95 protein-coding genes and 1 pseudogene (1 of these 96 running past the window's edge) are annotated in these 115,343 nt (G+C 34.8%); 78 read left to right on the plus strand and 18 right to left on the minus strand.

Translation table 11 applies throughout. The features are described 5' to 3' along the window. The 7 genes and pseudogenes from C683_RS06565 to C683_RS04920 all read left to right on the plus strand — a co-directional run. Positions 1-2,263: pseudogene (locus C683_RS06565) on the plus strand (hypothetical protein); the annotation flags it as partial. A 124-nt stretch (positions 2,264-2,387) separates the two neighbouring features. After that, complete coding sequence (locus tag C683_RS04900) at positions 2,388-3,920, plus strand: Ig-like domain-containing protein (RefSeq protein ID WP_040388725.1); 1,533 nt, start codon at positions 2,388-2,390, stop codon at positions 3,918-3,920. 286 nt (positions 3,921-4,206) lie between these two features. After that, a complete protein-coding gene (locus C683_RS04905) occupies positions 4,207-10,065 on the plus strand; it encodes a M60 family metallopeptidase (protein ID WP_009491517.1) in 5,859 nt (1,952 codons plus the stop codon). A 93-nt stretch (positions 10,066-10,158) separates the two neighbouring features. After that, the gene (locus C683_RS04910) at positions 10,159-10,926 is read left to right on the plus strand and encodes a hypothetical protein (RefSeq protein WP_009491519.1); all 768 of its coding nucleotides are present in this window, start codon (positions 10,159-10,161) and stop codon (positions 10,924-10,926) included. Positions 10,927-11,253: 327 nt separating this feature from the next. Beyond that, entirely contained in the window at positions 11,254-14,193 is a 2,940-nt protein-coding gene (locus tag C683_RS04915; protein WP_009491521.1) for a BspA family leucine-rich repeat surface protein, read from the plus strand. 207 nt (positions 14,194-14,400) lie between these two features. After that, on the plus strand, positions 14,401-14,562 hold the full coding sequence (locus C683_RS06660; RefSeq protein WP_009491523.1) for a hypothetical protein: 162 nt from the start codon (positions 14,401-14,403) through the stop codon (positions 14,560-14,562). After that, positions 14,525-17,593, plus strand: coding sequence for a BspA family leucine-rich repeat surface protein (locus C683_RS04920; protein ID WP_009491532.1), 3,069 nt, complete (start codon positions 14,525-14,527; stop codon positions 17,591-17,593). The genes C683_RS06660 and C683_RS04920 overlap by 38 nt, the downstream gene beginning before the upstream one ends. Positions 17,594-18,098: 505 nt before the next feature. Here C683_RS04920 and C683_RS04925 read toward each other — a convergent pair. From C683_RS04925 to C683_RS04940, 4 genes are all read right to left on the minus strand, one after another. Next, the gene (locus C683_RS04925) at positions 18,099-18,482 is read right to left on the minus strand and encodes a DUF302 domain-containing protein (RefSeq protein ID WP_009491534.1); all 384 of its coding nucleotides are present in this window, start codon (positions 18,480-18,482) and stop codon (positions 18,099-18,101) included. A gap of 12 nt (positions 18,483-18,494) precedes the next feature. Then, complete coding sequence (locus C683_RS04930) at positions 18,495-18,818, minus strand: cupin domain-containing protein (RefSeq protein WP_009491536.1); 324 nt, start codon at positions 18,816-18,818, stop codon at positions 18,495-18,497. Between the two features lie 97 nt (positions 18,819-18,915). Further along, positions 18,916-21,540, minus strand: a complete 2,625-nt coding sequence (locus C683_RS04935; protein ID WP_009491538.1) for a YfhO family protein — start codon at positions 21,538-21,540, stop codon at positions 18,916-18,918. 301 nt (positions 21,541-21,841) lie between these two features. Beyond that, complete coding sequence (locus tag C683_RS04940; RefSeq protein WP_009491539.1) at positions 21,842-22,459, minus strand: HD domain-containing protein; 618 nt, start codon at positions 22,457-22,459, stop codon at positions 21,842-21,844. A 418-nt stretch (positions 22,460-22,877) separates the two neighbouring features. Here C683_RS04940 and radA point away from each other — a divergent pair, with 418 nt between their 5' ends. Both radA and C683_RS04950 read left to right on the plus strand, forming a co-directional pair. Then, positions 22,878-24,257: a DNA repair protein RadA gene (radA, locus tag C683_RS04945; RefSeq protein ID WP_009491540.1), complete on the plus strand. Its 1,380-nt coding sequence runs from the start codon at positions 22,878-22,880 to the stop codon at positions 24,255-24,257. Continuing rightward, a complete protein-coding gene (locus tag C683_RS04950; protein WP_009491541.1) occupies positions 24,244-25,416 on the plus strand; it encodes a PIN/TRAM domain-containing protein in 1,173 nt (390 codons plus the stop codon). Before radA ends, C683_RS04950 begins: the two co-directional genes overlap by 14 nt. Before the next feature lie 10 nt (positions 25,417-25,426). Here the strand turns inward: C683_RS04950 and C683_RS04955 are convergent, their stop codons facing one another. Further along, entirely contained in the window at positions 25,427-25,912 is a 486-nt protein-coding gene (locus C683_RS04955; protein ID WP_009491542.1) for an RNA polymerase sigma factor, read from the minus strand. Positions 25,913-26,061: 149 nt separating this feature from the next. On the opposite strand from C683_RS04955, the gene C683_RS04960 reads away from it, so the two are divergent. Continuing rightward, positions 26,062-26,604 carry a hypothetical protein gene (locus C683_RS04960; protein ID WP_009491543.1) on the plus strand — a complete coding sequence of 181 codons (543 nt, stop codon included), beginning with the start codon at positions 26,062-26,064 and terminating at the stop codon, positions 26,602-26,604. Between the two features lie 52 nt (positions 26,605-26,656). Here the strand turns inward: C683_RS04960 and C683_RS04965 are convergent, their stop codons facing one another. Then, positions 26,657-28,060 (minus strand): DeoR family transcriptional regulator, encoded by a 1,404-nt coding sequence (locus tag C683_RS04965; protein ID WP_009491544.1) that lies wholly within the window; start codon positions 28,058-28,060, stop codon positions 26,657-26,659. Between the two features lie 397 nt (positions 28,061-28,457). On the opposite strand from C683_RS04965, the gene C683_RS04970 reads away from it, so the two are divergent. From C683_RS04970 to C683_RS04990, 5 genes are all read left to right on the plus strand, one after another. Further along, complete coding sequence (locus C683_RS04970) at positions 28,458-29,453, plus strand: LPXTG cell wall anchor domain-containing protein (RefSeq protein WP_009491546.1); 996 nt, start codon at positions 28,458-28,460, stop codon at positions 29,451-29,453. A 22-nt stretch (positions 29,454-29,475) separates the two neighbouring features. Continuing rightward, positions 29,476-29,796, plus strand: a complete 321-nt coding sequence (locus C683_RS04975) for a DUF4176 domain-containing protein (RefSeq protein WP_009491548.1) — start codon at positions 29,476-29,478, stop codon at positions 29,794-29,796. A gap of 332 nt (positions 29,797-30,128) precedes the next feature. Further along, complete coding sequence (locus tag C683_RS06665) at positions 30,129-31,343, plus strand: LPXTG cell wall anchor domain-containing protein (protein ID WP_009491550.1); 1,215 nt, start codon at positions 30,129-30,131, stop codon at positions 31,341-31,343. A gap of 107 nt (positions 31,344-31,450) precedes the next feature. Continuing rightward, positions 31,451-32,215: an LPXTG cell wall anchor domain-containing protein gene (locus tag C683_RS04985; RefSeq protein WP_009491552.1), complete on the plus strand. Its 765-nt coding sequence runs from the start codon at positions 31,451-31,453 to the stop codon at positions 32,213-32,215. A gap of 88 nt (positions 32,216-32,303) precedes the next feature. Continuing rightward, a complete protein-coding gene (locus tag C683_RS04990) occupies positions 32,304-32,816 on the plus strand; it encodes a hypothetical protein (protein WP_009491554.1) in 513 nt (170 codons plus the stop codon). Positions 32,817-32,866: 50 nt separating this feature from the next. Here C683_RS04990 and C683_RS04995 read toward each other — a convergent pair whose 3' ends face one another. Next, the gene (locus C683_RS04995; RefSeq protein WP_009491556.1) at positions 32,867-34,273 is read right to left on the minus strand and encodes a DeoR family transcriptional regulator; all 1,407 of its coding nucleotides are present in this window, start codon (positions 34,271-34,273) and stop codon (positions 32,867-32,869) included. 309 nt (positions 34,274-34,582) lie between these two features. Here C683_RS04995 and C683_RS05000 point away from each other — a divergent pair, with 309 nt between their 5' ends. From C683_RS05000 to C683_RS05020, 4 genes are all read left to right on the plus strand, one after another. After that, positions 34,583-36,919, plus strand: coding sequence for an LPXTG cell wall anchor domain-containing protein (locus C683_RS05000; protein WP_009491558.1), 2,337 nt, complete (start codon positions 34,583-34,585; stop codon positions 36,917-36,919). A gap of 257 nt (positions 36,920-37,176) precedes the next feature. Continuing rightward, complete coding sequence (locus C683_RS05005) at positions 37,177-38,445, plus strand: zinc ribbon domain-containing protein (protein WP_009491560.1); 1,269 nt, start codon at positions 37,177-37,179, stop codon at positions 38,443-38,445. Positions 38,446-38,875: 430 nt separating this feature from the next. Further along, positions 38,876-39,628, plus strand: a complete 753-nt coding sequence (locus C683_RS05015) for a zinc ribbon domain-containing protein (protein WP_009491562.1) — start codon at positions 38,876-38,878, stop codon at positions 39,626-39,628. Positions 39,629-39,646: 18 nt separating this feature from the next. After that, entirely contained in the window at positions 39,647-41,146 is a 1,500-nt protein-coding gene (locus C683_RS05020; RefSeq protein WP_009491564.1) for a zinc ribbon domain-containing protein, read from the plus strand. Between the two features lie 51 nt (positions 41,147-41,197). Here C683_RS05020 and C683_RS05025 read toward each other — a convergent pair whose 3' ends face one another. Continuing rightward, positions 41,198-41,428, minus strand: a complete 231-nt coding sequence (locus C683_RS05025; protein ID WP_009491566.1) for a DUF2922 domain-containing protein — start codon at positions 41,426-41,428, stop codon at positions 41,198-41,200. 24 nt (positions 41,429-41,452) lie between these two features. After that, a complete protein-coding gene (locus tag C683_RS05030) occupies positions 41,453-41,671 on the minus strand; it encodes a hypothetical protein (protein WP_009491568.1) in 219 nt (72 codons plus the stop codon). Positions 41,672-41,861: 190 nt separating this feature from the next. Between C683_RS05030 and C683_RS06405 the strand changes: the two genes are divergently transcribed. The 44 genes from C683_RS06405 to rsmI all read left to right on the plus strand — a co-directional run bounded on the left by C683_RS06405 (position 41,862) and on the right by rsmI (position 90,918). Next, positions 41,862-45,923, plus strand: coding sequence for a Cna B-type domain-containing protein (locus tag C683_RS06405; RefSeq protein WP_051011336.1), 4,062 nt, complete (start codon positions 41,862-41,864; stop codon positions 45,921-45,923). Positions 45,924-46,068: 145 nt separating this feature from the next. Beyond that, positions 46,069-47,541: a glutamate--tRNA ligase gene (gene gltX, locus C683_RS05040; RefSeq protein ID WP_009491572.1), complete on the plus strand. Its 1,473-nt coding sequence runs from the start codon at positions 46,069-46,071 to the stop codon at positions 47,539-47,541. Between the two features lie 62 nt (positions 47,542-47,603). Further along, on the plus strand, positions 47,604-49,007 hold the full coding sequence (cysS, locus tag C683_RS05045) for a cysteine--tRNA ligase (protein WP_009491573.1): 1,404 nt from the start codon (positions 47,604-47,606) through the stop codon (positions 49,005-49,007). Next, complete coding sequence (locus C683_RS05050; protein WP_009491574.1) at positions 49,007-49,405, plus strand: Mini-ribonuclease 3; 399 nt, start codon at positions 49,007-49,009, stop codon at positions 49,403-49,405. The genes cysS and C683_RS05050 overlap by 1 nt, the downstream gene beginning before the upstream one ends. Continuing rightward, positions 49,377-50,144, plus strand: a complete 768-nt coding sequence (rlmB, locus tag C683_RS05055; protein WP_415710388.1) for a 23S rRNA (guanosine(2251)-2'-O)-methyltransferase RlmB — start codon at positions 49,377-49,379, stop codon at positions 50,142-50,144. Before C683_RS05050 ends, rlmB begins: the two co-directional genes overlap by 29 nt. Next, positions 50,141-50,668, plus strand: a complete 528-nt coding sequence (locus C683_RS05060; protein ID WP_040388727.1) for an NYN domain-containing protein — start codon at positions 50,141-50,143, stop codon at positions 50,666-50,668. Before rlmB ends, C683_RS05060 begins: the two co-directional genes overlap by 4 nt. A 62-nt stretch (positions 50,669-50,730) precedes the next feature. Then, positions 50,731-51,285: a hypothetical protein gene (locus C683_RS05065; RefSeq protein WP_009491577.1), complete on the plus strand. Its 555-nt coding sequence runs from the start codon at positions 50,731-50,733 to the stop codon at positions 51,283-51,285. Positions 51,286-51,438: 153 nt separating this feature from the next. Continuing rightward, a complete protein-coding gene (gene ispE, locus C683_RS05070; protein WP_009491579.1) occupies positions 51,439-52,314 on the plus strand; it encodes a 4-(cytidine 5'-diphospho)-2-C-methyl-D-erythritol kinase in 876 nt (291 codons plus the stop codon). After that, positions 52,307-52,993 (plus strand): metal ABC transporter ATP-binding protein, encoded by a 687-nt coding sequence (locus tag C683_RS05075; RefSeq protein WP_009491581.1) that lies wholly within the window; start codon positions 52,307-52,309, stop codon positions 52,991-52,993. The genes ispE and C683_RS05075 overlap by 8 nt, the downstream gene beginning before the upstream one ends. After that, positions 52,966-53,778: a metal ABC transporter permease gene (locus C683_RS05080; RefSeq protein ID WP_009491583.1), complete on the plus strand. Its 813-nt coding sequence runs from the start codon at positions 52,966-52,968 to the stop codon at positions 53,776-53,778. The genes C683_RS05075 and C683_RS05080 overlap by 28 nt, the downstream gene beginning before the upstream one ends. 26 nt (positions 53,779-53,804) lie before the next feature. Then, on the plus strand, positions 53,805-54,626 hold the full coding sequence (gene purR / locus C683_RS05085; RefSeq protein ID WP_040388743.1) for a pur operon repressor: 822 nt from the start codon (positions 53,805-53,807) through the stop codon (positions 54,624-54,626). A gap of 41 nt (positions 54,627-54,667) precedes the next feature. After that, a complete protein-coding gene (gene glmU, locus C683_RS05090; RefSeq protein WP_009491587.1) occupies positions 54,668-56,041 on the plus strand; it encodes a bifunctional UDP-N-acetylglucosamine diphosphorylase/glucosamine-1-phosphate N-acetyltransferase GlmU in 1,374 nt (457 codons plus the stop codon). A 127-nt stretch (positions 56,042-56,168) separates the two neighbouring features. Continuing rightward, a complete protein-coding gene (locus C683_RS05095; protein WP_009491589.1) occupies positions 56,169-57,140 on the plus strand; it encodes a ribose-phosphate diphosphokinase in 972 nt (323 codons plus the stop codon). Between the two features lie 124 nt (positions 57,141-57,264). After that, the gene (locus tag C683_RS05100) at positions 57,265-59,148 is read left to right on the plus strand and encodes an acyltransferase family protein (protein WP_009491600.1); all 1,884 of its coding nucleotides are present in this window, start codon (positions 57,265-57,267) and stop codon (positions 59,146-59,148) included. A gap of 34 nt (positions 59,149-59,182) precedes the next feature. Beyond that, positions 59,183-60,442 (plus strand): EF-P 5-aminopentanol modification-associated protein YfmF, encoded by a 1,260-nt coding sequence (gene yfmF, locus C683_RS05105; RefSeq protein ID WP_009491602.1) that lies wholly within the window; start codon positions 59,183-59,185, stop codon positions 60,440-60,442. Then, positions 60,435-61,730: an EF-P 5-aminopentanol modification-associated protein YfmH gene (gene yfmH / locus C683_RS05110; RefSeq protein WP_009491604.1), complete on the plus strand. Its 1,296-nt coding sequence runs from the start codon at positions 60,435-60,437 to the stop codon at positions 61,728-61,730. The genes yfmF and yfmH overlap by 8 nt, the downstream gene beginning before the upstream one ends. A 4-nt stretch (positions 61,731-61,734) precedes the next feature. Continuing rightward, positions 61,735-62,640, plus strand: coding sequence for a helix-turn-helix domain-containing protein (locus tag C683_RS05115; RefSeq protein WP_009491606.1), 906 nt, complete (start codon positions 61,735-61,737; stop codon positions 62,638-62,640). Positions 62,641-62,652: 12 nt separating this feature from the next. Then, positions 62,653-63,234 (plus strand): CDP-diacylglycerol--glycerol-3-phosphate 3-phosphatidyltransferase, encoded by a 582-nt coding sequence (gene pgsA / locus C683_RS05120; protein WP_009491613.1) that lies wholly within the window; start codon positions 62,653-62,655, stop codon positions 63,232-63,234. Between the two features lies 1 nt (position 63,235). After that, entirely contained in the window at positions 63,236-63,697 is a 462-nt protein-coding gene (locus C683_RS05125; protein ID WP_009491615.1) for a CinA family protein, read from the plus strand. 21 nt (positions 63,698-63,718) lie between these two features. Then, positions 63,719-64,786, plus strand: coding sequence for a recombinase RecA (recA, locus tag C683_RS05130; protein WP_009491616.1), 1,068 nt, complete (start codon positions 63,719-63,721; stop codon positions 64,784-64,786). 121 nt (positions 64,787-64,907) lie between these two features. Then, positions 64,908-66,467, plus strand: a complete 1,560-nt coding sequence (gene rny, locus C683_RS05135; protein WP_009491617.1) for a ribonuclease Y — start codon at positions 64,908-64,910, stop codon at positions 66,465-66,467. A gap of 58 nt (positions 66,468-66,525) precedes the next feature. Further along, positions 66,526-67,311, plus strand: a complete 786-nt coding sequence (locus C683_RS05140; protein WP_009491618.1) for a TIGR00282 family metallophosphoesterase — start codon at positions 66,526-66,528, stop codon at positions 67,309-67,311. Next, positions 67,302-67,643, plus strand: a complete 342-nt coding sequence (locus tag C683_RS05145) for a YlbF family regulator (protein WP_009491619.1) — start codon at positions 67,302-67,304, stop codon at positions 67,641-67,643. Before C683_RS05140 ends, C683_RS05145 begins: the two co-directional genes overlap by 10 nt. Further along, positions 67,640-70,246 (plus strand): DNA mismatch repair protein MutS, encoded by a 2,607-nt coding sequence (gene mutS / locus C683_RS05150; RefSeq protein WP_009491634.1) that lies wholly within the window; start codon positions 67,640-67,642, stop codon positions 70,244-70,246. The genes C683_RS05145 and mutS overlap by 4 nt, the downstream gene beginning before the upstream one ends. Continuing rightward, positions 70,246-72,105, plus strand: a complete 1,860-nt coding sequence (gene mutL / locus C683_RS05155; protein WP_009491635.1) for a DNA mismatch repair endonuclease MutL — start codon at positions 70,246-70,248, stop codon at positions 72,103-72,105. Before mutS ends, mutL begins: the two co-directional genes overlap by 1 nt. 10 nt (positions 72,106-72,115) lie before the next feature. Then, on the plus strand, positions 72,116-72,691 hold the full coding sequence (ruvA, locus tag C683_RS05160; RefSeq protein WP_009491636.1) for a Holliday junction branch migration protein RuvA: 576 nt from the start codon (positions 72,116-72,118) through the stop codon (positions 72,689-72,691). Continuing rightward, on the plus strand, positions 72,691-73,692 hold the full coding sequence (gene ruvB, locus C683_RS05165) for a Holliday junction branch migration DNA helicase RuvB (RefSeq protein WP_009491637.1): 1,002 nt from the start codon (positions 72,691-72,693) through the stop codon (positions 73,690-73,692). Before ruvA ends, ruvB begins: the two co-directional genes overlap by 1 nt. 65 nt (positions 73,693-73,757) lie before the next feature. Further along, positions 73,758-73,940, plus strand: coding sequence for a hypothetical protein (locus C683_RS05170; protein ID WP_009491638.1), 183 nt, complete (start codon positions 73,758-73,760; stop codon positions 73,938-73,940). A 113-nt stretch (positions 73,941-74,053) separates the two neighbouring features. Next, the gene (locus C683_RS05175) at positions 74,054-74,332 is read left to right on the plus strand and encodes a hypothetical protein (protein WP_009491639.1); all 279 of its coding nucleotides are present in this window, start codon (positions 74,054-74,056) and stop codon (positions 74,330-74,332) included. Between the two features lie 14 nt (positions 74,333-74,346). Further along, positions 74,347-75,393, plus strand: a complete 1,047-nt coding sequence (queA, locus tag C683_RS05180; RefSeq protein ID WP_009491640.1) for a tRNA preQ1(34) S-adenosylmethionine ribosyltransferase-isomerase QueA — start codon at positions 74,347-74,349, stop codon at positions 75,391-75,393. Between the two features lie 86 nt (positions 75,394-75,479). Next, a complete protein-coding gene (locus tag C683_RS05185) occupies positions 75,480-76,415 on the plus strand; it encodes a glycosyltransferase family 2 protein (RefSeq protein WP_009491641.1) in 936 nt (311 codons plus the stop codon). A 1-nt stretch (position 76,416) separates the two neighbouring features. Continuing rightward, positions 76,417-78,060, plus strand: coding sequence for a glycosyltransferase family protein (locus C683_RS05190; protein ID WP_009491648.1), 1,644 nt, complete (start codon positions 76,417-76,419; stop codon positions 78,058-78,060). Positions 78,061-78,137: 77 nt separating this feature from the next. After that, positions 78,138-78,833 carry a ribonuclease III gene (rnc, locus tag C683_RS05195; protein WP_009491657.1) on the plus strand — a complete coding sequence of 232 codons (696 nt, stop codon included), beginning with the start codon at positions 78,138-78,140 and terminating at the stop codon, positions 78,831-78,833. Positions 78,834-78,835: 2 nt separating this feature from the next. Next, a complete protein-coding gene (smc, locus tag C683_RS05200) occupies positions 78,836-82,357 on the plus strand; it encodes a chromosome segregation protein SMC (protein WP_009491658.1) in 3,522 nt (1,173 codons plus the stop codon). Further along, positions 82,335-83,120 (plus strand): Cof-type HAD-IIB family hydrolase, encoded by a 786-nt coding sequence (locus tag C683_RS05205; RefSeq protein WP_009491660.1) that lies wholly within the window; start codon positions 82,335-82,337, stop codon positions 83,118-83,120. Before smc ends, C683_RS05205 begins: the two co-directional genes overlap by 23 nt. 17 nt (positions 83,121-83,137) lie before the next feature. Beyond that, a complete protein-coding gene (ftsY, locus tag C683_RS05210) occupies positions 83,138-84,625 on the plus strand; it encodes a signal recognition particle-docking protein FtsY (protein WP_009491663.1) in 1,488 nt (495 codons plus the stop codon). Between the two features lie 28 nt (positions 84,626-84,653). After that, positions 84,654-86,369 carry a DNA polymerase III subunit gamma/tau gene (gene dnaX, locus C683_RS05215; RefSeq protein WP_009491665.1) on the plus strand — a complete coding sequence of 572 codons (1,716 nt, stop codon included), beginning with the start codon at positions 84,654-84,656 and terminating at the stop codon, positions 86,367-86,369. 11 nt (positions 86,370-86,380) lie between these two features. Next, complete coding sequence (locus C683_RS05220) at positions 86,381-86,683, plus strand: YbaB/EbfC family nucleoid-associated protein (protein ID WP_009491667.1); 303 nt, start codon at positions 86,381-86,383, stop codon at positions 86,681-86,683. A gap of 23 nt (positions 86,684-86,706) precedes the next feature. Beyond that, a complete protein-coding gene (gene recR / locus C683_RS05225; protein WP_009491677.1) occupies positions 86,707-87,306 on the plus strand; it encodes a recombination mediator RecR in 600 nt (199 codons plus the stop codon). 140 nt (positions 87,307-87,446) lie between these two features. Continuing rightward, entirely contained in the window at positions 87,447-88,091 is a 645-nt protein-coding gene (gene tmk / locus C683_RS05230) for a dTMP kinase (RefSeq protein WP_009491679.1), read from the plus strand. A 15-nt stretch (positions 88,092-88,106) separates the two neighbouring features. Further along, complete coding sequence (locus tag C683_RS05235) at positions 88,107-88,901, plus strand: DNA polymerase III delta prime subunit (protein WP_009491681.1); 795 nt, start codon at positions 88,107-88,109, stop codon at positions 88,899-88,901. Between the two features lie 11 nt (positions 88,902-88,912). Beyond that, entirely contained in the window at positions 88,913-89,719 is an 807-nt protein-coding gene (locus tag C683_RS05240) for a PSP1 domain-containing protein (RefSeq protein WP_009491683.1), read from the plus strand. Continuing rightward, the gene (locus C683_RS05245; protein WP_009491685.1) at positions 89,712-90,044 is read left to right on the plus strand and encodes an initiation control protein YabA; all 333 of its coding nucleotides are present in this window, start codon (positions 89,712-89,714) and stop codon (positions 90,042-90,044) included. The genes C683_RS05240 and C683_RS05245 overlap by 8 nt, the downstream gene beginning before the upstream one ends. Positions 90,045-90,054: 10 nt before the next feature. Next, on the plus strand, positions 90,055-90,918 hold the full coding sequence (gene rsmI, locus C683_RS05250; protein WP_009491687.1) for a 16S rRNA (cytidine(1402)-2'-O)-methyltransferase: 864 nt from the start codon (positions 90,055-90,057) through the stop codon (positions 90,916-90,918). A 28-nt stretch (positions 90,919-90,946) separates the two neighbouring features. Here the strand turns inward: rsmI and C683_RS05255 are convergent, their stop codons facing one another. From C683_RS05255 to tgt, 3 genes are all read right to left on the minus strand, one after another. Next, the gene (locus C683_RS05255; protein ID WP_009491689.1) at positions 90,947-91,180 is read right to left on the minus strand and encodes a post-transcriptional regulator; all 234 of its coding nucleotides are present in this window, start codon (positions 91,178-91,180) and stop codon (positions 90,947-90,949) included. Positions 91,181-91,233: 53 nt separating this feature from the next. Beyond that, complete coding sequence (yajC, locus tag C683_RS05260) at positions 91,234-91,533, minus strand: preprotein translocase subunit YajC (RefSeq protein ID WP_009491691.1); 300 nt, start codon at positions 91,531-91,533, stop codon at positions 91,234-91,236. Positions 91,534-91,610: 77 nt separating this feature from the next. Beyond that, on the minus strand, positions 91,611-92,756 hold the full coding sequence (tgt, locus tag C683_RS05265; protein WP_009491693.1) for a tRNA guanosine(34) transglycosylase Tgt: 1,146 nt from the start codon (positions 92,754-92,756) through the stop codon (positions 91,611-91,613). 180 nt (positions 92,757-92,936) lie between these two features. Here tgt and C683_RS06500 point away from each other — a divergent pair, with 180 nt between their 5' ends. From C683_RS06500 to dltD, 5 genes are all read left to right on the plus strand, one after another. Then, complete coding sequence (locus C683_RS06500) at positions 92,937-93,101, plus strand: teichoic acid D-Ala incorporation-associated protein DltX (RefSeq protein ID WP_083848970.1); 165 nt, start codon at positions 92,937-92,939, stop codon at positions 93,099-93,101. Positions 93,102-93,113: 12 nt separating this feature from the next. Further along, complete coding sequence (gene dltA, locus C683_RS05270) at positions 93,114-94,634, plus strand: D-alanine--poly(phosphoribitol) ligase subunit DltA (RefSeq protein WP_009491695.1); 1,521 nt, start codon at positions 93,114-93,116, stop codon at positions 94,632-94,634. Beyond that, a complete protein-coding gene (dltB, locus tag C683_RS05275; protein WP_009491697.1) occupies positions 94,631-95,836 on the plus strand; it encodes a D-alanyl-lipoteichoic acid biosynthesis protein DltB in 1,206 nt (401 codons plus the stop codon). The genes dltA and dltB overlap by 4 nt, the downstream gene beginning before the upstream one ends. 84 nt (positions 95,837-95,920) lie before the next feature. Beyond that, positions 95,921-96,154 (plus strand): D-alanine--poly(phosphoribitol) ligase subunit DltC, encoded by a 234-nt coding sequence (gene dltC / locus C683_RS05280; RefSeq protein ID WP_009491698.1) that lies wholly within the window; start codon positions 95,921-95,923, stop codon positions 96,152-96,154. 5 nt (positions 96,155-96,159) lie between these two features. Next, positions 96,160-97,413, plus strand: coding sequence for a D-alanyl-lipoteichoic acid biosynthesis protein DltD (gene dltD / locus C683_RS05285; RefSeq protein ID WP_009491699.1), 1,254 nt, complete (start codon positions 96,160-96,162; stop codon positions 97,411-97,413). Between the two features lie 23 nt (positions 97,414-97,436). Here dltD and def read toward each other — a convergent pair whose 3' ends face one another. Further along, a complete protein-coding gene (gene def, locus C683_RS05290; protein ID WP_009491700.1) occupies positions 97,437-97,997 on the minus strand; it encodes a peptide deformylase in 561 nt (186 codons plus the stop codon). Between the two features lie 177 nt (positions 97,998-98,174). Here def and rpsO point away from each other — a divergent pair, with 177 nt between their 5' ends. From rpsO to mreD, 6 genes are all read left to right on the plus strand, one after another. Beyond that, a complete protein-coding gene (gene rpsO, locus C683_RS05295) occupies positions 98,175-98,444 on the plus strand; it encodes a 30S ribosomal protein S15 (protein ID WP_009491701.1) in 270 nt (89 codons plus the stop codon). Positions 98,445-98,591: 147 nt separating this feature from the next. Further along, positions 98,592-100,700 carry a polyribonucleotide nucleotidyltransferase gene (gene pnp / locus C683_RS05300; RefSeq protein ID WP_009491708.1) on the plus strand — a complete coding sequence of 703 codons (2,109 nt, stop codon included), beginning with the start codon at positions 98,592-98,594 and terminating at the stop codon, positions 100,698-100,700. 243 nt (positions 100,701-100,943) lie between these two features. After that, on the plus strand, positions 100,944-102,362 hold the full coding sequence (locus tag C683_RS05305) for an ABC transporter substrate-binding protein/permease (RefSeq protein ID WP_009491710.1): 1,419 nt from the start codon (positions 100,944-100,946) through the stop codon (positions 102,360-102,362). 1 nt (position 102,363) lies between these two features. Further along, entirely contained in the window at positions 102,364-103,098 is a 735-nt protein-coding gene (locus C683_RS05310; protein WP_009491712.1) for an amino acid ABC transporter ATP-binding protein, read from the plus strand. A gap of 145 nt (positions 103,099-103,243) precedes the next feature. Then, positions 103,244-104,116 (plus strand): rod shape-determining protein MreC, encoded by an 873-nt coding sequence (mreC, locus tag C683_RS05315; protein ID WP_009491714.1) that lies wholly within the window; start codon positions 103,244-103,246, stop codon positions 104,114-104,116. Further along, complete coding sequence (gene mreD, locus C683_RS05320) at positions 104,106-104,639, plus strand: rod shape-determining protein MreD (protein ID WP_040388730.1); 534 nt, start codon at positions 104,106-104,108, stop codon at positions 104,637-104,639. The genes mreC and mreD overlap by 11 nt, the downstream gene beginning before the upstream one ends. An 18-nt stretch (positions 104,640-104,657) precedes the next feature. Here the strand turns inward: mreD and C683_RS05325 are convergent, their stop codons facing one another. Together C683_RS05325 and cbpA are read right to left on the minus strand one after the other, a co-directional pair. Further along, on the minus strand, positions 104,658-105,623 hold the full coding sequence (locus C683_RS05325) for a diacylglycerol/lipid kinase family protein (protein WP_009491718.1): 966 nt from the start codon (positions 105,621-105,623) through the stop codon (positions 104,658-104,660). An 18-nt stretch (positions 105,624-105,641) separates the two neighbouring features. Continuing rightward, positions 105,642-106,268, minus strand: a complete 627-nt coding sequence (cbpA, locus tag C683_RS05330; RefSeq protein WP_009491720.1) for a cyclic di-AMP binding protein CbpA — start codon at positions 106,266-106,268, stop codon at positions 105,642-105,644. 177 nt (positions 106,269-106,445) lie between these two features. Between cbpA and C683_RS05335 the strand changes: the two genes are divergently transcribed. The 4 genes from C683_RS05335 (at position 106,446) to C683_RS06410 (ending at position 113,108) form a co-directional block, all read left to right on the plus strand. Further along, entirely contained in the window at positions 106,446-108,902 is a 2,457-nt protein-coding gene (locus tag C683_RS05335) for an ATP-dependent Clp protease ATP-binding subunit (protein WP_009491727.1), read from the plus strand. A 45-nt stretch (positions 108,903-108,947) separates the two neighbouring features. Further along, complete coding sequence (locus C683_RS05340; protein WP_009491728.1) at positions 108,948-109,868, plus strand: peptidase U32 family protein; 921 nt, start codon at positions 108,948-108,950, stop codon at positions 109,866-109,868. A 6-nt stretch (positions 109,869-109,874) separates the two neighbouring features. After that, positions 109,875-111,122, plus strand: a complete 1,248-nt coding sequence (locus C683_RS05345; protein WP_009491729.1) for a peptidase U32 family protein — start codon at positions 109,875-109,877, stop codon at positions 111,120-111,122. A 132-nt stretch (positions 111,123-111,254) separates the two neighbouring features. Next, positions 111,255-113,108: a C40 family peptidase gene (locus tag C683_RS06410; RefSeq protein WP_009491730.1), complete on the plus strand. Its 1,854-nt coding sequence runs from the start codon at positions 111,255-111,257 to the stop codon at positions 113,106-113,108. Between the two features lie 49 nt (positions 113,109-113,157). On the opposite strand, the gene yidA is transcribed toward C683_RS06410, so the two are convergent. The 3 genes in view from yidA to C683_RS06415 are tightly spaced (at most 19 nt apart) and all read right to left on the minus strand, a layout consistent with a single transcriptional unit that may run on beyond the window. Continuing rightward, positions 113,158-113,961: a sugar-phosphatase gene (gene yidA / locus C683_RS05355; protein ID WP_009491731.1), complete on the minus strand. Its 804-nt coding sequence runs from the start codon at positions 113,959-113,961 to the stop codon at positions 113,158-113,160. A gap of 19 nt (positions 113,962-113,980) precedes the next feature. Further along, positions 113,981-115,312, minus strand: a complete 1,332-nt coding sequence (locus C683_RS05360) for an HD domain-containing protein (RefSeq protein WP_009491732.1) — start codon at positions 115,310-115,312, stop codon at positions 113,981-113,983. Further along, positions 115,293-115,343: the 3' end of a lipoyl protein ligase domain-containing protein gene (locus C683_RS06415; RefSeq protein WP_009491733.1), read on the minus strand. Its footprint extends 675 nt past the window's final position; 51 of the gene's 726 nt are visible here — the last part of the coding sequence; its start codon lies off the right edge, out of view — the gene reads right to left on this strand; it ends in the stop codon at positions 115,293-115,295. The genes C683_RS05360 and C683_RS06415 overlap by 20 nt, the downstream gene beginning before the upstream one ends.

Here is a 115,343-nt window from a genome sequence, read left to right on the forward strand (position 1 = left end):
TGCTGATTCTTACGTTAAAGTAGCTAAAGATTGGAACACATATAGTGACCACTTCTATACTAAAAAAGCAAAATTAGCAGATTATAAAGGTAAAAACTTAACTGCAAAATATGTATATACTTACGGAAATGGTAAGAAATATGCTTCATTATACGATGGAGACACATGGGTAGGTTATGCTAACGTTCAAGCTTTAGCATCAAATACTGATGAAGAAACACGTAAAGCTATTGATGCTGCAAATGATGCAATCAAAAAAGCTGAAGATATCTTAAGCAAAGCACAAGCTTCAAAAGAATCTAAAGAAGCTGCACAAAAAGTAATCGATGCTGCTAAAGAAACTGTTAAAAAAGGTAACTTAGAAGACATCAAGAAAGTTCCTGCACAAATCGCAGAAGCTATTAAAGGATTAAAACCAGGTGCTACAACAATCGATATCCAACGTGTTGAAGAAGCAATTAAATCTGGTGAAGAAGCAATTAAATCTGTAGAAAGCCAAGGAATTGGTTCACAAGATAAAGAACGCGTTCAAGCTGTAAAAGATGCAATTGAAAATGCTAAAAAAGTAATTGCTGACATGAAGAAAGGCGACGCTTCAACTGAAGATGCAGATAAAGCAATCCAAGCTATTGAAGACGCAATTAATGAATTAGGTGCTCCAGCAACAACTATTTCATTAGAACAATTACGTGAAGCTATTCATGAAGCTGAACGTTTATATAGAGCTACTGAAAATGCAGCAGTTACAGGACGTGATGAATTAGGTAAAGAAATTAAAGCAGCTAAAGATTTATTAGCATCAGCTAAAGACGGTAAAGTAACAAATAAACAAGTTACAGACGAAATCAAAAAATTAGAAGATGCAATGAATAACGTTAAATTTGATAAAAAAGATTTATTGGATGAAGTTGCAGCTGTTCAAAAATTAGCTTCAAACGTTTACATGACTAAAGATGGCGAAGAAAAATTTGTTAAAGCTATGACGGCAATCATGAACTTAGATGCTAATAGTGATAACTATGGAAAATTCTTAGAAGCTAAATCAGTGTTAGCTGACGCTAAAGCAGGTTTAGAAAAACAACCTAACAAAGCGGATGGAGAAGCTTTAAACAAAGCAATGAACCGTGTTAAAGAATTAGCTAAATTACCTAACCAAGGTAAAGATTTATACGGAACTCCTGCATTAAAAGAAGCTTACAACAAAGCAAATCAATTAATGACAGAAATGAAAAAAGTAACTGATAAAGAAAATAAAGCTACAGTGAAAATTTCTAAAGCTGAAGTAGAAAAAGCTACTCAAGATTTAAACTTAGCATTCGATAACTTAGGTTTAAATGAAGATGCTTTAAATACATTCATCAAAGCAGCTAAAGATTTAGAATCTAAAGATGACAAATTTACAAATAATGTAGAATTCAAAAAAGCTGTAGTAGACTTAGAAGTAGCAGCTAAAGATACTCATTTTGAAAATTACGGTAAAATCGTTGATGCAGCTAGAAAAGTTTATGACATGATGATCCAAGATTTACAAACTGTATATAACGGAGTATTACCTTGGAATAATAATCAAGCAGAAGTAAATCCAGAAGTTAATGTGATTTCTCCTAAATTAGGTGTGAAAGCTATTAAAGAAGATACAGCAGCTACACCTGGTACTACTTTATCTCAAAAAGAATTTGTATCAGATATTGTTTCTAAAGCTGGACATGTAGCAGATTACTATACTAAGGATTCATATGATAAATTTGCTACAGCATTGACAGTAGCACAAACAATTCTTGCAGATGCAAAAACTAAAGATAAAGTAAGTTCTTCTGCTTCAGTTTCAGCGCAAGCAGGTGTTCAAGTAAACAATGCAATGAAAGAATTAGTTGATGCACAAGAAGGATTACGTTTTAATAAAGATAAATTAATTGAATTTTCAAATAATGGTCATGCCGCAGTACAAAAATGGCAAATTGAAGCTAAAAAAGCAGTTTCACAAAAACAAAAATCAGGAGCAACAGCAACTGTATCTACAGTAGAACAAGTTGAAGCTAATGGTAAAGCAGCTAACCAAGGATTCTGGGCTTTAGGTTACCAACAAAATGGTAAATGGATGGGTCACAAAGATGAATCAGGAAAAACTTTCTTAGAAGGTTTAACAGATGAACAATTAAAACCTAACAAAGAAAATGCAGAAAAATTAGCTCAAATGATGTATAATGCAGAAAATGACTACTATACATATGCATATACTGTAGCACCTCAATTAAAAAAATAATTAATTGAATACATAAAAACCCTAGAAATGTCTCTAGGGTTTTTTCTTTTCCCAGATGTTTTTTTATATACTATGACTTTGTGATAATATAATCATAGGGTATAAAGAAAGGGGAAACTATAAAATGAAAAAAAGGAAGTTATTCTATTTAGGGACGGTCCTGATTTTACTTTTAGGACTCTTTGTCCCTTCTTTGTCTTCCACGATTTTTGCTAAGGAAGTGTCATTAATAGGGACAGATCACCCAATTGTAACAACTGACAGTGGACAATCTGTAGGACCGAATCAGAGTACAAATCGATATAAATATTATAAGGTATCTTATGATTGGTCAGTGCCAAAAGGAGAAACTATAGAAGCAGGAGATACAGCTACTTTTCCATTACCTAAAAATATTCAAATTTTAAATGATACTACATTTGATGTGACAACAAAAGATGGGAAAGTAATTGGTAAGTTTACAATTAAAAAAGGAGCTTCTAGCGGTGTATTGACTTTTAATGATTATATTTCTAAACATCATTTACAAAATGTTAAAGGAACACTAGAATTTTGGGGAAATGGCATTCAAGGAAGTTCCTATGAATATCAGGAAATTAATAAAGTTTCTTGGGTAGATGATAATGGGAAGCCAACGTGGTATATTTTGTATAATCCAAATTCTGAAAAAAGAACGAATGTCACCATTACAGATCAATTATCGGGACCACAAAAGTTAGATAAAGACTCTATTGAAATTCAATTTGGTACTGTGGCTAATGGAAAATTTGTTGCTGACTCTCCACAACCAAAAGTAGAGTATACTATTGTGAAAAGAGAAGATGGATTTACATTAAAAATTCCGAAGTTAAATCGAGCTGTACAAGTTATTTATCATTCTACACCTACAAAAGCAGGAGATTTAAATTTATCAAACAAAGTTCAAGGAAAATCTGATCAATTAGGAGTAAAGCAAAATTCTTCTTCGATTCAGGTAGGAGGTTCAGGAAATGCTAGTGGGGATAAACCAATAGAACCTAGCACCTCAGAGATTTCAAGCAGTGAAAAAGAAAGTTCAAATAGTGATTCTATGACAAGCTCAGAGAATACAATGACTTCTAATAGTGATGAAAGTCAATCAAGTATAGAAACTACAGATTCATCAATTCAAGATACAATATCAAGAAGTGAAGAGGATACGATAGAATCAACAAAAGAAACTTCTGTCCAACCTATTCCTTCTACAACATCTACAGAATACAGTGAAGATTCAATAATAAAACCTACAACTTCATCAGATTTTAGTACAGATATAGTAGAAGATACTAGTTCAACAAATGAAGGAACAAAAGTAACAACTTCTATTAGCACAGATTCTAAAAGAAAATCAGATTCTAACGATGAAGACTTCGTAGGAAAAGGATCTGAAACGGATTCTTTTGCTAATGAAGAGTCTTCTACTACTACAGAAGAAGGAACTTTGATAAATACATATTCTAGTCAAAAGGCAAAGATAATTCCAAAATCAAATCATTCATCAGAAGATACCTCAAATTCTAATGATGATTTGCCTCAAACAGGAGCAAAGAGTAAAAAATATTTGATGCTTATAGGAACAATGCTAGTTTCATTAGTAACTATCTTTGGAATTTTCTGTGCTCAAAAAGAAAAAGAATAAAAGATTGAAGAACAGAGAAATAAAATACTCTGTTCTTTTTTGTTTTTGATTCAAAAATAAAATACATTTGTTTTTAAGGTTTAGATGAGTAGAAAATGGAAAAAAAGAAGAAAAAGATATTTCTTTATAATTCAAAAGAGGAATGGTAATAAAATTATATTGTCTTTAAAAGGTAAAAGCGTAAAGAAAAAAATGATACATAAAATTGTATATTTATTGATAAAATAAAAGTATCAAATACAAAATCGAACGATAAAAATAAAAAGGAAAAAAGAGGAAAATAGAAATGAAAAAGAAGATACCTATTACCGCAGCAAGCTTGATGGGATTGCTTTTTGCTCCAGCTGTGATGGAAGCGGAAGCAAAAGATAAAAGTAAAAGTTTATACTCAGAACATCAAGCACCAGAAATTTATGGTACGAAAAAAGCAATTGTTCACCAATCAGATAAAATTTCTATTATTGATCCTCGTTATCGTGTATTAGCGATGGATTTTGAAGATGGAGATTTAACAAATAAGATTCAATTGGTGTCTATTGATAATAATCAAGATTATCATTCTCTCATCGATGCTAAAACAGGAGAATTAAAAAACTTATCTTTAGGAAAACATACTTTATTATATCGAGTAACAGATAAACATGGGAATACGACTGAATTTACAACAGAAATTGATGTGAAAGAAGATTCGAAAGAACATTCAAAAGATACAATTGAAAAAACAATTCGCTCTGCTCCGTATTCAGGAAATACAATGAATACACTAATGAAACGTGGAGATGAGCATGATCGTCAAATGCTAGGAATTCAATTAGATCCTGGTCAAGGTATTGATATTAAAATTAAAGATAGACCATCAGGTGGTGGAAATCTATACGTTGATATTATGACTGATGGAAATAAAAAAGATGTTTACCACCAACAAATTAATGGAAATTCCAGACATTTAAGAGCAAAAACAATTGATGAAGCTTCAAATATAAAAGGAACAAAAGATCCTGCAGGAGTACCTTTTATTTCTACACCAAGAAATAATTATGAACAAGGAAGTGATGCTCGTCCTTATACGGTAGAATACACGGTAGGACATGAAGCACGTCGCTTGCCTTATTATCATACAGGAGACAATCAAGAGTTATTTTTTAACTTTTGGGAAAAAGAAACAAAAGCACATCGTAGAGAAGTAAAATTAAATAATAATAAATCAGAAGTAAGAGATACTGGTTATGCGGTGTTAGAAGGACAACATCATTTAATGTTGATTCCTGCAAATACAAGAGAAGAAATTAAGAAAAGATTTGCAGGAGAACGTACTTTAGATGATTTAAATACTGAATTTGTCCGTTTATTTAAGCAATATGATACTTTTGTAGGATTAGAACTAGATCCAGAAGATCGTATTAATCAACGTACTTATACAAAATATTATATGCGTCCAGACCAAAATGGATTGCCAGGTTCAGCTGCTTATTATGTTTCTCCGTGGATTGCCCAAACTGGAGATAAAATGACTTGGTTTAGTACGATGGGATGGGGAACGTTCCATGAAATCGGTCACGGATATCAAGGAAGAAATCATGTAGATACGATTGATTATATGGAAGTAACAAATAACATTCTTGCGTATTATGCTCAACATAATGAAAAAATTGCTGGAAAGCTAAATAGCTATTGGATGGATATGGATAAAGATGCAGAAGGTTGGCAAAAGCATCGTATGAATGCTTTGAAGAGTCGTTTACCTGGATCTGAGGGAGAAGTAGAAATTAATGAAATGCGTTGGCGTTTGTATGCTAAGGGAATGGATGTAAAAGCACGTCTTTTCTTCTTCTTAAACATGTTAGAATCTTTGAATCCAAAAAATCCAAGTGAACCTTGGGGAAAAGTGAATGAACAAATTCGTATCCAAAAACGAGATACAGGAAATACAGATACAATTCCGAATCAACTATTGCGTGCTTTTTATGAAAAATATGGTGTAGATATTACTCCTTATTTGATTGAATGGGGAACGAATCGTCCTCTAAGTAATAAGAAAAATTATGATATGCAACGAAATGGAGACCAAATGGTACAATTGCGTGACGTTGTATACAATAAAGAAAAATTGAAAGAAATCACAAGTGAATTAGGAGTAAAAGAATATGGATTAGTTCGTACGAGTGATTTAATAAAACGAAATGTAGAAGGAAAAGCAAAAATCCGACTAAAAGTATCAGATGAAGATATGGAAAAACTAAAAGGTAAGAAAATCCTTCTATATAATAAAGGGAAAATTGTTAAAGAGGTGACAATTGGTGATTCCAAAGACATTGATGTGAAGATTCCCGTAGGAGCTTATGCTGTAGAATTTCCTAAAATTTATGATGGGGATGATTATAAATATACTTATGAAATGCCATATGTCTTCTCAACTGACCAAGAAGTAGATCAAAAAGCGAAAACTACATTTCCACAGTACTATACAAGTTGCTACTATAAAAAAGAGAAAAAGAAAACGTTATCCAAAGATTCTATGGTTGTACTAGGGAAAGATAGTAAATCAAAAGAAGTATCTGCTATTAGCGCAACTATTTATCCAGATGAAAAACATGGACGAAGTGAATTGAAATTTAAAATTAATAATGACGCCAAAGTTGTAGGGAAGACAACAGTAAGTCTTTATACTCAGCTTGTTCCTAATACTGATTATTTTCTTAGTGCACCAGATGTAGTATACACTGCAGAAAAAGATGGAAAATTTACTAGAACGGATGGAAGAAAAGATAATTTCCAAATTGCCGATAATGATATTCTTGCCATTACCACGACAGATGATAATTATCAAAATGTACGTAATTATAGTGAAACTGGTAAAGAATATGAATTTAATCGCCCAAAAACAGAAACTACCTACTATCGTATGAGCAATAAAGGGTTCCGCGAAGCACATTTAAAACCTATAGAAGTAGAAGATTTACTATATCAACAAGAGAAGTTAAAAACGCTAAAAGAATTAGAAAGTAAGGTCAATAATTTACCTGAAGATTTCTATTCTAGTCGTAATGATTATGCTCCTTTAAAATCAGAAATTATTGCTTTATATAATAAATTAAAAGGAGAAGACCAAAAGAAATATCAATCTATAGTTGAACAAATTCAGCAAGGTGGGAAACCACAAATTAATTGGAAATCTGCAAAATCAGCAGATGAAAAATTAGTAGTTTCTGATAATAGAGTCAATGATATTGATTGGTATAACGAAATTTCTGTCATTGATCCTGAAGATGGTCGTGTGCCAAAAGATAAAATCAAAATTTCTGAGGATACAAAACGTTGGACAACTCCAGATGAATATAAGATTCATGTAAAAGCAACAGACATGGATGGAAATACGTCAGAACAAGACTTAACCGTTCAAGTAGTACCGGAAAAAGACTTTGAGGAATCTCATACTAAAGAATGTGAAAAACAAATTGATGCTTTAGACTTCTTAGATTCGGAAGAAAAATCACAAGCTAAAGAACAATTGAAAAAAGCTTATACTGCTACTGATTTAAAAGAAGTAGTGACTAAAGCAAAATCAGCGAATGATATCCGTGTTGTAGATGCTCAAAATAAGGTCATGGAACATCTTTCTAAATATAAAGATTTAAGTGGAGAAGAACAAGAAAAAATTCAATCTGCTTTAAAACAATGTCAGACCAAAGAAGAAATGAAAAACTTGCATACAAAAGTTAAAAAAGATGTAGAGACAAGAATTCAAAAAGAATATGATAATTCTCTACAAAAATTAGATGAATGCTCTGAAATTACAGATTCTGAAAAAGAAAAAGTCAAAGAGAAATTAAAAGAGACAACAACACGAGATGACATGAAAAAAATTATGGTTGAAGTGGAAAAAGAAAATCACGAACGTCAATTAAAAGATAAAGAGTCGATTTTCCAATCATTATGCAAAAACTATAAAGATTTATCAGATTCTGAAAAAGACGCAATCAAATTAGCGCTTGATCAGGCAACAACTAAAGAACAATGGCAAGAAATTCGTAAAGAAGTGATAGAAAAAGTAGAAACTCGTCTACAAAAAGAATATGAAAATTCTATAAAAGCCATTGAATCTCTAGATAAACTTTCTTCAGATGAGCGAGCAGAAACGATTGCAGCATTAGAAAAATCACAAACAAGAAAAGAAATGCAAACAATTGTTAAAAAAGCTACAGATGAAAATAATCAACGAAAAGAAGAAGTTGAGTCAGGAATTAAAGAACAAATCCAACAAATGAAAGATTTAAGTCCTCAAGAAAAAGAAGAAGTATTTTTAGCATTAGATAAACTTTCTAGTAAAGAAGAAATGGAAGCTATCCTATCTGTAGTAAAAGAAAAAGTAAAACAACGTGTTGAACATGCTTATCTTCTTGCTCAACAACAAATTTCAGCTTTTGGCTTCTTGCCAAAAGAAAAACAAGAAGAATTAGAAGCGAAATTAAAACAAGTAGAGTCACGAGAAGAAATTGCTAAAATTGTAAAAGAAGCAACACAGGAAAATGAAACGCAGAAAGAAGCAGAACAAAATAAAGTTATTGATATGATTCAAAATTCTAGCTTGAGTGAAGAAGAAAAAGCAGATTGGGTTCAAAAAGTCGAAGCTGCAACTTCAAAAGAAGAGTTAGAAGAAATTAAAGAAACAGTAGATAAAGTTGAAGAAGAAAATAAAGATCAATGGCAAGAACAAAAAGAACAATTAATAAAAGAACTTTCTTACTATTCTTTCTTAACTACAAAAGAGAAAAATATAGCGAAAGAAGCAATCTTGCAAAGTAAATCTTTAGAGTCATTAAATCATATTCGCAAAACGCTACAAAAAGTAGAACAAGAACGTTTGAATCAAGGAAAAGAAGAACTAACTGAAGCGATTCTGAAAGAAAATGCTTTGTCTACCGAAGCAAAAGAATATTTCTTAGCGCAATTAAAAGATGCCCGTACAAAAGAAGCACTAGAACAAATTCAAAAAGAAGCATGGAAATTAATTGCAGATAAAGAAAATCAACTTCATCCATTAAAAGCGCAAGTAAAAGAGTGGATTGAAAAGAATAGTTTCCTAACAGATACTGAAAAATTAAATGCTCAACGTAAATTAAATGCACTTCAAAGTGAAAAAGCAATTTATCATTTTGCTGAAGAGTTACAAGACAAAACAAAAGAAATTCGTAAAGTTTTGGAAGAAAAGATGCGCGATGGAATTCAAGCGTTAACTTTCTTATCAAAAGAAGATAAAGCGTATTATATTCAATTCATTTATCAAGCACAAGATAAAAGAACGATGGAGTCTATCTTTTCTTATGCAAAAGAAATGAATCGTTACTATGAAGGAAATGAATTAAATAAAAAGCAACGTGAATTAAAAGCACGCATTCAACGCTTAACTCTTCCTACTGAAGAAAAAGAAAAATTACTTCAAAAAGTGATTGATGCAAAATATTTAGCAGAATTGGAAATGATAGAAGGAAGTATTCAGTCTGCTGAGAAAGAATATTTAGAAAAACAAAAACAAGAAGTAGAAAAAGAATTAGCTTCTTATCAATTAACCACAGAGCAACGCCAATCTCTGTTACATCAATTAGAAAAAGCTCAATCTGAAGTGGAATGCAAAGAGATTATTCAAAAAGCCAAAGAATATCATAAAGAAAACACGAAACCAAAATTCCATAAAGATCATGGATATGTAACCTTTAAGAATAACCATACTACTATTTGGAATGATGTTTTCTTAGAAAAAGAGCGTAGTCATTCTAGTAAATATTTAGGCCAAATTTTGAAAGTAAAAGGATTTTACATTATTCAAGGACAAAAATATTACACATTATATACTTCAGATAATCAATGGATTGGATATGTTAAAGCAAGTGAATTAAATGAAATGGAAGATCCATGGACACTACGTTCTACTTCTTCTTTTAAAGTAAAAGTAAATCGTAAAAACTATACTATCTGGCGTAATTTGTCTTTTAAAGTGAAAAAATCAGATACTAATACACATTATAAAAAAGTATACAAAGTGAAACGTACCTACTATCACTTCAACGGTTATACTTATTACAGTTTGTATGATCATAAGGATCAATGGGTTGGATATGTAAATAAAGACGCAGTTGTCAAAAAATAAAAAATAAGCTCTAGAATTTTCTAGAGCTTATTTATTTATTGTGAAAGAAATGAAATAATAAAGAAGAAAAAATAAAAAAGGGAAAAGGGAATTATGGAGTACTATTCATTTTTAGATGAAATTGAAAAAGAAGAAATGAAAAAAATGGCGGATGAAATTGATTCAGAAGAAGCTTATTATACAATCCAAGATGCATTGAAAAACTTAGATTATACACGACTTGTAGAAAAAAGAGAACTTATCGAAAAACAAATTGAAAAAAGAGAAGATTTGTCACCATTAGCACAAAAATATTGGTCTTATAAAATTGAAAATTCAAGAACACAAGATACTCTGCGTAAACTTCAATATCGTATTTCTTATTTATCAGCAGAAGATAAAGAACAGCTTGAACAAATCAAGATATGGGAAAAAGAAGATATCTTACAAGATGATTTTTTTACAAAAGAAGAAAGAGAAATGCAAATAAAGACATTACAAGCACTGATTTATCAAGAAGGAGTTTATTCTTTCTTGTTTCAGAGGAATGAAGAAAGAAAAGAGCGATATTTTCAAACTATACAAGAATCATCAAAGCTTATAGATATAACTACTTTTTTATCTGAAAAAGAAAAGCAATACTTTATTTCCTTATTAGCTAAAGTAGAAACAAAGGCAAAAATGAAGGAAATTGTGCAAAAGGCAAAAAGAAAAAATTATTCTTATGAAGAACAAAGAATATCTCAGAAAAAAGAAGCAATACTTACAGCAGTGCGTGATTCCTCTTTAGAAGAAAAATGGATTTATCAAATACAAGAAGCAAAATATATTGCTGAATTAGAAGCAATTATTGAGCAATTAAAATGGCAGTTTGATCAATAATAAGAGAACCAAAAAAATGATAATATTAAAGCCTTTCTTATTATTTTTTAAATTTTATATAATTAAAAAAATTTTTCCTATAGTATGTTAAAAATTGGAAATGACTTCCCACAATAATTCATTATAATGAAATTAACATCAAGAGATTTGAAAAGTACTAGAAAGAACAGTGTTTTCTATTTTCATATCTTTGAATTTTGCTTAAAAGTTAGATATATAGTTGAAGTTAAATAATTCAAATTATTATCACTTTTGAGATTTAAGAGTTAGAATGTGGATGTAAATAATTTATTTATAGGGAAAAATTTAAAATTAAGAGGTAAGAATATGAGTAAAAAAGCAATTTTAAGCGCATTACTAGTTTCTTCTGCATTATTAGGGGCTACAGCTGCTAACGCTGCTACTTCTGATATTAAAGCAGAAAGCAAAAAAGTAACAGTATGTACAGACAAAGCTAAATTATACAAAGATTCAAAATTAAAAGAATCAACAACACCTAAAAATGGTACTGTCTATCAAGTAGATGGCTATCGTAATATTGATGGTAAACATGTATATCGTGTATACCAAACAGATAAAGATGGTAAAAAAGCTTATCGTGGATACATCGATAGTAAAGATACAAAAGATTTCAACGCTGAAAAAGCAAAAGGTCAATTTGTATTAAATGGAAAAGCTAACGTATGGAAAAACTTTTACTGGACAGAAAAAGATACTAATACTGCAGAACGTGTAGTATTTGCGAAATATGAATATACATTAGGTAACGGTGCAAAATATTACTCAGTATATTCTAAAGACGCTGAAGGAAAAGAAGTATGGCAAGGGTATACTTCAAAATCTAACTTAAAAGAAGTTACTTCAACAAAAGAAAGTAAATATGTTGCATTGAAAAAAGATACTAAATCTTATGCAAACTTATACTTCCAACAAACAAAAGGAAACTTCGATGTGAAGAGTGGTGTAAACTTTAAAGTTACTCGCTACTACACAATTGATGGTAAAAAATATTACTCAACAGAACAAGCTAAAGGGGCATGGACAGGTTATGTAGATTCTTCAGTAGTAGAAGATCTAACAGCTGAAAAAGTAGCCGCAGCAGATTCTAAAGTACAAGTAGAAAAAGACTGGAACACATATAGTGACCACTTCTACACTAAAAAAGCAAAATTAGCAGACTACAAAGGTAAAGACTTAACTGCAAAATATGTATACACTTACGGAAATGGTAAGAAATATGCTTCATTATACGATGGAGACACATGGGTAGGTTATGCCAATGTAGAAGCTTTGAAATTCATTAGCGATGATGTAACTTCAGCAAATATTGAAGACTTACAAAATGCAATTAAAGATGCACAAGAAGTAGTGAAAAATGATGCAGATTTAACAGGAGTAGATAAAGTTAAAGACGCATTAGCAGCAGCTGAAAAAGTATTAGCAGATGCGAAAAAAGGTAATGCAACACAAGCTCAAATTAATGATGCTGTGAAAAATATTCAAGATGCAATCAAAGCTGTAAAAGTGGATAAAGCAGATTTAGAAAAAGAAATCAAAGAAATCGAAGCTTTAGCGAAAAATGTTTACTTAACAAAAGATCAAGAAGATCAATTAAATAAAACATTAGCTGATGTACAAAAAGTAGCTGATGATTTATCACAAGAAAACATTGATGCAGTGAAAAAAGCACAACAAACATTAGTAAAAGCAAAAGAAGAATTACAAAAACAACCTACAGCAACTGAAGGTAAAGCTTTAAATGATGCATTACAAAAAGCACAAAAATTAGATAAATATGGAGATGTCCTATTCCAAAACTTTGGTCTTGTAAAAGCAACATATAATGATGCAGAACAAATCATGAATGAATTGAAAAAAGATTCAGATAAAGGAAACACAGCGACAACACCATTAACAGCAGCTGATGTGAAGAAAGTTACAGATGCATTAAATGATGCATTAAACAACTTACAAATCAATGCTGAAAACACAAAATGGTTCTACAACCAAGCAAAAGGTGCAATTGCTAAATTAGACTCAGCAGATCAAGATGCTGCAAATAAAGCATTACAAGCATTTGTAGATGTTGCTAAAAAAGGAACAGCTAAAAACTTCAAACAAATCGTAGAAGCAGCAAATAATTTAGTAAATGCAATCAATGATGCTCAAAACAAAGAATTAAAAGCAGCTATTGATAAAGCAAATGAAATCATCAAAGAAAATGATGCAGCAAAACCAGGAAACCAAGGTACTAACGAAGACTTCTATACAGAAAAAACATTTAATGCATTAAAAGAAGCTGTAGCGGAAGCTCAAAAAGCATTAGACTTAAAAGTTTCAGACATTCATAAAGATAATATGTATGACAAACAAACTACAAAAGTTGCTTTAAACAATGCTATTAAAGGATTACAAATCGCTCATTGGAAATACACTGAACAAGATGGAAAAATTATCTTAACAGAATATATTCCTTTAGCAATTAATGGAAATCAAAAGGCTGCAAACAATATCATTTATCGTCAAGATAAAATTGTTATTCCTGGTAAATTAAAAGGTAAATCAGTAGAATTAGATATTCAAACAGTGGATAATTATTTATATCCAATTGTTAAAAGTGGAGAAAAAACTTCTGACGGTAAAACTATTAATGGTCAGAAAGTTCCAGTAACCTTTAAAGAAGTCGATGGTCAAAAAGTAACTACAGGAAAACAATTAGATGGAACATTTGCTTACATGGGAACTATTGATGTGTCTGGATTAGATACTTCAAATGCGGAATCCTTTGCTAGCACATTTAAAGGTAATACAAGTGCAACGATTAAAGGAATTGAAAACTTAAATACTGCAAAAGGTAAAAACTTTGGTGAAATGTTCTCATCTGCTCTTTCTATCTCATCATTAGATTTATCTAAATGGAATATGGAATCAGCAACAACTATTAAATCTATGTTCTTCAATACACCAAAATTAACTAACCTAAACTTAAGTGGGTGGAAATTAACAAATATTTCAGATTCATTCCCACAATCAAAAGTATTTGGTTCTAAGGATACATTGGAAGGTAAAGATACAGGATCAGCTCCAAAATATAATTCCTTCTGTGGAGTAATTCATATTAACTCTAAAGTACAAGAAGGGAAAGACCGTGTTTGGATTGATGGATTAACATTCCCAACAGATTCACATGCGAAAAAGGTAATTGATATGGCATTGGATCAATCTATTACTGGAGATTTTAAACATACAAAACCAACTAAAAAATAAAAAATAAGAATCAACTTCTAATAAAGAAGTTCAAAAATAAAAATATTTAAAAGACAATTTTACTTTTACCGAAAAAGTCAGTGTAATACGCACTGACTTTTTTTCATATCTTTTCTTAAATTATGAACTTTCTAAAATTTATAAATGTGAGTAAAATTTTATTAAATAAGAAATTAATAAAAAATTCACATATTAAGGAGATAAGTGATGAGTAAAAAAGCTATTTTAAGCACCCTATTAATCTCAAGTGCTTTATTAGGAGCTACAGTTGCTAATGCTGCAACTTCTGAAATTAAAGCAGAAAACAAAAAAGTTACTGTATCTACAAGCCATGCAAAATTCAAAATTAAAAGAATCAACTACCCCTAAAAATGGTACTGTATATCAAGTAGACGGATACCGTAATATTGATGGTAAACATGTATATCGTGTATACCAAACAGATAAAGATGGTAAAAAAGCATATCGTGGATATATTGATCGTAAAGATACAAAAGATTTTAATGCTGAAAAAGCTGAAGGTCAATTTGTATTAAATGGAAAAGCTAACGTGTGGAAAAACTTCTATTGGACAGCTAAAAATACTGACAATGCAGAACGCGTAGTATTTGCAAAATACGAATATACATTAGGAAATGGACAAAAATATTACTCAGTATATTCTAAAGATGCTGAAGGAAAAGAAGTATGGCAAGGATATACTTCAAAATCTAACTTAAAAGAAGTTACTTCAACAAAAGAAAGTAAATATGTTACTTTGAAAAAAAATACAAAATCATTTGCCAACTTATACTTCCAACAAACAAAAGATAGTTTTGATGCAAGTAAAGGAGTAAACTTCAAAGTTACTCGTTACTATACGATCGATGGTAAAAAATATTACTCAACAGAACAATCTAAAGAAGCATGGACAGGTTATGTAGATTCTTCAGTAGTAGAAGATCTAACAGCCAAAAAAGTAGCAGCTGCTGATTCTAAAGTTAAAGTAGCTAAAGAATGGAACACATATAGTGACCACTTCTACACTAAAAAAGCAAAATTAGCAGACTATAAAGGTAAAGATTTAACTGCAAAATATGTATACACTTACGGAAATGGTAAGAAATATGCTTCATTATACGATGGAGACACATGGGTAGGTTATGCCAATGTAGAAGCTTTAGATGTAGTTACTGAAGATAAACCAACAAATCCAGAAAAACCAGAGGTAAAACCAGAACAATCTGAATTAGAAAAAGCGAAAAAAGCTGCAGAAGAAGCAATTAAAAAAGCAGAAGCTGAATTAGCTAAATCAAACGCTTCAAAAGAATCTAAAGAAGCTGCACAAAAAGTTATCGATGCTGCTAAAGAAACAGTTAAAGGTGATAACTTAGATGCAATTAAGAAAATTCCAGCTCAATTAGATGAAGCAATCAAAGCATTACAACCTGCAGATGTAAAAGCATTAGAAGATGCTATTAAACGTGCAGAAAGTTTAGTTGGAACTCCTGGTTTAACTGGAACAGATGAAGTAAAAGCTAAATTAGACGTTGCGAAAAAAGTGTTAGAAGAAGCGAAAAAAGGTGCAGCTTCTAAAGAAGACATCAAGAAAGCAACAGATGAATTAGAAAAAGCAATTGCTGGTGTGAAATTAGACACTACAAACTTAAAAGATGCATTAGAAGCGACAAAACAATTAGCAAAAGACTACTATTTAACAAAAGATCAAGAAGCTAAATTAAATAAAGTCTTTGATGAAATCCAAAAAGTTGTAGACGACGCTAAAACAGATAAAAAAGCTGTTGATGCAGCAAAAGCAAAATTAGATAAAATTGCGGATGCTTTAAAAGTTCAACCAACTTATACTCAAGGTCAAGCATTAAGTGAAGCAATTGCCAAAGCAAACAAATTAAAAGCACACGAAGAAGCTGCTAAAGTTTTATTTGAAGACTTCAACGGATTAAAAGTTGCTTACAAAGAAGCTACAGATACAATGACTGAATTGAAGAAAGATCCTCAAGCTTTTGGAGCAACTAATACAGCAACAAAAGAAATGACAGCACAACAAGTTGAAGAAGTTGCGAAAAAATTAAATGATGCATTAGACAACTTGAAGATCAATGCCGAAAATACAAAAGCGTTCTATGATGAAGCGAAAAAAGCAATTGATAAATTAGCTACAGAAAATCAAACAGACCCTAAAGCTAAATTAGATGCTTTTGCAGAAGCTGCGAAGAAAGGAACAGCAAAAGATATCAATGAAATCTTAGATACTGCTAAAGCTTTAGTAAATGCAATCGATGCGGCGCAAAACAAAGAATTGGAAGAAGCTATCGATAAAGCAGAACGTATCATTAAAGAAAATGATGCAGCTAAAGAAGGAAATCAAGGTACTGATGAAGACTTCTATACAGCAGATACATTTAATAAATTAAAAGAAGAATTGAAAAAAGCTCAAGAAGCAATTCAATTAACTCCAGCAACAATTACAAAAGAAACAGCTCATAATAAAGCTAATTCTAAAGATGCTTTAGATAAAGCTATTAATGATTTACAAATTAATCATTGGGATTCTGAAGTAAAAGATGGGAAAGTTGTATTAACAAAATATAAACCATTAGCTATTGATGAAAGTCAAAAAGAGAAAAATGGTATTATTTATCGTAAAGATAAAATTGTAATTCCTGGTAAATTAAAAGATATGCCAGTAGAATTAAATATCAAGTATCAAGATCCATCTACATATTTAAATCCTATTATTGACGATACTGATTTAAAAGAAAAAGTAGTTGTTAATGCTCAACAAGTTCCAGTAACATTCAAAGAAGTAGACGGACAAAAGGTTACTACTGGAGATAAACTATGGGGAACATTCTCTTACATGGGAACAATTGATGTATCTGGACTAGATACTTCAAATACAACTTCTTTCTTTAAAACATTTTGTGCTAATACAAGTGAATCAATTAAAGGGATTGAAAACTTAAATACTTCAAAGGCTACAGACTTCAGTTCTATGTTCTCGGATGCCAAAAGCTTAACAACATTGGATTTGTCTAAATGGAATACGGATAATGTAGGAAAAATTACTTCAATGTTCTTTGATACACCAAAATTAACTCATTTAGATTTAAGTGGTTGGACATTGCCAAAAGTTCCTAATAATTGCCCACAATCTAAAGTATTTGGCGATAAAAATACTTTATCAGGTGTAGGGACAGCACCGAAATATAATTCATTCTGTGGTGTTATTCGCTACCCAGATATGGATAAAGATGCCAAAGATAATAACTTAAACAAAGCACCTGTATGGATTGATGGATTAATTTTCCCAACAAATGAACGTGCTAAACATATTATTGAAATGGACTTAGATGATTCTATTACTGGAACAATGGATCATACGAAACCTAAAAAATAATCCAACAATATAAATAAAACACCTAGACATCGCGTCTAGGTGTTTTTTCATCTTTTAATATATCGATATATCAGAATATCGATATTCTGATATCTTAATATACCCATAATATATCGGTATACCGATATATTAACGTTTTCATGTATAGAATCATGAAAACGTTAAAGTGTTAAAGTGTTAAAGTGTTAAAGTGTTAAAGTGTTAAAGTATGAAATTATATAAAAGATAAAAAGGTACATGGCTACATGTATCTTTTTATCCATGTAGCCATGTATCTTTGTAGCTAAAATAAACTTTCTTTGAAAAGTATACTTGTACACATGTATACATTCATACATCAGCACATCGATACATCAATACATTCACACATTGATATATTCATCTATCGCTAACTAAAAAACTTTCCCTAAGGCATACATGCATGTTATGCATACAACTATACTACTGTACTACTAAATGTCTTCCAAAATCCCACTAAAAAAGCTCTCTATCAAGAGAGCTTTTTTTATTTACAACGTTCTAAGTAGCCCGCATAAAATTGGCACATATGATCCAAAATTTGTTGTCCTTGTTCATTCAAACGGTCATGATGGACAAATTCTTTTGGATTTTTGTAAATCACTTTGGTTCCCTTGTTGTCCCCAATGAGTAATAACTTCAATGGTAATTCAAAAGTGATTTGGTCATCTTGTTGCATTAACAATGTCCCAACTTTTGGATTGCCAAAAATATAATAAAGCGTAGGTTCAATCGTTAAATCCACTTGGCGTGCTTCTTTGCATTGGTCGATTTTATCAAAAATCTTCATTCCACGTTCAGTGACCCAAGCTTCAAAACGACGAGCTGCTTCTTCAATCGATAAATCAATATGTTCTTCAATGTATTCCATGAGATTTCCCTCCTAGCGTTTGACTAACATCATTTGGAATGGACGAACCGCATATAACGCATGTACGGCATGAGGAGGAATAATAATCGCTTCTCCTTCATGTAGTGTATAAATATCATCATCAATGGTTACTTCTGCTTCTCCAGATAAGAAGGTTAAAATCGCTGTTTTTTCTGTTTCATGCGCAGGGATTTTTTGTCCTCCATCTAAAGAAATCAATAAAGCATCCACTTCTGTTTGTAATAACACCGGTTGACTGGTGAATTCTCCTTCTTTCACTGGTAATACCTCAGACCAACGGAATACTTCTTTTGGTGCTTGTTCTTCTAAAAACATAAATATTCCTCCTTTTCATTCGAAGTCTTCTCGACCTCTAAAGCGACTATAACACAAAAAAAGAGGAATCAACATCAATTTGATTCCTCTTTAAAAATTATGAAAGATATCGCTCTTTACGATACTTCCGTTGATAGAAGAAAAAGGCCGTTGTACAAAGAACAAATAAGACAATACCAACTTTTAATCCTTGTGGGAAGAAAGAAAGTTCAATCTTATGTTTTCCTTCTGGAACAGAGAAAGTTAAGAAGCCATCACGGAAGGATTGAGCTTCGACTTTCTTATCATCGACATAGACGGACCATCCTTTATCAAATGGAATGGTTGTAAAGACATTCGTTTGTCCTTTTTCCATCGTAATCGTTGCTTCTGCTTTTCTTCCTTTTACTTTAAACGGTACTTCGTTTTCTTTTAGGGTCTTAAAGGCTTTTTCATAAGCTTTAAGATTTAAGTTAATAACGGGTGGAGAGACTAATTTCACTTCTCCTTTGCCTTCTAAGGTTAGGCGGAAGCGAAGTTTTGTATTCTTATCAAAATAACCAAGGTTGTAATATTGTCCAGTCATCTTAATATCGCTCTTATGTCCGCCACCGACTTTACTTACGGTCGCACTTGTGCCAGAAACCGCACCGAAGTTTTCTGGGAAGATACTAAAGTAAGCTTGACTCCAAGCAGGAATAAAGACTTCATAGATTAAGTTTTGTGGTTTTGAAGAATCAATCGCTTTAAAAGTCGCAATGCCTTTTTCTGTACGCACGATACTATTTTCTTCTTCCACTAGTTTTGGTCGAGAACTTGTGTAGTAAATATTGTTTTGACCACTTAGAGCATTCACTAAGTTCTTTTGATCGCCTAAGTTATCATTATCTACCCATTTAATGTCTTGATATGCATTTGAAGTTTTTACTCCTAAAGGTAAGGCATATTGATTTTCAAATAGACGATAGTCACCTTTCTTGTCTACTTCTTTAAAGCCAAACTTCGTCACTGGCGATTTACTGATGTTATAACGAACGCCAAGTAAACTATCCATTAATAGTGTATTGTTCTCATAACGAGCGTTTAGAGCCGTTCCACGAGCACGGAAACCAAGTTGGTTCATTAATGAAGAAGAGTTACGATTTCGAATCGAAGAGAACATCCCTACACCACTGTAATTGAAGTTAAAAGAATCATTCACAGAAATTGGATCTAGGTCTTCTAGACGATATTTCACACCGTGAGAGAGTTCTTTACTTTTTTCAACGAGAGGTAAAATATCTTTTCTTGGTTCAGTGTATAATGAGCGACTTGCATAGTTCCAATCGTCTAAAATTCCATTTAACATGAAATAACCATTGGTAGTCGCTTCGACGGTCATGGTAAAGAGTGTTAAAAAGCCAATCCAATGGAACGGTAAAATTTTTCTTTGGTAACAAATGAAAAATAGGGTATAGAAACAAAGAAAAATCATTGTTAAGTAATATTGAATCGGTTGGATATAAACATAAGTTCCGTTTTTATGGATAAACCAAAACAGACTAAAAATAAAAATCCAAGCGATACTAATACCTGCAACTTGGAAGCTATTTTCCTTCGTCCAAGCTTCTAGTCCATAAGCGGCAAGCACAAGAATTAAGAACGAGAACAAGAAACTATAACGGAATAAGAACATGTATGGAGAATGGAATCCGTGCCAAACAAGATTCAAAGGTTCGATATAGAAACTTGCGACTAATAATGCTCCTAATAAGAAAAAGCCGACTTTTTGGACGATGGTCAGAGTCTTTTTAAAGAAGGCAAAGACCGCAAAAATCAATGGTAAAAGTCCAATATAGATAAATGGGATAGAATTGTATTTCGTTGTATCATACACACCCACCATATTTTTAGCAATTAAATCCCAAATTCCTGTCGCATCGGTTTTCCATTTGGCAATTTGGGTTAACGTTTCACCGTTGTTTCGTAGATCTAAAAACATTGGTAAAATCATAATCATCGCCGCAAACCCAGCTAAAAGGGCTGTAATCAAATATGGGATAATGATTTTTTTGTGTTCTTTCCAGTGATTTGCGTAACAAATCAAGAAATAGAAGAACGAGAATAATCCAATCATAAAGCCAAAGTAGTAGTTAGAAATAAATAAGAGTAAGTAACTTACAAAAAGTACGGTTGGCTTTTTCCCTGCAAAGAGACGATGAATTCCTAAAATTACCAATGGTAAATAAACAAAGGCATCTAACCACATAATTAATTCTGATTGGGCTAGAGTAAAGGACATCAAACTATATGTCGTTGAAAGTCCTAATTGTAAGGTCGTACGAAGCTTTGGAAAGACTTCGCGGACAAAAACAAAACAAGCCAGTCCAGCACAAGCAATTTTTAACAGAGTTAAAAAGTAAAGGGCATCTGGCATGTGGCTGTTGTTAAAAAAGACTACAAGGGGAGTAAATAATCCTCCTAAATAATAAGAAATTAGGGCGTAATAGTTTAGTCCTAATCCGGCATTAAAAGTATAAAACGGACTTTGATCTCCTTTTAATACGTTGTTAAAGCTGGCATGGAAGTTTGAAAATTGCGAAAACGCATCGCTTGCTAAAATCGAGCGACTACTTCCAGGGTAAATTCCTAAACTTGCGTAGAGTCCTACCATCACAATTAAGGGGATGAAAAACGCAAAGAGTAGAGGAATTTTATTTTGTTGTAAATAGTGTTTTACATTGTGAAATAACTTTTGCATCATTCTTTTGAAAAGCGCTAGGCTCCTCCTTTCTATTTTTTTCATTCCACTTCATTATAACAAAAAAAGAAGATAGCCGAACTATCTTCTTTGAACGTTTGTGAGAAAGCTCTCACGAATCGGAATGAATATGAATAGAAAGTTACTATTCTTTTGAATAAAAAAAGAATATTTTGTTATGTATAAGTATTTCACAAGCACTGATACATGCAATAGAGAAAAGGAAAAAACATCCTCTTCTTTACACTTTTATTTTAACGAAAACATAAATAAAAGTAAAGATTAAATGTGTAAATTCCTAATTTTATTTTAATGAATCGGGTAAGTCTACTTCCCAATCTGCCCAAAATTGTACTAAATAGGTACGCATAAACTCAATGCGTTGGCGGGCAACCTTTGTGCCAGTTAGGGTGCTCATATACTGGTCTAATTGTAATAATTTATTGTAAAAATATTGGACGCTGTTATTGCGATTTTCTGGATCATATAGAGGCTGGTCATGTTTAGCACCATAAGAAAAGATACGGGCAATACCAATCGCACCTAGATCATCCAATAAATCAGCATCATTAATACAACGGCCAAGGAAAGAAAGAGGAGCTTCTTTATGTAATGAGTTGCGGAATTTCGCAAAATGTTTCATTACGCGAATAATTTCAGAACTTTCTCCTGGGGTAAAGCTTTCTTCTGCTAATAAAGACTGTACGGTTTCAATATAAGCTTCGTCTTCTTGGTGATGGGCAAGTGTATCATGTAGATAGCCCATCGCTAATAACATATCTTCATCATGTTGGTGCACGACTTTGACTTCACGACGATAAATTTCAATCGCCATTTGCGCGACACGTTGTGCATGAAAGAAATCGTGTTGATCGGTGACATTCACTAACTGTTCTTTAGCAAATTCAATGATTTTGTTCATAATTTTCTCCTTTATATAAAATTGTATCCATAACTCTAACGAAATGTGCTCTAGGTTTACAACCGACATTGTATATAATAATAAGTGTAGATGAAAGGGTGAGGTCGACATGGAAGAAATTCAACTTTTATTGCAGTTTGGTTTATTCTTAGTCAGTTTCATTGGTCTAATGCATGAATTGTTTCATTAACGACTCATCTACAAGAGGGAGACAAACTCCCTCTTTTTTTATTTACATATTATATACTATTTTGGGGTTGAAAAGCGAAAAATAAAAATAAATCTAATAATCACTTAAGAAAAAGCAAAGGACTATTCAAATCCAAAAGAAAAAATAAAGAATGTGGTAGAATAAATTTAAGAACAACATTACTATTGAACAAAGGAGGGACCATCAACTTTTCAAGTTGACAACGATATGGCAAAAAAAGCAAAAACTCGGTTTGTTTGTCAAGAATGTGGGTATACAACCTTTAAATATATCGGCTGTTGCCCAAACTGTGGTCAATGGAATACCATCGTAGAAGAACGAGAAGAGACGGTCCCTGTCAAAGAGGATCGGCATAATCGTGTTTCTCTACAAGGAGAAAGAAGCAAGCCGCAAAAATTAACATCGATTCAACATAGCAAAGTGGATCGTATCCAGACAGAATTAAGTGAACTCAATCGCGTATTGGGAGGAGGCGTCGTTCCAGGCTCTTTAGTTTTAATTGGTGGGGATCCAGGAATCGGAAAATCAACCCTTCTGTTACAAATTTCACAACAACTCACCTTGGCAGAACAAAAAGTGTTATATGTAACAGGGGAAGAAAGTGGCGAGCAAGTAAAATTACGTGCTGAACGTCTATCTCAAAAGGGAAATGACTTTTATATCTATCCTGAAACCAACATGACAGAAATTCGTCATGCGATTGAAGATTTACAACCAGACATCGTAATTGTGGATTCTATTCAAACGATGGTGGAAGAAGACATCACAAGTGCTGCAGGAAGTGTCAGTCAAGTACGTGAAACCACCGCAGACTTGATGAAGATTGCTAAAACAAATGGCATTGCGATTTTTATTGTTGGACACGTCACAAAAGAAGGAGCTCTTGCTGGGCCAAGAATGTTAGAACACATGGTCGACACGGTACTTTATTTTGAAGGGGACCGTTATCAATCGTTCCGTATTTTACGAGCGGTGAAAAATCGTTTTGGTTCAACCAATGAGATTGGTATTTTTGAAATGCGCCAACAAGGATTGGTCGAAGTCAAAAATCCATCTGAAGTCTTTTTAGAAGAACGATTAGAAGGAGCGAGTGGTTCAGCGATTGTCGTAGCGATGGAAGGAACACGTCCAATTTTAGTAGAGATTCAAGCCTTATTAAGTCCGACACTCTATGGAAATGCGCGTCGTACTTCTTCTGGTTTGGATTATAATCGCATTAGTTTGATTTTAGCTGTTTTAGAAAAACGAAGTGGACTTTCCTTACAAAACCAAGATGCCTATTTAAAAGCAACGGGAGGCGTGAAGCTGGATGAGCCAGCGATTGACTTAGCAATCGCGATGGCGATTGTTTCTAGCTATAAAGAACAGGAAACGCAATCCAAAGACTGCTTTGTCGGTGAAATTGGCTTAACAGGAGAAATCCGTAGTGTAACTCGTGTGGAACAACGAATTCAGGAAGCGAAAAAATTAGGCTTCCAACGTATTTTTATTCCCAAAAACAACTTACAAGATTGGAAACCAATTGCTGGAATTGAAGTAATTGGAGTAGCGACAATAAAGGAGGCGATACGCTATGTCTTCCAATAAGAAAAAAGAAGAAGAAGCTTTGAAAAAAGAGCGCCATAAACGCTGGTTTTTACGCTTCTTTATCGTAATGATTGGAATTTCTTGTGGAATCGCGTTTCTACCGTGGCTGTGGAAACTATTACATCTTGATTTCCCATTATTACAATCAACGTTAAGTAATGCCTTAATTGGTGGAGCAATTTTCTTACTCCTTGCCTTTTTCTTTGAAAAGAAATTGATTGCTTGGATTAGAAACTTAGAACTGGATATGAAAAAACGCAGCCTGACAAGCTTGTTAGGAAGTGCGATTGGTGGAATTTTAGGATTGTTAGTCGGTTCACTGTTGAGTTTACCGTTCTATCGTTTACAGATTCCTTTTGTCAATAACGTCATTCCAGCGTGTATTATGTTACTTTGCGGATACCTTGGGTATTACACAATTAAAACCAAAGGAGATGAACTGAATCATCTCTTCCGTCGTCAAGAAAAAGAGAAATCTACTTCTACAAAAGGAGAGGTGCTAGAACGCAAAGAAGGCGATAACTTTAGAAAATATAAGATTTTGGATACAAGTGTAATTATTGATGGTCGTATTTACGACATTGCAAAAACTGGATTTATTGAAGGAACAATTTTAATTCCCAAATTTGTCTTATATGAACTACAGTACATCGCTGACTCTGCTGATAGCCTAAAACGTGTCCGTGGACGTCGTGGTTTGGATATTTTAAACCAACTACAAAAAGAAGAAGGCATCCAAGTGGAGATGTATGAAGGAGATTTTGAAGATATTGATGAAGTGGATACAAAATTAATCAAGTTGGCAAAACTATTAGATGGAATAGTGGTCACAAACGACTTTAACTTAAATAAAGTTTGTGAATTCCAAAACGTAAAAGTGTTAAATATCAATGCGTTAGCCAATGCCGTTAAACCGGTAGTAATTCCAGGAGAACAAATGACGGTAACGATTGTCAAAGAAGGTACAGAACGTGCTCAAGGGGTAGCGTACTTAGATGATGGTACGATGATTGTCGTAGAAGAAGGAAAGAACCACATGAATGAAACGATTCCTGTGGTTGTGACTACCGCTTTACAAACCGCAGCGGGTCGTATGATCTTTGCTAAACCTTTACATACAAGAAAAAATCTCAAAGAAAATGTGAAAGAAAAAGAATAAAGGTTGGAGTTTAGTCTCCAACCTTTTCTTTTTGATAAAATTCTTGTAGATGAAAAAGGCATTTTTTCTTCCAATAATGGAGTTGACAGAGGGTATAAGGAGAGTGTCCTGCAATTTCTTGTAAGGTTTCTCCATAATGAAAGTAATGATGGAGAATAATCCATTCGATTTGCGTCAGTTTCGCTTGTACTTCATAGTACAAAAGGTTCCAAAAGAGTTCCTCTTCTTCAGAAAAGGTTGTGGTCGGTTGATTTTGTTCTTCAACCGCCGTCGCAATTTCTCGACTGCGTCGTTGGGTACGATATTTTTCATCTTGAATCCGCCAAACCATCGCTTGTAATAGATAGCTCTTTTTTGCGTCAGGCTTCTTTTGTATAACTTTCCATCCTTCTTCTAGTGCAATCTGTTGGTAGTCTTCGTAATTACAATTATGGCGGTAGATATGTGCTTGATATAACGCTTGTCGAGATAAACGAATCCATTCTTCATTATCCATTAAAATCCCTCCTTTTTTCACCCCTAGTATGACAAAAAAATAAAATAAAAACAAAAATGAAATGTGCTTTGAAAATTATAAAAAAAGGTTATTTTATAAGGAAAATTAAAATACAATAAAGGATGAAAAGAAGGAGGAGGAGGTCTCACATGAAACAAATGAGCAATCAAGTATTCTGTCAAGAATATGAAGCAGCCTATCAAGAATGGAGAATGTTTTTACAATATGCCAATCAAAGTAAGCATTTGCCGGTATATAACGTTCCTTTCTTTACAGGTGATGGAATTTGGGTTTATTTTATGCAAGGAACCGAACGCATTTGGTTGAATTTAGCAGGAATCACGATGTGGCATAAAGAATTTGATCAACTTGCCGTGCGCATTTATTTTTGTGACCACACCTCATATGCCCTAAATTGTGATATCCGTGTCTTATATAATCATCTAAAAACTGCGGCGTATTTTTTGGATTATGGTCGGGAATTATTTCCCTGTATTCCTGTAGAGACAAAGGAGTGGCAGGAACAGAATCCAAAACTTTGGGCTTATTTAAAAAATAAAAATTATCATCTTCGTGGCAATCCAAAGCGTCTCTCTGAGCTTGGAGAACGTTTGAATTGTCGCACGTGTTGTAAATATTTGGTGGAAAAACAAAAAAAGATGGAAGAAAACATGGAAGAAGAGGATTATTAGAAGAAAAAAAGGATGGTAAGCACTGTGCTTACTATCCTTTTGTGTTTTAGTATTATAAATCATAAATTCTTTTTGTTAAGTCTAATAAGTCTTCTTTTACATGGTTTAAAGAAAACGGTACAATATTCTCTCTTGATTTTTCTTGAATATTTCGATCACAAACAATGATAGATTGGCTATTCAAGTTATCTTGTGGAATTTCTTTGATTGAATGATAAAATTTTGGATCCACAATAATAGTTTTGTCTTGTAGCATCGTTGACAAAATATTGTACAAGATATGGAATTGTTCGCTATTGGATGCAATGATAAAGATATTTTTATGAATGCTGGAGTATTGCTTCAATAAATATAAATGATAGAAAAATTCAAAAGAAATATCATCGTTTAATAGTAAAGGTTTATTTTTACTTTCATTCCAATTGCGGACAATGGATTGATACTTATCATCATAATAAAAATAATCAATATAATGATAAGAAAAGCATAGCTTCAAAGGAAATCCAATATATTGGAAAGTAATGAATTTTTGAAGCGTATAGTAGAACAAATTCGTACGCAAAACTAGATGACTCATATCTAAAGAAGAAAAGATAAATTTTCTTAAAATATGAATATCATTATCTTGGTCTAGTTCAAATTGAAGATTTAAATGGTTATTTAACATAGAACCATTTACTTTGGGCTCATATAAATAGTAGCAGACAAGAGATAAAAAGAAAGCTTCCTGTTCCAATTCTTCATTGCTCATCGTATCATCACATGGTAAAAAATCTTTCGTATCTTCTGCTTTAATTTCTACATTCAAAGGTAATAATTTTTCTAAATCGATGTTTAAAGGATAGAGCGTTGCTCGATCTAGAAATAGATAAACAGCAAAGACTAATTGGGTAAAATTACTTTGCGTAATAGATTTCATTACGACTAATTTACTAGCGATTTGAATCGCTTCATCTAACCAATCTTGCTCAAAAATAGAATCTACTTCTGATAGGTTAAGATAGCGAGATAAACAAATGAGAATCATTCTTTTCTTTAATTCATTATCTTTTAGTTGCTCTTCATCTATAAAGTTTCGAATTTTTGTACAAACCTTATGAGCTAAAGAAGGAGATACATTTTCTATTCTGGCGATTTCTGAAGGAATAACCTCTTCATCCATTAACGTTAAAAATAAATATTTTAAAAATAAGGATTGATTTAAAATATTGCGCAGAATAGTGGTTAAATCTATTTCTTCTTTAAAATGAATTGTAATATCTCCTGTTTTTGTATAAATTTGGTCAATACAATCTTTAAATTGTTCTGAAAAATAGAACAAATCATTACGAATCGTCATTTGTGAGACGTTTAAATCTTTAGCTAGGGTTTCTAAAGAAATATCATTTGTAATGAATAAATTTGATATAATCACTGCCCGACGTAAAATTGTTTTTTCAATGTAATTGTAAATCAAGTTATCCCTCCGTTGAATCAAAATTCAGAAAGGAATAATAGTGTACATGAATTTTTTTCATACTATATAAAGAATTTTATCAGGGTACGAAGGATTTCTTCTTCCTTCATAAAGTACTATAACGCATTTAAAAGTTTGTGACTTTTTATTTTTATTTATTTCTATAAAAATTCTCAAAAAATTAAAAAGTTAAACTGTATGTAAAAATACAGAAATGATAAGAAAAACAAAAATAAATAAGTGTTTTCCACTTGTGATTTTTTCTGTTGAAAAAAATAAAATTGAGAAAATGATGAGAAAATTAAAATACAAAAAAAACTAGACTTTTAATTTCGATAGAATAGGATTGTGATATGAACCATATCGACAAAAAGGGTATTAAAAAGGAGAAAATATAATGGAATTTAAAAAATTATTAGTATCATCTGCAGTATTAGCAGGTGTTATTGGGGTATCTGCTGCAACAAATACTGATACTGTAAGTGCAGACACTATCATTAATGGAACAGGATCAGAGGTAGTTTTACCAGATAATGGTGTGGATAACAACTTTGGCGTAGATCAAAAACCTGAATATGATAATGGAATCGTTGAAGGACCATCAACACCAGGTGCTAATGACGGAATTGATGAAAACTTTGGCGTAGACCAAAAACCTGAATATGATAACGGAATTGTCGTTGGACCAACAACACCAGGTGCTAGTGACGGAATTGATGAAAACTTTGGCGTAGACCAGAAACCTGAATATGATAACGGAATTGTTGTTGGACCATCAACACCAGGTGCTGGTGATGGAATCGATGAAAACTTTGGCGTAGATCATAAACCAAGCGTTGATCCAGAATTTGGCCAAGGCGAACCAAATCGTGAACCATTAGATCCAAACTTCGGTCAAGGCGAACCAGAAAACAAACCAGAAAAACCAAATAAACCTGTAATCGTTGGACCAACAACACCAGGAGCAGATAATGGTATTGATGATAATTACTTAATTGATCAAAATAAAGATCAAAATAAAGACCAAAACAAAGATCAAAATAAAGATCAAAATAAAGATCAAAATAAAGACAACACAACAGAGAACACAACAAAACCAGGAACTTCTGATATCAAAGATACAGTAGTTGCGCCAGTGATTGATGGATCATTTGATCAAGTCAAAGCAGATACAACAACAGGAACAGAAGCACCAGTTTACACTGATTTAGCAAACACAGATGCAAAAGAAACAGTGAAAAAAGTAGCTGCTGCTACAACAACAGATGAAGCTAAATTACCACAAACAGGTGTAGAAGACGCTGCTGCCGTTTCAGCTGCAGGTGTAGCTTTAGTAGCTGCTGCATCATTAATGGGTTACTCTGTATTTTCTAAAAAACGCAAAAATAGCTAATTGCTAGTATAGGAACTTATTTGTGGTAAATACAATTTTAACCATTGGTACTGTCGTTCGTCTATTTCATTTAGATTGTGATGTAATGATTATTGGACGTTATCCTATTGTGCAAAAAAATGGACAAGAAGGATATTTTGAGTACAGTGGTTGTGTATATCCAGATGGCTTTTACGGTAAAGATTTGTTCTTATTCAATCAAGAAGATATTGCCTATATTTTAGCCTATGGATATTGTTCAGATAAAGAAATTGAATTATTAGGAGAAATGAAAGTAAATCAACATGCCTTACTTGATTTGCATCGTTTCTCTATTGCCGAATGGAAAAATATGGGAGCATAATCCTTTCTGCAGTCATGAAAGAAAAGAAGAAGAGGCTTTTGGGTCTCTTCTTTTTTTATTGACAAAATACAATAAATATTTTTCTTTTTTTCTTTCTTTAAGAAATTAAAATAAAGCGAAGGACAAAAGACAGTGTGTGCGTAACAAATTGAACAATGGTATTCATTGTGGAAAAATTACATTAAAAAAATCTCATTTTGTAATTGAGAGAATAGAGAAAAGAATCAAAAAATGAAAATTCTGCTTTTCTTCTTTTGCTAGAATATCCATGTGTTATATGAGATGTCTGTATAGCATTTCTTAAAAAGGGTATTTTAAAAGGAGAAAGTACAATGGAATTTAAAAAATTATTATTATCATCTGCAGTATTAGCAGGTGTTATTGGTGTATCTTCTGTCGCAGATACAACAGTAAATGCAGATACTGTTGAAGCAAATACAAATGCAGTGCAAACAAACGCACCTCAAGCAAATCAAGCAAATATTATTACAGTTAAAAATACAAAAGCGGCTCCTGTAGATCCAAACTTTGGTCAAGGCCAACCTGAAGATGTAGTGGATCCAGGATTCAATCATCCAAATAAACCTACAGTGGATCCAGATTTTGGTCAAGGTCAACCTGAAGATGTAGTAGATCCAGGATTCAGTCATCCAGAACATCCAACAGTAGATAACTCATCTGAAAAAGATGAAAACATAGATCCAGATTTTAATGTAAATCCTAATGATGACACTGTAGTTGGCGATCCAAACTTTGGTCAAACACCAGAAAATAATGGACATGCGATGGATCCAGGGTTTGACGTAAATTACAAACCAGATGGAGATGTTATCGGTGATCCAAACTTTGGTCAATCTGAATCAAACGGCGGAACATCAGACAAAGATGAAAATATCGACCCAGACTTTGGTGTAGATGCTGGAGACGATACAGTAGTTGGTGATCCAAACTTTGGTGTGGATCAAAATCGTGAACCATTAGATCCAAACTTTGGTCAAGGCGAACCAAATCGTGAACCATTAGATCCAAACTTTGGCCAAGGCGAACCAGGAAACAAACCAGAAAAACCAAGCAAACCTGTAATTATTGGACCAACAACACCAGGAGCAGATGGTGGTATTGATGATAATTACTTAATTGATCAAAACAAAGATCAAAACAAAGATCAAAATAAAGACCAAAATAAAGATCAAAACGAAGACCAAAACAAAGATCAAAATAAAGATCAAAATAAAGGCAACACAACAAAACCAGGAACTTCTGATATTAAAGATACAGTAGTTGCGCCAGTAATTGATGGATCATTTGATCAAGTGAAAGCAGATACAACAAAAGGAACAGAAGAACCTGTTTATATTGATTTAGATCATAAAGATACAAAAGAAGCTGTGAAAGAAGTAGCTGCCAAAGCAACAACAAACGAAGCTACTTTACCACAAACAGGTGCGGAAGATGCTGCGAAAATTTCAGCTGCCGGTGCTGCTTTAATCGCTGCTGCATCATTAATGGGTTACTCTGTATTTTCTAAAAAACGCAAAAATAGCTAATTAGCAAAATAAGAGAATTATAATCCCTTTTGTAAGTTTGAAAAGAGAGGTCATTTTTGTAATGATCTCTCTTTTTTTAATTCAATGAGTAAAGGAAAAAAGAGAGTATGGAATTTAAAAAATTATTAGTATCGTCTGCCTTATTAGCAGGAATGATGGGTATATCTGCAAATACAGTAAGCGCAACAGAAAAAAGCATAGCAGATGAATGTCTAAATGTAGATGAAGTAGAAATTGACCCAGGTCATGATGTAAATTACAAACCAAATCAAAGTTCTGAACAGACGACAGAAGATAGTATTTGGTTAGATTATCCTGGAGATGGTATTTATGCCCCAGATCCAAATACTGGGAAATATCCATCGCTAGATTTTCCATCAAATAACAAAAAAGAACCAAATAAAGAATCAGGAACGATTATTGTTGGACCAACTACAAAACCAGGAGATGGAGAGAATGATCTAGATTGTCCCGGAGATGGAGCTTATTCTCCAGATCCTGAAAAACCAATTTATTCAAGTGAAATTTCTGAAGAATCTACTTCTCATAAAGATCAAGAAATCAAAAAAGAAAATCAAGCGACTTCTTCTACGCAAGAAACTACAAAAGAAGTTCAGGAAAATACTCCAATAACTTCTAAGGAAACTACAAAAGTATTATCTACTGCTAAAAAAGATAAAAATCCTTCTGTTTCAACTGTAGCTATTAAAGAAACAACAAAAGAAGGTAATACTACGGAAATAAATGAGGGTACTTTACCACAAACGGGTACAGAAGATGCTGCGAAAATTTCAGCTGCTGGTGCTGCTTTAATCGTTGCTGCATCATTAATGGGTTATTCTGTATTTTCTAAAAAGTCAAAAAATAGTTAGTGATAAGAATAAAAGAACTATAAATTGTGTTTTATAACAAATAATTGTCATGTTCTAGCTTTTTTAATAATGGAAAGTAGGTCATATTATGAAAGGTATTAACCTATTGAAATTATTGATGATGTTTCCCCTTCTAATAGAAATGATTTTTATGCCTGGGGTAGCTCAAGCTGTAGAAGAGAAAAATAGAACGAACGATGAGGTCCAAGAAATCATTCTAGATCAAAAAACAAATACACTCTATACCCCTGATCAATATAAAGCAGAAAAGACTCGTTATACACAAGAAAAGAAAAAGAAAGAGATTGTATCTGAACAATCAAATGTGGTTCTAAACCAAAAAGAAGTAAATTCCACTTCGATAGAGAATGCTTGTGTAAAACAAACTCCAGTCTTTATTAAATTTAAACGAGATCCAAAACAAAGTGTAAAAGAAAGACAAAATAAAATAGAGAAAATAGAAGAAAAGATAGAAACCAATGAATTGTTACCACAAACAGGGATGAAATCTCAGCCTATGCTTGTTATTTTAGGATGGATGTTTTGGTTGGTAATGATTTATCTAGGATGGATAAGAAAAAAATTTATTTCTGCAAAATAATAAAAGAGGTCGATGGACCTCTTTTTTGTTTATAAAAAAGAAAGTAAATACTAGGATTTACTCTCTTCATCAATGTTGTAAATTTTACGATGGATTTCTAATAAATCTTCATTAAGATGATTGAATGAGAAAGGAATGATTTGTGTAGATTCCTGTTCTCGAATATGACGGTCACATACGATAATCGTATTTTGATCTTGATTTTCTTTTGGAATTTCTTCAATCGAATGGTAATGATGATGGTCAATGATAATCATCTGATTTTGAATCAGCGTAGTCAATATATTATAAATCATATGGAAATGTTCTCTTGTAGGAGAAACGATATAAATGTATTTATGAATATTATTGTATTCTTCTAGCAATTCTAAATAATAGAAAAACTCGAAAAGAATATCTTCGTTATTTGAATACTGTGGATTTTCCATTTCCCAGGACATTAAAAATTGTTGGTAGTTTTCTTGTTGTAAGTAATCTAAAAGATAAGTCTTGGAAAAAGCAAGTTGTAATGGAAAACCTAATTTTTGAAATGTTAAAAATTTTTGCAATACGTAGTAAAACAAATGAGTTTGAAACACAGAATGATTTAATGGTAGATAAGCAAAAATCAATTCTCTTAATTTTTGAAATTCAGGATGCGATTCTAATTTAAATTGAATATTTGGATGAATAGAAGTTAATGGATTATGGGTATCAGATTCCGATAGATAGTAAATTATTAAAGATAAGAAAAAAAATTCTGTTTCTTGTTCTTCTTCTGATAGTCCTAACCTAGGTATTAAAGATTTTATTTCTTCTATTGAAAGAAATTGTGCAAAATCCTGTTTTTGAATTTCTAATTGATATAGGGTTGCTCGATCAAAATATAAGTAAATAGCTACCATTAGTTGTGTTTGATTCAATTTATGAACTATCTTATCTCCAAGAATTTGATTTGAAAGTCTCATTGCTTGATCTAACCAGTTCGGATCGAAGATATCGGATAATGTATCCAAAGGAATATAATGAGATAAGCAAATTAAAACCATTCTTTTTTTGCATTCATTTTCTTTTAGCGACTCTTCTTCTATAAATTGCTGTATATGATTAAATAATTTGTGAGCAGAAGAAAAAGAAATATTTTCTCTATTGGAAATTAAGCGAGTAGAAATTGTTTCTTCCATTAAGGCTAAAAATAGATAGCGCAAAAATAATGATTGACTTAGTAAATCGCATAAAATATCACATAAATCGATTTCTTTTTTAAAATGAATTTGTATTTTTCCTGATCGAGTATATAAATAATCAATATAGGACGAGTAGTGTTCTGAAAAATATAGTAAATCATTACGAATGGTCATATGAGAAACTTCTAATTCTTGAATGAGATCATCTAAACATATTTTATTTTTTAAAAAAAGTTGAATGATGATAATGGAACGACGAAGAATTCCCTTCTCAATATAAGAATAGATCAATACTTTCCCTCCCTTAATAAAAAATATTCCGCTTTTATAAGTCTTTTAAAAATGAATCAAAGATAAGTATACCAATGATTTTATGAGAATATTTTTATTTTTTTTAATTTTTTTAATGATATCAAAAAAAATGGAATCGTTATGTATGATTTCTCAACAAATTTCATAAAATCATGCCATATGGAGTCAAAATACAAAAAAGAAAGATGAATTTCAATGAAAAATAAAAAGAAAAACAAAATTAGTGAAAATTGTCTTTTTACAATAGGTTTGTAATAAGAAATTACAAAAAAGGGAGAGAGACAAATTATGGATTACAAAAAATTACTATTTGCATCTACCGTCTTAACAGGAATGTTAAGTCTAGGGACAGCGAATAACGCAAAAACAGCCCATGCGGATACGATTGATACCAACCATACGGTAGAAGCGAATACAGAAGTGGCACCACAAAGTAATGTTATTACGGTGAAAAATACAAAAGCCACTTCTGCACCAGTCGCAGAAGTACCTATTGTAGAAAACGTGACACCTGCGACAGAAACAAAACAAGAAGTAGCTCCTATGGTAGAAGAAACAAAAGCTCAACCAGCAGCAGAAGAAAAAGTCACTCAAAGTCAAATTCAAAATCAAATTGATAAAGAAACTAATCACATGAACCAAGACCAAAATAAAGTTGGTCAATTGGAAAATGAAAATCAAAACTTAAAAGATGAAATCCATAAAGTGGATCAAGAACATCAAAATAAAGTGGATGAAATTAATCAAGAAGCCGATAAACAATCAAAACCAATACATGATCAAATCGATAAGATTGAACAAAGTCAAATTAATACGGAAAAAGATAAGGTTCAAAATGATATCAACCATAAAAAAGATGAATTGAGTCAAACACAAAATAATAGTGCAAAAACAGAACAAACCATCAAAGATAAGAAAGATGAGCTAGACAAACTAAACAAAAATGAACAAACTTCTGTTATGGGAAGTATTGTAAACAGTGATTTTGGTGGACTTCATAAACCTGTTTATGTGGGGCAAATTAAACCTGGAACAGATATTACAATTGAAAATCCCAATGAGGAAAAAGAAAATAAAGAGAATGTAGAATGGGCAGAAAAATATAACGGGAAAGAGCCTATTAAAAATTATAAATTAACTGAACAACAAGCTTGGGAAGCTAATGTTTATTTGATGAATCGTATCAATGCTGCACGTAAAAAAGCAGGACAAGATGAATTTAAAATTACTCGTGAAGCATTTAATAAGGTAATGCGTCGTGCAGAAGATGTAACAACTAACTTTAATCATGATATGAATTCTATTAATAGAATATTTGGTAGTGATTGGACAGGAGAAAATTTAGGCTTTGCAGGTCAGTGGCAAGATTATTCAACAGTAATTAATCATGCGTTAGGGACTATTGAGTATATGCTGAATTCTGATGGACCTAGCTGGGGGCATAGAGAAAACTTTATGGATGATTATAATAAGCGTGGATTTGGTACTGTCCAAGGAGCTTTTGGAATCATGTGGTCTAGTAAATCTGAACGTTGGGTATTAGTTTTTGATACGATGAAATATCATGGAGAAAAAGATTGTAGTCATGATTTAGACAAATATTTAGATCGTAGTGGAAATCAAAGTAAAATTGATAAATTAAAAGCTGAAATTGCTCAAGAAGAAAAGAAATTAGAAACAAGCCACCGAAAAGAAAACGACTTAAAAAAAGCAATTGAAGATTTAGAAGCGAAGAAAAAAGATATCCAATTTGATAAAAATAAATTAAATGATAAAGATAAAGCAGTATATGAAGACTATGAAGCTAAATTAGACAAAATTTATAAACAACATGAATTAGATTATGTTAAAGAAGTAAATGAATATGGTCAAAAAGTTGCGCCATTACGTGGCCAATATATGGACAACGACAAAGAAATTCAACGTTTAAACAAAGAAATCAAACAACATAGAGAAAAAATTGCGGACTTAAAAGCACAATTAAAAGAAGAAGGCAATAAACCAGCGCCTAAGCCAGAAACACAACCAGAAACTAAGCCAGAAAAACCTGGAGATACTATTATTGGTGATGATGTAGTCAATAAACCAGACAATAAACCAAATAAACCAGACAATAAACCAAAACCAGAAAACCCAGGAGATAACATTATTGGAAATGATGGCATTAGTAAACCTGTGAAACCACAAAAACCAAAACCAGAAAATCCAGGAAATGGTATTATTGGAAACGATGGTATTAGTAAGCCAGTAATTCCAGGGGAAGAAAAAGATCCAAATAAAGGTGTAGGAGATAAAGAAACTAATCATCCAGAAACTCCAGTAGTGGATGGAAATGTAGTGCATGGAAATAATTCTACGAGTTCAACGACAGGTACAACTACAGATGCGGTTTCATCTACTCAAGGTACTACAGGTCATTTAGTTTCTTCTGCGAAAAAATATGTAGTTACTCCAGAAGTAGAGGCAGCAGAAATCATCCCTACAGCGACAAAAGCGACAAATAGCGATAATTTACCACAAACAGGAAGTTCAAAAGGGGAAACTTTAGCAGCTTTAGGTGTCATGACGGTAACTATGAGTTCTTTATTAGCAGTTGCGACATTCCGTCGTCGTAAAGAACATTAAGAGAGTTTATTATTATCAGTAACAAAAGAGATAGGAAATTCCTATCTCTTTTTCTTTTAGAAGAATATAGATTGAAGCCAAAAAATATTTTGTTCTTTTTTGCGAAAAAGAAAGAAATCTTTCAAGAATACATACTATCTTTCTTAGATATTGTGTATAATTATACTTGTTATAGAAAGTAAAAAAAGGAGAAACAGAAGAACGATTATGATTCCTTTTACGTATAGAAAAGATGAAGCGTTCTTTAGGAAGATAAAATGAAGAAATGTAAGAATTGTCATACTGAATTACGTGATGAAACCGAATTTTGTCCGGAATGTGGCGAAAAAGTAAAAAGTTCCAAAGATCCAAAACAAGAATGGATTATTGTTATTGCGATTACGGTCGTCGTTCTTTTATTAGGTGGCGGACTATGGTGGTTTATGAAAAATGAAGAAAAACCAAAAACACCTGCGAAAAATGAACCAAAACAAGAACAAAAGAAAGACGTTATTAAAAAAGATAAAAATGTAGTTCCACCAAAAACTATTGAAGCTCAATTTGCAGAAAATCCAGCCTTTTTAGCTGCTTCTGTTTCATGGTATGGAACAACCGTTGAAGGAGAGGCAAAATGGTCTAACTGGCACCAAAAAGACTTAAAAGTGCGTGAAATTCCTTTAGATGAAAAAGCGAAAAAAGCCGCAAAAGCAGACTTCTATTGCACTTATGAATTACCGAAAAAACAAGGACAAGGGTATGTATTAACCGATGGTGGAAAAGAAGTAAATCTATATTCTGAATATCCAAAAGATGCAAAAGTAACGCCAATGGCAACGATTTCCTTGGATAAATTAGCTGAAAAAATGTCAGAAGACAAAGTAGTGACTGCAGTAACAGAATATAGTAATCAATTAGAATTTATTGAAGCTAAGAAGAAAGAAAAACCAAAGAAAAAAGCGAAGAAAAAAGAAAAAGCAGAGCCAAGAGAAACAGAACAACAAAAATTATTGAATGAAGTTATGGAAAAATGGCAAAAAACGGTTGATCAAATGTATGAACCTGCGACATTAGATCCAAAAGCGGAAAGTATTCAATTTAAAGATCAAAAAATTGTGAATAAGATTGAAGATAAGAACGATTGCTTATTATCTATGGAAGGAAAATTTGCGGATGTTTCTATGCAAGAAACTTCTTCTGGCTACCAAGTGATTGGTGCTTATTATGGCACAAGTGAAAATGCGAAAGGATATCGCTACCTATTTGTTCTTCATGATGGCAAACCAGAAGTCTATGTCGCTCATTTACCAGAGGCTGTAGGAGATACTGCTCGTGGAGATGCGATGAACTTTGTTCCAACGCAAGATAAAGCCTTGATCGATGCTTTTACAGACTTGATGGATGAAGAGAAAACAAAGACAAAAGAAAAATCTGTAGATACAAAAGACACAACAGAAGTAGAAGAAGAAGTAGAAGTGAAAGAAACGATAGATGAAGATGGTTCTTCTATCGATGAATCTGTCATTATTGAAACTACTTATGCAAACTAGAAAAGACGAGGAGTATTCCTCGTCTTTTTTATTATTGGTTTTCTTTCCAAGGGAATTGATCTGCTTTACGAAAAATGCATAGGGTCTGCCAAAAAGTACAAAAGACCATGTTTTTGAAACGGGTCCATGTTTTGTTTTTGGAAACTAAAAATTCAAAAAAGTGGATGCAAAATAACATACAAAAACGCCCTAGCAAAAAAATGATAAAAGAGAAAAGAATAAAAATAAAAATTGCGCCCATCGTTAATCCGTCCTTTGTCTGTATTTTTCTTTAGTTTAACTCTTTTTTCTTTTTGTGTCTGAGTTTTTATGCTTGAAGGAGTTCTTTTATTTCTTAATAAAGAAGAGAATTTTTCAAATAAAAATTATAGTGGAATCTTCGATTTTTTATTATAGTTCTATGAATATCTATGATTAAAGGAGAAAAAAGATGAGTTTTTGTCCAAATTGTGGTCATGAAACGAAAGAAAATGCTAAGTTTTGTGACCGATGTGGTAAAAATTTAAACGAAAATGAACCATCAAAAAAACCAAAAAAGAAAAGAGGAATGATTATCATTGTGATTCTTTTCCTTCTTTTATTACTTCTCTTTGGTTTTTATTTTTTAATGAAACCTAAAGAAGATCATTCAAAAGAGCATCAAGAAAGTATTTCTTCAGTCTCAAGTGTTCAATCTTCTTCTAGTACAAAAGAAAAAGAAAGTACAACACCATCGACTACAGAAGTGACAGAATCTACAACCGAGGAAAAAGAAACGCAAGTGACAGGAGAAGAAATTGGAAGCAACGTACGTAATTTACTTGCGGCAAGTATTTTATATGTCAAAGAGAATCCACCAGGAAGTCTTTGGAATGGTAATGATTATGCATACAAAGCAAAAGGAACAAAAGAGGCGAAACCAGAATATTTCAATGAAGGTGGAAGTTATGGATATGTCTTTGAAAATAAACAAGTGGTAGGTGCAGGAGGCAGTCCAATGTTTGTTCCTAGTGAAGATGGCCAAAAAATGTATTTTTACACTACAGGTGGAGTTCCTACAGTGGATGATGATGGAAACTCTTATATGGAGCCAAGAAACCCAGAAGATAAAGTATCTGTAGATGAACTCGCTACGTTTATCAATACACAAGGGAAAACAGAAGAATATCAAAATTTAGTACAACGAATGACGATTAATGGATAGTGAAAAGAAGGGAAGAAAATGAAGAAATGTAAAAAATGTGGGACAGAATTGCGCGATGGCGCAGAATTTTGTTCTGAATGTGGCGCAAAAGTAAAGGCCAAAAAATGGGTTCCTTGGACGATTGGTGGTGTCGTTGTTGTTTTATTAGGAGGAGGAATTTGGTTTTTTGCTCAAAATGATGACGCAAAAGACATAACCGAGGGAGAACCAAAACAAGAAACAGTAGCGTCAAAAGAAGAGGAATCTTTAGAGAAAAAATTGGTAGAAAATCCAACGTTTCTAGCTGCGGCTGTTTCTTGGTATGGAAGTACTACTCAAAACAATGAAGGATGGGATAATTGGAAATTAAAAACAACCGCTGTAGAACAGTGGAAAATGGATCCTAGATGTCAAAATACAGAAAAAGGCGATGGATATTATTATGCTTTTAAAGCAAAAGAGGAAAGAAATAATTTTTCTGGTTATGTGATTTCTAAAGATAAACATACGATTTATCTTTATAGTCGCTATTCTGTCGCTGAAGGAGTACCAGAAAAACCATTCGCAACGATTACCATTGCAGATTTAGCTAAAAAAATCGAAGAAGAGGGAAAAACTTCAGAAATTGAAAAGCAAGCCAAGGAAATCAAAGTGTCAGGTGAAGACAAAGAAGAGAAAAAAGAAGAAAAAGACCCTGTTTTAGAACTTGGGAATAAACAAGTGGAATTGCATGATTATATGGAAAAATGGCAAAAAGCAATGGGGCAAGAATATACTGAAGCTCCCGTAGACCCAGATGAAGATGGCATCATCGAAATGAAAGATGTAACGATTACAAATCATTTAGATGGAAAAGAGGATGCATTACTTTCTATTGAAGGAAAATTTGTAGATGTATCTATTGTTAAGCCAAGTAAGCAAGGCTATCAAGTGGTTGCGGCTTACTCTGGGGTAAGTGAAAATGCGAAAAAATATCGTTATCTTTTTGTTTTACATGATAATAAACCAGAAGTATTAGTAGCGACTCTACCTGCAGCGATTGGGGAAACCAAAAAAGGGCCAGCGATTAATTTTGTGCCCACTAAAAATGAAGCTTTGCCTTCTGCTTTTGCGGAAATTGTAAAAACAGGAAAAGCACCTGAGGCACCAAAGAAAGCGAAAAATGTCGTTAATTCTTTAGAAGATGCCAAGGAAATTTATAAAAAAGCTTTAAATAGGGATTGTGAGGAAGGAACAGAGCCATATCCAGATGCACCAGGAATGGGAAAAAATGGAGAGCCTATACCTGGAGAAATGAGCTCTAAATGGAAAGAAAATTCTGATGGAACATATACTTATTTTTATTCTGTAAATAATGGTGGAGCGATTCGTGGTCATACTACCATCTATCCAGATGGTTCCGTAGAAAGATTTACTGCACATAACGGACAATTTATTGGTGGAAAATGTACTTACCAAGATGTAGAAGACGGAACGGCTGAAAAGAAATTGATGGGTTTAGGTGATGAAGAATTAGCAAATGCAGGAATTAATGGCTAGTAAGTAAATAAACACATAAAAAGAGAGCTGAAATTCAGCTCTCTTTTACTATTATTCTGTAATTTCTTCTTCTGTTACCATTTGATATTTGGCATCTTTTGGTTGTAAGAAGAGTACTTCTTTTCCTTTTTGGAAAGTTCCTTTCACTGCCGCCATTTCTTGCATCGCGCGGTCGACTTCTGCTTTTTTCAATCCTTCTTTAAAGTAACGAGGACGGAAATGTTGCATTTTATTTTCACTAGTAACAAAAGTTAATACTAAATCACGATCTTTGACTTCCATGAGAAAAACCTCCTTCAAATGGTACTATGCTTCTTTTTCTGGAACGAGTTCATAAATTTCACGGCTAGCTCCATCATATTGTAAATCTTCCTTCATCAATTGATGGATTGCTTTACCAAAACGATGAATATTTTCATCACTGGCTTTTTCTGTTAAATAAGGCACAGAGACGTGCACTTTTTTCTCAGGATCTGCTACATAACTGAAATGATAAATGACATTTGCTTTTTCAAAATTTGACATTTTTAATCGCTCCTTTATGTTGATTGAAGCTCCCGGGCGCTTTCACTTATATATAAACGAATCAAAGATAAGATTTTTTGGGTAGAAACTGAAAAAAAATAAATTTTTTTTAATAGAGAATACAATGTTAAGTTATTTGCTATACAATGAAGGGGAAAATATAGATTAAGTGGAATAGAGGAAAAGGAATATGAAAAAGAAAATTTTGTGTTGTTTTTTGTCTATATTGTTAGTAGTTATTAATGTTTTACCTCTTAGTACCCCCTTTGTCTTTGCACAAACAAGGACTAATCTAAATGCTTCAGGGATTATTGATTCCATCACCATCGAACCCCATGATGTACAAGATGGAAGTAATGTCAAAGTTGAGGTTTCTTTCTCTGAGAAATCTTCGCAACAAATCAAACCTGGGGACACCCTTACTTTACAATTACCCAATGATAGTAGTGGTGCACTAGAGGCGTATAACCATAGTTATGATTTAAGAACGTCTGATGGTAAAACCATTGGCCGAGTAGTAATTTCTAATGGTCAGGTGCAAGTGACTTTCACTGATGAAGTTGAAAAACTAGACCATGTACATGGAAATTTTGAATTTACTTGTACTGCAAATAATAAAACAGGAAAAGATGGAACCGAAGGACGTCCAGTAACGATTACTAGTGATTTTGGTATTTCTGGAATTACTCCACCATCAGTTACGATCCAACCTTCAGAGACGGTTGGACCTGGAGGAGGTAAATATCCGTTTTATTATAAGACAGGGACCATTGAAAAAGATGCTAATCATGAGGTAACTTATTGGCTAAATGCGAATTTAAATAAAGACTATCTTTCTTCTGATATTGTGATTGAAGACCAAATTGGTTCAGGTCAAGAGATGCTATGGGATAAATGTGAAATTTATCTAGATAGTACGATGAATTCAGATAGTGCTCATAACTGCACACTAACCCCTCAAGAATTCGTCGAAAAAGGATATGGGAAAATCGAGTTAATCGATGGAGATAAAAATCATTTCAAAATCACTATTAATCAAGATAAAATTCGCTATACGACCGTAACAGTACGTTATCGTACAAAGATTACTGATTTATCACAAAAAGAATTTGAGAACCAATCAAAAGCTACTTACAAGAAGTTTTATGATAATCAACCAACTACAGACAATAGTAATATTTCCATCGACAATGTTTATCTTGGCGGTAGTGGTGGTGGAGATACTCCGACCAGTAAAACTGAACTGAATGTTAAAAAACAATGGATCGATGCCAATGACCAAGATGGAATTCGTCCAGAGTTCATCGAGGTACAATTATATGCCAATGGAAAACCAAAAGGAGAAAAAGTAGTTTTAAATGACAGTAATCATTGGTTTTACACTTGGAAAGATTTACCAACAAAAGAAAATGGACAAAAAATTGAATATACCGTTAAAGAAGTAAGTAATGTTCCAGGATACACCACAAAAGTGGAACGTGTAAATCGTTCTTTTTTAATTACCAATACGCATGAACCAGAAAAAACAGAAGTTCGGGGCTTAAAAGTATGGCAAGATAATCATAATCAAGATAATGTCCGCCCCTCTTCTATTATCGTTCGTCTATATGCGGATGGTGTCGAAGTAGATCAAAAAGTCGTGACGGGTGTGAGCGATGAATGGAAGTATGAATTTACAAATTTACCAAAATATAAAGACGGTAAAAAAATTCAATACATTGTCCGAGAAGATAAAATTCCTAATTATGTAAGTACAAATAAAGAAAGTATCATTGTGAATACACACAAACTGAATAAAACGAGCATTGATGTGTTAAAAGCTTGGGATGATAAAGACGATCAAGATGGCAAACGTCCAACTTCGATTCAAGTTCAATTGTACGCGAATGATACGATTAAGGTTGGTCATCCTGTAACTCTAAATGAAAATAATCATTGGAGTTACAGTTGGGACGGATTAGATGAAAATAAAGATGGCAAAAAAATTCGTTACAGTGTCAAAGAAATTTCTAAGATTCCAGGATATGAGACTTCTATTACAGATGAAGGGAATGGTACCTTTGTCATTACTAACCGTCATGAAGTAGAATATACCTCCATCAAAGGTAAGAAAATTTGGCGCGATGGACAAGACCAAGATAAACAACGTCCAGCGAAATTAATGATTCACTTGTATGCCAACGGAAAAGAAGTTTCTACTCAAGTGATTACAGGAACAGGAGATACATGGAACTATGAATTTACCCATCTGCCAAAATATGAAAATGGGAAAGAAATTCAATATACCGTTACAGAAGACCGAATTCCTAATTACACAGGTCAAATTGAAGGAACTACGATTACCAATACACATAGTCCTAATGAAACACATATCAGTGTATTAAAACGTTGGGAAGATGAAGGAAATCAAGATGGAAAACGTCCTTCCTCGATTCAGGTTCAACTTTATGCGAATGGAAAAGAGAAAGGTACTCCTATCACTTTAGATGAAAAAAATAAATGGAGCTACACGTGGGATCATTTACCTCAAAATGAAGCAGGAAAAGAAATTCATTACGAAGTCAAAGAAATTTCTAACGTTCCAGGCTATACTTCTAGCCAAACCATTCGTCCGGATGGCACGATTGTTTTGACTAATACTTATGCGCCAGAACAAACTGAGATTAAAGGAAAGAAAATTTGGCAAGACCATAATAATGAAGACCAAAAACGTCCCAAGGCGATTTTAGTTTTCTTATATGCCGACGGTGTTCAAGTAGATAAACAATTAGTACATGGAGAAGGAAATGAATGGCAATTTTCTTTCAAAAATCTGCCAAAATATAAAGAGGGCAAAGAAATTCATTATTCCATCAAAGAAGAGAAAGTTCCAGAATATACAACAAAAATTGAAGGAACCACCATTACAAATACGTATCAACCAGAGACAACTCAGATCTCGGTGAAAAAAGAATGGAAAGATGATAATAATGCGGAAAATAAACGTCCTTCCTCAATTCAAGTACAATTGTATGCTAATGGAAAACCACAAGGAGAAGCGATTGAACTCAATGAAAAAAATCACTGGTCTTATCAATGGACAGGATTGAAAGAAAATGAGACAGGCAAAAAAATCATTTATACGGTCAAGGAAAAATCGATACCAAAAGATTATACAAGTACAGTGACCAAAGAAGGACTGACTTCATTTATTATTGTGAATACTTTTGTCCCGCCAGTGACTCCACCAGTCACACCACCAGAAAAACCAGAAACAACAGAAATTCGAGGGGAAAAAGTGTGGGAAGACCATCATAATCAAGATGGAGTAAGACCAGAATCGATTGAGATTCATCTTTATGCCAACGGAAAAGAAGTGGCGAAAAAAGAAGTGACAGGTACAGGTGATCGTTGGTCTTATGAATTTACGAATTTACCAAAATTTGAAGAGGGAAAAGAAATTCAATATACAGTGACCGAAGATAAAATTCCAAATTATACAGGAAAAATTGAAGGCACGACCATCACCAATACCCATGCGCCAAATGAGACGCATCTAACCGTGATGAAGCGTTGGGAAGATAACAACAATGAAGATAAAAAGCGTCCAGAAGCCATTAAAGTTCAATTGTATGCGGATGGAAAAGAAAAAGGAGAACCTGTTTTCTTAAATGAAGAGAACCAATGGAGTTATACTTGGAGTCATTTGCCAGAAAAGGTAGATGGGAAAAAAGTAAACTATGAAGTAAAAGAAGTAACAAAAGTACTAGGTTATGAAACGAGTCAAAAAGTAGGAGAAGATGGCACAGTGGTCATTATAAATACATATACAAAACCACCAAAACCACCCGTTCCACCGGTGACTCCGCCAGTAGAAAGTTCTGATACGGAGTCGACAAAAGAAGATGCGACAGAATCTTCTGTTCCTGTAGAGAGCACAGAAACAACGACTCCAATCGAATCAACAGAAACAACAAAACCAGTGGAATCTACAGAAAGTACAGAAACAACTTCTTCCACTCATAGTACCGAATCAAGTACAACAGAAGAAAGTGAATCTTCTACTTCTTCATCATCAGAAAGTACAAGAGAAGGAGAAATCTTTCCACCAAAAACAAGTTCTTCAGCCAAACCAACAAAAGAAGAACGCAAAGAAAAGGGAAAATTACCTCAAACAGGAACTCGTTCTTCTTTAGAATTTATTCTAGTGGGATGGGCTTTGGTTTCAAGTGCGGTCATTTTATTCTTTTTATATAAAAAATATCGTTCTTAGATAAAAAGCGAACATTTCTTCGATGAAGAAGAGATGTTCGTTTCTTTTTTATAATAAATAAGAAAAAACCGGTCGGATAAACTTGCAAGCGATAAGAAAAATCGCTAGTATTAATAATGAATATAAGAAGAAAGAGGAATAACTAATGAGTGATAAAGTTCGTGTGCGTTATGCACCAAGTCCAACAGGGCATTTACATATTGGGAATGCTCGTACAGCCTTATTTAACTATTTATTTGCGCGTCACAATGATGGCGAAATGGTAATCCGTATTGAAGATACAGATACAAAACGCAATATTGAAAATGGGGAACAAAGCCAATTAGAAAACTTAGAATGGTTAGGGGTAGATTGGGATGAAAGCCCAGCAAACCCTGGAAAATTTGGTCCTTATCGTCAATCAGAACGTAAAGATATTTACATGCGTTACATCAATGAATTATTAGAAAAAGGATTGGCGTATAAATGCTACTGCACTGAGGAAGAATTAGAACAAGAACGTGAAGCACAACGTGAACGTGGAGAAATGCCTCATTATGCAGGAACTTGTGCTCATTTAACAAAAGAACAAGAAGCTGCTTATGAAGCAGAAGGAAAAGAATATGTTATTCGTTTCCGTGTACCAGAAGGAAGAACGTACGCTTGGGACGATATGGTAAAAGGAAATATTTCTATCGATAGTAAGAGTGTAGGAGGAGATTTTGTCATCTTAAAACGTGACGGCATGCCTACTTACAACTTTGCGGTAGTTATCGATGATCACTTAATGGAAATTACTCATGTTTTACGTGGGGATGACCATATCGCCAACACACCAAAACAAATGATGATTTATGAAGCATTAGGATGGGACGTTCCTCAATTTGGTCATATGACATTAATCATCAACAGCGAAACAGGGAAAAAATTATCTAAACGTGATGAAACCATTTTACAATTCATCGAACAATATCGTGATTTAGGATACTTACCAGAAGCAATGTTCAACTTTATTGCTTTATTAGGTTGGTCTCCAGAAGGGGAAGACGAAATCTTCTCTAAAGAACAATTAATTTCTTTATTCGATGAACATCGTTTAAGTAAATCTCCAGCTGCGTTTGATGCTAAAAAATTAGAGTGGATTAACAACCACTACATGAAAGAATTAACCTTAGATGAAGCAACTGCTCTTTGCCTACCATTCTTACAAAAAGAAGGATTAGTGGAAGAACATCCATCAGAAGAAAAAATGGCTTGGGTTAAAGAATTAGTAGCGTTATATCAACCACAAATGTCTTATGGCGCAGAAATCGTTCCTTTATCTGAATTATTCTTTGCGGACTATCCAACATTAGGCGATGTAGAAAAAGAAGTCTTAAAAGAAGAAACAGCTCCAGTAGTCATTGAAGCTTTCATGAATAAAGTAGAAGCAATGCCAGCAGAAGACTTAGATGCTCCTGCAGTCAAAGCAATGCTAAAAGAAGTACAAAAAGAAACGAAAGTAAAAGGACGCGGTTTATTTATGCCAATCCGTGTCGCAACCACAGGTGTGATGCATGGACCAGATTTACCTGGAACCATCTCTTTATTAGGAAAAGAAAAAACATTAAGTCACTTGAAAGAAGTATTAGGTAAGTAAGGAGAGGCAGGATTTCCTGCCTCCCTTTCTTATAAAGAGCGACTTTTAGAAACGAGGTTAGTATGAAACTTTATAATACAGAATCCCGACAAAAAGAAGAATTTATTCCTTTAGAAGAAGGAAAAGTAAAAATGTATGTCTGCGGTCCAACCGTTTATAACTACATTCATATTGGAAATGCTCGTAGTGCAGTAGCTTTTGATGTGATTCGTCGTTACTTGATGTATCGTGGCTATGAAGTAGAATATATTTCTAACTTCACAGATGTTGATGATAAAATCATCCGTCGTGCCAATGAGTTAAATATTTCTCCTGTAGAAGTAGCGAACCGTTATATTGAAGCTTACAAAGAAGATACGGCAGCGTTAAATGTTTTACCTGCAACTCAAAATCCACGTGTAATGGATTATATGGATCAAATCATTGCTTATATTTCTGATTTAATCGAAAAAGGCTATGCCTATGAAAGTGATGGCGATGTGTACTTTTCTACTCGTTCTTTTGCGGACTATGGAAAATTAAGTCATCAATCAATTGACGAATTAGAAGTAGGTGCTAGCCAACGCACAGGAGAAGAACAAAGTAAGAAAAAAGATCCTTTAGATTTTGCGTTATGGAAACAAGCCAAACCAGGCGAAATCAAATGGGAATCTCCATTTGGGGAAGGTCGTCCAGGATGGCATATTGAATGTTCCGTAATGGCAAACTCTATTTTAGGAGAAACGATTGATATTCACGGTGGTGGACAAGACTTAGAGTTCCCACACCATGAAAATGAAATTGCGCAAAGTGAATGTCATAATCACGCTACTTTTGCTCATTATTGGTTACATAATGGATATGTTACCGTTGGCGATGGGGAAAAGATGAGTAAGTCTTTAGGAAACTTCACTACCGTGCGTGATTTGTTAGAAAAAATGCCAGGGAATGACTTACGTTTCTTTATGGCAACGACGCATTACCGTCGCCCATTACAATTTAGTGCTGAAACATTAGAAGAAGCCAAAAATAATATGGAGCGCTTACAAAATGCGGTGGAAACTTGCCGTTTTTATGAAAAAAATGCGGCAGAACAACAAGAAAAAGATCCGATTCATTTAACGATGATGGAAGGATTACGTGCTGCTTTCATCAATGCGATGGATGATGACTTTAACGTAGCCAACGGAATGACAGCCATTTACGAATTAGTGAAATGGGTCAACCAATATGTCAAAGAAGAACCAACAAGTAAAGTCGTGTTAGGAGACGCCTTAGCTTTATTTGCGGAATGGTATGACGTATTAGGTTTGACTTGGAAAGAAGAAGATTTATTAGATGAAGAAATCGAAGCGTTAATTGAAAAACGCAACGAAGCACGTAAAAATAAAGATTTTGCGACGAGTGATGCCATTCGTGATGAATTAAAAGAAAAAGGAATTCTATTAGACGATACTCGTCAAGGAACGAAATGGAGACGTGTGTAATGGCAGTAGATTATAAACAATTAAATGGCCTTGCCTTAGCATATGTGGGAGATGCGGTATATGAGCAATATATTCGTGATTATTTAGTCTCTCAAGGAAAAACAAGACCGAATCAATTGCATCATGCAGCAACTCGTTTTGTTTCTGCCAAAGGACAAGCGCGTTTAATGAAACAATTATTAGAAGAAAACTGGTTAACGGAAGAAGAAGAATTAATTTATCGTCGTGGACGCAATGCTAAAAGTCATACGGCAGCGAAAAATGCCGATATTACAACCTATCGTATTGCGACAGGATTTGAAGCGTTAGTAGGCTATCTTCACTTAACCGGTCAAAAAGAACGAGAACAAGAATTATGTCAATGGTGTATTGATAAAGGGGAAAAACATGGAAAATAAAGAAGAAAATATCGTTTTTGGTCGCCATGCGGTATTCGAAGCGCTTCAACAAGGAAAAGGAGATAAACTCTTTGTCCAACAAGAATTAAAAGGAGAAAAAATCCAACAAATTTTAGCAAAAGCCAAAGAAAAGAAAGTTCCAGTGGTCAAACAACCAAAAGCGAACTTAGAAAAAATGGCGGAAAAAGGCAATCACCAAGGAGTTGTCTTACGAACGACTCCTTTTGCCTACGCTGATTTTGTAAGCACAGTAAAAGCGATTTGTGAACAAAAAGAAGATCCCTTCTTTTTAATTTTAGATCGTATTGAAGATCCTCATAATCTCGGTTCGATTTTACGAACTTGTGATGCGACAGGAGTCGATGGAGTGATTATTCCTAAACATCGTGCTTGTGGAATTACACCAATTGTCGCTAAAACTTCTACAGGGGCAATTGAACATGTTCCTGTCATGCGAGTAACCAACTTAACGCAAGCGGTGAAAAAATTAAAAGACGAAGGATTTTGGATCTTTGGAACAGACATGCAAGGGTCTGATTACCGTAGCTGGAATGTTTCTGGCAAAGTGGCGTTAATTATTGGGAATGAAGGAAAAGGGATGCAAGCGACATTGAAAAAAGAAGTCGATGAACTATTAACCATTCCAATGGTTGGACATGTGCAAAGTTTAAATGCAAGTGTGGCTTCTGGTTTATTGCTTTATGAAATGTATCGTTTCCGTCATCCTTTAGGCAAATGAAGCACCAAGTATTGATTGTCGATGGCTATAACATGATTGGAGCTTGGCCCAATTTGATTCCTTTCAAGAAAAAAGATGAATTAGAAGAGGCAAGAGAAGCGCTCCTCAAAGATTTATCAGAATATGCGAAGTTTAAAGGAATAGAAGTCATCGTTGTTTTTGATGCTCAGTTTGTCCCAGGAATTACACAAACTTATGAGCAGTATAAGCTACAAGTTGTTTTTACGGCCAAAGATGAAACGGCAGATACGTATATTGAAGCACTGGCAAAAGAACGAATGAATGTCTTAACTCAAGTCACTGTAGCAACGAGTGATTTGGCAGAACAGTGGCAAATTTTTTCCGTCGGAGCCTTACGAAAATCTGCTCGAGAACTTTATAAAGACGTTCATCGAGAAAAAAAGGCGATTGAAAAAGAAGCGTATCAAACACAGTTTCAAAATTATAAACGCAATGTCCCTTGGGATGAAACACAACTGGATTCTTTACAACAATTAATGGAGAATTTACAAGGGAAAGACTGAGGGTTGTTTTGTTTTTTTATTGCGTTATAATGGTGGTGTTCGCTAGAAGATAGGAGCGAGCAATGATTGCCTACACACTACGTCATGTCTATTGTTGTTCCCAACAAATAGAGTACTATTTTTGTTACCTTTGTCATCTTACCTATCATGCGATGTATCGAGCAAAACAAAAATATCATCTTTATTATTGGGACGAACAAGACCGGGAGCAGGAGGCAATGATTGTTCTGTTTCAATTAATTCACCAATTTCAAGATAAAAGAAGTTGGAAAAACCAAGATTTTGAACGTGTCTTTTTTAGCTACTTTCATCACAGTTTGTCCAATCATTTTTTAAATGAGTGGCGTTATGAAAGAGCAGCCAAACGCAATGTGAATCAAACGACGACTTGGGTAGAACAAGAGAGTCTGACGTATTGTGAAGTAGACACGTATGAAGCTATCGTAACGCAATTATGGTGGCAACAATCCATTTGTACGATAGCAACGTATGAAGTTTGTCAATTACTCCTTTCTCGTTTGGAAGGAAAATCTTTACGCACTTGTTCAAAAGAACTTCATCGTGGAACAAAATATACGACAATGTTGCTAAAACAAATTAAAGAACAACTACAATGAGAGTGGATTTCCACTCTCTTTTTTGTAAAATCCGACAGTTTTATTCGGAAAAATTCGTTTTGTTTTGAACCGAATGAATTAAAACGAAGGTATTTTTCCGTTTGTTCGCTCATTTATGATATAATAAAACGAACAATAAAAGGATGGAGAGAAATGGTGGAAGTAAAAGAAACGGCTTGGGGAAAAATCAATATTGCCTTGAATATTCAAGGGAGTCGCATGGATGGATATCATGATGTACAAACCGTAATGACGAGTGTCGATCTAGCAGATCATCTCTCTTTTTCACTGCGAGAAGATGGGAAAATCCAGCTAGAAATGGATAATAGTTTTTTACCGCGCGATGGTAGGAACTATATTCTACAGGCAGCCACGCTCTTACAAGAAACCTATGGTATTGTTCAAGGAGCGAATATTTCGTTATATAAAAAAATTCCTGTTTCTGCAGGAATGGGTGGTGGTAGCAGTGATGCTGCAGCGACATTGCGAGGATTAAATCGTTTATGGCAAATTAACGCTCCATTAGAAGAGCTCGCACGAATTGGGGCAGATATTGGGAGCGATGTCGTTTATTGTTTATATTCTTCCACTGCTTATGCGGAAGGAATTGGCAATGAATTAACGTTTTTACCTAAGATGCCACATTGTTATTTATTACTAGCAAAACCGGCAGTAAGTATTTCAACGCCAAAAGTTTTCCAGGCGTTATCTTTAGAATCACTTCCGATTTGCGAAGTGCAAAAGGTACGAGAAGGAATAGAAATGGGCGACTACGCAGAGATTTGCCATTATGCTGGGAATGATTTAGAACCTGTGACGACTCAACTATGTCCTGAACTATTGCGGATTCGTAAAACGTTAGAAAAAGTAGGGGCGGATGCCGTATTTATGTCGGGTACTGGACCTACGATGGTAGGTTTATTTAAAAAGGAACAAAAAGCACAGCGAGCAATGAATGCTTTACGTGGTTTTTGTAAAGAAATTTATTTAACACGACCCGTTCATCAAAGGAGGAATGAGGATGAGTGATCCATATTTAGTCGTTGATAACTTACAATTTTCTTATGATAAAACACCAGTCTTAAGCCATATCTCTTTTGATGTGAAACCAGGAGAATTTGTGGTGTTAACCGGAGAAAATGGAGCCGCAAAATCAACGTTACTAAAAAATATTTTAGGCTTATTAAAACCCAAAAAAGGGTCGGTTCATTTGGCCGCTAAAAATATTGATGGGAAAAAGATGGTAACGGGATACATTCCCCAACAAATTGCGTCCTTTAATGCAGGATTTCCAAGTACAGTATTAGAACTTGTGCAATCCGGACGTTATCCTCGTGGGAAATGGTTCCGTCGTTTAACCAAAGAAGACCATCAGCGAGTAGAAAAAGCATTACAATCAGTTGGTATGTGGGATTATCGTCATCGTCGAATTGGCGAACTTTCTGGTGGACAAAAACAGCGAATTTGTTTAGCTCGTTTATTCGCATTAGATCCAGATTTATTAATTTTAGATGAACCAACGACAGGAATGGACGATGAGACTCGCCATAAATTTTATGAATTATTGCGCCATAATGCGCATGAGCACCATAAAGCAATTTTGATGGTTACCCATGATTATGAAGAAATTGAGCCTTATATTGACCGTCAAATTCATCTTGTGCGGAAGGAGGATTGTCCATGGAGATGTTTTCATATGCATTCATGATTCGGGCTTTATTTGCCTCTTTATGTATGGCTGTATTAGCTCCATTATTGGGCGTTTTTTTAGTTACAAGACGACAATCATTAATGGCAGATACATTAAGCCATGTTTCTTTAGCAGGAATTGCCCTTGGCTTCTTTTTAGGAGTGAATCCAACGATTACTACGTTAGCGATTGTTATTTTAGCCGCTGTGCTTTTAGAGATTTTGCGTTTTATGTATAAATCTTATTCAGAAATTTCTACCGTCATGATAATGTCTGGTGGATTAGCACTCGCTTTATTATTAATGGGCTTATCCGATGATGCGCCGATGAAAATTAATCAATTTTTATTTGGTTCCATCATTACGATTTCAAACGCACAAGTCGTTTTATTGTTAGTATTAACGTTAACGATGTTAGTACTATTTCTTTTATTTAAGCGTCCCATGTATGTGTTAACCTTTGATGAAGACATTGCCCATGTAGATCAATTACCGGTGCGCTTTATGTCTTTATTATTTAATATCTTTACTGGGGTAGCGATTACCATTATGATTCCAATTGCTGGGTCTTTATTAGTGTCTGCGGTTATGATTTTACCTGCCGCAATTGGAATGAAACTAGGGAAAAGTTTTAATAGTGTGGTCTTTTATGGCATTGGAATTGGTCTTTTAGGAATGATTGGCGGATTAGTCACTTCTTACCAATTAGATGTCGCTCCAGGAGCCATGATTACCTTAATTTTTATTGGCTTATTTTTACTTTGTTCACTTGGCCAGTGGATGATTCGCAAAGTACGATCATAGGAGGAAATAGAATGAGTGAAGAGCACATGAAAATTCGTAGAAGTAGTCGTTTAGTCGATATGACCTATTATTTTTTAGAACGTCCTTATCAATTAACACCGTTGACTTATTTTGCCAAACGCTACTCTTCTGCCAAATCTTCTATTAGTGAAGACTTAGCCATCATTAAAAAGACGTTTGCGGAACGTGGCATTGGAGTATTAGAAACGTTACCTGGAGCAGCAGGTGGAGTGCGCTATATTCCTAAAATGACGGATGCGGAAGCACGAGCATTTTTACAATCGCTTTGTGACCGTCTTTCAGAAAAAGACCGTTTGCTTCCAGGGGGATATGTTTTCTTATCTGACTTACTAGGGGACCCAAAAATTTTACGTGAAATTGGACGCTTAATTGCTAGTAAGTATGGCGAACAAAAAGTAGATGCCGTCATGACGGTGGCAACAAAAGGAATTCCGATTGCTCAAGCCGTAGCTTCTTATTTGAACGTTCCTTTTGTGATTGTCCGTCGTGATTCCAAAATTACTGAAGGCTCTACGGTTAGTGTCAATTATGTTTCTGGCTCTAGTGCCCGAGTCGAAAAAATGGAATTATCCAAACGTAGCTTAAAAGAAGGTAGTCGTGTGCTTGTGGTGGATGATTTTATGAAAGGTGGCGGTACCGTAAACGGTATGAAGAGTATGATTGAAGAGTTTAATGCCACTTTAGTAGGGATTGTCGTTTTTGCGGCTTCTTCTTTTAAAGGAAATCGCTTAGTGGATGACTATACTTCTCTATTAAGTGTAGAAAAAGTGGATGTTCCAACCAAAACCATTACGGTAGTTCCAGGAAATTACATGGAATTATTATAAAAAGAAAAGATGAAAATTAGAAAGTATGAGGGGGAAAAACGATGAATCGTTATGTTGTCGTTTTAGCAGCAGGACAAGGAACACGTATGAAATCTAAATTATATAAAGTGTTACATCCTGTGGCAGGAAAATCAATGGTAGACCATGTGGTTTCCCAAGCAGAAGAAATTCAACCAGAAAAAATTGTTACGGTGGTTGGATGTGGAGCAGAAAAAGTTCAATCTTTATTACAAGACCGTGTAGAATATGCGTTACAAGAAGAGCAATTAGGAACGGGACATGCCGTATTGCAAACTGCTCCAATGTTAGAAGGAAAAGAAGGCACAACGTTAGTTATTTGTGGTGATACACCATTATTACAAGCAAGTACATTACAAGCCTTATTTGAAGAACATGAAGCAAGTAAAGCCAAAGCAACGATTTTATCTGCGTTTATGGAAGACCCAACAGGATATGGCCGTATTGTGCGCGATGAAAACGGTGCGGTGCAAAAAATTGTCGAACAAAAAGATGCGACAGAAGAAGAAAAAGCAATTCAAGAGATCAATACTGGAACTTATTGCTTTGATAATGAAGCATTATTTACTATGTTACATCAAGTGGGAAATGATAATGCTCAAGGTGAATATTACTTACCAGATGTGATTGGGCTATTACAAAATGCTGGGGAAAAAGTAAGTGCTCACATTATGGAAGACCCAGAAGAATCTTTAGGGGTTAACGACCGTGTAGCTTTAGCAAAAGCAAACCAAAGCATGTTTTTACGTAATGCGATTGCTCATATGCGCAATGGCGTAACAATTGTTGATCCAAGTCACACTTATATTGAAAATGATGTTGTGATTGGTGCTGATACAGTGATTGAACCTAATGTTCAATTAAAAGGAAAAACAGTGATTGGTTCCGATTGTTTCATTGGCAGTAACTCTGTTATTGTCGATAGTGAATTAGCCGATGAAGTAGCGATTTATGCTTCTCATTTAGAACAAGCAAAAGTAGGTCGTGGTTCTGATGTTGGACCAATGGCTCGTTTACGTCCAAATGCAGAATTAAAAGAACGTGTTCACATTGGAAACTTTGTAGAAGTGAAAAATGCGACGATTGGAAATGGAACCAAAGCAGGACACTTAGCATATATTGGGGATGCCACACTTGGTGAAAACATCAATGTTGGTTGTGGTGCTATTTTTGTCAACTATGATGGTGTCAATAAACACCATAGTGATATTGAAGATGGCGCATTCATTGGTTCTAATGCCAATATTGTTTCTCCTGTTCATGTTGGGAAAGATGCCTTTATCGCTGCTGGTTCTACCATTAATAAAGATGTACCTAGTGAAGCAATGGCGATTGCTCGTGAACGTCAAACAAATAAAGAAGAATATGTTCACCAATTACCACAATTTAAAAAATAAAAAAAGGGAAGGCGAAGCCTTCCTTTTTTTCGTCCTTACCTTGATTTTCCATAGAAAAATATCTAAAATGAGAGATGTAATTATAGAATATTTGTTTATAAAAGCAGTAAAGAAAGTGGAGGAAATCATGACTGAACATTATTCAGATCCCAAATTAAAGATTTTTTCTTTAAACTCAAACCGACCATTAGCTGAGAAAATTGCCAACGCAGTAGGCGTTGAATTAGGAAAATGCTCAGTGAAAAAATTTAGTGATGGAGAAATCCAAATCAATATTGAAGAAAGTATCCGTGGTTCTCACGTTTATGTGATTCAATCAACAAGTAATCCAGTAAACGATAACTTAATGGAATTATTAATTATGATTGATGCATTAAAACGTGCTAGTGCAGCAACAATCAATGTCGTAATGCCATATTATGGTTATGCTCGTCAAGATCGTAAAGCTCGCTCTCGTGAACCAATCACTGCCAAATTAGTAGCTAACATGTTAGAAAAAGCTGGGGCAACTCGTATGTTAACGTTAGATTTACATGCGGCACAAATTCAAGGTTTCTTTGATATTCCGGTCGATCATTTAATGGGTGCTCCATTATTAGCAGATTACTTCTTAGATCATGGTTATGTTGGAGATGACACAGTCGTTGTTTCTCCAGACCACGGAGGAGTGACTCGTGCTCGTAAATTAGCAGAACACTTAAAAGCACCAATCGCTATTATTGATAAACGTCGTCCACGTGCAAACGTTGCTGAAGTAATGAACATCATTGGGGATGTAAAAGGAAAACGTTGTATCTTAATTGACGATATGATTGACACTGCAGGAACGATTACTTTAGGAGCGAGCGCTTTGAAAGAAGCTGGCGCAACTGAAGTTTTAGCTTGCTGCACACATGCGGTTTTATCAGGACCAGCTTTAGAACGTATTGAAGATTCAGCAATTGAGCATTTAGTTGTGACAGATTCAATTTGTTTATCAGAAGATCGTCGCATCGATAAGATTACAGAAATTAGCGTTGGCGGATTAATTGGGGATGCAATCAAACGCATTCATGAAAATCGTCCAGTGAGTCCACTTTTTGAACAAAATCGTCGTTAATTTTAAACGAACCAAAGAAAAAAACTGGAGTCTTTGTACTTCGGTTTTTTTGTCTTTTTTGTTTGGTATCTTTCTATAAAATAGGTATAATGAAAATATAATTTCCCAAGGAAGAAGGGTGGACATGTCAGGAAAACTACGGTACATTACGGGGATTGATGGCTTAAGAACGATTGCTGTGGTCTTCGTTTTACTATATCATTTATTACCTCAATATTTCCCAGGAGGCTTTATCGGAGTGCCTCTATTTTTTGTGATTTCTGGGTACTTAATGACTGCAATTTTATTAAAAGAATGGAAAGAAACGAAAAATATTCGTATTGGTAATTTTTATAAACGTCGTATTGCTCGTTTGTGGCCACCGTTGATTGCCTTTTTTGTGGCTGCTGGAGCGATTATCATTTGGATTAATCCAGACTATTTAAATCACTTCCGTTCGATTGTAGTGACCACGTTATTGGGAGTGAATAACTTTTGGCAATTAGCAAGTGATTCTTCTTACTTTGCGAAGATGAGTGAATTATCTCCATTTGCTAATTTATGGTCTTTATCGATTGAAAATCAATTCTATTTATTATGGCCGATTGTTTTTATTTTCGCTTTCCGTTGGTTACAAAAAGCACAATCGGACAACGAAGCACAAAAACGTCGTCGTATTTTAACTGGAATTTTAATTGGTGGAATTATTCTTTCTGCCATTTTTATGGGAGTCAGCTTTAAAACGTTAGGCTTGAACCAAGCGTATTACAATACATTATCTCGTGTATACCCAATGCTTGGAGGAGCATTATTAGCTTTTGTTTTAGAATTTTGTGGTCGAATCCATGAATTTTTAAGTCGTTGGGGCGGATTATTCATCGGCTTTAGTACCGTGCTTTTATGTATTGCGCAAGCGTTAACGTTAAAAGGAGAAGCAGGAAGCACTTATTGGTTAGATTTACCTCTTAATGCCATTATTTGTACTTTATTATTAGGAAGTGTTATTGCCTGTAAACCAGTCAATCGTCTATTTTCTAATCCTGTGTTCCGTTATATTGGTTCACGTAGTTATGAATTATATTTATGGCAATATCCAATCATTGTTTTATATGGAAAAATGGTAGGAATTACTGGGAAGCATTTATGGCTTCATGTTTTAATTCAATTGGCACTTGTCTTTTTATTTGCTGAAATCACACATCGTTTTGTTAGATTCTGGCAAATGGAAGTGCGCACTTATCGTAAACACCGTTACTTTGTTGATAAAAGAATGTTCCTTACTTTATTAGCGGTTGGAGTCTTATTTACAGGTAACTTTGTTTATGCTTTTGTCAAAGCACCAAACCAAAAGAAAAATGCTGAACAAGTGAAATTAGAAAAACAATTGAATAGTAAGAAAGAAAAATTACAAAAAGCCAATAAAGAAATCAAAGAAAAAGTAAAAGAGAAGAAAAAAACTTACCCACAAAATGAAGAAGTGGTGAAATATGCTAAATCCATTCAAGTTCCAGGGGCAACAATGACCGATGAAGAAATTAAAGATTGTAACAACATCCCAATTACAATTGTGGGAGATTCTGTGTTAGTAGGAGCTTCTTCTGATTTCCAAGGATTAGATGCTTTATGCTACATCGATGCTAAAGTGGGACGTCAAATGCAAGAAGCGGTGTCAATTTTACAACAATTAAAAGATCAAAATATGTTACAAGAAAATGTAGTCTTGAATCTAGGAAATAATGGCGAGATTGAAGGTGGCACAATGGATGAAATTTTAAAAATTGTTGGTAAGAGAAAATTATTCTTAGTTAATACCAATGTTAAACGTTACTGGCAACAAGAAGCCAATGATGAAATGAAGACCGTCGCTGACGATCATAAAAATGTTTACTATATCGATTGGAAATCTATCGCTGACCAACATCCAGATTGGTTTAGTGAAGATGGAATTCACATGGGACCTTTAGGGAACCAAGTTTATACGAACTTAATCTTGAAAAATATTTTAGCGGCAGAAAAAAGTGATTCCTAATATGCTAAAATAGAAGGAGTAGAGGAGTGAAGTTATGCGTAAAGAATTAATGGCAGGAATACAGTGCAGTATTCTACCGGAAAAGAAATTTAAAACGACCCAGCTATGTGTTCGTTTTCGTGCTCCATTAACGTATGAAAACCTAAATACACGTTCTTTATTAGCTGCGGTAATGGGAAATAGTGCGAAAAATTATCCAACGATTCAATCGTTAAATGAACGTTTGGCCGATGAATATGGAGCTAGCTATCAAGCAAGTAGTACTCGCCAAGGGCAAGACCAAATCGTAACGTTCTATTTCCATTTTGTAAATGATCGTTTTTTACCAGGAGAAACGGATGTTTTAGGAACTATTTTCACTCTCCTAGAAGAAATCTTGTTCCATCCTGCAGTAGAAAATGGAGCTTTTGATGCGACAATTTTAGAAAGAGAACGTCGTAATTTATTAGAATACATGCAAATGGTCATGGAAGATAAGCAAGATTATGCGATTTTACGAATTCAATCTCTACACTTTAAAGAGTTAGCACAGGCCGCACCTTTTTACGGTACGATGGAAGGAATTTCTCAAGTGAGTGGAGAAGAGTTATATCAAGCGTACTTATCGATGTTGATGAATGATGCGATGGAAATTATCATTTCTGGAGATGTCGATGAAGAAGAAATCTTTGCGCGTTTAGAACAATTTCCATTCACACCACGAGAAGTGGAACTTTGGTCACCTTTTTATCGTCAAGAACAAGAAGAAGATATTTTAGAAGAAGTAGAGACTCAACGTCTAACACAATCCAAACTAGCGTTATGCTACCAACATCCATTTTATTATGGAACTCCAGATTATGAAGCATTCTTAGTCTTCAATGGTTTATTTGGTGGTTATCCTCATTCTAAATTGTTTATGAATGTGCGTGAACGTGAAAGTCTAGCGTATTATGCTTCTAGTCATACGGATGCTTATCGTGGAACGTTATTGGTTCAAGCAGGAATCAATAAGAAAAATAAAGAATTTGTTTTAGATTTAATTGATCAGCAACAATATCTATTACAACAAGGAGATTTTTCCGAGGAAGATTTAGAAAAAACAAAAGCATTATTATGCAATCAATATCGTGCGAGTTTTGATCAACCAAGAAATCTCATCGAAAAAGAAAGTCGTCGTTTACGCTTCTTAGAAGTGGAAGACCAAGACTTTGAAGCGAAAATTCAAAAAGTAACTCGAGAACAAGTACAAGAAGTAGCGAAGAAAATTACGTTAGAAACGATTTATTGTTTAGAAGGAGTCGACGATGAATAAGATTGAATACGAATCATTACAAGAGACGGTCTATACAGAAACGATGGCCAATGGGCTAAAAGTAACGGTGATTCCAAAACCAGGATTTAATAAGACTTATGGCTTATTTACCACTCACTATGGTTCTGTCGATACAAAATTTGTACCGATTGGATTAGAACAATTTGCGACGGTTCCGGATGGAGTCGCTCACTTTTTAGAACATAAGATGTTTGAAAAAGAAGAAGGCGATGTCTTCCAAAAATTTAGTGCTCTTGGCGCCTCTGCAAATGCCTTTACTAGTTTTACTAGAACTAGCTATTTATTTTCAGCAACACAACATGTCCTAGAAAATATTGAATTATTACTTGATTTTGTGCAAACTCCTTATTTCACAGAAGAAACAGTGGAAAAAGAAAAAGGAATTATCGCACAAGAAATTCAAATGTATGAAGATAATCCAGATTGGCGTTTGAGTTTTGCGGTGCTAAAAAACTTATTCCCTGATCATCCTTTACATGTGGATATTGCAGGAACGGTAGAAAGCATTCAAGAAATTCGTCCCGAAGATTTATACATGAGTTATGATACGTTCTATCATCCAAGTAATATGCAACTATTGGTTGTCGGAGCAGTAGATCCAGAAGCAATTTTTGCGACCGTGCGTAAAAATCAAGCGCAAAAAGAATATATCGCGATGCCAGAACCTACTCGTTATCATTATGTTCAATCCAAAGAATCTATCATTCATGAAAGCACGTTAGAAATGGAAGTTTTCCGTCCAAAAGTGGTCGTTGGTGGACGTTACTTTGGACCTTTCCCAGAAGATCCGAAAGAGAAAAAACGCTTCGAGTTTGCGGCTCGTTATGGTTTAGACTTACTTTTTGGCGATACGAGTCCAATTTATGGAGAATGGTATGAAGAAGGAATCATTGATGATAGCTTCTATCATGACTTCAATTTAGAAGAAGATTTATGTTACTTTGAATTAGGGGGCGATAGCAATGATCCGCATCGCTTTGCTCGCCTATTAGAAACTGTTCTTTTCAACTTACCATTACAAGTAATTACTGAAGAACGCTTAGAACGTTTGAAAAAACGTCATTTAGGTCGTTTATTCCATTCTCTAAACTCGGTAGAATACATCGCAAATCATTATGATGAAGGCGAAGGTGTGGTTTTATTTGACCATCCAGAAATTATCAATTCTATCACTTTAGAGGATGTAAAACGAGCATTGAATCAAATCATCGACTATGATACGATGACAAAAGCATTTATTATGCCGGTACAACAAAGAGAGGAGTAGCGCATTGACTTTAGGAGAAAAATTAAAAAAAGCTCGGGAAGAGAAACATATTTCACTTGCAGAAATGCAAGAAAAAACAAAAATTCAAGCGCGCTATATTGAAGCATTAGAAAATGACGACTATCAAAATCTACCAGGAGAGTATAATACGCAATTATTTTTACGTGCTTATGCTCGTCAAGTAGGTCTAGATCCAGATCAAGTCATTCGTGAATATCAAGGAGCTCCCATTGATGATAATTTAAAAGCTTATGAAGCGACAGCGACTCGTGGGACAAGAAGTCAACAACAACCAAAAGAAAAGACATGGAAACGATTCATTCCGGCGATGATTTTAGTCGTGATTTTCTTGGTCGTAGTTGGTAGTGTGAGCTATGCGTTTATTAGTCAACATAAACGTTTTGAAGCGAATAATGATATGAATGCGGAATATAGTGTAGATAATGAAGTGAAAGAGCCAAAAGAGGCTAAAGAAGAAAAATCTGCACCAAAAGATGCGGAAAAAGAGAAAAAAGAAGAAAAAGCAAAAGAATCTGCAGAAGCAAAGAAAAAAGCAAAAGAAGATAAAGAGAAGAAAAAAGTTAGTGTAGAATCAAAAGCGGTTAGCACTAACCAAATCAATGTCACGGCAAAAGATATTAAAGGAAAAGCAACCATTACTTTAAATGGTAGCGGTGGACGTTGTTGGGTGAGTGCTGTTGCTGGTGGACAATCTTTATTCCAAGGAGTAGTAGAAGCTGGAGCACAACAAACGATTAATGTGCCAGAAGATACAAAAAATGTCCAATTACAATTAGGAAATGCACCAATGATTGGTGTCCAATTGAATGGTAAAGAAATTAACACCAGCCAACCAACATTATCTAAACAATTAACCTTAAGCTTTGACTTAAGTTATTTGAAAAATTAAGGAGGAACCACTTTGAATTTACCAAATAAATTGACGGTTTTACGTATCTTTTTAATTCCCGTCTTTATGATTTTTGCGCTTGTTCCTTTTCCAATGGGAAGCGTATCTATTTTAGGAACAAAAATTTTAGTGACTCAATTGATTGCCGCACTGATTTTTGCGGTAGCTAGTGTTACCGATTGGTTAGATGGATATTTAGCTCGTCGTGACCATTTAGTTACAAACTTTGGGAAATTTGCGGACCCATTGGCAGATAAAATGTTAGTAATGACTGCATTTATCTTATTAGTTCAACAAGGAATGGCACCAGGTTGGGTCGTTGCGATTATTGTTTGTCGAGAACTAGCCGTAACTGGATTACGTCTAATTTTAGTAGAAGAAGATGGAGAAGTATTAGCCGCAGCTTGGCCAGGAAAAATTAAAACTGCAACACAAATGTTAGCGATTATTTTCCTATACTTAAACAACGTCTTCTTTAATAACTTACATATTCCAATGGCGCAAATTTTACTTTATGTCTGCTTATTCTTCACTGTTTATTCTGGAATTGAATACTTTGTGAAAAATAAAGACGTCTTCAAAGGATCAATGTAAGATGAATTTAGAAGAATGGAAAAACGAATTTGCCAACAAAGGTTGGACGTTAAGTGTCATGGAGAGTTTGACGGCAGGAGGTTGTCAAGCTCTCCTAGGTTCTATTCCTGGGATTTCTGCTGTCTTTAAAGGTGGAGGCGTATCTTACACAAATGAAGCGAAAATGAAATTTGGTGTCTCCAAAGAGGTTTTGGCTACCAAAGGGGCAATTAGTGCTGAATGTGCCAAAGAAATGGCAGAAGCCATTCGCCAATTTATGGGAACCACTTGGGGATTGAGTATGACAGGAGTCGCTGGACCGACAAAGGCAGAAGGAAAACCAGTAGGTACGGTTTTTATCGGTTTAAGTAACGGAGAAACCACTAAAGTTTGGCAAGAACATTTTTCTGGATCTCGAGCAGAAATCCAGCAACAAACGATTACTGCAGCTTGTCGCCATTTAATGGAAACAAGTATAAAATAAAAAAGGAAAGAGGGGAAAGTTATGGCAAAAAAAGAATTAGATAGTCGTGAGCAAGCACTAGAAGCTGCGATGAAAGAAATTGAAAAAGAATATGGTAAAGGCTCTGTCATGCGTTTAGGAGATAAAGCCAATACACAAATTGATACCATTTCTTCTGGCTCTTTAAAAATTGATGAAATTTTAGGAGTAGGTGGTTTCCCACGTGGCCGTATTATTGAAATTTATGGGCCAGAAAGTTCAGGGAAAACTACCTTTGCGTTACATGCGATTGCTGAAGCACAAAAAAATGGCGGGAAAGCAGCCTTTATTGATGCAGAACACGCATTAGATCCTGTATATGCTCAAAAATTAGGAGTTAAAATTGAAGATTTGATTTTATCTCAACCTGATACTGGAGAACAAGGATTAGAAATTGCAGATACATTAATTTCTAGTGGAGCGATTGATATTATCGTTATCGACTCTGTAGCAGCCTTAGTTCCACGTAGCGAGATTGAAGGAGAAATGGGCGATACTCATGTAGGGTTACAAGCTCGTTTAATGTCACAAGCGTTACGTAAATTATCTGGGGTGATTAATAAAACAAAAACGGTTGCGATTTTCATCAACCAATTGCGTGAAAAAGTAGGCGTAATGTACGGAAACCCAGAAGTTACTACGGGTGGACGTGCGCTGAAATTCTACTCTACGATTCGTATGGAAGTTCGTCGTGGAGAAGCAATTAAAGATGGTACAGAACAAATTGGTAGCAAAGCCAAAGTGAAAATTGTGAAAAATAAAGTAGCACCACCATTCAAAACTACAGAAGTAGACATTATGTATGGAGAAGGAATTTCTCGTATCGGTGAATTATTAGATGTAGCGGTCGATAAAGATATCGTGAATAAGAGTGGAGCTTGGTTTAGCTACAAAGACGAACGCATTGGTCAAGGTCGGGAAAATGCGAAGAAATACATTTTAGAGCATGAAGACATGCACCAAGAAATTTACGATCGTGTTCGTGCTGCTCTTTTAGGAACGGGAGAAGAAGATGAAAAAGAAGTGGAACCCGTTGTAACAGAAGAAACGTTAGAAATTTCAGAAGATTAAGAGAAAACTCTAAGGAATTTTTCCTTAGAGTTTTTCTTTTGTTTATGGATAAATAATTGACCAATAAGCGGGTAACGATTAAAATAAAACATGTACATAAAACAAATGAGGTGGATGAATAATGACAATAATTATCCTTCTCGTTGCGATTATCGTTGCAATCGCTATGTTTTTTGTCGGGAAAAATGTCGCTGATAAAAAACATACAGAACAATTAGCAGCAGCGAATGCTAGTGCGGAGTCCATCGTTGAACAAGGACGCCAAGAAGCTGCGACGTTAAAAAAAGAAGCGTTATTAGAAGCAAAAGAAGAAAATCAACGCTATCGTGAATCTGTAGAATCAGAATTACGTGAACGTCGCTTAGAAATGAAAACGCAAGAAGCACGTCTGACCCAAAGAGAAGAAAATTTGGATCGTAAAGATACAACGTTAGAAAAACGCGAAACGTCTTTAGAAGAAAAAGAAAATAAACTTGATGCTCGTCAACGCCTAGTAGAAGCCAACGAGAAAAAAATGGAAGAACTCGTCGCTCAACAAAAAGCGAAATTGGAAGAAATTGCTCAGTTAAGTAATGCTGAAGCCAAAGTGCAAATTATGACTGAAGCAAAAGCAGAAATGACTCATGAATTAGCTGTAATGGTAAAAGAAGAAGAACAAAACGCTCGCGATAATGCAGACCGTATTGCTCGTAATATCGTCGCTATGGCAATCCAACGCTGTTCGGCTGATTCAGTATCAGAAACAACAGTATCGGTTGTTTCTCTGCCAAATGACGAAATGAAAGGACGTATTATCGGACGTGAAGGTCGTAATATCCGTACGTTAGAAACGTTAACTGGGATTGACTTAATCATTGATGATACGCCGGAAGCGGTCGTTTTATCTGGCTTTGACCCTGTGCGTCGTGAAATTGCCCGTATTGCCTTAGAAAAACTAATTCAAGACGGTCGTATTCACCCTGCTCGTATTGAAGAAATGGTCGAAAAAGCGAGAAAAGAAATGGATGAACGCATTCGTCATTACGGAGAAGAAGCTATCTTTGATCTAGGATTGCACGCGATGCATCCAGATTTAGTAAAAATTGTCGGCCGTATGCATTTCCGTACAAGTTATGGCCAAAATGCATTGGATCATTCTATTGAAGTGGCTCGCCTTGCAGGAATGATTGCGGCAGAATTGGGCGAAGATACAACCTTAGCAAAACGTGCTGGTTTACTTCATGATATCGGTAAAGCCGTCGACCATGAAGTAGAAGGCTCTCACGTAGAAATTGGGGTAGATTTAGCAACTAAATATGGTGAATGTGAAGAGGTAATTAACTCTATTGAATCTCACCATGGAGATGTAGAAGCTACTTCTGTTATTTCTGTGATTGTAGCAGCTGCAGATGCCTTATCTGCCGCTCGTCCAGGAGCACGTAGTGAATCATTAGAAAACTACATTCATCGTCTAGAACGCTTAGAAGGCATTGCCAATAGCTTTGAAGGAGTAGAAGAAAGCTTTGCCATTCAAGCGGGTCGTGAAATCCGTATTATGGTAAAACCAGATATGGTTTCTGATGATGAAGCTGTGTTATTAGTCCAAGAAATTCGTCGTCGTATTGAAGAGGAATTAGAATATCCAGGACATATTAAAGTAACCGTAATTCGTGAAACACGCGCGATTGATTTTGCAAAATAAAAATGAACAGGATTTTAGAATTTCTAAAATCCTGTTTTTATTTAGAAGGGGAAGAAAAATGAGAATATTATTTGTCGGAGATGTGGTAGGCCTGCCAGGGCAAGAGATGATTCAACGTCATTTAGGAGCGCTAAAGCGAGAATTACGACCACAGTTGACGATTGTAAATGGGGAAAATGCGGCACTCAATGGACGAGGAATTACCAAGGACATTTATAAAAAATTATTACAAGAAGGGGCCGATGTCGTTACATTAGGAAACCATGCCTGGGACCAAAAGGAAACAAAAGAATGGATTGATGAAGCGAAAAAAATCGTGCGCCCATTAAATTATCCTGTGTCTTATGGTCAAGGAAGTGTTGTTGTGAACGTAAATGGTGTCAAAGTACAAGTCATCAACGCTCAAGGAAGAACGTTTATGTTGCCTTTAGATGACCCATTTTTAGCTGTGGAAAAAGAAATAGAGAGAGAAAAGGAAGCAGAGATTATTTTTGTCGATTTTCATGCTGAAACAACAAGCGAAAAACAAGCTTTTGCGCATTATTTTGATGGAAGAGTAACTGCAGTTTGTGGTACACATACTCATGTCCAAACCAATGACGCTCGTTGTCTACCAAAAGGGACCGCTTATGTAACGGATGTGGGTATGACAGGACCAGAAGATGGTATTTTAGGAATGAAAAAAGAACCAGTTATTGAGCGCTTTTTAACCAATTTACCACAACGTTTTGAAGTGGAAACCTCAGGTACACGAGTGTTAAGTTATGCTGTGATTGATATTGATGACAAAACAAAACAAGCGAAAAAAATCGAAGTACAAAGGATTGTAGAACCATGGAATTAGAAATTGAAAAGGCATTAGATGTGATTTGTGCTCAATTAAAAGAAAATGAAGTGGTGAAAAATTACCAAAATGCTAAAGCAGAAGTCTTAGCCGAAGAAGAAGTGGTCGAGCTACAAAAAGAAGTAGAACATTGGCAAAAAGAAATCGTGCAAAGTGATTATTTTGCTAAGCCAGAAGCTAAAAAAGTAGCTCATCAAAAAGCAGATGAAGAAATGAATCGATTACAAGAAACGATTGAGGTGCAATCCTATCAAGCTGCTCTACAAGAGGCAAATGACTTGGTACAAGCGTTAACGAAACGTTTAGAAGAAAACTTGGAGGAACCATTATGAGTCAAAAACAAACCCCAATGATTCAGCAATATCTTGCGGAAAAAGAAAAACAACCCGATGCGTTTTTATTTTTCCGGGTGGGGGATTTTTATGAAATGTTTTTTGAAGATGCTAAAAAGGCATCTCAATTACTAGAACTAACTTTAACTGCGAAAAACAAAAATACGGATAATCCAATTCCCATGTGTGGAGTTCCTCATCATTCGGTACAGAGCTATATCGACACGCTTGTCGATCAAGGATATAAAGTGGCCATCTGTGATCAAGTAGAAACGCCACAAGATACAAAAGAAATGCTAAAACGAGAAATCGTCCAAGTGGTGACTCCAGGAACAAAAATTGACCAAGAACGAGGCGAAAATAACTACTTAACTTGTATTGAAACGAGTAGCCAAGGGTATGTCTTAAGCTATGTCGACCTTGGGACTGGAGAATTACAGTGTACAGAATTAGAAACAGAAGAAGAAGTTATCAATGAATGTGGACAACTCCAAACAAAAGAAGTAGTGCGAGTACACCCCTTGCCTACGTCTTTAGAAGAAAAATTAAAAGAACGATTCTCTTTAATTTTTTCTGACCATGAGGCAGGAGAAATCAGTCGTTGGTCTTCTTTATTAGAAAACATTGTTCGACCAGAATTACGCCAATGTATCGCGGATTTATTAGGGTATGTCGCCGACACGCAACAATGTAATTTGGATCATTTACAACCAGCACAGTATTACCAAGTCGATTTTTATTTACAAATGGATTATTATTCTAAATTCAATTTAGAGTTGAAAAAGACCATCCGTACAGGAAAAGCGGAAGGAACGCTGTTTTGGTTATTAAATGAAACAAAGACGGCAATGGGAAAACGTCAATTACAACGTTGGATTGACCGTCCACTCGTTAAAAAAGCAGAAATTGTAGCTCGCCAAGAACAGGTTCAAATCTTGATGGACCATTACTTTGAGCGTCAACGCTTAGTGGAATGCTTTAAAGGAATTTATGACTTAGAACGTTTAGTCAGTAAAGTCGCATTGGGACGAGTAAATGCTAGAGAATTAGGACAATTAAAACAAAGTTTACAATATTTACCAGAAATTATTGATCTTCTAGAAGAAATGGAAATTCCTACGGTGAAGCATTGGAAAGGCTATCTTCCTTCTTTGATGGAATTGACGGATGAATTAGAACAAGCCTTAGTTGAAGATTTACCGCTATCAACACAAGAAGGAGGCATGATCCGCAAAGGATATGATGCCACACTCGACCAATATATTGAAGCGACTGAAAATGGAGTGCAGTGGATTTTAGAATTAGAAGCCAAAGAGCGTGAAAAAACAGGAGTGAAAAATTTACGCATCAAGTTTAATAATAATAGTGGTTATTATATTGAGGTTTCTAAAGCAGCCGCCAAACAAATTACTGATGAGCGTTACATCAAAAAGCAAACTTTAGCCAATAGTGAACGCTTCTCAACCGTTGAGTTAAAAGACTTAGAAAAAGTACTACTAGAAGCGAAAACTAAACGAATTGAACGAGAATATGAGTTATTTGTGACTTTAAGAGAAAAAGTAAAAGCGCAAGGTCCATGGTTACAGCGTGTCGCAGAAGAAATTGCGACGTTAGATGTGCTACAATCTTTTGCTGTACTAGCAGAAGAGCGCAACTATTGTCGTCCAACGTTCAATGAAGAACATGAATTAAAGATTATTGATGGGCGCCATCCGGTCATTGAAAAAGTAATGGGAAGTAATGAATACGTACCTAATGATATTGTGATGGATAAAAATACTTACGAATTATTAATCACAGGTCCGAATATGTCAGGGAAAAGTACGTATATGCGTCAATTAGCATTGACGGTCATTATGGCACAAATGGGTTCTTTTGTTCCAGCAAGTCAGGCGAAGTTACCTTTATTTGACCAAATTTTCACTCGTATTGGGGCTTCGGATGATTTATATTCTGGAAAAAGTACTTTCATGGTTGAAATGATGGAAGCTAGTGAAGCTCTAAGAAAAGCTACTCCAGATAGCTTACTATTGTTTGATGAACTAGGAAGAGGAACTGCTACCTTTGATGGAATGGCACTCGCTCAAGCTATCATTGAATATATTCAACAGCGCGTAAAAGCGAAAACTCTATTTTCTACACACTATCATGAATTAACGGTGTTAGCCGATCAGTTTTCAGAGATTAAAAATATTCATGTCAGTGCGAAAGAAGAAAATGGACAATTAATCTTTTTACATAAAATGCAACCAGGAGCAGCAAGTCAATCTTATGGTATTGAAGTAGCTCGCTTAGCTCAATTACCAGAAGAATTACTGATACGAGCAGAAGCGATTTTACAAGAGCTTGAAAGTAAAGAAATGACTTCTACTGTTGTCGACACAGTTCAAGAAACAAAACAGGAAAACATAGATAGTTCTAAGGAAGACACCATGTCGACTGTCGATATGGTAGCAGAAGAACAACTTTCTTTATTTCAAGAAGAAGAAGAAAAAGTACCTGATTTTTGTCAGGAATTAGAACAATTAGATTTAATGCAAACGACTCCTTTAGATGCATTACTATTATTGCATCGTTGGCAAAAAGAATGGAGAGAACGTTAATGGCAATTCAAGAATTAACTGAACAACTATGTAACCAAATTGCGGCTGGAGAAGTGATTGAACGTCCTTCTTCTGTTATTAAAGAATTAGTCGAAAATGCGATTGATGCTAAAAGTACTCAAATTGAAGTTCAGTTCCAACAAGCAGGACTCGCATTTATGACAGTTATCGATAATGGCGAAGGGATTCCTGCCTCAGAAGTAGAACTGGCATTTCATCGTCATGCGACAAGTAAAATTAAAGATGAGACTGACCTTTTTCGAATTAAAACCCTAGGCTTTCGAGGAGAAGCTTTGCCTTCGATTGCTTCTGTAGCGAAAGTAACGTTACAATCAACAGAAAGAGGAGCGACAGAAGGAAAAGAGATTGTCATTGAAGGCGGAAAAGTATTAGAAGAAAAAAGTGCCGCAGCCCGTCCAGGGACAAAAGTTACAGTTGAAAATCTTTTCTTTAATACTCCTGCTCGTTTAAAACACTTGAAAAGCGAACGAACAGAAAAATCTCATATATTACAATTAATGCATCAGTTTTCCTTTGCTCATCCAGAAATTCAGTTTCGTCTTGTTGAGTGTTTTGGGGATGGAAAACAAAAAGTATTATTCCGCACGGCAGGAAATAGCAAATGGGATCAAATTATGGGCGCAATCTATGGTCCAGCAATGATGCGCCAAGGCTTTGAAATTCATGCTGAAAATTATGAATTCACTATGGATTGCTTTTTGACCTTGCCTAGTGAAACACGGGCAGATAAACGAAACTTAGTTTTTGTTTTGAATGGACGAGTAGTAACAAACCCAGCGCTATTGCGTGGAGTATTAGCTGGATACGGAAAAACATTGATGATTCAACGCTATCCATTAGGAGTTTTACGTATCCAAACAGACCCGCAATTGCTCGATGTCAATGTGCATCCGACAAAAAAGGAAGTGCGTTTTAGCAAAGAAGAGCGTTGTGCAGAGTTTGTAGAAGAAGAGATTGCACGTTTTTTACGTCAACAAGAACAAATTCCTACTCTTTCTGGAGAATATCGAAATCAACAGGCAATTCAAGAAGCTGCTAAAGCAATTGAAGAGGAGTGGGCACTGCCAGAAGATACCCATCCAAAAGAAGAACGAGTGGAAGAGGCTCCTGTATTTTCCACTCCTTCTTGGAAAGAGGAAATACTTCCTTTAGAATCTGATGTAGAAGACGATACAGAAGAAGTGAAAGAAGTGCACAACGAAAGTGTAAAAGAAGCTCCTGTATCTTCTATTAAAGAAAAAGAAGAAGTGGTTTTATCTTTACCAAAAATGGAATACTTTGGGCAATTGCACGGTACTTATTTATTTGCACAAGGAGAAGATGGACTTTATATCATTGACCAACACGCTGCTCAAGAGCGAATCAAATATGAATATTATCGCAAAGCAATTGTCAACTGGGGACAAGAAAAGCAACAATTAATGATTCCACATATGTTTACTTGTTCTTTAGCTGAAAGTTATCAGTTAGAGGAACGAAAAGAAATATTAGCATCCGTTGGTCTAAGTTTGGAACCTTTTGGCGAAGGAAAATGGATCTTACGCGAAATTCCACAATGGATGCAAAAAGAAGAGGCCAATTTCATCGATGAATTGATTTTTTCTGTAATTAATGGCAAAGACTGGACCGTTGAAAAATTACGCGAAGACACAGCGATTATGATGAGTTGTAAAGGGTCTATTAAAGCGAACCATGCGCTAAGTGAAGCGGAAGCACGATTATTAATTGAACAATTAAATGAATGTGAAGAACCGTATCATTGTCCACATGGTCGTCCGGTCATGGTTCATTTACGACCTTATGATATCGAACGCTTATTTAAACGAATTCAAGATTAGAGGAGAAATTATGTACGAATATATTAAAGGAACAGTAACAATGATTACTCCTGGGTATATCGTTGTTGAAACTCAAGGGATTGGCTATAAAATTTTAGTCCCAAATCCGTATTCTTTTCATCAAGAAGAAGCAGTACAAATCTATATTGAGATGATTGTGCGTGAAGACAGCCATACGCTTTATGGCTTTTTACAAAAAGAAGAAAAAGAAATTTTCCAAGCTTTATTACAAGTATCAGGAATTGGGCCCAAAAGTGCCTTAGCGATTATGGCTTTTGGGGATTTAAATGGATTAGTCGCTGCCTTGGAAGAAGAAAATATTACTTATTTGACCCGTTTCCCAGGAGTAGGTAAAAAAACAGCCCAACAAATGATTTTAGACTTGAATGGCAAGTTATTACCAAAAGAAGAAGTTAAAGCACCGGTCAGTGCTTCTCCTGTAGTAGAAGAAGCAACGAGTGCGTTACAAGCTTTGGGATATAGTGAAAAAGAAGTGGCTCGTGTAATGAAGAAAATGAAGGATGAGACGTTTACTGATGTTCAAGCTTGCATCAGTCAAGCGCTTCGTTTAATGGTTGAACGCTAATGGATGAACGATTAGTCACTCAAGATTGGTCGATAGAAGATGGAGAAGAAAAAAGTATTCGTCCTTTATCTTTCCAAGAATATATCGGACAAGAAAAATTAAAAGAGGAATTAGAAATCTATATTGCGGCCGCAAAACATCGAGATGAGCCCCTTGATCACGTGCTGCTTTATGGACCTCCAGGATTAGGGAAAACTACGATGGCCAATATTATTGCCAATGAATTAGGAGTAGGTTTCCAAGCAACCAGCGGTCCAGCGATTGAAAAATCTGGCGATTTAGTTTCTCTATTAAATGAGCTACAACCAGGAGATGTGTTGTTTATTGATGAAATTCATCGTTTACCTAAATTAGTCGAAGAAATGCTATATACTGCAATGGAAGACTACTATGTCGATATTATTGCAGGGCAAGGAGAAATGAGTCATCCGATTCGTTTTCCTGTGCCTCCTTTTACCTTAGTGGGAGCGACTACAAGAGCAGGAATGCTTTCTGCTCCTTTACGCGCTCGTTTTGGTATTTTAGGGCATATGGAATACTATAGTGAAGAAGAACTAGCTACGATTTTATTCCGTTCAGCAGCGATTTTAGAGACAGAAATTGATTTTCCAGGCGCAAAAGCATTAGCGTGTCGCTCCCGTGGCACCCCTCGTATCGCCAATCGTTTATTGAAACGAGTGCGTGATTATGCACTAATTCGAGGCGATGGGATGATTACAGAAGAAATGACACAATCTTCTTTATCTTTATTGGGCATTGATGAAGCAGGATTAGATGCGACCGACCAACAGTTATTAAAAACGTTGATTGAAGATTATCATGGGGGTCCAGTGGGGATGAAGACGCTAGCGATGAATATTAGCGAAGAGTATGAAACCTTGGAAGATATGTATGAGCCTTATCTTTTACAACAAGGATTTTTACAACGTACGCCTCGAGGAAGAATTGCGACAAGAAAGAGCTATGAACATTTTGGTTATCCTTTTCCTGAGGAAGCATAATTTTTGAATTTTTCAAGGGAGTTTCTTATAATAAAAATGTAAGAAATGAAAAGGAGAGATTTAAAATGGAATTGAAAAAAGAATTAGAAACATTGGTGGCTGAAGCGAAAAAAGAAATGGATCGTTTAGCAGATCGTCGTCAAGAAGAGTTAGGAAACGGTATTAACTACGTTGAAAACGAAATGCAAATCGAACATTTAAAAGGTGAAATCGAAGGATTACAAGAAGCTATCGATCGTTTAGCTTAATAGAATAAAAGGAAGAGTCCAGATGGTTCTGGGCTCTTTTTTTGTCTTTTGCCCCTTAGTTTCCATAATGATATAATGAACATAATGATTTACAGAAGAAAAGGAGATTGAAGATGACAAAAAAAATTAATGTAGATTTATTAATGGAAGATATTTGTGATACTGTCACTGCTTATGAAGATGTCGCAGGAATTATTTTATCTGCACAAGTCGATATGGAAGGTAAAGTAGACCGTGTCGGTATGTTTTTAACTTTTGATACTGTAGAACAAGCATCTTTATATGGTGAATTTGAAGTATTTGACTTTGATTTAGAAGGCGTACAAGTCTTATATGATAAAGTAGTCATGGCCTATGCTCACTTAGATGTGAACTTATTAGTACAAAATTAAGGAAGGTGCGCTTGATGACATTAACAACAGAAGATTTTGATTTTTATTTACCCGATGAATTGATTGCTCAAACTCCTTTAGAAAATCGTGACCAATCAAGAATGCTTGTATTAGACCCAAATACAGGGGCAGTAGAAGATAAGCATTTTTATGACATCATCGATGAGTTAAATCCTGGGGATGCTTTAGTAATGAATGACACTCGTGTGTTACCTGCTCGTTTACATGGAGTAAAAACAGAAACTGGTGGACATCTAGAGGTTTTATTATTACATAATACAGAAGGCAATGTTTGGGAAACTTTGGTGAAACCTGCGCGTCGTGCAAAAGTTGGAACAAAGATTGACTTTGGAGATGGTCTATTACAAGCTACTGTCGTAGAAGAATTAGAACATGGTGGACGCATGATTGAATTTTCTTATGATGGCGTCTTTTTAGAAATTTTAGAACAATTAGGAGAAATGCCTTTACCTCCTTACATTAAAGAACGTCTAGAAGAACAAGACCGTTACCAAACGGTGTATGCGAAAGAAAATGGTTCTGCTGCAGCACCGACAGCAGGATTACATTATACGCCAGAATTAATGCAAAAAATTGAAGAAAAAGGTGTAAAAATCGTTTATGTAACCTTGCATGTAGGTCTTGGTACTTTCCGTCCTGTCAGTGTCGATCAGTTAGAAGACCATGAAATGCATAGCGAATTTTATCGTTTGACACCAGAAGCAGCACAAACCTTAAATGAAGTACGCGATGCAGGAGGAAAAATTGTCGCTGTAGGAACGACATCCATCCGTACGTTAGAAACGATTGGGACAAAATTTAATGGTGAAATTAAGCCAGATAGTGGGTGGACTAATATCTTTATTTATCCAGGATATGAATTTAAAGTAGTAGATGCATTTAATACTAATTTCCATTTACCAAAATCAACATTGGTAATGCTAGTAAGTGCATTTGCTGGGCGAGAAAATGTATTACATGCTTACCAACATGCGGTAGAAGAAGGATATCGTTTCTTTAGTTTTGGTGATGCGATGTTCGTCCGCCCAAAGAAAAAATAAAGCCAAGTATAGGAAACGAGTATAGGAAATAAAGGAAAAATAATGAAATTGAAAAATGAATAAGAAAGGTTAATATAGAATATATTATGAAGAAATTATCAATTATTATTCCTTGTTATAATGAAGAAGAGACAGTCGATTTGTTTTACCAGGGAGTAGAAAAAGTAAAGTCGCAATTGCCAATATCTGTTGAATACGAATATTTGTTTGTTAATGATGGATCAAAAGATCAAACGTTAGCGCGTTTGCGCGCGTTGCAAAAAGAAGATCCTGAGCAAGTGCATTATCTTTCTTTCTCTCGTAATTTTGGTAAAGAAGCTGCACTCTATGCTGGATTACAACGTTCTACAGGAGATTACGTAGTTGTAATGGATGCTGATTTACAAGACCCACCAGAAATGTTAATTGAGATGATGAACTTATTAGAAGAAGATGAAAACTTAGATTGCGTGGGTACACGACGAATGAATCGTGAAGGAGAACCGGTTATTCGTAGTTTTTTTGCTAATTGCTTCTATAAGATGATTAATTGGATTTCAGAAACAAAAATGTTGAGTGGTGTGCGTGATTATCGGATGATGCGTCGTCCAATGGTAGATGCAGTATTGGAACTGACTGAAGTGAATCGTTTTTCTAAAGGAATTTTTAGTTGGGTTGGTTTTGAAACGAAATACTTATCTTATCAAAATGTTGAACGTGTAGCTGGAGAAACTTCTTGGTCTTTTTGGAGCTTGTTCCGTTATTCCCTAGAAGGGATTGTTAATTTTTCGGATGTTCCTTTAGTTTTATCAACGATTTTAGGATTAATTACTTGTCTCGGTGCTTTAATTGGCTTAATTGTAATTATTACAAAAACTTTATTATTTGGTGATCCTACAGCAGGCTGGCCTTCATTAGCTTGTATCGTGTTATTTATTGGTGGATTACAACTTTTTTGTTTGGGTATTGTTGGTAAGTATATTGGTAAAATTTTTAGTGAAACTAAAAAGCGACCAATTTATATTGTAAAAGAGGAGAAATAGCATGAATGAAAAGAAAAAAACAAAAATTATTTTTCTTTGCTTCCTTTTTTTATCTATATTAATAACGATTGTTCCTATTTTATCTTCAAAAGAATTAGGAATTGTTCGAGTAAATGACTTTAATTTTCATGCCTCTAGAGTGGAGAGCATGATAAATTTGTGGAAATCGCCAACGAACTTTCGTTTTTTCCATCAATATGGTGCACCAACTAATTATTGCTATCCTTGGTGGACTCTTGTCCCTTGGTTTTTATTCTATATAATTACTCATAAAATTGTATTGAGTTATTTTTGTTTTATTGGACTTTTAACACTAATTACATTATGTACTTGTTACTATGTAGCAGTAAAGATTACAAATAAACAGGGAATTGGAATTATTTTCGCAATTTTCTATTCTTTTTCTTTCTATCGTTTATATAATATTTTTTATCGTTTTGCTATTGGAGAAACAATAGCTATGACATTCCTACCTATTCTTCTTTATGCATTATATAAAATTTTATATAAAAAAGAAAATCAATATTGGTTTTTATTGACTATTGCAATGACTTTGACAGCATATACACATTTACTTTCATTATTATTTTATACTATTTTTTTAGTTTTATTTTATATTGGAGCTACGTTCATTGGTCAAGTTCATATAAAAGAATGGTGGTCTTTAATTAAGGCAGGAATTTGGAGTGGGATTTTATCTTTAGGTAGCTTGATACCTATGATTGTAATGTCTGCACAACATAAATTATTTACTCCAGAAAAAGGAGATGTCTATGAAAGGGCATTGACAGGAGAAGATTTTATTTTTTCACATTTAGAATTAGTATTCAAAGGTAATCACTATACTATAGGAATTTTTCTTTTTTTATGTGTATTTATTGTATGTTGGCGTTGGAAAGATTATAACTGGTGGGGGAAAGAATTAATTATTTTTTCTATCTTAGGATTAGTAAGTACAACAAAATTAATTCCTTGGGATAAGATACAACCTACTATTTTAGGAAGTATTCAATTTCCTTGGCGATTATTAGTTTTTCCAACATGTTTTATTTCATTATTGATTGCTATTTCTTTTTATAATTTATTGAGTAGAAAAAATTTCTACATAATGGTATCTGTATTATATCTGATGGTGAATATAGCAACAATTGTAGAATATTATAGTATTACAGCTAATAAAAATACATTTTATACCCTTCATTCAGAAAAAGTGATACAAAATAGTTTAGTTAATAAATCTAGATGGCTTGGTTCTGGACGAACTGATTATTTTTTAGATAAAAGTATCCCTTATTATAAAAATTTTAAAAATCATAGAGTATATATAGATCATCATTTCAAAAAAGTAAAGACTAAAGTCGCAAATAGCCAAATTTTATTCACTATTCCATCAGATAAAGAACAAGAAGTAATTCTTCCTGTAGGTGCATATAATTATATGCATGTATGGGTGAACGGAAAACCAACATCTTGGAAAGAAGGGCATACAGGTGGTATTAAGATAAAGGTATTTGAAGGAAATCAAAAAGTTTTAGTAAAAGCTAAAAATCCAATTTGGTACCTTCCTTTACAAATTTTTAGTTTTATTGGCCTTTTAGGATTTACTATATTCAATATTAAAAAAATTAAAAAAAGAAAGCGTTAAAAATTAGTCAGAAATCCTACGATTTCTGACTTTTTTGGTATAATAGAAGAGAATATATTTTAAAGGAGCTATAGACTATGGAATCGCTCAAACGATTATTACAAGATCAATATCAAATTCAATTTAAAAATGAACGTTTATTAAAAGAAGCATTTACCCATTCTTCTTATGCCAATGAGCATCGAGAAGAACAATTACCTTGCAATGAACGTTTAGAATATTTAGGAGATGCCGTGTTAGAACTGTTGGTATCTACTTATCTTTTTAAAGAATATCCAGAATTACCGGAAGGAAAATTAACTCGTTTTCGTGCGGCTATTGTAAAAGAAGATAGTCTCGCTTATTTTGCCAAAGAAGTTCATTTTGATGAACATATTTTTCTTGGCAAAGGAGAAGAAAAAGCGAATGGACGTCAACGTCCAGCTTTATTATGTGATTTATTCGAAGCTTTTTTAGGGGCGTTATATTTAGACCAAGGGCTAGAAAAAGTCCAAGCCTTTTTAGATCAAGTGATGTTCCCGAAAGTGAAGAGTGGTACGTTCACTTCTGCCGTTGACTATAAAACAAAATTACAAGAATTATTACAAAAACAAGGTGAAGTGAAAATTCAATATCAACTAGTGGCAGAAGAAGGGCCTGCCCACAATCGTTCCTTTAAAATGGCTGTTTATTGTGATGGAAACTTATTATCTGTCGGTACAGGAAGAAGTAAAAAACAAGCTGAACAAATTGCTGCACAAAAAGCAATTCAAGAATGGCAAGAAAGAGGTTAACCTTGTATTTAAAACGCATTGAAATGACTGGGTTTAAGTCGTTTGCTGACCGTACGGTGCTAGAACTACAAAAAGGATTGACTGCCATTGTAGGTCCCAATGGAAGTGGGAAAAGTAACATTGTTGAAGCGATTCGTTGGACATTAGGAGAACCAAACGCTCGAGAATTGCGAAGTGAAAAAATGACCGATGTCATCTTTGGCGGCTCGAAACAACGACGAGCTAAAAACTTTGCTCAAGTACAATTAGTCTTTGCCGAAGAAGAACAACCAGAAGAAGAAATTGTCATTGCTCGTAGTGTACAACGAAATGGAGACAGTCGCTATGAGATGAATCAACAAAGTTGTCGCCGAAAAGATATTCAACGCTTTTTCCAACAACATGGAATGGGAAGAGAAAGTCTATCCATTATTTCTCAAGGAAAGATTGAAGAGATCTTAGATGAAAAACCAGTGCAACGAAGAAAAATTATTGAAGAAGTTGCAGGGATTCGTCACTATCAAGAAGAGCAAAAAAAAGCAGAACAAAAATTAAAGGAAACCGATCAACATTTAGAACGTCTAGCAGATATTCTTTATGAATTAGAAAAACAACGTTCTCCTTTAGAAAAAGCAGCTACAAAAGCTCAAACGGCAAAAGAATGGCAAGAGAAAAAAGAAGTCTTAGAAAAAGAATTGTTAGCGTGGAAAGTACAGACGACAAAAAAAGACCTAGAGCAATTAACAAAACAAGGTCAAAAAGAAGTTCGTGCTTTTCAAGAGCTAGAAGAAAAGTTGGATGCGATTCAAAAAGAACGAGTGCAAAAAGAGGCGCAATACCAACAAGCTAAATTCGATCAAGAAGCTCAGCAACAAGAATTCCAACAATTCCAACAACAATGGAATCAGTGGCAAACTTCTTATGAGGTAGAAAAAGAGCGAACAAAACAACAATTAGCAAGAAAAGAAGAATATGAAGCACAAAAAGAAGAAATCGCTACACAATTAGAAGAAAATCTGGCTCAAGAAAAAGCGCAAAAAAAAGACTATCAACAACAAAAAGCCGATTTAACCAAGCAAGCACAAAAAGAAAAAGAATGGTTGGCACAATATACTACAGAAAAAGAAAAAGCTCAGGCATTAAAAGAAGATCAACAAGAACAATACTTTGCTTTATTGCAAGAAAAAACAAAGTGGCAAAATCAATTACAAGAAATTGAAAAAGAAGCGCAAAAAGCTGAGTTTCAAAAAGAAAAACGTGAAGAACAAAAGAACGCGTATCGCAAGTCTTTACAACAACTAGAAAAAGAAGCAGAAAGACAAGTGATACAACAAAAAACTTGGGAAGAAGAATTACAAACTTATAAAGAAAACCAAGTTCAATTTTTAAAAGAAAAAGAAACGCAACAACAGCAACAAAAAGAAGCTCAGAAACAATTGGCTTATTGGGAAAAAGAAAAGGTAAAAAATACTACTGCCTTAGAATCCATGCAAAAAGCCTATCAAGAACAAACAAGTTACCATCAAGGGGTACGTACGGTATTAGCCCAAGACTGGGAAGGGATTTATGGAGTTGTTGGTCAATTAGCTGAAGTAGATCCTATGTATCAGACTGCTTTAGAAGTAGCTTTAGGGGCACAAACTCAACACATTGTAGTTGAAAATGAAGCGGTAGCGAAACAAGCGATTCAATTTCTTTATGAAAAGAAAAAAGGGAGAGCAACTTTTATTCCCTTAAGTGTCATCCGTCCACGTCAATTTCCTAAAAAAGAATATGAAAAAATTGCTTTGATGGATGGCTTTATTGGTCTAGCTAGTGAGTTATTACAATTTGCTCCTGAATATGAGGTGTTAAGTGCTTATTTAGTTGGGCAAATTGTCATTGCTAAAGATTGGGACCATGCGCTTTTGATTGCTAAAGCACTGCGTTACCAATATAAAGTTGTGACTTGCAAAGGAGAAATTGTCCAAACCGGAGGTGCATTGACCGGAGGACGTCAACGGAAAGAAGCACATCTTTTAGCTGAAAAAAATCAAATGAAGGCCTACAAAGAGGCGATTCAACAAGCAGAAGAAAAAGTGTTGGACTATCAACACTTGCAAGAAGAAGGACTAAAACAGGCCGAAGAAAATGAGCGAGTGATGCAAGAAAATGAAGCGAATCTGCGTCAAGTTCAATTTTTCTTAACAGAAGAAGAACGACAAAAAGAGCAAAGAGAAAAAGAAATCCAAGAGATAAAAACTGAGCTTTATTTACTAGGCAAAGAAGCAACACAACAAATCGATTGGCAAAAGGAAGCCAAAGAAGCTAAAGAAAAAGTCCAACAATTAGAACAAGAAGTACAGCAATGCTTACAGGCTATGGAACGCCAAAAAGTAGAGTGGGAAAAAGTCCAAGAAGCACTACAAAAAACTCAAGAAAAATGGAGTCAACAACAGCTTCTTGTGGTTCAATGTCGTCAAGAGGTCAAACAAAAAGAAAAAGATTTGCAACAACAACAGGAGCAAATCACTCGTTTGCGTCAACAACAAGCTTTGTGGGAACAACGCTTACAAGAATTATCTTTTGCTACAAAAACAGAAACCGAATGGCAAAAAGAAAAAGCGGCATATGAAGCACAAAGCCAAGCGTGGCAAGAAAAAATCCAACAACAAAAAACAATGATTGTGACGTTGGAGAAAACTTGTCATCAATTGTTACAAACGCATCAAGAATTACAGTTGCAGCAACAAAATGAAGACTTTGCGTTAGGAAAACGAGTGGAAGAAAAGAAAGCAATGGAAGAAGAATTACAAACGGTGCTTTCTTATATTCAAAAACAATACCAATGTTCTGCTGAAGTCGTGCAACAAACATGGAAACAACCTCACGATGTAAAAGCGGCAAAAGAAGAGTATGAAGCATTACAACGCTCTTTAGTTCAATTGGGTTCTGTTGATACAGAAGCCTATGACCGTTTCTTAGAAGTGGAAGAACGTTATCAATTTATGAACGAACAAAAAAATGACTTGGTGACCGCAAAAGAACAACTATTGGAGACGATGCGTTTATTAGAAGAAGAGATGAAACATAAGTTCATCGTCACTTTTGAAAAAGTAAATGCAAAATTCCAAGAACTCTTCCCTAAAATGTTCCATGGCGGAAGAGCTCAGTTGATTTTAACCGAACCAAATCAACCTTTAGAAACAGGTCTTGATTTAGTCGTTGAACCAAAAGGAAAAAAAGAGAAACATTTACGTCTTTTATCTGGTGGAGAACGAGCATTAACTGCCATTACTTTATTATTAGCTACGATCCAAGTACGACCAGTACCGTTTTGTGTGCTCGATGAAGTAGAGGCGGCCTTGGATGAAGCCAATGTTCGTCGTTTTGCCTTATATTTACAAAACTTCTGCCAAGAAGAACAATTTTTAATGATCACTCACCGTAAAGGAACGATGGAAGTCGCTCAAGACTTATACGGAATTTCTATGAATCAAGAAGGGTGTTCACAAGTCTTATCTGTACGTTTAGGAGAAAAAAATGAAACAATGTATCATGATTGATTTAGATGGCACATTATTAAAGCCAGATAAAACGGTTGGCGAAAAAACAAAAGCGGTGATTCGCCAATATAAAAACGACCATCAAATCGTTATTAGCACAGGGCGTCCTCTCCCAGCTGTAAAAGGATTATTAGAAGAATTAGGATTATGGGAAGAAGGACAATATGTAGTAACTTATAATGGTGGAAGAATTGACTGTTTAGGAGCAAATCCGCAAGTATTAAAAAATAGTCAATTAGACAAGGAAGAATTGGCACCGATTTGGGATTTTGCGAAAAAAGAAGGATTGAGTTTCCATCTTGTTAATGAAAGTACGATGTATTATGACAAAGAAAATACAGATCCTTTTTATCGTGAATTAAATGCCAAAATGGAACAAGTCGCGATGTCACAATTACCTACAGGATCTTTTAATAAAGTCGTACTCGTGGGAGATAAAGAAATACTTCCTTTATTAGCGAAAAAAGGACAAGAAGAATTACCACAATATCTTTGGTTACAAACTATGCCCAATTTATTAGAGGTGTCTTCAAAAGAAGTAGGAAAAGAACAAGCGTTACAGTTTTTACAACAAGAATTGGGCTTGAAAAAAGAACAGATGGTGGCCATTGGCGATGAAGAAAATGACCGTCTAATGTTAGAACAAGCTGGATTGGGCATTGCGATGGGGAATGCCAAACCAGAAATTAAAAAAATTGCGGATGTCATTACGACTTCTAATGCTGACGAAGGAGTCGCAGAAGCATTTCTTCGTTGGATTTAAAAGAAAGGAAGAAAAGCATGGGATTATTTGACAAACTGAAAAAAGCATTCCTTGGAGAAACAAAAGAGGAAAAAGAAGAAGAAAAAAAAGTAAAAGAAGAACCAGCAGAAGAGATTGAAGATCCGATTGCTGAAGATGTCGTAACCGAAGAATTGGCAACGACAGAAGAAACAAAAGAAGAGGAAGCACAAGCGTTAGAAACAGAAGAAAAAGCAGAGGAAGTGCTACAAGAAAAAGAAGAATCTTCAAAAGAACCTCAAGAGCCAAAAGAAACTTCTGAGCTAGAAGAGACAGAGGAAGAAGAAAACAAAGAAGATGCTTCTGTGAAAGAAGAAACGGAAGAACAAGTCGAAGAAGTAGTTTCTTCAAAAGAAAATACAGAAGTAGAAGAAGAGCCAAAAGAGGTAGAAGAAAAAGAAGAAGAAATTCCTTCGATTGCAAAAGAAGTAGAAGAAACCCTAGAAGAAGTCTCTGTGTCTGAAGAAACTATCATCGAAGAAGAAATGGCTCAAGAAGCTGCTACAGGAGAAGAATTAGCAGCAGAAGAAGCAGTAGAAGAAAAAGAAGAAACACAAGATAAATATGAGCACGGGTTGGAAAAAACACGTAAAACTTTTGGAGAACGTTTAAATGCGTTATTAGCAAACTTCCGTCGTGTTGATGAAGACTTCTTTGAAGAATTGGAAGATACTTTGATTACTTCTGATGTTGGTTTCCAAACTGCACTACAATTGACTGATACATTGCGCGATGAAGTGAAATTGCAAAATGCGAAAAAACCAGCGCAGGTGCAAAATGTCATCATTGAAAAAATGGTCGACCTTTATGAAGCCAATGGCAGTGGATTAGATAGTCGTCTTCATTTTGCGCCAGAAGGACCAACGATTTTCTTATTTGTTGGAGTTAATGGAGCAGGAAAAACAACAACAATCGGAAAATTAGCTCATCAAATGAAATCTGAAGGCAAAAAAGTCTTATTAGCCGCTGCAGATACTTTCCGTGCTGGTGCGATTCACCAATTAGAAGTATGGGGAGAACGTGCGGGTGTAGAAGTGGTTGCCGGTCAAGAAGGTGGCGATCCTTCAGCGGTAGTATTTGACGCTGTAGAAAAAGCGAAGGCAGAAAATTATGATGTCTTATTAGTTGATACCGCAGGACGTTTACAAAATAAAGTGAACTTGATGAATGAGTTAGCGAAAATGAAACGTATCATTCAACGCGAATTACCAGAAGCACCGCAAGAAGTGCTATTAGTTCTAGATGCAACAACAGGACAAAATGCCTTAAGTCAGGCTAAACAGTTTAATGAAGCGACAGAATTAACAGGCTTAGTGTTGACAAAACTAGATGGTACAGCCAAAGGTGGAATTGTGTTAGCGATTCGTAATGAATTAAAAATTCCAGTGAAATTAGTCGGTTTAGGAGAAAAAATTACTGATTTATCTCCATTTGATGCCGAACAATTTGCTTATGGATTATTCAAAGGATTGTGGAAAGAAGATTAACTCATTGTAAAATAGAAAGGAGGTTCCTATGGCTTATCAAGCATTATATCGTGTCTACCGTTCGCAAACTTTTGCGGATGTTGTTGGCCAAGAAGGAATTACAAAAACGCTCCAACAAGCAGTGAAGCAAGAGCATATTTCTCACGCTTATCTTTTTTCTGGCCCACGAGGTACAGGGAAAACAAGTGTTGCCAAAATTTTAGCTAAGGCAGTAAACTGTCTAAATCCACACGATGGGGAACCTTGTAATCAATGTGAAAATTGCCAAGCGATTACAGAAGGACGTTTTTCTGATGTCATTGAGCTAGATGCCGCAAGTAACAACGGAGTGGATGAAATTCGTTCTCTTTGTGAAAAATCAAAATATGCACCAACCCAAGGAAAATATAAAGTCTATATTATCGATGAAGTACATATGTTATCTAAAGGAGCCTTCAATGCGTTACTAAAAACGTTAGAAGAGCCAAGTTCTAATGTCATCTTCATTTTAGCGACAACCGAAGTGCATAAAATTCCAGCGACGATTATTTCTCGTACGCAGCGTTTTGAATTTAAACGTATCTCTACTGAAGCTATTGCTAAACACTTAGGGGTGATTTTACAAAAAGAAGGCGTAGAATATGAAGATTCAGCGATTCAAAAAATTGCCCAACTAGCAGAAGGTGGAATGCGTGATGCCTTAAGTTTACTGGATCAATCGTTAGCCACTACAGAAGGAACGTTGACCCTTGATGCCGTAGAACGCGTCACAGGAACGTTTTCTACCGAAGAATTAGATCTTTATATTAATGAGTGTTTGTTACAAAATACAGGAAAAGCACTCCAAATTTTAAAAGATTTATTGGCCAGTGGAAAAGAAGGAGGACGCTTCTTAGATGATTTATTGGAAGAAGTGAAAAATCTATTCTTATATCGAGCAGATACGACTTGGTATCAAAAAGAATATCAACCGAATGCGACTTTTACGCAATTAGCTCAATATAGTAATGATGACTTTTTAACCTTTGCCTTACAAGAAATTGCAAAAACAAAAGAAAATATGCGACTAAATGGTCATCAAGAATTATATTTAGAAGTGATGACGGTTCGCCTTTGTCATCCAATGACTCAAGGAAAAGAAGCACAGGTTGTCGCCACTCCTTCTGTAGAAGTGACTCCTACGGTTCAGAAAAAAGAAGAGGATGAAGCGTGGAAAGAGGCATTACAACAAGAAATTCAACGTTTACAACAAAAAGTAGCGTCTTTAGAATGGCAAATTCAACAACAAAAAGGAAACGAAGAGAAAAAAGAAGAAACCTTAACGATTGAACCATTCACTCCTGATGAACCAGCTATTTTAGCGATTATGCAACAGGCAAAACGTAATTATTTTGATGAGTGGCAAGCATTATGGCCAAACTTACAAAATCAAAATAAAGTGTATTTAGGTTTATTGCGAGGAACACAAATTGCCGCAGCAAGTGAAGATGCCTTTGTCATCTCAGTAGAACATCCAGATATTGCCAAAGCGATTCAACAAGATGTTGCCTTGCAACAATATTTGTTAACTACAGCTAGTGAACAATTAGGAAGAGACCAAAAAGAATATCAATGTATTGAACAAAGTCAATGGCGAGAACTTCGTCAACGCTTTTTTCAAGAAAATCAACAACGTTTAAAAAAACAAACTCAACAAAATCCAGAATATATGCAACAAGCCGTTGCTTTATTCGGAGCTGAAAATGTAAAAGTAACCAAAGAATAGGAGAAAAACATATGAATATGCAAGCAATGATGCGTCAAGTACAAAAGATGCAAAAAGAAATGACTCAAGAACAGGAACGTTTACAACAAACGGTTTTCACAGCAAAATCTGCAAGTGACTTAGTCGTAGTAGAAGTATTAGGAAATCGTACTATTAAAAATATCGAAATCAAACCAGAAGTGATCGACCCAGAAGATCCAGATATGTTACAAGACTTATTAATTACAACTTTAAATGATGCGATGAAACAAATCGATACAAAAACAGAACAAACAATGGGACGCTTCACTCAAGGAATGAGCTTACCATTTTAAGTTAAGAAAAGAGGAATGAAAGGATGCAATATCCAGCACCGATTGCTAAATTGATTGATAGCTTTATGAAATTGCCTGGAGTTGGAGAAAAAACCGCTACTCGTTACGCTTTTTATGTATTACAAATGGAAGACCAAGATGTGAGTGCTTTTTCTAAAAATTTATTAGAAGTAAAGCGTAAATTACATCACTGTCCAAATTGTGGTAATTTAACAGACATGGACCTTTGTAGTATTTGTCGCGATAAAAGCCGTGACCCTTCAACGATTATTGTGGTTGAAGATGTACGCGATGTGATGAGTATGGAAAAAATGCAAGAATACCATGGTTTATATCATGTATTAAATGGTGTTTTATCTCCTAGTGCAGGAACAGCGATTGAAGACATCAACTTAATGAGCTTATTAGAGCGTCTCCAAAAGCATCCCGAAATTAAAGAAGTAATTATTGCTACGAATGCCAATGTGGAAGGAGAAACCACCGCCATGTATATTGCTCGTTTGTTAAAACCAATCGGAGTAAAAGTGACACGAATTGCGTGTGGTTTATCTGTGGGTAGTGATATTGAATATGCTGACGAGATGACGCTTTTTAAAGCGATTGAGGGAAGAACCGAATTGTAAAGTGGAGAATTTCTCCACTTTCTTTTTGTGTAAAATAAAAAGAATGTGTAATGGAACCTCATGATAAAATAAGGGAGAACAGTTCACAAGTATGCAATAAATTGATAAAATGAAGACAATAGAAAACAAGGAGGGTCATCATGAACGGTATTTTTATTACCTTTGAGGGACCAGATGGCGCAGGCAAAACTTCAGTTATGGAAGAGATTGTCGCAATTCTACGTGATCAAGTGATGATTGATATCGTAGAAACAAGAGAACCTGGGGGAATTCCTATCGCAGAAGAAATTCGTCAGTTGATTTTAGATAATAAAAACGTAATGATGGACGAACGCACAGAAGCTTTATTATTTGCGGCAGCTCGTCGTCAACATTTAGTAGAAAAAATTAATCCAGCTCTACATGCTGGAAAATTAGTCATTAATGACCGTTTTGTGGATAGCTCACTTGCCTACCAAGGCAAAGGACGTCGTATTGGAATGGAAGAAGTGGCACAATTAAATGAATTTGTTACAGAAGGCTTAAAACCTGATTTGACATTATATTTAGATATTGATGCTGAAACGGGTCTGAAACGAGCAGGAAAAGTTGCAAATGGCAATGATCGTTTGGAATCAGAGGGCATTGAGTTCCATCAACGGGTACGTCATGGATATATTGAATTGTTACAAAAAGAAGGAGACCGTATTGTAAAAGTGGATGCCAAGCAACCTTTTGAACAAGTTGTTACAGAATGCTACCACATTATTCGTGAACGTTTCCCTTCAATTTTCCGCAATTATTAAGAGAGATGAACGAACGTGAAACAACAAGAAATTCAAGCACAACTACAATGTGCATTAGAAAAACAACAGTTACGCCATGCCTATTTATTTTTAGGAGAAAAAGGAAGCGGGCGTTTTGCTACTGCTCAGTGGCTAGCCGGTCAGTTTTTGTATCCTAAAGAAGTGACAAAAGAAGAGCAAGAACGAATCGAAAAAGGATATCATCCCGATGTCCATGTTTTACGTCCAGAAGGAAAAGTGGTAAAACGGGAAGAAGTTCAGGCGTTTTATGAAGAAATGAGTCGCAGTGGTCTAGAAAGTAAGCGTCAAGTTTTTATCTTTTTAGAAGCCGATCGTTTTCATGAGGCTGCTAGTAATCTTCTTTTAAAAATGATTGAAGAACCGGTGGGAGATTGTCTATTTCTTTTCTTAGCACAAAGAAAAGAAGCAATTTTACCAACGATTCTTTCTCGTGTCCAAGTATTTTATTTTTCTAAAGCAGAAATAGAAACAGAAGAAGAAATTTATTTTCCAAAAGAAGAATCCGAACAAAAAGCAATTTTAGAAGAATGGATTCATTTGCTACAACAAGGAGATAGGATGGCTTTTCCTTACGTTCAAATGAAGATTATGCCTTTTGTCAGTGCTCGTTCAAAAAATTTAGAGCAAAGAAAAGTGCAAGAACAATTATTAGACCGTTTATTATGGTTAGCAAAAGAAGCGGAGTTTTTTGCCTTTTTCCCACTTCTTTTCCAAGCCAAAGAACAACTCGAACAAAATGTGAATTTTCAACATATTTTAGAATATATTGCAGTACGAATGGATAGCTAGGGGGGAAGAAAATGGCCAAAATTGGCGTTCGATTTACAGAAGCAGGGTTGATTTATTATTATGAAAAGCCAAAGGAAATCCAAGTTGGAGATTATGTAATTGCCCCAGTTCAAAAATGTGATCAATTTGGTGAAGTTGTACTGATAAAAGAAGAAGAATCAGAAGAAGAACTACCACAAATTAAAAGAGTAGCAACCCAAAGTGATATCGCAAAAATGAAACAAAACCAAGAAGATGCAAGACAAGCGATGGAGATTACGAAAAGAAGAATTGAAGTTCATGGGTTAGAGATGAAGTTGATTGAAATTCAATATAGTTTTGAACGCACAAAAATGCTATTTTATTTTACAGCCGATGGACGAATTGATTTTCGTGAATTGGTGAAAGATTTAGCCTCCATTTTTAAAACTCGGATTGAATTACGTCAAGTAGGTGTCCGCGATGAAGCAAAATTGTTGGGAGGACTTGGACCTTGTGGCCGTCCTCTTTGTTGCCATCAATTTTTGGGAGATTTTATGCCTGTTTCTATTAAAATGGCAAAAGATCAACATTTATCTTTAAATCCAACAAAAATCTCTGGAGTTTGTGGCCGTTTAATGTGCTGTTTACAATACGAAGATGACGTTTATGAAGAAGCAAAACGTCAATTGCCAGATATTGGGAAAAAAGTGATCACCCCAGATGGACCAGGTTGGGTGGTAGGACTAAATATTTTACAAGAAATTGTCCAAGTTCGTTTATTGGATAAAGCAGTTCCTTTGGATTATCCAGGAAATGAAGTAGAACAAAAAGATTGGGAAGAGAAAGAACATGGATAAACAAGAACTATATCAAAGTTTGGAAACGGTAGAGGTACAGTTGCAAGATGCACTTTTACAGGTGCAAGCAATGAAAGAAATGTTAACTTCAGTCGTGAACAATTTAGAGTTAGAAAATAAATATGTTCGCGAACGTTTGCAAGAACTAGAAAAAATGCAAGTACCAACTGTACAAAAAGAAGAAGATGCCTCTACTCGTTCTCAAGTACAAGAAAATTTAAACCATCTCTATGAAGATGGATTTCATATTTGTCCTTCAAGTTATGGAGCAAAACGAGAAGGAGAATGTATGTTTTGTTTAGAAATTTTATATCGTGATTCTTAGGAGGGGAAAAATGCAACAACAAAAAAGTTTTCAAAAAGAAAGTGGAAATCTTTATTTAGTTCCTACTCCGATTGGGAATTTAGAAGATATGACATTCCGTGGCGTACGAACATTAGAAGAAGTAGATATTATCGCTAGTGAAGACACACGTCATACACAAAAGCTATTAAATCACTTCTCGATTACAACACCACAAATCAGTTTACATGAACATAACTATAAAGAAAGAATTCCTCAACTCATTGCGCGTTTAGAAGAAGGAGCGAACATGGCTCAAGTTAGTGATGCAGGGATGCCTTCGATTAGTGATCCGGGGCATGAACTAGTAGAAGCTTGTATTGAAAGAGGAATTCCAGTGATTGCTCTTCCTGGAGCAAGTGCTGGAATTACGGCTTTAATCGCTTCTGGCCTAACCGCTCAACCTTTTTTATTTTATGGCTTTTTACCAAGAAAACAAGGAGAAGCTATACAGACACTAGAAGTACTAAAACCAATTGAAAGTACGTTGATTTTTTACGAATCACCAAAACGTTTAGCGAGTACATTTGCCCTAGTTGAAAAAGTTTGGGGAGGACAACGCCGCTGTGTTTTATGTCGAGAATTAACAAAACGCTATGAGGAATATACTCGTGGTACTGTCCAAGAATTATTAGCTTATACACAAGAGAATGAAATCAAAGGGGAATGCTGTTTGCTTTTTGAAGGTTATCAAAAAGAAGTAGAAATGATTTCTTTAGAAGAAGTAGATTGGAAACAAGAAGTTGAGAAAAAAATGGCAGAGGAACAAATTTCGAGTAAAGTAGCGATTAAACAAGTCGCGAAACAATACGGAGTAAAAAAACAAGACGTTTATCAAGCTTATCATCAAAAATAAGAGGTCGTACGAAGAAGCGTACGACCTTTTAAAATAGATCATCAATATGATGCCAATCAAACTGCTGTTGTGAAGTGGTTTCGACTTTTAATTGTAAAAAATCAAAGAGTTGATTGACAGTTAGCTTGCGCAATAAGCGTTGTTTGGCAAAAGGGCCTTTCATTTTGGGTAGATAAAAATCTAAATAGGATTGGATTTCTTCTTCTGTAATATTAGGATATCCTTCTTCGGCCCATTGTTTTTGTTTGGTTTGAATATTCATGGTTTCCCTCAAAGAAAAGAAAAGTGTAGCAAAGCTACACTTTTTTTATTTTATTATTTTTTTGCTTCTACGCCAACGACATTTTTGATTGCGCCTAGATCAAAGTCTAAGTATACGCCATCACAATCAATCGTCACGATTTTTGTTTCATGATTCACTTCATGGATTATACCGTGTAGTCCACCAATTGTAGTTACTTTATCTCCAGCATGAATACTATCTAAAAAGTTTTGACGTTGCTGTTGTTGTTTCTTTTGAGAGCGATTCATAAAGAATAGCATAACCCCAAAGATAACAATCATTGGCAAGAAACTCATAAGCATACTAGCCATATCATTTGCTAATGTGAACATAGTTTTTCCTCCTATAAATAGTCAACAGTTCTATTATAGCATAGGGAAGAAAAATTCACATGAAAAGCCATAAAAGTCTAGAAATTTTTCGGATTTTCTGCGTTAAAGCCGTATTGTTCAAAGAAAGCTTCACGGAATTCTAATAAGTTATCATCCATAATTGCTTGACGAATATCACGCATTACATCTAATAAGAAGTATAAGTTATGGTAGCTTGTTAAGCGCATGCCAAAGGACTCATTACATTTAATTAGGTGACGAATATACGCACGAGAATAGTTACGACAAACATGACAGTTACAATGTTCATCAATCGGACGGAAATCACGAGCGTATTTCGCATTTTTAACAACTAAACGACCATTGTGTGTCATACAAGTACCATTACGAGCAATACGAGTTGGTAGTACACAGTCAAACATATCTACACCACGGATTACCCCATCGATTAAAGAATCTGCCGTTCCAACACCCATTAAGTAACGAGGTTTATTTTCTGGCAATAATGGAGTTGTATATTCTAACACTTCATTCATTTCTTGTTTAGATTCACCTACAGAAAGTCCACCAATGGAATATCCAGCAAAGTCCATGTTGACTAAATCATGAGCGCTTTGACGACGTAAATCTTCAAATCCTGCCCCTTGCACAATTCCAAATAATCCTTGGCGATCTGGATTTTGATTAGCTTTTAATCCACGTTCTGCCCAACGAGAAGTACGTTCAATCGATTTTTTCACGTAATCATAACTTTCATAGAATGGGGGACATTCATCAAAACTCATCATAATATCTGAACCTAAGTTATTTTGAATTTGAATCGCTTTTTCTGGAGATAAGAATAATTTTTCTCCATTTAAGTGATTGCGGAAATGAACGCCTTCTTCTTCAATCTGACGCATATCACTTAACGACCAAACTTGGAAACCACCAGAATCTGTTAAAATCGGTTGATCCCAATTCATGAAAGAATGAAGACCGCCTGCTTCTTTAACGATTTCATCTCCAGGACGAAGCCATAAGTGGTAGGTATTACTTAAAATGACTCCTGCGCCCATCTCTTTTAATTCTTCTGGGGACATAGTTTTAACTGTTGCTAATGTTCCTACGGGCATAAACATTGGAGTAGGGAAAGTACCATGAGGAGTAATTAACTCACCTAAACGTGCTCCAGTATATTTTTCTTTCTTAATTAAACGATAACGAATTGGATGTTCAGTCATTTCAATCCTCCTATAAAAATCAATTCGTACTATTATAACATAGGTTGAAAAGAGAAGAAATTTTCCTTCTAAGGAAGGTGTTAAAGAAAACTTAATAATCAGTTAAAGTTAGAGACATATAAAAGAAATATGCTATAATGTTAATTATTCATATTAAGAAAGAAATAGAGGCCAAAAGAAATGAAAGAAAAATGGATTGCATGGAGAGATAATCATGCCAATGTGGTGTATGGCTTAAAGTTTGTTGGTCGTACGATTTTGTATTTTTTGATAATTATGACGCTAATTTATTTATATCATTACAAAAATATTAGTGGTGGTAGTTTTATATATAATGAATTTTAGGGGAGGAGAAAGATGGAGAAAGTTACGCATATTATAAATTCATTAGAAAAAATTGCGCAAGAGCAACCCAATCAAGTGGTGTTTCAAGATGTAAATCATCATTACACTTATGCTGATTTACAAGAAAAATCAAATCATGTAGCTGCCTACATTGATGCTCATATTGCAGAAGGACCAATTGTTGTCTATGGTGGGCAAGAATTTGAAATGATTGCTAGCTTTGTTGGTTGTACAAAAGCTGGACGTGCTTATATTCCAATTGAAAAAAGCACTCCGTTTGAACGCTTCCAATTGATTTGTAGCGTTGCACATCCAGCTGCAATTATTTTTACAGAAGAAGCATTACCAAAAGAAGAATTAGAACAGTTAGGAGAAATTCCAACTCTTCTTTATAAAGAAATTCCTACAGCAGATTACACTATCAGTCATCCTGTTGAAGGAGACGACACTTACTATATTATCTTTACTTCTGGAACAACTGGTGTACCAAAAGGAGTACAAATTAGCCATGATAATTTAGTTAGCTTTGTCAACTGGGAATTATCTGAAGACTTTGCGATTGGAGAAGGAAAACGTTTCTTATCTCAAGCACCTTATTCTTTTGACTTATCTGTAATGAGTGTTTATCCAGCTTTACTTTCTGGCGGTTCTTTAGCACCATTAACAAAAGAAGTCATCAATGATTTCAAAACACTATTTGAAGTGTTACCAAAATTAGAAGTTAATGTTTGGGTTTCTACTCCTTCCTTTATGGATATTTGTTTAATGGATCCAAACTTTAATGGTGAAACGTTACCAACGTTAACTCATTTCTTATTCTGTGGAGAAGAGTTACCAAAAGCAACTGCACAAAAATTAGTGGATCGTTTCCCACAAGCACATATTTTTAATACTTATGGACCAACAGAAACTACCGTAGCGATTTCGCAAATTGAAATTACCCAAGAAGTGATTGATGCTTCGGATCGTTTGCCGATTGGATATGTGAAAGAAGATACACATGTGTATATTTTAGATGAAAATACTCCAGTCGCTGCCGGCGAAGTAGGAGAAATCGTAATTGCTGGACCAAGTGTTTCTAAGGGATATATGAACAATAAAGAAAAAACAGAAGAAGTTTTCTTTACTTATGAAGGTCAACCTGCTTACCGTACAGGGGATGCTGGTCATATGGAAGCTGATGGGTTATTACGTTATGACGGACGCATGGACTTTCAAGTAAAATTACATGGTTATCGTATGGAATTAGAAGATATTGACCATCACTTAAATGAAGTTTCTTATGTGAAACAAGCAGTAGTAGTACCAAAATACAAAGATCACAAAGTACAACAATTAGTGGCTTATGTGATTGTAGAAAACAATCCATTTGAAAAACCATTCCAATTAACAAAGGCAATTAAAGAAGAAATGCAAGAAACAGTAATGGAATATATGATTCCACAACGTTTTGTTTATGTAGATCAATTACCGTTAACACAGAATGGGAAAATCGACCGTAAAGGGTTAATAAATGAGGTGAATAATACATGAGTTTAGGGATGATTCCTTACGAAAATCCAACTTATGTTTTAATTTTAGCCTTAGCCTTGATTCCAACGATGCTTTCTATTTACTACAAACAAGATCGCATGAATTGGTATCAAATTTTAGTTTCAGTCATCTTTTTAGCTATTAGCTTTTCTGGTGGAAAAATCCAACAAGGAGTTGCGTTAATCTGCTATGTGATTTTTGAAACTATTTTAATTGGGGCATACTTCTCGTATCGCCAAAAGAAAAACAATAGTTGGGTCTTTTATGGAGCGGTGTTCTTGGCCATTCTACCATTAATTTTTGATAAGATTGTGCCATTTGTTGATCATCATCCATCCATCTTTAGTTTTTTAGGAATTTCATATTTGACATTCCGTTCAGTCCAAATGATTATGGAAATGCGCGATGGAGCGATTAAAGAATATCATCCTTGGCGTTTTGTTCAATTCTTAGTCTTCTTCCCAACGATTTCTTCTGGTCCGATTGACCGCTATCGTCGTTTTGAAAAAGACTATTTGAATCCACCAACTCGTGAAGAATATTCTAATTTAATTGAAAAAGGGGTTTACAACTTATTTATTGGTTGTTTATACAAATTTATTTTAGCATACTTCTTAGGTTCTTTAGCCTTACCATTTATTGGTGAAGCTGCTCATGACAATGCTGGTTTAGTTCGTATTGTTTGCTTAGTTGGTTATGCTTATGTTTATACCTTGGACTTATTCTTTGACTTTGCAGGATATAGCCGTTTTGCGGTCGGAATGAGCTACTTAATGGGGTATGATGTACCAATCAACTTCAACAAACCATTCTTAAGTTGGAACATTAAAGAATTCTGGAATCGTTGGCACATGTCATTATCTTTCTGGTTCCGTGACTTTATCTATATGCGTTTAATGTTTACCTTATTGAAGAAAAAAGTATTTAAGAGTCGTATCGTCGCTTCGAATGTTGGCTACTTTGCTTTATTCTTAATCATGGGATTATGGCATGGTTTAACATGGTACTATATTGCTTATGGACTTTACATGGCTTGTGCGATTTGTATTAACGATGCATGGCTACGATTCAAGAGAAAACATCGTAAACAATTACCAAGCAATAAGTTTACGCATTGCTTCTCTGTTTTCCTAACCTTTAATGTGGTAGCCGCTGGATTATTAATCTTCTCTGGCTTTTTAAACACATTTTTACATTGGTAAGATAAAAGATGAAGCGTGAAAATCACTTTGAAAAATGTTAGAATTAAAAAATGAAATGAATTGAAAGAAAAGGGGATAATTATTATGAACGAACAAATTTTAGACTTATTAGCAGAAGCAACAGGAACAGATGAAGTAAAAGAAGATTTAGATATGAACTTATTTGATGAAGGATTAATGGATTCATTAGGTATGGTTCAATTTTTAGTAGATGTAGATGGAACTTTAGGAATTGAGGTTCCTATTTCTGAAGTACAACGCGAAGATTGGGATACACCAAATAAAATCATCGCTCGCCTAAACGAATATAAAGGATAGAACTCATGAAGAAGAAATTTTTCATGGTATTTGGTCCAATTGTTGCCGCTTGTTTACTTTGTGTTGGCTGTTTTATGTTACCGCAAAAAAATAGTCCATATACGTTAGAAAAAGCAAGTCAATCTTTGAATATGAACGTGATTTCAGGAGAATATATTAAAAATGAAGCCGTTGCCGAAAAGAAATATGTGCCTTTCTTTGGTTCTTCTGAATTAAATCGTTTTGACCCGTTCCATCCTAGTGTATTAGCAGCGAAATATCATCGTCCATATACACCTTTCTTATTAGGAGCAGCAGGAACACAATCATTGAAGCAATTTATGATTATTCAATCAATGGGGAAAGATTTACGACAGAAAAAAGCCGTTTTCATTATTTCTCCACAATGGTTTGTACCAAAAGGGGTAAAACAACAATATTTTGATCATTGGTATTCAGGAGTTCAATTATACAATTGGTTGAATAACATTAGAAAAAAAGAGAGTTTTTCTAAAGAAGATCGTGTCTTTGCGAAACGCTTACAACATTTTACGATTATTCGTGATAATCCAAGAATCATGAAATACTTGCAACAAATTTGTATGGATGTTCCATTTTCTAATGCTCAACGTAGAACAATTCAAAGAAATTATAAATTCTTATTACGTGAAGATCGGTTATTTGGTGAAGCAGGAATTACCGATAAAAATTTACAACGCATAAGAAAATATGAAAAACAATTGCCAGCTACCTATAATTATGCTGACTTAGATCGTTTAGCTTTCTCTATTGGTAAAAAGAATACGAATGGTAACCAACTGCAAATTGCCAATAATTTTTATAATAAACGTCTACGTCATATTATTAAAAGCTTTAAAGGAAAAGATAAGAACATCTCTTATGTTACTTCACCAGAATACGCTGATTTTGAGTTAGTATTAAATCAGTTTGCCAAAGAAAAAACAGATGTTCTATTTATTATTCCACCAATCAACCCATTATGGGCAAAATATACTGACTTATCTAAACCAATGATTGATCAATTTTCGAAAAAAATTATGCATCAATTAAAGAGTCAAGGCTTTAATAATGTCGTGAATTTACTGAATGTAGATACGGATTACTTTATGACAGATACAATTCACATTGGATGGCGCGGTTGGTTATATTGTGACCGTTATATCCGTCCATTCTTAGAATCAACGTATCAAGAACCAAATTATAAGATTAATTCTTACTACTACAGCAAAGCATGGCAAAATAAAAAGGAAGTTCGTTAAAGAACTTCCTTTTTTATATTCTCTTATAAAAGTTTGAAATCACGGGCAGCGTAAGGTTGTAATGGGTCGATACGGTCAAAGAATAATTTACCGTTTAAGTGATCGATTTCATGTTGAATAACAATTGCTTCGTAATCACGGAAGCGTTGTTGTTTTTTATTTCCTTCAGCGTCTGTCCATTCTACAGTAATACGTTCGTGACGAGGAACTAATCCTTCAATTGGACGGTCAATCGATAAACAACCTTCTCCATCCGCTAGTGCTGCTTTTTGTACGGAATGACTAATAATACGAGGATTGTACATGACATCTTCAAATAAGATGAATTCTTCTCCATTTTCATCAATCGCAGGGATTAAAACGGCGATAATGCGTTTTTGTTCATTGATTTGAGGAGCAGCTAGTCCAACACCGCTACGTAATTCATATTTTTCGGCCATTTCTGGATCTTGGCTATTTTTTAAAAATTCCATCATTTCTTGACCTAGTGCTTTATCTTCTTCTGATAAAGGAGTGTCGACTTCTTTGGCTACTTTACGTAGTGTAGGATGTCCTTCACGAATGATATCTTTCATTGTTAACATAAGAAAACCTCCCTTTCTTATTACATTTAAAAATATTATAGCATAGTTTTTTCTTTTTCTTGCAAAAAATGCCATAATCATGTAAAGTATGAGATGTATTCCTCTTACTTGGTGGACGCGCATCACCGGCGGTCAACTCAGTTTGAGGTGTAAATAAAAAGAAGAGGTGAAGAAATTATGGCAATTTCAAAAGAACGTAAAAACGAAATTATGAAAGAATACGCACGTCATGAAGGAGATACTGGTTCTCCAGAAGTGCAAATCGCAGTATTAACAGAAGAAATCAATCATTTAAATGAGCACGCACGTGCACATAAAAAAGACCACCATTCATACCGTGGTTTAATGAAAAAAGTTGGACATCGTCGTAACTTATTAGCTTACTTACGTAAAACAGATGTACAACGTTACCGTGAATTAATCAAACGTTTAGGACTACGTCGCTAATCGTCTACTTAGTGAGGCTAGGATATCCTGGCCTCCTTTGTTGTATTAAAAATCAATCACTGGGAATTCTACTAAACAAACGAGAGAAAGAAAGTGGGCTTTTTGTCTTTTGTCTAGTAGCACCAGTGAGAAAAAAGGAGAAAAACGATGGAAAAACAAGTATTTGAAACAACTTTTGCTGGCCGCTCATTAATCGTGGAAGCAGGACAGCTAGCACAACAAGCGAATGGAGCAGTTCTTGTTCGCTTTGGCGATACTGTGGTACTTTCTGCTGCAGTAGGAACAAAAGAAGCCATTGATGGTGATTTCTTCCCACTAACTGTCAATTATGAAGAGAAAATGTATGCGGCAGGAAAAATCCCTGGTGGTTTTATTAAACGTGAAGGACGTCCAAGTGAACATGCAACCTTAACCGCTCGTTTAATTGACCGTCCAATTCGTCCAATGTTTGAAGAAGGATATCGAAATGAAGTTCAAATCACGAATGTCGTCTTAAGTGTTGATCCAGATAACACACCAGAAATGACAGCGATGTTAGGTTCTTCTTTAGCGTTATGTATTTCTGATATTCCATTTGGCGGACCAATTGCTGGAGTGAATGTAGGTCGTGTGGATGGAAAATTAATAATCAATCCAACGGTTGAAGAATGGGAACAAAGTGATATTCACTTAAGCGTAGCTGGAACTAAAGAAGCAATCAACATGGTAGAAAGTGATGCTTGTGAAGTTTCAGAAGAAGAAATGTTAGAAGCCTTATTATTTGGTCATGAAGCAATTAAAACTTTATGTGACTTCCAATTAGAAATTCAAAAAGCAATTGGAAAAGAAAAAATGGAAGTAACTTTAGCTTCTGTTGACCCAGAACTAGAAGCAGAAATTATGGACCGTTACAAAGAAGAAATGTTGGCAGCGATTCAAACCAAAGATAAACAAGAACGCGGCGAAAAAGTCGATGCTTTACGTCAACGTGTTAATGAAGTTTATGAAGCAAACACAGTTGAAATGACAAGTAAAGAATCCGAAGCGTATATGAAAGAAGTCAATCAAATCGTCGATGCGATTGAAAAAGTAGAAGTACGTCGTTTAATTACAGAAGAAAAAGTTCGTCCCGATGGCCGTAAAATTGATGAAATCCGTCCTTTAGCAGCAGAAGTAGATTTATTACCACGTGCTCATGGATCTGGTTTATTCACGCGTGGACAAACACAAGCCTTATCTGTCACAACTTTAGCACCATTATCAGAAGCACAAGTGATTGATGGATTAGGAGCAGAAGAAAGCAAACGCTTTATCCATCATTACAATTTCCCACAATTCTCTGTCGGTTCTACCGGTCGTGCAGGTAGCCCAGGACGTCGTGAAATTGGACATGGTGCTCTAGGAGAACGTGCTTTAAAACATGTGATTCCAAGTGAAAAAGATTTCCCTTATGCGATTCGTACAGTCGCTGAAGTACTAGAATCTAACGGTTCTAGTTCACAAGCAAGTATCTGTGCTGGAACCTTATCTTTAATGGCTGCAGGGGTACCAATCAAAGCACCAGTAGCAGGAATTGCGATGGGCTTAATTATGGATGAAACTACTGGAAATTACACAGTGTTAACTGATATCCAAGGATTAGAAGACCACTTAGGAGATATGGACTTTAAAGTGGCAGGAACCGCTGAAGGAATTACAGCCTTACAGATGGACATTAAGATTAAAGGAATTACGAAAGAAATTTTAGAAGAAGCATTAGCCCAAGCAAAATTAGCTCGTTTCCAAATCTTAGATGTTTTACATCAAGCGATTAAAGAACCAAGAAAACACTTAAGTCAATATGCACCAAAAATTAAGACTTTCATGATTAAACCAGAAAAAATCAAAGAAGTTATCGGTAAAGGTGGCGACACCATCAATTCTATTATTGAAGCTACCGGCGTGAAAATTGATATTGAACAAGATGGACAAGTTAGCGTCTTTTCTGAAGATGAGGCAATGATTGATCGTGCTTGTGCAATGATTGATGACATTGTCCGTGAAGCAGAAGTAGGACAAGTCTATGATGCCAAAGTGGTTCGTATTGAAAAATATGGCGCATTTGTGAATTTATTTGGCGATAAAGATGCATTATTACATATTTCTCAAATTTCTAAAGAACGCATTAACAATGTAGAAGATGTTTTAAAACTAGGAGATACGATTAAAGTAAAAGTAACAGAAATTGATGATAAAGGTCGTATCAATGTTTCTCACAAAGTCTTAGAAAATGAATAAATCAAAAAAGCAGGAGAAATCCTGCTTTTTTTTTGTTAAAATTGCTTTTTTATTATTGAATCTATCTTTTTTTAACAAAATCTTAAGAAATAAAAAGGAGAAAAACTCTTGATTCTAAAAGAGTTTTTGTTCAAAAAGCAAACATTATCCTCTTTATTTTAAGAATTTTTTATTGTTTTAATTGTTTTTTTATAAGGTAGTAAGATACAATGGTAAACAATAATCAAAAGGAGGATTAGAAAAATGAAAAAACGAATAACAATATTATTATTGATGCTTCTAGGTTTATTTTTCTCTTGGTCTGTAAACGCGGCAGAAAAGGAGTACAAAATTGGGATGGATGTTACTTATGCCCCCTTTGAATTTACCAATGATAAAGGAAAACTAGAAGGAATCGATGTTGATATTTTAAAAGCGATTGCCAAAGAAGAACATTTAAAATTACAGCTCGATACAATTGGTTTTAATGGTGCTGTTCAAGCAGCAGAAGCAGGACAAATCAACGGAATTATGGCTGGAATGATGATTACAGAAGAAAGAAAGCAACACTTTAATTTTTCTAATCCTTACTTCAAGTCAGGAGTAGTAATGATATCCAAACCAGGGAGTCGTTATACCTCACTTGCTTCTACTCGTGGACAAAAAATAGCGATTAAAACAGGAACAGCTGCGGCAGCGTATGCTCAAGAACTACAAAAAAAATATCAATGGAAGTTAGTAACTTTTGATGAGACAAACAATGTCTTTAACGATGTGTTAACAGGAAATGCAGTAGCTTGTTTTGAAGAAGAACCCATCGCTCGCTATTCTATTAAAACAGGAGTGAAACTTCAAGTACAAACCAAAGCTGCCAAAACAGGATATTATGGCTTTGCAGTAAAAAAAGGAACAAATGGAGAATTGTTAGCTGCGTTTAACCGCGGACTAGCTAAAATTAAGAAAAATGGGGAATATGATCGAATCTTAAGTCATTATTTATCCAATGAGGTTGCAGAAAAAAATAAGAGTACAGAAAAACCATTCTTTACTCTTTTTAAAGAGAATGCTCCTCTTTTAATGAAAGGATTAAAATTAACCTTATTACTTAGTGTTTTAGGGATTTTAGGAGCGACGGTTGTTGGAATTTTGATTGGTTTATTAGGAGTAATGCCAAATAAACTTTGTCATGGATTATCCGAAATTTTTATTTATACCTTCCGTGGGTTACCCGTAATTGTTTTAGCATTATTTATCTATAGTGGTTTTCCTCTAATATTAGGATTTAAGATTCCGGCAATGATTGCTGGAGTCATTACCCTTTCTTTAAATGAAGGAGCCTACATCGCTGCTTTTGTAAAAGGAGGAATTCAAGCAGTAGATAAAGGTCAAATGGAAGCAGCGCGTAGTTTAGGATTGTCTTATGGTCAAGCCTTGATGAAAATTGTCTTACCACAAGGGTTAAAATTAATGATTCCTTCTTTTGTCAACCAATTTATTATGACGTTAAAAGATACTTCTATTTTATCAGTAATTGGTTTATTGGAATTAACACAAATGGGGAAAATGATTATTGCTCGTAATATGGAAGGATTTAGAATTTGGATGATGGTCGCGATTATTTATGTGGTGATTATTACCTTATTAACATTACTCAGTCAATGGCTACAAAAGAAGGTGAAATAACATGGAAGTAAAAATTCAAGCAAAAGAAATTCATAAAAAATATAAAAAAAATCACGTGTTAAAAGGGATTGATTTAACCATCCATCAAGGAGAAGTCGTTGTACTGATTGGACCTTCAGGATCTGGAAAAAGTACTTTTTTACGTTGCTTAAATTATTTAGAAGAGCCAACTTCAGGCACAGTGAGCATTGATGGAGAACAATTAGCAGAGGATAAGAAATTAAATAATTTGCGCAAAAAAGTAGGGATGGTTTTTCAACATTTCCATTTATTTGAGCATATGACGGTAGGAGAAAATATTGCTTTTGCTCCTCGATTGTTACGTGTTTTAAAGACAAAAGAAGACATCAATACAAGAGTGGAAGACTTACTCGCTCAAGTAGGACTATCTGAGAAAAAAGAAGCGATGCCACATCAGCTATCTGGAGGACAAAAACAACGTGTGGCCATTGCTCGCTCTCTAGCGATGAATCCAGAAGTTATCTTATTTGATGAACCAACAAGTGCATTAGACCCAGAAATGGTTGGTGATGTTTTAGATGTGATGAAGCAGTTAGCCAAAGAGGGAATGACAATGGTAATTGTGACTCATGAAATGGGCTTTGCACGTCAAGTAGCCGATCGAGTGGTCTTTATGGCAGAAGGAGTGATTGTAGAAGAAGGAACTCCAAGTGAAATTTTTGATACGCCAAAAGAGGAACGAACCAAACAATTTTTAGCGAAAGTATTAAAATAAAGAAATGAAAAAAGTAAAGAGAGAGGAAATTTTCCTTTCTCTTTTTTATTACGAGGAAGTAAAGGTTGATTTTGAAGAGTGAAATTTTCGCTATTCAATGGTAAAATGAAAGAAGTATTGACGAAAGAAGGAGGGAGGGCCAACTGTGAAAAACGCCAAAATTAGTAAAAAAATCATTATTACGATTATTATTGCTTTGTTAGTGATTGCGTTAGTGATTTTCTCAACGATTGGCTTACGTTCTGGTAAATCAAGTAAATATCAATCAATGGTCGATGATGGAATGGCAATGGTTGACCGAGTGATTTCAGCACCGCTACGTGGAATTCATGCGATGGTAGATTCTGTGCATACCGTTTTTACTACGATGGAAGAAAATGAACAACTGAAAAAACGAATTGATAATTATACCAATTTAGAAGCACAAAATGAAGCTTATCGAGATGAAAACAAAGCGTTGCGTGCACAATTAGAAATGAATGAAACCTTAACCAATTATGATACTGTGACGGCAAGTGTTATTAATCGCTCTCCAGATAATTGGCAAAATATTTTAATCGTGGATTGTGGAACGAAGCAGGGAGTCAAAGAAGGAATGGCTGTTATGGGATCAAAAGGTTTAATTGGTCGTGTCATTCAAGCCAATCGTACAACAAGTAAAGTGCAATTATTGATTTCTTCTGATAATAAGAGCAGTCATTATCCAGTAATGATTCAAAATAAAGGAACAGAAGTTTACGGATTACTAGATTCTTATTCTTCAAAAGATAATGCTTATATTGTCAAACAGTTGACGAGCGATAGTCATGTCAAAGAAGGAGATCGTGTCATTACTTCTGGGTTAGGAGGACGTTCACCAAAAGGATTATTTGTCGGTACCGTCCAAAAAGTGAAAAAGGACCGTTATGGACTAAATAAAGAAGTGTATGTCCGTCCTGCAGGATCAATGTACGATATCAGTGTAGTTACGGTGATTAAACGTTTAGCAACAGAAAGTGAGTCAGAAAATGAATCCTAAGCCAAGTTATACAAAATTTAAATGGTTTTTCCCTATTTTAGGAATTTTATTTGTCCTATTAGATGGTCGTCTGACGATGCTCTTTTCATTTTTTTCTAATTCACGAAATATTTGTAGCGTTCAATTTTTATTACTATTAATTATTGTGGCTTATTTTTGTTTTGGAGCCCATTTTTACTTGTATACTTGGACGATTGTTTTTGGTGTCTTATATGACTTGTACTATTATGGAAATGTAGGGATTTTTGCCTTTTGTTTACCAATGATGGTCTTTTTATTAAATCATATGATTCATTACGTACGCCCAAGTCTTTCAGCGTATATGATGATTTTTCTACTATGTACGATTTGGGTATTATATGGTAGTTACTTTATGCAATGTATCTTCCAAATTGTCCAAATTGACTTTGTAGGATATATGGTTTTATATGCAGCACCGACGTTATTATTTAGTGCTTTAGTTTATTATATTGCCTTACTTTATGGCCGACGTTTCTTTTTACATCGTCCTTTAGTTGCATAAAAAAAAACTCCAAGGAAGTTAGTTTTCTTTGGAGTTTTTTGTTTCCCAAAAGTATTGATAGCTTGGCATTAAACGCAGATCAATCGGTTGTGGATTCCAAATTTGTCCATCAAAATGAAGATATTGTGGTACTGTCGAAATGATTCGTAACTGTTTTCCTTCTCCTGTAAAAATTAAAGGAGAATTTTGTGGGCGATGACGCCATAAAGAAAAAGCAATACGAATTAGATGTAACCAAGAGCGTTTTTCAATGATCATAAATTCTGATTCTACTTTTGTATTTTCTTCTAAGTTTTCTTCTTCAATAGAAAAGAAATGTTTTCGATTCGTGACAGAACAAAAAAGAGTATGAGGGAAATTCCATTTTCTTCCTTGATATTCTAAACAAATAGGAAATCCATTATGAAAAGAGATATTTTTCATCACGGTATAAAATTTAGGCATAAAATAAAAAGGATGAATTTTAAATAATTGATTTCTTTTTCGTTCTTGCACATTTTTTTCAATTTCCGCTGAAAGTCCAATTCCTAAATGAGAAAAGCAAATGCCAGAAGCTTGCGAAACTTGTTCTTGATAATATAAGGTATGCATCGCCATTGGCTCTTTTGTTGCTAAAATCTGTTGAATTCGTTTTTTGGGAGATGTAGTAATTCCACAATTTTTTGTAAATTCATTTTTAATTACAGGAATATAAGCAATCGGAATTGTCGGGTCTTGAATCGTATTAATAATTTCATGTAAAGTACCTTCTCCACCAATCACAATCAAAAGAGGAAAAGGTTTACCTTCTTCTTCTTGTGGCCAAGAGACTAATTTTTTTTCTTCTAATAATTCATGAATTAACATTCGTTCATGAAAAGGATAAGCGGTATAAATTGCCTCATAAGAAATATCTTGTTCATCTAGATATTGAGTTACTTCACGTGCCACACGTTTTCCATTTCCGTTTCCTGCTTGTTCATTAATTAATAAGTAAAGCCACATAAGAGACCTCCTTTCTCCTTAGGGAAGAGTCAAAAGATGATCGATTTTAAAATGTCGTTTTTCTAATTTACGTAAACATTCTCGTAAGTTTTTTTCAGTTGTCTCCTGACCTAATAATAAAAGTAATTGTTTATGTCCAACAGGGGATGCATTAGTTAATGACATACACCCCAACACTTCACAACGACGATGAATTACTTTTGATAATTGATACATAGCTCGATCCACATTTTCATAATCAAGAGTTAGTACGTATTTTGCATGGTCAAAAGACCAAATTTTTTCTAACAATTTCATAAATGAATGATGACGCAAAATACCAATAAAATGATGTTGTTCATTTAGAACTGCTAAATAAGGAAGATTCCCAAACTGAAAAAGAGTTTGTAATAAGCAGTCTTTTTTTGTAATATATTTGTTTGTGTTTTTAATAAATTGAGTAATGGATGTAGTGGAATTTGGATCTTTTGCTAAATGCTTATATAAATCCAGTAAGTAAATATTTCCACGAAATATTTGATGAGTTTTATCTAAAACAGGTAAAACATCATCTTCTGAATAAACAAAGGCTTTTAGCGCATCTTGCAAATCCATACTTTCATCTAGTACACTCAGTTGTTTGGTAGGGATTACAATCTCTGCCATCCTTATCCTTCACCTTCTCATAAATTTTTCGTACTCATTATTTTCTTATTATATCATAATTTATGACGAAGACAGAAAATATGAGAACTTATAGATGACAGAAACGTAATAAAATAGTACGATAATAATTAGTATTATTTTTGTATGAAGTATACAAAAAGATAGGAGGAAAATGACATGGATTTTGATCAAAGTATCCAAGAAATCATTCTCAAAGCTAGTGAATTAGCGATGAAACATCGCTGTGAATACATTTCGAGCTTAGATTTACTTCGAGCCTTAGTAGAAGTAAATTTAGATGTGCAACAAGTGTTTAAAGAATTAAATATCAACGAAGAAGAATTCTTTTCTTTTTTAGATAAAAAACAAGTAACGGGAGAATTCCCAGTAGATAAAGAAGCAGTATTATCGCGAATTAGTCAAGAGGCGTTATTTTTAGCGAAACAAGAATCTGTACATTATCAATTTAAAGAAACAGAACCTTTATTTATTTTATTTGGCTTCTTACATTTAACAGATACAATGGTGTACCAAGTATTGACAAAGTTTGCACCAAAATATGGTTGGTTTGATGCGATTCATGTTCAATTGTTGCGTCGCAATGAAGGAAATCGTGAACAGCTTCTAGAATATACACCTGACCTACATCCCATGGATGAGGACGAAGAAGAGTTTGAAGATGAATTTTTTGCTGAACCAATGCCACTAGAAACAAAAGAATTAGATCAAGTTTCACGTAATTTAACCGAATTGGCTAGAAATGGAAAATTAGATCCAGTCATTGGACGCGATGAAGAAATTGACCGTGTCTTACAAATTTTAGCTCGTAGAACTAAAAATAATCCTTTATTATTAGGAGACCCTGGAGTCGGAAAAACAGCCATTGCAGAAGGGATTGCGCTACGTATTGCCAATAAAGAAGTTCCTGTAGAGTTTCAAAATAAAGAAATTATTCAATTAGATATTGCTAATGTAGTTGCTGGAACTCGCTTCCGTGGTGATTTTGAAGAACGAATGAAAAAAATCATGGCTGAAGTGGAAGCAAATCCACAAATTATTTTATTTATTGATGAAATTCATATGCTGATGCATGCTGGAAGTAGTGAAGGATCTGTCGATGCGTCTAATATTTTAAAACCAGCGTTAGCTCGTGGTGAAATCCAAATCTTAGGAGCAACGACATTTGAAGAATACCAAGAAAAAATTGAAAAAGATCGTGCGTTTGCTCGTCGTTTTGCATTAGTGAAATTATCAGAACCTACTGCTTCTGAAACGTTAACGATTTTAGAAGGATTACAAGGACGCTATGAGGCATATCACCACTTGCACTTCACAAAAGAAGCATTAGAAGCAGCTGTTGATTTATCTGATCGTTATTTAACTGATCGTCATTTTCCAGATAAAGCGATTGATTTATTGGATGAAGCGGCAGCCAAAAAACGTGTAATTGATCGTGATTATTCTTTCCATGAAGATCAAAAAGCGTCTTTTGATTCTTTCTTAGAGCAACAAACCGAAGCAATGAAGAAAAAAGACTTTGTCCGTGCTAAAGAATTGCAAGATGAAATGGATAGTATTAAGGAAGAATTATCTTCTTATGAAAAAGATCGCCAGACAAAAGAGATCATCACTAAAGAAGATATTGCTCAGGTCGTTTCGCAATGGACAGGAGTACCAGTGACAGAAGTAGAACAATCAGAAGGCCAACGGTTATTACACTTAGAAGAAGAGTTAGAAAAACGTGTCATTGGACAAAAAGAAGCATGCCAAGTAGTTGCTCGTTCGATTCGTCGAGCTCGCAGTGGTCTTGCTTCTAGCAATCGTCCAATTGGTTCTTTCTTATTCTTAGGACCAACAGGGGTTGGGAAAACAGAATTAGCTAAAACTCTCGCTCGAACTCTATTCGGGGATGAAAAACAAATGATCCGTATCGACATGAGCGAATTTATGAGTAAAGAAAATGTAAGTCGCTTAATCGGTTCAGCTCCAGGCTATGTAGGATATGAGTCAGGAGGACAATTAACAGAAAAAGTACGCCAAAAACCATATAGCGTTTTACTTTTTGATGAAGTAGAAAAAGCACACCCTGATGTTTTCAATGTGATGTTACAAATTTTAGATGATGGTTATGTGACCGATGCAAAGGGACGTAAAGTCGATTTTACAAATACGGTAATTATTATGACTTCTAATATTGGAGCAAATGAAGTTCGTGACCAAAAACGAGTAGGTTTTGGACAAAGTGCAGAACTAGCTCAAAAAGAACGTGAGTCTATTATGCAAAATGCCTTAAAAGAGCATTTCCGTCCTGAATTTTTAAACCGTATCGATGATACAATTATTTTCCATAATTTGGCTCAAAAAGATATCGAAGCCATTGCAAAACTATTTGTTTCTGATGTCAAAGAACGAGTAGAAAAATTAGGAATTGAATTAAAAGTCAGTCATGCCGTCTATGAACAATTGGCAAAAGCAGGATTCGATGAAGAATATGGTGCACGTCCATTACGTCGTGTTGTCATTAAAGAAGTAGAAGATCGCTTAGCAGATGCTTTATTGAGCAAAGAATTTGTGGCAGGAGACGTTGTTCAATTTGGCGTTCGTCAAGGAAAATATTATATGAAGAAAAAATAGAAAGAGACGTTTCGTCTCTTTCCTTGTGTTATGAAAGGAGAAATTATGATTCAGATTACGGCAACGGTCGAATCAAAAGAACAAGCAAAAGCGTTATTAGAAGTAGGAGTAGATACTTTATATGCAGGAGGATCTGTTTATGGATTACGTCTGCCACAATCTTTTACGCTTGAAGAATTAAAAGAATTAGTGGAATTAACAAAAGAATATGACGCAAAATTAGTTGTGCCTTTAAATGCTATTATGCACCCAGAAAAAATGAGCCATATTCTTTCTTATATGGAAAATTTAGTCGAAATTGGTGTCGAAGAAGTGGAAGTAGGAGATGTTGGTGTCATCCATTTAATCCGTAAAAATGAATTGCCATTAAAATTCATTTACAACGCACAAATGATTGTTACTAACGCTCGCCAAATTAACTTTTGGGCACGTAAAGGTGCAGTAAAAGCGGTACTTGGTCGTGAAGTGCCTTACTTAGAAATGAAATCACTAGTTAAAGCAAGTACGATTCCTGTCGAAGTATTAGTTTATGGAGCGACTTGTATTCACCAATCGTTACGTCCATTAGTACGTAACTATGAAAACTTCATTGGCGTACAAGGAGACACAAGTAAAGAAGCTAACCTTTTCTTAGCCGAACCAAGAAAAGGAGGTACGCACTATTCAATTTATGAAGATGAGCATGGTACGCATATCTTTGCCGATAATGATTTAAACTTAATGTTGAAATTAAAAGAATTATATGAAATTGGTGTTTATGATTGGAAATTAGATGGAATCTATACACCAGGTATGGACTTTGTTCGTATTGCTCGTTGTTTTGTCGAAGCTAAAGAAGCATTAGAAAATGGACAATGGGACGAAGCACAAGTTCAACAATGGAATGAAACGATTGAAAAACTTCATCCAGCACAACGTGGCTTAGATGAAGGATTTTATAATTATGATCCAGATGAGGTGAAATAAAGGAAAATGACAGAAAAAAGACAATTAAAACGTCCTGAGGTATTAGCTCCCGCAGGAACTTTAGAAAAATTAAAAACAGCTATCCATTACGGAGCAGATGCCGTATATATTGGAGGAAACAGTTACGGATTACGTAGTCGTGCTGGAAACTTCAGTTTTGAAGAAATGAAAGAAGGCGTGGAATTTGCCAACCAATATGGAGCGAAAGTTTATGTCGCTGCCAACATGGTTGCCCATGAAGGAGATTTAGAAGGAGCTGGTGAATTTTTCCGTACGTTACGTGATATTGGAATTTCAGCTGTAATTATTTCTGATCCTGCCTTTATCGATATTTGTTTAACCGAAGCACCAGGACTACCAGTACACTTATCTACTCAAGCTTCTGCAACAAATGCGGAAACGTTACAATTTTGGCAAGAAGAAGGCTTAGAACGTGCCGTTTTAGGTCGTGAAGTATCAATGGAAGAAGTACGTAAAATCCGCGAAAATACAGATTTAGAAATCGAAGTCTTTATCCATGGGGCGATGTGTATTTCTTATTCTGGTCGCTGTACGTTATCTAACCATATGAGTAAACGCGATGCGAACCGTGGAGGATGCTGTCAATCTTGCCGTTGGAAATATGATTTATATGAAATGCCATTTGGTGGAGAACGTCACTACATTGCAGAAGATGGCCAAGTAAAAGAAGAAGAATTTTCAATGAGTGCTGTGGATATGTCAATGATTGAGCACATTCCTGATTTAATTGAAGCAGGAGTAGATAGCTTAAAAATTGAAGGTCGTATGAAATCTATCCACTATGTGTCTACAGTGGCTAATGTTTATAAAGCAGCGGTTAATAGTTATTTAGAAGATCCAGAGCATTATGAAACAAAACAAGAATGGATTGATGAGCTATGGAAAGTAGCACAACGTGAATTAGCAACTGGTTTCTATTATGGAATCCCAGATGAAAATGCACAATTATTTGGAGAACGTCGTAAAATTCCAGAATATAAATTCATTGGTGAAGTATTAGCTTATGATGACGCAACAAAAATGGCTACTATTCGTCAGCGTAATCGTTTCTATGTTGGAGACGAAATTGAATTTTATGGTCCAGGAATGCGCCATCACGAACAAACGGTAGAAAAAATGTGGAATGAAGACGGAGAAAGTATTGAAGTAGCGCCAAATCCAATGATGATTTTAACGATGCCAGTAACAGAACCCGTACAAGTTGGAGATATGATCCGTAAACGTAAAAAGTAAATTGAAACACTTTTGTAATATACTGTTTAAAATACTGTTAAAAAATTATGTTATACTGTCCATAGTGTTTTAGTATTAAAAGTAAGTGAGATTAAGTCTTTTAAATAATAGACAACTACGGAGGAATTCAACGTGAAAAAGAATTTATTATCAGGAATTATGGCAGCCGGTGTTGTTGCATCCTCTTTGGGAACAACTCAAGCTGCATTAGCTGATGAGTTAGAGCAACAAGTATCATCAAAAACAAAACAAATTGCTGCTCAAGATCAACATATTGATAGTTTATTGACAAAACAAAATTCATTAGAAGATCAATTAAAAGGAATTCAAACAAACATTGTTGACTTAGAAGGACAAACCAATGCCTTACGTGGTCAAAAACAGGAATTGAATGAACAAATTTCTGAATTAAAAGCAGAATTGAAACGCTTGGAAAAATCAATTACTAAGCGTAATGATACAATTAAAGCGCAAGCACGTTCTGTTCAAGTTCATACTGCATCAAACAACAGTTTAGATATGATCTTAAACGCAGATTCTGTTAGTGAAGCTGTTAACCGTTTAGCTGCGACAACACGTTTAATGAATGTAAACCGTCGTTTAGTAGAACAACAAAAAGATGCGAAAAAAGAAATTGAAAAAGCAAAAGCAAAATTAAATGAAAAATTAGATGCGTTAAAACAAAATGAAGCATCATTACAATCAAAAACAGTAGCTTTACGTGACCAACAGTTACAAGAACAAGTGATGTTAAAAGCTGTTGCTTTAGAAAAAGAAACTGCTCAAGGGAAACGTGATCAGTTAGAAAAAGAAAAAAATGATGCGATTGTAGCTTTACGTCAACAACGTGAACGCGAAGCACAAGCACGTATCAAAGCACAACAAGAAGCTATCCGCAAAGCAAAAGAAGAAGAAATGCAACGTCAACAAGCAGAAGCAGAACAAAAAGCTGCGGAAGAAGCTGCGAAGAAAGCAGAACAAGAAGCTCTTCGTAAAGCACAACAACAAGAAGAAGCTCGCAAAGCGCAATTAGAAGCTGCGAAGAAAGCAGAAGAACAACAAAAAGCTGCAGAAGAAGCTGCGAAGAAAGCTAATGAAGAAGCAGCAAAAGAAGCAGCTGAAAAAGCAGAAGCTGCTAAACAAGAAGCGGCACAAAAAGCAGAAGCAGAAAAAGAAGCTCAACAAGCAGCAGAAGAAGCTCAAAAACAAGAACAAGCTGCTCAAGATAAAGTAGAACAAACAAAACCAAATGATGCGACACAAACTCCATCAACAGATACAACTGTAGATTCTACTCAACAGGAAAATAATACAACGGCTACTGATCAAAACAATGGAACAACACAAACTCCATCAACAGGTCAAAATGGATCAACTTCAGATAACACAACTACTGAAAACAACGGTTCACAAAACAATGGTCAAGCTACAGATTCAACAAATAATAACCAAAATAGCGGTTCACAAAATAATAATCAAAGTAGCAATAACCAAACAAGTGGTAGCCAAAATAATAACCAAAATAGTAACCAAAGTAATGGTTCACAAAACAATAGTAACCAAAATAGCGGTTCACAAAACAACCAAACAAAACCAAATACACCGGCAGAAAAACCAAGCGTTCCATCTGGTAACTATGGTTCAGTAGCAGAAGCTGCGAAAGCATACTTAGGTGTACCTTATGTTTGGGGTGGTACAACACCAGCAGGATTTGACTGTTCTGGATTAACAAGCTATGTTTACCGTCAAGTAACAGGTAAAGATATCGGACGTGTAACGACTGCTCAAGAAAATGCAGGAACACGTATTCCATTAAGTCAAGCTCAAGCTGGAGACTTAGTCTTCTTTGGACCTGCCGGAGCAACTTACCACGTAGGTATTTACTTAGGTGATGGCACATTTATCCATGCGCCACAACCAGGTGAAAGCGTTAAAATTACACCAATTCAATACTACACACCAGACTTTGCAGTTCGTGTAGCTTAATGAAAGATATAAAAAAACGACAGGATGAATTTCCTGTCGTTTTTTGTATTTATGCCCAAGTTTCTACAGCGTAAGCAACTCCATTTTCAGCATTTGTTTTTGTTACTTGATCGGCAACAGCTTTTAATTCGGGAACTGCATTTCCCATAGCGACTCCCACTCCAGCATATTCAATCATGGTCATATCATTCATGTTGTCTCCAATAGCCATGACTTCTTCACGCTGAATTCCTAATTGTTCTGCTAAGTCTTTCAATGCATTTCCTTTTGTCGCTTTTTTGTTTAAAATTTCTAAGAAGAAATCCATACTTTTAACAAATTCATATTCTTCTAAATATTTTTCTGGAATATGTGGAATTGCGGCATCTAAAATTGCAGGATCATCAATAAACATCATTTTACTAATAATCATGTCACGATCCATCTCTTCCGCTGTGCAATAGTGAAGAGGCATGTTTGTCATTCCACTTTCTATTACTGTGTATTTGCTAATATCTTTGTTGGACGTATACATTGCTTCTGTTGTCTCTGTGTGCATATGAACTCCAAGTTCTAATGCTAAACGTTCCATTTTATAGTAATCAGCAATTGTCAATGTATGATGCGCTAAAATTTCTTTTGATTTTACTTTTTGCGCTAAAGCACCATTGAAAGTAATCACATAATCATCTTCGCCTGTGAAGCCTAATTCGTCTAAATAATTTTGTACTCCTAAGATTGGACGTCCAGTACAAAGAACAATTTTAACTCCTTCCTTTGCTTTTTTTTGCAAAGCCAGTTTGACTTCGTCAGCTAATTGATGATGCTCATTTAACAATGTGCCATCAATATCAATTGCGATTAATTTGATCATTGATTTTTCCTCCTTTGATTTATAGTTTAGTGACATTTCGGTCAAGAGTTTGTTGAATCCACTGTTGGAAACGTAAGATTTCAGAATTTTGTTCTAATGTTTGTGTAGGTTTGACCATCTCTCTTGGAAAATAGAAGCGACGGTCAATAATCGTTTCTCCAGATAAAGCTTTAACAATTTCACTTTTTGTAGATAATTCAAAGAAAGAACCATCATGACGCATTAATTCAATTTGTGTTCTTGGATGATGAATTCGAGAGCGATAAATATCATAAGGCAAGTCGCTCGCATCATTTAAACCTGAATAATAGGTAGGGTTGTATCCTATTTTTTGTAAAATGACTTTTGCTCCACGTAATTTTCTTTGGTCTAATTGGCTAGGAAGTGGAATCGATTTAAATGGTTTTCGATTGATAAAGCGACAAGCTAAATCTGATAAAATAGGATCTTTGGCTTTGGTCCAAAGTTGGAAATAAGTTAAAAGTACATCATCTGTCAGTGCTAAATAATCTTCTAACGTATAGCGTTGAGAAAAGAAAGGAACGAGTAGCTCACAATGTTGTTTAAAGTAATGACTATCTTGGTCATATAAATCACGGGCACGTTCTAATAAACGTTGGAGGATCACTTCCATTCCACGAGAAACGGGATGGAAATAAACTTGCATAAACATTTGGTAGCGACTTACGATGTAATCTTCAATGGCATGCATTCCTTCTTCTTTGAAGCAAATTCCTTTAGCATAAGGACGCATAACGCGAAGCATACGTGTTAAATCGTAATTTCCATATTCTACTCCTGTGTAATAAGCATCACGACGTAAATAATCCATACGGTCTGCATCAGCTTGACTGGAAATCATTTGGACTACTTGTGGATTTGGATATTTTTTAGCAATCACTGCTGCTACTTTTTCTGGAAAGTCAGGGCTAACCTGAGTTAATACTTGATGAATTTCTGTTGTGGGTGACAAGATAATTTCAATCCCAATTTGTTCGTGATTGGTATCAAAAAGATGCTCAAAAGTGTGAGAATAGGCACCATGCCCAATATCATGTAATAAAGCAGCACATAGCGTAACTAAACGCTCAGAATCATCCCAACCATCTTTACCATAAATTTCTTTTGGATAGTTGCGTTGGAATTGGTCACAAATTTGGCGAGTAATTTCATAAACTCCTAAACAATGACCAAAGCGGGAATGCTCCGCACCATGGAAAGTAAAAGAGGTTGTTCCTAATTGTTTAATGCGGCGTAGTCGCTGAAATTCTTTTGTGTTGATTAAATCTAAAATAATTTGATCTTGAATATAAATGTACCCATGGATGGGATCACGAAATACTTTTTCCATAAAAATCACCTACTTGTCTTTGTCGAAAATC

The sequence above is a fragment of the Catellicoccus marimammalium M35/04/3 genome (assembly GCF_000313915.1).
Classification (GTDB): Bacteria; Bacillota; Bacilli; order Lactobacillales; family Catellicoccaceae; genus Catellicoccus; species Catellicoccus marimammalium.

What these genes read in the sequence shown, in the direction of transcription:
- dltA (WP_009491695.1), top strand. Translation starts at nt 93,114, where the DNA reads ATGGAGAAAGTTACGCATATTATAAATTCATTAGAAAAAATTGCGCAA.
- C683_RS04955 (WP_009491542.1), bottom strand. Translation starts at nt 25,912, where the DNA reads ATGGATAATGAAGAATGGATTCGTTTATCTCGACAAGCGTTATATCAA.
- C683_RS05140 (WP_009491618.1), top strand. Translation starts at nt 66,526, where the DNA reads ATGAGAATATTATTTGTCGGAGATGTGGTAGGCCTGCCAGGGCAAGAG.
- C683_RS05185 (WP_009491641.1), top strand. Translation starts at nt 75,480, where the DNA reads ATGAAGAAATTATCAATTATTATTCCTTGTTATAATGAAGAAGAGACA.
- C683_RS05080 (WP_009491583.1), top strand. Translation starts at nt 52,966, where the DNA reads ATGGAGATGTTTTCATATGCATTCATGATTCGGGCTTTATTTGCCTCT.
- cbpA (WP_009491720.1), bottom strand. Translation starts at nt 106,268, where the DNA reads ATGGCAGAGATTGTAATCCCTACCAAACAACTGAGTGTACTAGATGAA.
- C683_RS05175 (WP_009491639.1), top strand. Translation starts at nt 74,054, where the DNA reads ATGACAAAAAAAATTAATGTAGATTTATTAATGGAAGATATTTGTGAT.
- C683_RS05340 (WP_009491728.1), top strand. Translation starts at nt 108,948, where the DNA reads ATGATTCAGATTACGGCAACGGTCGAATCAAAAGAACAAGCAAAAGCG.
- yidA (WP_009491731.1), bottom strand. Translation starts at nt 113,961, where the DNA reads ATGATCAAATTAATCGCAATTGATATTGATGGCACATTGTTAAATGAG.
- C683_RS06500 (WP_083848970.1), top strand. Translation starts at nt 92,937, where the DNA reads ATGAAAGAAAAATGGATTGCATGGAGAGATAATCATGCCAATGTGGTG.
- mutS (WP_009491634.1), top strand. Translation starts at nt 67,640, where the DNA reads ATGAGTCAAAAACAAACCCCAATGATTCAGCAATATCTTGCGGAAAAA.
- tmk (WP_009491679.1), top strand. Translation starts at nt 87,447, where the DNA reads ATGAACGGTATTTTTATTACCTTTGAGGGACCAGATGGCGCAGGCAAA.
- dnaX (WP_009491665.1), top strand. Translation starts at nt 84,654, where the DNA reads ATGGCTTATCAAGCATTATATCGTGTCTACCGTTCGCAAACTTTTGCG.
- C683_RS05305 (WP_009491710.1), top strand. Translation starts at nt 100,944, where the DNA reads ATGAAAAAACGAATAACAATATTATTATTGATGCTTCTAGGTTTATTT.
- rsmI (WP_009491687.1), top strand. Translation starts at nt 90,055, where the DNA reads ATGCAACAACAAAAAAGTTTTCAAAAAGAAAGTGGAAATCTTTATTTA.
- C683_RS06405 (WP_051011336.1), top strand. Translation starts at nt 41,862, where the DNA reads ATGAAAAAGAAAATTTTGTGTTGTTTTTTGTCTATATTGTTAGTAGTT.
- C683_RS05005 (WP_009491560.1), top strand. Translation starts at nt 37,177, where the DNA reads ATGAAGAAATGTAAGAATTGTCATACTGAATTACGTGATGAAACCGAA.
- purR (WP_040388743.1), top strand. Translation starts at nt 53,805, where the DNA reads ATGAAAATTCGTAGAAGTAGTCGTTTAGTCGATATGACCTATTATTTT.
- ruvA (WP_009491636.1), top strand. Translation starts at nt 72,116, where the DNA reads ATGTACGAATATATTAAAGGAACAGTAACAATGATTACTCCTGGGTAT.
- C683_RS04935 (WP_009491538.1), bottom strand. Translation starts at nt 21,540, where the DNA reads ATGATGCAAAAGTTATTTCACAATGTAAAACACTATTTACAACAAAAT.
- dltD (WP_009491699.1), top strand. Translation starts at nt 96,160, where the DNA reads ATGAAGAAGAAATTTTTCATGGTATTTGGTCCAATTGTTGCCGCTTGT.
- C683_RS05125 (WP_009491615.1), top strand. Translation starts at nt 63,236, where the DNA reads ATGAATTTAGAAGAATGGAAAAACGAATTTGCCAACAAAGGTTGGACG.
- tgt (WP_009491693.1), bottom strand. Translation starts at nt 92,756, where the DNA reads ATGACTGAACATCCAATTCGTTATCGTTTAATTAAGAAAGAAAAATAT.
- C683_RS05360 (WP_009491732.1), bottom strand. Translation starts at nt 115,312, where the DNA reads ATGGAAAAAGTATTTCGTGATCCCATCCATGGGTACATTTATATTCAA.
- C683_RS05000 (WP_009491558.1), top strand. Translation starts at nt 34,583, where the DNA reads ATGGATTACAAAAAATTACTATTTGCATCTACCGTCTTAACAGGAATG.
- radA (WP_009491540.1), top strand. Translation starts at nt 22,878, where the DNA reads ATGGCAAAAAAAGCAAAAACTCGGTTTGTTTGTCAAGAATGTGGGTAT.
- C683_RS05075 (WP_009491581.1), top strand. Translation starts at nt 52,307, where the DNA reads ATGAGTGATCCATATTTAGTCGTTGATAACTTACAATTTTCTTATGAT.
- C683_RS05060 (WP_040388727.1), top strand. Translation starts at nt 50,141, where the DNA reads ATGAAGCACCAAGTATTGATTGTCGATGGCTATAACATGATTGGAGCT.
- pnp (WP_009491708.1), top strand. Translation starts at nt 98,592, where the DNA reads ATGGAAAAACAAGTATTTGAAACAACTTTTGCTGGCCGCTCATTAATC.
- C683_RS04915 (WP_009491521.1), top strand. Translation starts at nt 11,254, where the DNA reads ATGAGTAAAAAAGCAATTTTAAGCGCATTACTAGTTTCTTCTGCATTA.
- C683_RS06665 (WP_009491550.1), top strand. Translation starts at nt 30,129, where the DNA reads ATGGAATTTAAAAAATTATTATTATCATCTGCAGTATTAGCAGGTGTT.
- C683_RS05095 (WP_009491589.1), top strand. Translation starts at nt 56,169, where the DNA reads ATGACTGAACATTATTCAGATCCCAAATTAAAGATTTTTTCTTTAAAC.
- mreD (WP_040388730.1), top strand. Translation starts at nt 104,106, where the DNA reads ATGAATCCTAAGCCAAGTTATACAAAATTTAAATGGTTTTTCCCTATT.
- C683_RS04930 (WP_009491536.1), bottom strand. Translation starts at nt 18,818, where the DNA reads ATGTTTTTAGAAGAACAAGCACCAAAAGAAGTATTCCGTTGGTCTGAG.
- C683_RS05310 (WP_009491712.1), top strand. Translation starts at nt 102,364, where the DNA reads ATGGAAGTAAAAATTCAAGCAAAAGAAATTCATAAAAAATATAAAAAA.
- C683_RS05025 (WP_009491566.1), bottom strand. Translation starts at nt 41,428, where the DNA reads ATGGAAGTCAAAGATCGTGATTTAGTATTAACTTTTGTTACTAGTGAA.
- queA (WP_009491640.1), top strand. Translation starts at nt 74,347, where the DNA reads ATGACATTAACAACAGAAGATTTTGATTTTTATTTACCCGATGAATTG.
- def (WP_009491700.1), bottom strand. Translation starts at nt 97,997, where the DNA reads ATGTTAACAATGAAAGATATCATTCGTGAAGGACATCCTACACTACGT.
- C683_RS05100 (WP_009491600.1), top strand. Translation starts at nt 57,265, where the DNA reads ATGTCAGGAAAACTACGGTACATTACGGGGATTGATGGCTTAAGAACG.
- rpsO (WP_009491701.1), top strand. Translation starts at nt 98,175, where the DNA reads ATGGCAATTTCAAAAGAACGTAAAAACGAAATTATGAAAGAATACGCA.
- dltB (WP_009491697.1), top strand. Translation starts at nt 94,631, where the DNA reads ATGAGTTTAGGGATGATTCCTTACGAAAATCCAACTTATGTTTTAATT.
- dltC (WP_009491698.1), top strand. Translation starts at nt 95,921, where the DNA reads ATGAACGAACAAATTTTAGACTTATTAGCAGAAGCAACAGGAACAGAT.
- glmU (WP_009491587.1), top strand. Translation starts at nt 54,668, where the DNA reads ATGAATCGTTATGTTGTCGTTTTAGCAGCAGGACAAGGAACACGTATG.
- rny (WP_009491617.1), top strand. Translation starts at nt 64,908, where the DNA reads ATGACAATAATTATCCTTCTCGTTGCGATTATCGTTGCAATCGCTATG.
- C683_RS05065 (WP_009491577.1), top strand. Translation starts at nt 50,731, where the DNA reads ATGATTGCCTACACACTACGTCATGTCTATTGTTGTTCCCAACAAATA.
- C683_RS04920 (WP_009491532.1), top strand. Translation starts at nt 14,525, where the DNA reads ATGCAAAATTCAAAATTAAAAGAATCAACTACCCCTAAAAATGGTACT.
- mutL (WP_009491635.1), top strand. Translation starts at nt 70,246, where the DNA reads ATGGCAATTCAAGAATTAACTGAACAACTATGTAACCAAATTGCGGCT.
- C683_RS04910 (WP_009491519.1), top strand. Translation starts at nt 10,159, where the DNA reads ATGGAGTACTATTCATTTTTAGATGAAATTGAAAAAGAAGAAATGAAA.
- C683_RS05030 (WP_009491568.1), bottom strand. Translation starts at nt 41,671, where the DNA reads ATGTCAAATTTTGAAAAAGCAAATGTCATTTATCATTTCAGTTATGTA.
- C683_RS05325 (WP_009491718.1), bottom strand. Translation starts at nt 105,623, where the DNA reads ATGTGGCTTTACTTATTAATTAATGAACAAGCAGGAAACGGAAATGGA.
- gltX (WP_009491572.1), top strand. Translation starts at nt 46,069, where the DNA reads ATGAGTGATAAAGTTCGTGTGCGTTATGCACCAAGTCCAACAGGGCAT.
- C683_RS05015 (WP_009491562.1), top strand. Translation starts at nt 38,876, where the DNA reads ATGAGTTTTTGTCCAAATTGTGGTCATGAAACGAAAGAAAATGCTAAG.
- yfmH (WP_009491604.1), top strand. Translation starts at nt 60,435, where the DNA reads ATGAATAAGATTGAATACGAATCATTACAAGAGACGGTCTATACAGAA.
- C683_RS05335 (WP_009491727.1), top strand. Translation starts at nt 106,446, where the DNA reads ATGGATTTTGATCAAAGTATCCAAGAAATCATTCTCAAAGCTAGTGAA.
- ruvB (WP_009491637.1), top strand. Translation starts at nt 72,691, where the DNA reads ATGGATGAACGATTAGTCACTCAAGATTGGTCGATAGAAGATGGAGAA.
- rnc (WP_009491657.1), top strand. Translation starts at nt 78,138, where the DNA reads ATGGAATCGCTCAAACGATTATTACAAGATCAATATCAAATTCAATTT.
- C683_RS05170 (WP_009491638.1), top strand. Translation starts at nt 73,758, where the DNA reads ATGGAATTGAAAAAAGAATTAGAAACATTGGTGGCTGAAGCGAAAAAA.
- C683_RS05255 (WP_009491689.1), bottom strand. Translation starts at nt 91,180, where the DNA reads ATGAATATTCAAACCAAACAAAAACAATGGGCCGAAGAAGGATATCCT.
- C683_RS06660 (WP_009491523.1), top strand. Translation starts at nt 14,401, where the DNA reads ATGAGTAAAAAAGCTATTTTAAGCACCCTATTAATCTCAAGTGCTTTA.
- C683_RS05020 (WP_009491564.1), top strand. Translation starts at nt 39,647, where the DNA reads ATGAAGAAATGTAAAAAATGTGGGACAGAATTGCGCGATGGCGCAGAA.
- recA (WP_009491616.1), top strand. Translation starts at nt 63,719, where the DNA reads ATGGCAAAAAAAGAATTAGATAGTCGTGAGCAAGCACTAGAAGCTGCG.
- C683_RS05220 (WP_009491667.1), top strand. Translation starts at nt 86,381, where the DNA reads ATGAATATGCAAGCAATGATGCGTCAAGTACAAAAGATGCAAAAAGAA.
- ftsY (WP_009491663.1), top strand. Translation starts at nt 83,138, where the DNA reads ATGGGATTATTTGACAAACTGAAAAAAGCATTCCTTGGAGAAACAAAA.
- C683_RS05190 (WP_009491648.1), top strand. Translation starts at nt 76,417, where the DNA reads ATGAATGAAAAGAAAAAAACAAAAATTATTTTTCTTTGCTTCCTTTTT.
- C683_RS04925 (WP_009491534.1), bottom strand. Translation starts at nt 18,482, where the DNA reads ATGGAATACATTGAAGAACATATTGATTTATCGATTGAAGAAGCAGCT.
- C683_RS05205 (WP_009491660.1), top strand. Translation starts at nt 82,335, where the DNA reads ATGAAACAATGTATCATGATTGATTTAGATGGCACATTATTAAAGCCA.
- C683_RS04985 (WP_009491552.1), top strand. Translation starts at nt 31,451, where the DNA reads ATGGAATTTAAAAAATTATTAGTATCGTCTGCCTTATTAGCAGGAATG.
- C683_RS04990 (WP_009491554.1), top strand. Translation starts at nt 32,304, where the DNA reads ATGAAAGGTATTAACCTATTGAAATTATTGATGATGTTTCCCCTTCTA.
- C683_RS04940 (WP_009491539.1), bottom strand. Translation starts at nt 22,459, where the DNA reads ATGAACAAAATCATTGAATTTGCTAAAGAACAGTTAGTGAATGTCACC.
- ispE (WP_009491579.1), top strand. Translation starts at nt 51,439, where the DNA reads ATGGTGGAAGTAAAAGAAACGGCTTGGGGAAAAATCAATATTGCCTTG.
- C683_RS05145 (WP_009491619.1), top strand. Translation starts at nt 67,302, where the DNA reads ATGGAATTAGAAATTGAAAAGGCATTAGATGTGATTTGTGCTCAATTA.
- C683_RS04905 (WP_009491517.1), top strand. Translation starts at nt 4,207, where the DNA reads ATGAAAAAGAAGATACCTATTACCGCAGCAAGCTTGATGGGATTGCTT.
- cysS (WP_009491573.1), top strand. Translation starts at nt 47,604, where the DNA reads ATGAAACTTTATAATACAGAATCCCGACAAAAAGAAGAATTTATTCCT.
- C683_RS04950 (WP_009491541.1), top strand. Translation starts at nt 24,244, where the DNA reads ATGTCTTCCAATAAGAAAAAAGAAGAAGAAGCTTTGAAAAAAGAGCGC.
- yajC (WP_009491691.1), bottom strand. Translation starts at nt 91,533, where the DNA reads ATGTTCACATTAGCAAATGATATGGCTAGTATGCTTATGAGTTTCTTG.
- C683_RS04970 (WP_009491546.1), top strand. Translation starts at nt 28,458, where the DNA reads ATGGAATTTAAAAAATTATTAGTATCATCTGCAGTATTAGCAGGTGTT.
- C683_RS05240 (WP_009491683.1), top strand. Translation starts at nt 88,913, where the DNA reads ATGGCCAAAATTGGCGTTCGATTTACAGAAGCAGGGTTGATTTATTAT.
- C683_RS05345 (WP_009491729.1), top strand. Translation starts at nt 109,875, where the DNA reads ATGACAGAAAAAAGACAATTAAAACGTCCTGAGGTATTAGCTCCCGCA.
- recR (WP_009491677.1), top strand. Translation starts at nt 86,707, where the DNA reads ATGCAATATCCAGCACCGATTGCTAAATTGATTGATAGCTTTATGAAA.
- yfmF (WP_009491602.1), top strand. Translation starts at nt 59,183, where the DNA reads ATGCGTAAAGAATTAATGGCAGGAATACAGTGCAGTATTCTACCGGAA.
- C683_RS04900 (WP_040388725.1), top strand. Translation starts at nt 2,388, where the DNA reads ATGAAAAAAAGGAAGTTATTCTATTTAGGGACGGTCCTGATTTTACTT.
- C683_RS05050 (WP_009491574.1), top strand. Translation starts at nt 49,007, where the DNA reads ATGGCAGTAGATTATAAACAATTAAATGGCCTTGCCTTAGCATATGTG.
- C683_RS04960 (WP_009491543.1), top strand. Translation starts at nt 26,062, where the DNA reads ATGAAACAAATGAGCAATCAAGTATTCTGTCAAGAATATGAAGCAGCC.
- C683_RS05245 (WP_009491685.1), top strand. Translation starts at nt 89,712, where the DNA reads ATGGATAAACAAGAACTATATCAAAGTTTGGAAACGGTAGAGGTACAG.